Below are 115,343 nucleotides of genomic sequence, written 5' to 3'. Positions count from 1 at the left end.
GAGGGCTGCGATCTCTTCACCTTCCGCGACGGCAAGATCGTGCGCAAGCAGGCGTTCCGCAAGAACCGCCCGGTCCTGCAACCCCGCTATTGACGGCTGGAGCGAAAGCCATGCAACTGCGCGCCACTCCCCTGAAGCCTGCGAGAGAGCCGTTCGATCCGGCCTACGACCCCAACCATGCCCGTAGCCCCGGCACGGGCAAGGACTATGCGCCGACCTACTGGATCGGCACTGCCGGCCCGGAACCGGAGGATGACGGCCCCGTCACGAGCGACATCGATGTCGATGTCGCCATCATCGGCTCGGGTTACACCGGTCTCTCCTGCGCCATCCATCTGGCGCGCGAGCACGGCATCAAGGCGACGGTGCTTGAAGCAAATGGCGTTGCCTGGGGCTGCAGCACCCGCAACGGCGGCCAGGCGCAGATTTCCGCCGGCCGGCTGAAGCGATCGCAATGGATCGCCCGCTGGGGCGTCGACGTCGCCCGCAAGATGCACGCCGAGATTTCCGAGGGCTTCGACCTCTTTCGTTCGCTGATCCGCGAGCCGGAGATCAACTGCGACCCCCAGGACGGCGGCCATCTCTATATCGCCCATCGCGACAAGATGCTGCCGGTGCTCGAAAGCGAGGTGCGCGTCCTCAACGACACCTTCGGTTATCGCGCCCGCATGGTTTCCCGCGACGAAATCCATCGCGATTTCGTCCGTGACGAGGAAGCGCGCGGCGCGATGTATGAGCCCGACGGCATGGGCATTCACGCGGCCAAGCTCGCCTTCGGCTATCTGAGGCTCGCGCGCAGGCTGGGCGCCAAGGTGCACACCTCGAGCCCGGTGCTTGAGTGCACCGCCAAGGGTGGCGTGCACTATCTGACGACGCCCGGCGGAACGGTCAAGGCGCGCGCCGTCTGCATCGCCACCGCCGGCTATACGTCACCCGGCATGAACGCGCTCACCCGCCACAGGTTGATGCCGATCCTGTCGAACTCGATCGTCACCCGGCCGCTGACGGATAGTGAGCAGAAGGCGCTGAATTTCAAGGCGCGCATCCCGCTCACCGACACGCGCACGCTGCGTCATTACTATCGCATGCTGCCGGACGGACGGGTGCAGATCGGCAGCCGCAGCGCCATCACCGGGCGCGACGCCGGCAATCCGAAACACCTCGAACTGCTTCTCGCCGGTCTCTATCGCAAGTTCCCGGCTCTTCGCGGCATCGACATCGACTACTCCTGGTGGGGGTGGGTGGATGTCAGCCACGACATGATGCCGCGCATCTTCCAGCCGGACCCGACCCAGAGGCTGTTCTACGCCATGGGCTATGGCGGCAATGGCGTGATGTACTCCGCCCAGGCCGGGCGTCGCATGGCCCAGATGGTCGCCGGCAAGGGCGGCGGCCTCGACCTTCCCATTTTCACTTCGTCCCTTCCGGGCCACGGGCTGCTGACGCCGTTCCGAAGGCTTGGCCAATGGGGAATGTACCGCTGGTACTACCTCCGTGACGAGATCCTCTAACACACTGAAATCACTGCCAGGAAAGGAACCACCCCATGAAAATGACCACCGAGGAAGCCTTCGTCAAAGTTCTGCAGATGCATGGCCTCGAACATGCTTTCGGCATAATCGGCTCGGCGATGATGCCGGTGTCGGACCTGTTCCCGAAGGCCGGTATCAAGTTCTGGGACTGCGCCCACGAGACCAATGCCGGCATGATGGCGGACGGCTTCAGCCGTGCGACGGGCACGATGTCGGTCGCGATCGGCCAGAATGGCCCAGGCGTCACCGGCTTCATCACCGCGATCAAGACCGCCTACTGGAACCACACGCCACTTCTGATGGTGACGCCGCAGGCCGCCAACAAGACGATCGGCCAGGGCGGCTTCCAGGAAGTCGACCAGATGGCGATGTTCGAGGAAATGGTCTGCTATCAGGAAGAGGTGCGCGATCCCTCGCGCATCCCCGAGGTGCTGAACCGCGTCATCGAAAAGGCCTGGCGCGGCTGCGCGCCGGCGCAGATCAACATCCCGCGCGACTACTGGACCCAGGTGATCGACGTCGACCTGCCGGCGATCGTCCGCTTCGAGCGCCCGGCCGGCGGTCCGCAGGCGATCGCCGAGGCCGCAAAGCTGCTATCGGAGGCGAAATTCCCGGTCATCCTCAATGGTGCCGGCGTCGTCATCGGCAATGCGATTTCCGATTCCATGAAGCTTGCCGAGCGGCTCGATGCGCCGGTCTGCTGCGGCTACCAGCACAATGATGCCTTCCCCGGCAGCCACCGGCTTTCGGTCGGCCCGCTCGGTTACAACGGCTCGAAGGCGGCGATGGAGCTGATTTCCAAGGCCGACGTCGTGCTGGCGCTCGGTACCCGGCTCAATCCGTTCTCGACGCTTCCCGGTTACGGCATCGATTACTGGCCGAAGAACGCCTCGATCATCCAGGTCGACATCAACGCCGACCGGATCGGCCTCACCAAGAAGGTGTCGGTCGGCATCTGCGGCGATGCCAAGCAGGTTGCCCGCCAGATCCTCGAACTGCTCTCGCCGTCTGCCGGCGATGCCGGCCGCGAGGAGCGCAAGGCGACCATCCACCAGACCCGTTCGGCCTGGCAGCAGCAGCTCTCCTCGATGGACCACGAGGACGACGATCCGGGCACGGAATGGAACGAGAGCGCCAGGTCGCGCGAGCCGAACCGCATGTCGCCGCGCCAGGCCTGGCGGGCAATCCAGGCGGCCCTGCCGAAGGAAGCGATCATCTCGACCGACATCGGCAACAACTGCGCGATCGGCAATGCCTATCCGACCTTCGAGGCGGGGCGGAAGTATCTCGCACCGGGCATGTTCGGTCCCTGCGGCTACGGCTTCCCGTCGATCGTCGGCGCCAAGATCGGTTGCCCTGACGTGCCGGTGGTCGGTTTTGCCGGCGATGGCGCCTTCGGCATCTCCATGAATGAAATGGGCTCGATCGGCCGCGAGGGCTGGCCAGCGATCACCATGGTGATCTTCCGCAATTACCAATGGGGTGCTGAAAAGCGCAACACGACGCTCTGGTACGCCAACAATTTCGTCGGCACCGAGCTCAACCCCAACCTCTCTTACGCGAAGGTGGCGGAAGGCTGTGGTCTGAAGGGTGTAGCCGTCAACACGACGGCAGCGCTCACCGAGGCTCTTTCCAACGCGATCGCCGATCAGAAGAACGGTGTGACGACCTTCATCGAAGTCATCCTCAACCAGGAGCTCGGTGAGCCTTTCCGTCGCGATGCGATGAAAAAGCCGGTGCCGGTTGCCGGCATCGACCGCGCCGACATGCGCCCGCAAAAACGGGCCTAGGCCTGCCCGATTGCCAGATGCCCGCCCGGTGAGCCCGGGCGGGCAGCTTCCCGCAAGCGACCGGATTGACACCATGACCTTCACCGCCTCTGTCCACGAACGTTTCCGCAGCGTGCCCTCCGGCTTTGCGACCTCCTGGCCGGGCTTCGCCGTCACTGCGGCCGTTGCCGTCGCCGCCCAGTTCCTCTCCGACCACTATGGCGCCCCGGCCATGCTGATGGCGCTCCTGCTCGGCATCGCCTTTCATTTTCTGTCGGAGGAAGGGCGCTGCGTCGCCGGCATCGATTTCTGCGCCAAGAAGGTGCTGCGCATCGGCGTGGCGCTGCTCGGCATGCGCATCAGCGTCGATCTTCTGATCGGGCTCGGCGCCGGCACGATCCTGCTGCTCATCTCGGCGATTGCGGCCACCATCGGATTTGGCCTGCTTGCCGCAAAACTGCTCGGCCGCGGCTGGCGGCTGGCACTCATCACCAGCGGATCTGTCGCCATTTGCGGCGCGTCGGCGGCAATGGCAATTGCCGCCGTGCTGCCTAAGAACGAGTTTTCCGAGCGCAACCTGATCTTCACGGTGCTTTCGGTCACGGTCCTTTCCACCCTCGCGATGATCGCCTATCCGATCATCGCCCAAACCATGGGGCTCGATGCGCGGGCGACCGGCATCTTCTTCGGCGGCACCATCCATGATGTCGCACAGGTCGTCGGTGCGGGTTTTTCCGTCTCGCCGGAGGCGGGCGAGACGGCAACGCTCGTCAAGCTGATCCGCGTCACCATGCTGGCGCCGGTCGTGCTCATCTTCTCGCTGTCGCTGCGCCATGTTCCTCAGCCCGAGGGCGAGACCGGCCAGCGCCCGCCGCTTCTGCCCGGCTTCGTCGTCGCCTTCCTGATCTTTGCGGCGCTCAACTCTTTCGGCTTCGTGCCCGAACTGGTTGCCAAGGCCGGCATGGAAACCTCGCGCTGGGCGCTGCTTGCCGGCATCGTCGCCGTCGGCATGCGGACGTCGCTTCGCCGCGTTCTCGACGTCGGCGGCGACGCCGTCGCGCTCATCGTCGCCGAAACCGTCTTCATTGCCCTCTTCATCCTCGTCGGCATTCACTATCTGGGGCACGCCTGATGAAACCGCTCGACCGTATTCTCGAAGCTGCGAAAGCCGCGCCGCGCCATATCGTTCTCGCCGAGGGGGAAGACCCGCGCATCGTCGAGGGAGCCTTGCGTGCCGTGCGCGCGGGCATCGCCGAGATTACGCTCATAGGAAATCGTACAGTCGTTGAAGAAAGGCTGGCCGTCGCCGGCGGACATCCGGGCGAGATCCGCATCGAGGATCCGGTATTGTCTCCTTTCACCCCCCGACTTGCGGCTGCCTACCACGAACTGCGCCGAAACAAGGGTGTCGACGAAAATGCGGCAGCCGAGGCGGTGCAATCGCCGCTCGTCTTTGCCGCGATGATGGTGCGGGAAGGCAAGGCCGACGGTACGGTCGGAGGCGCGGTGGCAACCACCGCCGATACGGTGCGTGCCGCGCTCCAGACGATCGGCCGCGCTCCGGGTGTAGGCCTGGTGTCGAGTTTCTTCCTGATGATGCTGTGCGCACCGCATCACGCCAAGAAGGGCGCTTTCGTCTTCGCGGATTGCGGACTGGTGGTGGACCCCGATGCTCAGGGTCTTGCCGATATAGCGGTCACGTCGGCGGGATCCTTCGAGGCGCTTGCGGGAAAACCTGCAAAGGTGGCGATGCTCTCCTTTTCGACCGCCGGCAGTGCCGCACACGAACGGGTTTCCAAGGTGGTGGAGGCAACAAGGCTTGCGCATGCGGCCGCACCCGGTCTCACGATTGACGGCGAACTGCAGTTTGACAGCGCCTTCGTCGAGGCCGTCAGCGCGGCCAAGGCACCCAATTCGGAGCTGCACGGCGAGGCAAATGTCTTCGTCTTCCCGAACCTTGATGCGGCCAATATCGGCTACAAGATCGCCCAGCGGATCGGCGGCGCCGCGGCCATCGGCCCGATCCTGCAGGGGCTGGCAAAACCGGCCAACGATCTCTCGCGCGGTTGCAATGTCGACGATGTTTTCCACATGATCGCCGTGACCGTTGTTCAGGCTACTGGCGGGCAGTCGGGTGGGGCGGCGGAGCCCAGGTGAGCGCTGTTCACGCCGCCTTTGCAAGACTGCGTGCGATCTCGAAGAAGGCGCTGACGAGCTTCCCGTTGCTGCGTTCGCGCAGGCAGATCAGCGCTTCGTCCATCAGCATTTCCGGCGCGGCGATCCGGATGGGTACGAGGCGATTGTCCTGGCCGAACTCGGCCGAGGAGACGAAGCCAACCCCGCCGCCGGCGGCCACGATCTCGCGCACGGCCTCGCGCCCCTCGGCTTCGATGAGAGGCGTTAGCGGCACGCCGCATTGTTCGGCCATGGCTTCCAGCTTCTGCCGGGTCTTGGAGCCCTGTTCGCGCATGACCAGCGGATGCTTGGCGAGATCAGAGAAAGTCACGGTCTTCTGTGCGGCAAGGGGATAGTCGCGGCTGGCGAAAGCGATGATCGGCGTGGAGTTCAGTTTCAGGATGTCGAAATCGCTCGATTGCGGGATCTCGCCGAGAACGCCGATGTCCGCCTCGTAGGCATGCAGGCTGGTGATGACTGTCTCGGTATTGCCGGAATCGATCGAGACCTGCACGGTCGGATAGGTGCGCCGGAAGGCGGCAAGGATATGCAGCAGGTGGTGGGCGGCGTCCGCCACGATGCGAAGCTTCCCGGCCCTCAGCGCCCGCGATTCCGACAGCAGATCCAGTGCCTGCTGCTCGACGTCGAACATGCGACGTGTGACTTCCAGAAGTTGCTGGCCGGCCTGGGTCAGCGTTACCTGCTTCTTGTTCCGGTTGAAGAGCAGGACGTCATACTCTTCTTCAAGTTTTCGCACCTGGTCGGAGACCGCAGGTTGGGTGAGGAACAGCGCCTCAGCCGCACGCGAGAAGCCGCCGTGGATAGCGACGTTGTGAAAGGCGCGAAGCTGGACATAGCGCATGCGGACGACGCCCCCGACGATAGATTTGGTCTATGGTTTTATTAAAACGAACGATTTGATTTATGTAAAGCGGCAAAGGATAGTTTTCGGATTCCATCCTTTTGCGGAGTGCGCGCATGAACCTCCCGGCTGTCGCCCTCGAACTTGCCGCCGCCACTGTCCTTCTGCTCTACGCCGTGAGTCTGGTGAAAATGGGCGTCGAAGCGGCCGCGGGCGATATCGTCGCGCGCACCGTCGGCGGCGCCGGCGGCCGGCCACGCGCTGCCGCCTGCGGCTGCGTCGTGGCAATTGCGCTGCAGAGTTCGACGGCCGTTGCCATGCTTGCAGCCGGCTTTGCCGTCAGCGGTGCATTGGCGCTCGATATCGGCCTCGCGGTGCTGCTTGGCGCCGATCTCGGCTCGGCGCTCGTCGTCAAGATTCTGTCTTTCGACCTGCATTGGCTGGCGCCTCTTATGATTGCGGCCGGCGGCCTCGTGCATCTGAAGTCATCGAGCCGCAAGGCGGTCGAAGCCGGACGCGCAGTGCTTGGCATCGGCCTTTTGCTTCTGTCGCTGCAGATGATCGGCCATGCAACGCAGCCGCTAGCGCAAAGTCCCCTCCTTCCGTCTATCGTTGCTTTTGTTGGCAAGGACGCGCTGACGGTGGTGATCCTCGCGGCGCTTTTTACCTGGGCGTTGCATTCGAGCGTGGCCGCGATCCTCCTGATCCTGACATTTGCTGCGAAGGGCATCGTACCTGTCGAGATCGGCATTCCGCTTGTTCTCGGGGTGAATGTCGGCGGTGGGTTGATCGCGCTCTGGCTGACACGCGGCCTGCCGGTGGAGGGCCGACGCTTGCCGCTCGGAAACCTGCTCTATCGCGCGCTGTTCGGCGCAGCGGTTTTCGGCCTTTTCTCGGTTCATGCCCCCTTCGGCTGGATTCCGGGCGGGACGGCCGCCGCAAAACTCGTCAACCTGCATGTGCTTTTCAATGCCGCGCTCGTACTCGTCGGGACAGTCTCCTGCGGGTCGATGGCGCGCCTTGTCCGGCTGCTCATGCCGGACGCCGCCGGGACTGGCGACCGATCGGTCCATGTCACCGCACTCGACCGTGGACTCATCGACAAGCCGGCACAGGCGCTTGCGGCCGCGGCGCGCGAGGTGCTGCACATGGGCAATCTCATCGCCCGCATGCTGGAACCGGTCATGACCGTCATCCACTCGCCGACGCCGCAGGCGGTCAAGGCGCTGCGCTGCATCGACGGCGACATCCATCGCGCACATAGCGAGATCAAGCTGTACATCGCCGCCGTCAACCGCGGCATCCTCACGGAAGAGCAGTCACGACGCGGCATCGAGCTCACGGAGGCGGCGATCCACCTGGAATATGCCGGCGACGTGGTCGCGAAAAACCTGCTGCAAATGGCCGAGGAGCGGCTGGAGGGGGCGGGCGCCTTCTCACACGATGGGTGGCGAGAGCTCACCCTGCTGCACGCGGCCGTGTCTTCCAACGTCAGGCTCGCGGCCAATCTCCTCGTGTCGCCCGATCCGGTGATTGCCCGCGAGATGGTCCGGCAGAAGGAGCATGTGCGTCGGCTCGTCGAGGAGAGCAGCAAGAGTCACTTGGAGCGGCTCCGGCAAGGTGTGGCGGCGAGCATCCTCTCGAGTGACATGCACCTGGAGATCGTCCGGGCGCTGAAGGAGGTCAATTCTCTGGTCACCACCATGGCCTATCCGCGCCTGCGCGAGAGCGGTGACCTGCTCGAAAGCCGTCTCGTGCCCGCGGCTTAGATGTATAAATGAAATCGATATATTCATACAAAAGAACGATTTTACAGATATATGTTTCCGCCCCATTGTCGTTCTCGAACACGCCAACCGCGAGGACGGACAATGCCAAACACCGCTTCTGAAAAAACCATCGCGCCCCTGGAAACGCCGAGGCTGGGCGAGCCCTATCTGCTTACGCCCGGCCCGCTGACAACGGCCTACGAGGTCAAGGAAGCCATGCTGCGGGACTGGGGCTCCTGGGATGGAGACTTCCGGGCGATGACGGCGAAGCTTCGCCGCGAGTTGCTCGACATTGCCGGCGATACCAAGGGCGAGTTCGATTGCGTGCCGATGCAGGGCAGCGGCTCGTTTTCCGTCGAGGCCATGCTCGGCAGCTTCGTTCCGAAGGACGGCAAGGTGCTGGTGCTGATGAATGGTGCCTATGGCAAGCGCATCGCCCAGACGCTTGCCTATCTCGGCCGTGACCACGTGACGATCGACAAGGGCGACTACATGCCGCCGCGCGGTCCGGAAGTCGCAGCCGCCCTTGATGCCGACCCGGCGATCACCCATGTCGTTGTCGTCCATTGCGAGACCAGTTCCGGCATTCTCAATCCTCTGAAGGAGATCTCCGACACTGTTTACTCCCGAGGCCGCAAGCTGCTGGTCGATTCCATGAGCGCCTTCGGCGCCGTGCCCGCTGGCGTCAACGACTTCCGCTACGAGGCGATCGTCTCCTCCGCCAACAAGTGCATCGAGGGGGTGCCTGGTTTCGGCTTCGTCATCGCCCGCAAGAACGAGCTGGAGGCTGCCAAAGGCCGCAGCCATTCGCTGAGCCTCGATGTGCACGCCCAGTGGGACTACATGAACAAGACCGGCCAGTGGCGCTTCACGCCGCCAACCCATGTGGTCGCGGCCTTCCTCGAAGCACTGCGGCTGCACCGCGAAGAAGGTGGGGTCGCCGGGCGCGGCGGGCGGTATGCCCGCAACCGCGACGTGATGGTCGCCGGCATGCGTGAGGCCGGCTTCGAGACGCTGCTCGCCGACCAGTGGCTGTCGCCGATCATCGTCACCTTCTTCAGCCCGGCCCATCCCGCCTTCGCCTTCGATCGTTTCTACGACCTGATGAAGGACAAGGGCTTCATCATCTATCCGGGCAAGCTGACTGTGGTCGACAGTTTCCGCGTCGGCTGCATCGGTCGCATGGACGAACATGTCATGCGCCGCGTGGTCGCAGCCGCTCGTGAATCCCTCAATGAAATGGGCGTCGACAGCGCCGCCCCGCCGGCCGTCGCCCTTGAAGAACGCCGCCGTCTCGCCGCCTGAACAAAGGAAATTGCAATGAACCAGATGTCCAAGATCACCGTCACCGCCAACCGCCGCACCTATCCGTGGCCGAAGGTTCCGGCCATCGCCATCTGCCTCGACGGCTGCGAGCCGGCCTATCTCGACGAGGCCATCAAAGCCGGGCTGATGCCGACGCTCGAGCGCATTCGCAAGACCGGCACGGAGCGCACGGCGCTGAGCGTTATTCCGAGCTTCACCAACCCGAACAATCTTTCCATTGCCACCGGCCGGCCGCCGGCGATCCACGGCATCTGCGGCAACTATCTCTATGAGCCGCAGACCGGCAACGAAGTGATGATGAACGACCCGCGTTTCCTGCGCGCGCCCACCATCTTCAAGGCGTTTTACGATGCCGGTGCAAAGGTGGCCGTGGTAACGGCGAAGGACAAGTTGCGCGCGCTTCTCGGCCACGGCCTCAAGTTCGACGAGGGCAGGGCGATCTGCTTCTCCTCGGAAAAGTCTGACAAGACGACGAAGGCGGAAAATGGTCTCGACAATGCCTCGGCCTGGCTCGGCCGGCCGGTGCCGGAAGTCTATTCGGCTGATCTCTCCGAGTTCGTCTTTGCCGCCGGCGTCAAGCTCCTGAAGGAGTTCCGTCCTGACGTCATGTACCTGACGACGACCGACTATGTGCAGCACAAATATGCGCCGGGCGTGCCGCAGGCGAATTCCTTTTATGAGATGTTCGACAAGTACCTGACCGAACTGGATGCGCTCGGTGCCGCGATCATCGTCACCGCCGACCACGGCATGAAGCCGAAACACAAGGCGGACGGTTCACCCGACGTCGTCTATGTCCAGGACCTGCTCGATCAATGGCTCGGCAAGGACGCCGCGCGCGTGATCCTGCCGATCACCGACCCCTATGTCGTGCATCATGGCGCGCTCGGCTCCTTTGCCACGGCATACCTGCCGGAAGGCGCCGACAAGGAAGAAATCATCGAGCTCCTGAAGGCGATCGAGGGTATCGATGTCGTCCTTACACGCCCGGAGGCCTGCGTGCGCTTCGAGCTTCCCGACGACCGCATCGGCGACCTCGTGCTGATCTCGACCGAAAACAAGACGCTCGGCACCAGTGAGCACCGCCACGATCTCGCAGCTCTCAACGAGCCGTTGCGCTCGCATGGTGGGCTAACCGAACAGGAGGTGCCGTTCATCGCCAACCGCAAGCTTCCCGAACTTCAGACGGCGGGCACGCTGCGCAATTTCGACGCGTTCTTCTACGCGCTCGTCGCAGCGGCACAGGCTGCACACTAGGGAGGACGCGATGACCAAGGTGGAAACGACGTTCGCCATTCGCCACGAGCCGATGCGGATCGCCGGCAAGGCGGTTGATACCGAGGGGCGCATCGAGGTGCGCTATCCCTTCAACGATGCCGTCATCGGCACGGTACCTGCGGGCAACGCCGAGCATGCCCGCAAGGCCTTCGAGATCGCCGCGGCCTACCAGCCGAAGCTGACACGCTACGAGCGTCAGCGCATCCTGCTCAAGGCCGCGGACCTGCTCGTCGCCCGCAAGGAGGAGATTTCCGATCTGATCACGCTGGAGCTCGGCATCTCCAAGCAGGATTCGCTTTACGAAGTGGGTCGCGCCTTCGACGTGCTGACGCTCTCCGGGCAGATGTGCATCCACGACGATGGCGAGATCTTCTCCTGCGACCTCACCCCGCACGGCAAGGCGCGCAAGATCTTCACCACCCGTGAACCCTTGACCGCCATTTCGGCGATCACGCCCTTCAACCATCCGCTCAACATGGTGGCACACAAGGTGGCGCCGGCTGTCGCGACCAACAATTGCGTCGTCCTGAAGCCGACCGAACTGACGCCGATGACGGCGCTGATCTTTGCCGACATCCTCTATGAAGCCGGCCTGCCGCCCGAAATGCTCTCGGTCGTCACCGGCTGGCCCGCCGATATCGGCATGGAGATGATCAACAACCCGAACTTCGACCTCATCACTTTTACCGGCAGCGTTCCAGTCGGCAAGCTGATTGCCGCGCACGCCCACTACAAGCGGCAGGTGCTGGAGCTTGGCGGCAACGACCCGCTGATCATCCTCAACGATCTCTCCGACGACGACCTCGCCAGAGCGGCGGATCTCGCCGTGGCCGGTGCGACCAAGAATTCTGGCCAGCGCTGCACGGCGGTCAAACGCATTCTCTGCCAGGAGAGCGTCGCCGATCGCTTCGTGCCGCTGGTGCTGGAGCGGGCAAAGAAGCTGAAGTTCGGCGATCCGATGGACCGGGCGACCGAACTTGGAACTGTCGTGCATGCCCGCGCGGCGGAAGTGTTCGAACAGCGCGTGTTGAAGGCGGCGGAAGAGGGGGCGGAGATCCTCTACAACCCCGGCCGGAAGGGTGCCCTGTTGCCGCCGATCGTGGTCGACCGCGTCGCGCATTCGAGCGAGCTGGTGATGGAGGAAACCTTTGCGCCAATCATTCCGATCGTACGGGCACCCGATGACGACGATGCGCTGATCGCGCTTTCCAACTCGACGGCCTTCGGTCTTTCCTCCGGCGTCTGCACCAACGATTTCCGGCGCATGCAGAAGTACATCGCCGGGCTGAAGGTCGGCACCGTCAACATCTGGGAAGTGCCGGGCTACCGCATCGAAATGAGCCCCTTCGGCGGCATCAAGGATTCGGGCAACGGCTACAAGGAAGGCGTCATCGAGGCGATGAAGAGCTTTACCAACGTCAAGACATTCTCCTTGCCATGGTGATCTGAAGCGTTTCCCCCGCTGATTCACCCCTTTGGGAGCTGCCCTTGGCGGCTCCCTTTTTTATGGTCCGGTGCGTCTCACAGCATCGTCATCGGAGCGCAATCTTAGATCTGCCTCTTCAGTCAGCAGATCGTGCGAAGTTGTATTGAAAGCTGCCATCGCCTTGATCAATTGCGGCTTGTCATGCCCAGTTCTGCGGCAGAGCACCCATAGTTTTAATCTTCTGATCGATAAGAATAATAAATTTTACTTACAGGAAACCGCTGCGCAGAATGCTTCCCGAAGCCGATCACAAGAGGGTAACGACAAGATTGCCCGCCGCGCTTCCCCGGTTTTACCAGGACCTCAGAGGAGAACTTCAATCATGAACAGACGCATGCTCTTTGTGCTTGCCGGCGCCGTTTCCGCTGTGCTTCCTGCCATCGCTGCCGCTGAAACGCAGCTCACCGTTTACACCGCCGTCGAAGCCGTCGACCTCGACCGCTACAAGGCGACGTTCGAAAAGGCCCACCCGGATATCAAGATCAACTGGGTGCGCGATTCCACCGGCGTCATGACCGCCAAGCTGCTTGCCGAAAAGGACAATCCGCAGGCGGACGTCGTCTGGGGGCTCGCCGCCACCTCGCTGCTTCTGCTTAAAACCGAAGGCATGCTGGAGCCTTACCAGCCCAAGGGCGTCGAGGCGCTCGACCCGAAATTCGTCGACAAGGACACGCCGCCGAGCTGGGTCGGCATGGACGCCTATGTCGCAGCCCTTTGTTACAACACGGTCGAGGGTGAAAAGCTCGGCCTCACGCCGCCGACGAGTTGGAAAGACCTGACGAAGCCCGAATACAGGGGCCATGTGGTGATGCCGAACCCGGCATCCTCGGGTACCGGTTTCCTCGACGTCTCGGGCTGGATGCAGATGTGGGGTGAGGAGAAGGCCTGGGACTTCATGGACAAGCTCCACCAGAACATCTCCGCCTACACCCATTCCGGCTCCAAGCCGTGCAAGATGGCAGGCGCCGGCGAGGCGGTGATTGGCGTGTCCTTCGAATTCCCGGGCGCCAAGGCCAAGAGTGCGGGCGCGCCGATCGACATCATCTTCCCCGCGGAAGGCTCTGGCTGGGAGGCGGAGGCGACGGCGATCATCGCCGGCACGGCGAACCTCGAAGCGGCCAAGACGCTCGTCGACTGGTCGGTCACCAAGGAAGCCAACGAGATGTACAATGCCGGTTATGCCGTCGTTGCCTATCCGGGTGTCGCCAAGCAGGTCGAGCACCTGCCCGACGACATTGCTTCCAGGATGATCGTCAACGATTTCGAATGGGCCGCCAACAACCGCGCGGAAATCCTCAAGGAATGGCAGAAGCGTTACGACGCCAAGTCCGAGCCGAAGAGCTGAGCCTGATCGTCCGGGCGTAGCGCGATCGCGCTGCGCCCGATCGCATTCTCTTAAAGAAATCCCTCAAGCCAGCGGAGCTTGCAGATGAGGCATGCCCTGTCGATCGAACCGACGCCCACCAGCCGTCAGCACTTCGCCGATGACGCGGCCGCGGAGCCGGCTCCATACCTGCAGATCTCGGATCTCTGGAAGACCTATGGCGATTTCGTCGCGCTGCGCGACATTTCACTGTCGATCGGCAGGGGCGAGTTCGTCTGTTTCCTTGGGCCCTCCGGCTGCGGCAAGACGACGTTGCTTCGGGCAATCGCCGGTCTCGACCTGCAGACGCAAGGGACCATCCTGCAGGACGGCCGCAACATTTCGACGCTGCCGGCCTCCAGTCGCGACTACGGCATCGTCTTCCAGTCCTATGCGCTCTTCCCCAATCTCACGATCGAGCAGAACATCGCCTTCGGCCTGGAAAATACCGGCCGCTCGAAGGCGGGGGTCGCATCCCGTGTGGCCGAATTGCTGGAGACGGTCGGCCTGTCGGCCCATGGCAAGAAGTATCCGGCCCAGCTTTCCGGCGGCCAGCAGCAACGCATCGCGCTTGCCCGCGCCATCGCCATCTCACCGGGGCTGCTGCTGCTTGACGAGCCGCTGTCAGCGCTCGACGCCAAGGTCCGCGTGCATCTTCGCCACGAGATCAAGGCGCTGCAAAGAAAGCTCGGCGTCACCACCATCATGGTCACCCACGACCAGGAAGAGGCGCTCGCCATGGCCGACCGCATCGTCGTGATGAACCACGGCGTCATCGAGCAGGTCGGCTCGCCCACCGACATCTACCGCCACCCCGAAACGCTGTTCGTCGCCGACTTCATCGGCGAGACCAACCAGTTCCCGGCACGGGTTGCCGGCGATGGCGAGGTCGAGATCGGCCACTCGGCCTTCCGCTGCTCGACGGAGGATTTCTTGACGGGCCACGCGGCAACCGCCGTTGTCCGCCCGGTGGACATTATCCCGCACGGCGCCGATGCGCATGCCGCCAACGGGAGCGACCGGCCGACAACACCGCAGAACCTGATCGACGCCGAGGTGCGCGAGATGGAGTTCCTCGGCATGTTCTGGCGCACGCGCCTCACCGCACCACGCCTCGGCGAGCGGACGCTCGTCGCCGATTTCTCCGTCAATGCCGTCAGGCGCCTCAGCATCGAAACGGGTGGTGCCATTCAGGTGGAAATCCCGCGCGAGCGCCTGTTGCTTTATCCGAGGGGTGCGTGACGATGAACATGGTCCTCGAAGCGCCCCATCTTCCCCTGATCGGCAAGCGTTTGCGCCAGCAAGCCTCGCGGGACGACCGCATCAAGCTCGGCTTCATGGCGGTCATCGGGCTCTATCTGGTGGTCGCGCTCGGCGCGCCGCTCTTCGTCATGCTGTCGAAGTCGCTGTCGACCTACCGGTTCGAGCTTTCGGCTTTCGAATTCCAGGTGAGCGACGAAACGGGGGCGAACTGGGGGCCTGTCGTCCGTGCCGCCGATCTCAATCGAGAGCTCGGGGCAGTGACGGAGGCCGAGCTTTCCAGCAATTCCGACGGACGGCTGGCGGCCACAAAATTCTTCCTGGATTTCAAGTTCCGCAGTCCGGTCCACTACCGCATTCGCGGCACGACCGACGATGCGGCCTTCCTCGTCGGCTCCACGCTCGAAAAGGGGACGGAGTGGCGGGAATACGATTCCGGCACGTTCCGGCGCGTCGTGCTGCGCCCTGCGCGCGCGCTGGGTTTCACGAACTTCACCACCTATTTCTCGACGCCTGCGCTTGCGCAGTCGATCTACAATTCCGTGCTGATGGCGGTAATCAGCACGGTGTTCACGATCTCGATCGCCTTTGCGCTTGCCTATGGCCTGACGCGCAGCTGCATGCCGCTCAAGGGTCTGTTCCGCGGCATCCTGACGATCCCGATCCTCGTGCCGTCGCTGCTGCCGGGCATTGCGCTCGTCTATCTCTTCGGCAACCAGGGCATCTTCAGGGATTGGCTCCTCGGCTATTCGATCTACGGGCCGATCGGCATCGTCATCGGCTCGATCTTCTTCACCCTGCCGCACGCCTTTCTGATCATCCTGACGGCGCTCTCCATTGCCGATGCCCGGCACTATGAGGCTGCCGCGTCGCTCAAAGCCAGCAAGTGGCGCACCTTCACGACTGTAACGGTCCCCGGCGCGCGCTTCGGTATCGTCTCTGCTGCCTTCGTCGTCTTCACGCTTGTCATCACCGACTTCGGTTTGCCCAAGGTGATCGGCGGGCAGTACGGCATGCTGGCCGTCGACATCTACAAGCAGGTGATCGGGCAGCAGAATTTCGAGATGGGCGCTGTCGTCTCCGTCATCCTGCTGGTACCGGCAGTGCTTGCCTTTGTCGTCGACCGGCACATGCAGAAGCGGCAGGTGGCGCTGCTGTCGGCGCGTGCGGTACCCTATACGCCGAAACGCAATGCTCGCGCGGATGGGCTTTGCTTTGCCTTTGCCTGCCTCGTCAGCCTCTTCATCCTCGGCATGATCGCCATGTGCCAGATCGCAGCGGTGGTGAAGTTCTGGCCCTATGACCTGACACTGACGTCCAAGAACTTCGCTTTCGACCTGATGGACGGCGGAGGCTGGGCTGCCTACAGCAATTCGATCCGGCTCGCGCTTTTGACGGCACTGTTCGGCTCGGTCGTCGTCTTCGCCGGCGCCTATATGGTGGAAAAGGCCGACGGTTTTCGCCTCGGCCGCGGCGTCTTCCATTTCCTGGCGATGATGCCGATGGCCGTGCCCGGCATGGTGCTCGGGCTTGCCTATATCTTCTTCTTCAACAATCCGGCCAATCCACTGCACCCGATTTACGGCACGATGGCGATCCTGGTCGTGTCGACTGTGACGCACTTCTATACGGTCGCGCATCTGACGGCGCTGACGGCGCTGAAGCAGATGGATCCGGAGTTCGAATCCGTCGCTGCCTCGCTCAAGCAGCCGTTCCACCGGCTGTTCTTCCGGGTCACGGTGCCGGTCTGCCTGCCGGCGATCCTCAACATCGCGATCTATCTCTTCGTCAACGCGATGACGACGGTCTCGGCGGTGGTATTCCTCTATTCGACGGATACCAAGCTTGCCTCGGTCGCGGTGCTCAACATGGACGATGCCGGCGACATAGCGCCGGCCGCGGCCATGGGCATGATGATCTTCTACACCAATGTCGCGGCCAAGCTTGTCCACGCGCTGATCGCGCGCGGACCGCTCGCCCGCACCCAGGCCTGGCGCTAATCCGTTTGCCGGCCAACAACTCGATGCGCCTGCCTTCCTGCGCGAAGGCAGGCGCTTTGCTTTGTTCGATTACGCTACGTGCCGTTCTTCAATCTCTGCCCTGCAGTCTCGTCCCGCGCGCAGCCGTTCCATTTCCGCAAGACGCGTGCGTTGCGGCGTCAGGCCGTAGCGTTCGCGATAGGTGCGGGAAAAATGTGAGGCGGTGGAAAAGCCGCAGGCGACCGCGATCTCGATGACCGGGAGCGACGAGGTGAGTAGCAGCAGATGGGCGCGTTCCAGCCTGAGATCGAGATAGTACCGCGCCGGCGTGCGGCCCATTTCCTTGCGAAACAGGCGTTCCATCTGACGCCTTGAAAGGCCGGTCGCGGGCGACATGTCGCCAAGCTTCATCGGTTCGAGGATGTTGGCCTCCATTTGCTCGACGATCCGGATCAGCGACGGGTTGTCGATGCCAAGGCGCGCCTGCAGCGGCAGCCGCTGGCGCTCGCCCGTCTCGCGCAGCCGTTCGCAGAGCGCCGCCTCGCAGATCCGGTTGGTCACCTCCTGGCCGAGGTCTGTTTCGATGATGCGCAAGACCATGTCGAAGGGCGCATTGCCGCCGGCGCAGGTGTAGATGCCGCCATCGATCTCGAACGCGGTCTGCCGCGCCTCGGACATGAAGAAGCGCTCGGAGAAATCCGGGAAATGTTCCCAGTGCACCGCACATCGGCGTCCGTCGAGCAGGCCTGCGCGAGCCAGACAGTAGACGCCGCCGGCAAGCCCTGCGAGGTGCACCTGACTGCGGGCGCATAACCGAATCCAGGCCTCCAGAGCCCGGTCGGCGGGTGGTTTCGTGCGGCTGCCGCAGATGACGACGAAGCCCGGCCGTTCACCGCGGCGGAACCGGCCGCGCTCATCCGAAAGAGGTCCGGCCGCAGCAAGGCGTGTGCCGCAGGATGAGGCGGCGGGTGAGCCATCTGCCGTTACAACGTGCCAGTGATAGACCGGGCGCCCGGCCACGTCATTGGCCAGGCGCAGCCCTTCGATCGCTGCGGAAAAGCCATGCAGGGCAAAACCATCGAGCAGATAGAAGGTGAAGTGGCGGACCGGTGCGGTTGCCTGCTGCATTGTTTCTTCCTGATCACGAGAGGTCGTGGGTGTTGCGAGTTGGAAAGAATAGTTACATTATGCAACATAACGAGCCCTTGCCAAGGCGGTTTCAGCAGCCAGAGAGGAAAATTCCCGGTGTTTTCGCATCAGAAGCTGGTTCCTTCCGGCTTGTAGGGGCGCGTGCCTGTGGCGCGGCTTGCCAAATGGACAAAAATGAACACAGTGGTTCCATGTCCGACACTCAAAGCACCCGAGCCCTCGCTCCGCGCCGTCACGGCGAAATCCTCAGGCGTCTCGCGGCCGACGGCACCGTGGGTATCACCGAGCTTGCGGAATTCTTCGACGTCTCGCGCCAGACGATAAGGCGGGATCTGAAGCTGCTTGCCGATCGCGGCCAGCTCGATCTCGTGCACGGCGGCGCAACCCTGTTCGAGCCGACCGAGGCGGCCTTTGTCGAGCGGCGCGAGGAAAACGCCGGGCCGAAAGCGGCGATCGGCCGTGCGGCGGCGGAACTGGTGCGCGACGGCATGGTGATCTTCCTGGATTCCGGTACCACGACCTTGGCGGTCGCCCATGCGTTATCAGGGCGGAAAAACCTAACGATTTGTACGACTTCTCTGTCGATTGCGCTCTTGATGTGCCGTCAGGCTCTGGTGCGCGTGCATATGCTCGGCGGTGAGATTGATCCGGACGAGGAGGCGGCCGTCGGCATCGACGCGCTCGAGGCCATCAATCATTTCCGTGTCGATGTCGCCTTTCTCGGTGGCGGCGGGCTGTCGCCGGACGGCGAGGTGACCGACTTTACCCGCAGCGGCGCCGAACAGCGCTCGCGCATGGTGGTAACGGCGGCCAAAGCCTATTTCTTGCTCGACAGCTCCAAGTTCGGGCGGCTGACGCCGCTGCGCATTCCGCGCTTCGAGGCAGCGGCCGGGGTGATCGTCGATCGGAATCCCCCCGAGGCGATCCGCGAGGCGTTGGAGCGCAAAGGTCCGGCTTTGATCGTCGCCGATTCATAAATGTAATATTTTGTAACTTTTTGTCTTGTTCTTTGTCGGCGTTTTGTTACCGTGTGGCCTTCCATGGTTTCGGGAGGTCGTTTCATGGCGCAGGAATTTCCAACGCAGGCACAGGTCGTCATCGTCGGTGGCGGTATCATCGGGTGTTCGGTCGCCTATTATCTGACCAGGCTCGGATGGACCGACGTCGTCCTTCTGGAGCAAGGGCAGCTCAGCGGCGGCACCACCTGGCACGCGGCCGGGCTCGTCGGCCAGTTGCGCAGCCATGCCAACATGACCAGCCTGATCAAGTACTCGACCAAGCTCTATAGCGAGCTGGAGTCCGAGACAGGCCTTGCGACCGGCTGGAAGAATTGCGGCTCGCTCTCGGTTGCGCGCACCGAGGACCGCATGACCGTGTTGAAGCGGACGGCGGCGTCCGCCCGCGCACAAGGGGTCGACATCGAGGTGATCTCGCCGAGGGAAGCGCAGGACCTCTGGCCGGTCATGGCCATCGACGATCTCGTCGGCGCCGTCTGGCTACCGGGTGACGGCAAGGCCAATCCGACCGACCTGACGCAATCGCTTGCCAAAGGTGCGCGCAACCGCGGCGCCCGGGTCATCGAGCGCGTCCGGGTCACCGGGATTGCGACGAAAGACGGCGTCGTCACCGGGGTGGAAACCGACCGCGGGGCGATCGCCGCCGAGATCGTCGTCAACTGTGCGGGACAATGGGCGCGCAAGGTCGGCCAGATGTGCGGCGTCACGGTGCCGCTGCACTCGGCCGAACACATGTATATCGTCACCGGCCGGATCGAGGGCGTGCATCCGGACCTGCCGGTCATGCGCGATCCCGACGGCTACATCTACTTCAAGGAAGAGGTCGGCGGCCTCGTCATGGGCGGCTTCGAACCGGAGGCCAAGCCCTGGGGCATGGCCGGCATTCCCGATGATTTCGAGTTTGCGCTGTTGCCCGACGATTGGGACCAGTTCGAAATCCTGATGCACAATGCGCTGAAGCGCGTGCCGCAGCTCGCGACCTCGGAAGTCAAGAAGTTCTACAACGGCCCGGAGAGTTTCACCCCCGACAACAACTTCATCCTCGGCGAGGCGCCGGAGCTGAAGAATTTCTTCGTCGGCGCCGGCTTCAATTCCATGGGGATTGCGAGCGCCGGCGGGGCAGGGCGGGCGCTTGCCGAGTGGATCGTCAACCGTGCACCGACCATGGATCTCTGGCCGGTCGATATCCGCCGCTTCGCCGGCTTCAACAACAACCCGCGCTGGCTGCACGACCGCGTCAAGGAGACACTGGGTCTGCACTATGCGATGCCGTGGCCGAACCGGGAACTGGACACGGCGCGGCCCTTCCGGCGCTCGCCGCTCTACGATCGGCTTGCCGCCAGGGGCGCGTGCTTCGGCTCCAAGATGGGTTGGGAGCGTGCCAACTGGTTTGCCACACAAGGCGAGAAGCCGGTGACCGAATATTCCTTCGACCGGCAGAACTGGCACGAAGCGGTCAAGCGCGAGATGAAGGCGACGCGCGAGGCTGCCGGCATCTTCGACCAGACCTCGTTTGCCAAACTGCTCGTCCAGGGGAGGGATGCCGCAGCAGAGCTCAATCGCATCTGCGCCGCCGACATCGACGTCGAGATCGGCCGTTCCGTCTACACCGGCGTCCTGAACAAGCGTGGCGGCTACGAAAGCGACCTGACGGTCATGCGCCTTGCGACCGACCGCTTCCTGTTGATTACCGGTTCGGCGCAGGCCGTGCATGACGCGGACTGGATCCGCAAGACCATTGCCGCCGACGCCCATGTGACGCTCACCGACGTCACGTCGGCTTATTCGGTCCTGGCGCTGATGGGGCCGCAGTCGCGTGACATCCTCTCGCGTCTGACTTCGGCGGATCTCTCGAATGAAGGCTTCCCCTTCGCGACGATCCGGGAAATCGATATCGGTTATGCCACGGCCTATGCCAACCGCATGACCTATGTCGGCGAGCTCGGCTGGGAGCTGATTGTGCCGACCGAATTCGCTGTTGGCGTCTACGAGGCGCTGCACGAGGCCGGCCGTGATTTCGGGCTGACGGACTGCGGCTACTATGCGCTCGAAGCGCTGCGGCTGGAGAAGGGCTACCGTGCCTGGAGCCGCGAGTTGACGCCTGATATCACCCCCTACGAGGCCGGCCTTGCCTTTGCGGTCGCTCTCGAAAAGCCCGGCGGCTTTGTCGGCCGCGACGCGCTCGTCTCCGCAAAGGCCAGCGGCACGCCGTCGCGCCGCATCGTGCAGCTCACCCTTGATGACCCCCTGCCGATGCTCTGGGGCGGTGAACTGATCCTGCGCGATGGCGAGCCAGTCGGTGAAGTGCGCTCCGCAGCCTACGGCCACACGCTTGGTCGCTCGGTGGCGCTCGGTCTCGTGGAGAACCGGCCAGGGGTGGACAAGGCCTTCCTGGAGACCGGCCGCTTCGAGGTCGATCTGGCCGGCGTTCGCCATGTCGCGACGGTGCGATTGTCTTCGGCCTATGACCCGCGCGCCCTGCGCGTCAAGGCGTAGCCCAGCTTTCTTCGGATGCGCGGGTGCGAAGTGGGATGCGGCTGTCCGGCGAACTGGCCGGCCGCTCCGGCGCCCCTGGTTGCCACTAAAGGAGGGGTGTTGCGCGGCGCGAGACGATCCCTCGCGCCGAGCTGGAAGCGCCATCGAAAACGTTGATCGGTTCCCGACGCGCGCTATGGTGACTCGATGGCGCGGGCCAACCGCGCGAAAGGCCTGGCGCCAGGATCTGCATGGAGTACGGCAACAATGGACGAAAATCTGCTCAAGTGGGCTACCCATGGGAACGGCCTGTGGGCGTGGTGCTGCTTGACAACAACATTGGCGCTGAGTTATTGGGTAATCGATCACCCAAGGAGATCGGTGAACATTATGGCAGTCTCGCTTTCTGACATTGCGGAGCGCGCGGGCGTCTCGGTGAAGACGGTATCCGGAGCGTTGCATGGCGGCTCCGCCCGCATGTCGGACGATACGCGCCAGAAGGTCAAGGCGATCGCCGAGGAACTTGGTTATGTGACCAATCTTGCCGCCCGCGGCGTACGCCAAGGATGGCTGCCACTGGTCGGCGTCGTTTCCGATGGCCTAATTACCTCGCCCTTTGCCACCGAAATCGTGCGCGGACTTGACGGCGCTGCACGCAGCGCCGGCATGGCCGTCTTCGCCGTCAACCACAGCAGCGGACAGTCGATCGGCTCGGTGATCGATGAGGTGCAGCAGTTTCGGCCGCGCGCCGTCGCCTATGCTGCCATGTACCACAAGGACGTTGATCTGCCGGCAACGCTGGCCGGTTCGGTCGGCGTAATGATCAACTGTCGCGAGGCCTCTGGCCGTGTCACGTCACTGGTCCCGGACGAAGAGGGTGGCGCGCGCGAGATCGTGCGCTACCTGCTTGCCGCCGGAAAGCGTCGCATCGCCTTCATCAATTTGCCGGGCATTCTGGCGGGTTCCCTGCGCGAAAAGGGATTTCGCGCGGCGCTGGAGGAGGCGGGCCTCGAGCCGAGCGGCGTGTTTCCGGCCGTGCGCCGCAGCGTTTACAGTGACCGCGCGCCAAGCCTTGTCGCGTCGCACGTGGAGGCACTGCTCAGCACCGGGCGGCGTCCCGACGCCATCCTGTGCGGCAACGACCGTGTGGCGATGGAAGTCTATGCGGCCCTTGCTCGCGCTGGCCTTCGCATCCCGGACGACATTGCGGTGGCAAGTTTCGACAATCAGGTCGAGCTTGCCTCTCGGCTGGATCCGCCGTTGACGACGATGGCCCTGCCGCACCGTGCCATGGGCCGCCTTGCCATGGAGATCCTGCTCGCCGGGCAACCCGAGCCGCCGCATTTGCGGCAGTTGCCCTTCCATCTGGTCGAACGGGCATCCGTCTAAATTCAGCGTTACGATCGCATTCAACAGGAGGAGAACAACAATGACGACGCAATTGGGTAATCGTTTACTTTGTGCACTTTTCGCTTCCTCGGCGCTCTTGTGCACAGCTGGTTTTGTCGAAGCAAAGTCCGTCATCCATGTCATGCACCAGGGCGATCCGGGCTGGGTGAAGGCCTATGGCGATGTCGCCAAGCGCTTCGAGGAAGCCAATCCGGACATCGACGTCGAAATGATCTACGCGCCGCACGACGCCTACAATGAGAAGTTCAGCGCGGCCGTCATGGCCAAGCAATTGCCGGACGTCATGGAACTCGATGCGCCGTTTCTGGCCAACTACGTCTGGTCGGGCTACCTGCAGCCGATCAAGCCGCTCGTCGATGCGGATGTCCTCGACGACATGACCGGCTCCAACATCGCCCAGGGAACCTATCCGATTGACAAGGATCTCTATGCGATCGGCCTGACCGACTCCTCGGTCGTGCTCTACGGCAACAAGAAGTACCTCGAGGCCATCGGCGCACGCATTCCGAAATCCGTCGACGATGCCTGGACGCGCGAGGAATTCGAGGGCTATCTCGAAAAGCTCTCCAAGCTCGAGGGCGTGAAGTGGCCGATCGACACGTTCCGCGGCTACGGCATCAAGACCGAGTGGATCACCTATGCTTACGGCCCGCTGCTTGAAAGCGCCGGTTGCGACCTGATCGATCGCAAGGCCTGGAAGGCGAGCGGCACGCTTGACAGCGAAGCCTGCGTCAAGGCGCTGACGATGATGCAGACCTGGGTGAAGAACGGCTGGGTCGTTCCGACCTCGTCCGGCACCAACCAGTTCTATGCCGAAGGACAACCGGCAGCGCTCGCCATGGGAGGCCACTGGTTCTACGCCGAAGCTGCCGCTGCCATGAAGGACAATATCGTCGTCATGCCGCTGCCGAAGATCGGCGACAAGGGCGTCAGCCCGAACGGCACGTGGATCTGGGGCATCTCCGCGAGCTCTGAAAACCCTGAAGCCGCCGGCAAGTTCCTGAGTTTCCTTCTGAAGGACAAGGACTACCGCGACTATGCCAAGACCCAGTCGGCCTATCCGGGTCTGAAGAGCTTTGCCGCAGAATCCCCGCTCTATGCCGAAGGCGGGCCACTTGCCGTCGCCTTCGAGCAGGCTTCGAAGACCGCCGTCGCCCGTCCGCCGCACCCGGCCTATCCGACGATCACCTCCGCCTTCATGCAGGCGGTCGACAAGATCTTCAACGGCGGTGATGCGCAGGAGGCGCTGACGGCTGCGGCGAAGAAGATCGACCAGGACATCGAGGACAACGCCGGTTATCCGCCCTTCGACGAGCAGCAATAAGGGATAAGCGCAGGGCCGTCCCGCCGGCCGGCCCTGCGCCATATCAGGGGGATGAGCAATGAGGAGGAGACCATGACCTTGCAACAGACGTCCGCGGTCGCGCTGCCGCGCCCCGCCAGGCGGCGCGACCGGCAGCGGTTCTGGCAGGAGGTTGCGATGATCGCACCGGCCGTGCTGCTGCTCGCCATCTTCCTGATCACGCCGTTTCTTCTGTCCTTCTGGACGGCGATGACCAACCAGCCGCTCGTGCCGCGCCCAACGCCGGTGCGTTTCGTCGGCCTGCTGAATTTCCAGCGGGTGTTCACCGATCCGCTGTTCTGGACGTCGCTCTGGAATGTCACCCGCTTCACCGCCTGGGTGCTGCCGGTTCAGTGCGGCCTTGCCTTCCTGACGGCACTGCTGCTGCACCAGAAGCTGCCGATGCAGAACCTTCTGCGCGGCATGTTCTTCCTGCCGGCGATCACATCGATGGTCGTGGTCTGCGTGATCTGGGGCACGCTGTTTCAGTATCCGAGCGGTCCGCTCAACCAGATCGTCGGTTTCCTGTCCGGTGGCATGATCCAGCCGATCGACTGGCTCGGCGACCCCAATTGGGCGATGTTCTCGATCGTGCTGCTGTCGGCCTGGCAGGCCTATGGCTTCCAGATGATCATCTACCTTGCCGGCCTGCAGGGCATTCCGGAAGAGCTTTACGATGCGGCCCGCATCGATGGCGCGAGTGCGCTGCGTCGATTCTGGCACGTCACCATGCCGGGCTTGCGTCCGACCCACGTTTTCGTGCTGGTCATCACCACGATCCAGGCCTTCAAGCTCTATACGCAGGTTGCGATCCTCACCCAGGGCGGACCGAAGGAAAGCACGGAGACCGTGGTGCACTACATGGTTCGCGCTGGCTTCGAGGAACAGAAGCTCGGCTACGCGTCGGCCGTCTCCGTCATTCTCTTCGTCATCGTCCTTCTGATCGCGCTGCTCCAGCGCAAACTCCTGAGGCGCTTCGATGTCTGATCTCGTGCTCAGCCAGCCGGCCCCGCTGGCCATCCCCCGGTGCAACAGCAAGACGGGCCTGCGTATCGTCCAGACCGTCTGCATCTTCATCATCGCCCTTGTGATGATCTCGCCGCTCTTCATGCTGCTGATCGCCAGCCTCAAGGATGATCGCTTCCGCATCCTTGCCGATATGGGCAGTTTCCGCGCCTTCTGGGTCAGTGATCCGACACTCTCGAACTACCGGGAGATCGCCAACTTTTCCGGCGAGCTCGCCTATGGCCGATACCTGTTCAATTCGCTGGTGATCCTCGTCGTCACGGTCGTGTCCGGGCTGATCATCAACTCCATGGCTGGCTTCGTGCTCGCCTGGGGGTCGCTGCGCGGCAAGGCAATCCTGCTTGCCGTCGTCGTCGCGCTCTACGTCATCCCGCAGGAGAGCATTATCATGCCGCTCGTCGTGATGATGTCGCGCGCCGGACTGACCGATACGTTTGCCGTGCAGATCCTGCCCTGGGTGGCAAGCCCGCTCTATGTCTTCCTCTTCTACCAGTTCTTCGCGCAACTGCCGAAGGAGCTCTACGAAGCCGCGGAGATGGACGGGGCGTCGGCGTTTCGCATCTACCGGTCGATTTACATGCCTCTCAGCCTGCCGGCGCTCGCGACTGTTTCGATCCTCATGGGTATCGAAAGCTGGAACCAGTATCTCTGGCCGACGCTCGTCACCCAGACCGACTATGCGCGGCCGATCTCGGTCGCCATCGCCACCTTCTTCGGACAGGACAGCATCTACTGGGACCGTGCAATGGCCGCATCCGTCCTGATGATGATCCCCGTCCTCATTCTCTACCTCGCATTCCAGCGCTGGTTCGTAAGCTCGTTCGTCGGCTCCGCCGTGAAAGGTTGACTATGACTTCCCAAACAAAACCCGCGAGCCCCGCGCTTGAAATCATCGAGGCCGAGCTTCCCGCCGGCACGGTGCTGCATCTCTGGCTGAAGGCGCGCGAGACTGGCGACGAGGCGAAACTGTCCGTCACGGTGGGCCGCAGCGAGATTGCCGATCCGTCCACGCGCCGCGCCGGGGAGTTCGAATTCGTCGCAGTGACGCTTGGGATGGGTGGCCGCACGGTGCTTGCCTATGATGCGGAAACAACCGCGCTCTCCGTCGCCTATGCGTTCCACCCGCAGACGGTGCTGGAGGAGGGGATCCGCGTCCTCCATCACGACGTCCGCACGGCGCCGCCTGAGGTTCCCGGCAGCTACCACTTCCGGCCTCCCTTCGGTTGGATGAACGACCCGAACGGCTTCGGCCGGTTTGCCGGCCGCGGCCATCTCTTCTACCAGCACTATCCGCACGGCCTGCGTTGGAACACCATGCACTGGGGCCATGCCGTCTCGAGGGATTTCATCCGCTGGACGCATCTGCCTATGTTCCTCTTTCCGGCAGATCACCTGTCGGAAAAGGACGATGGCCGCGGCGGCGCCTTCTCCGGCTCGGCCATCCCAGTTTCCGGTCCAGATGGAGACGAGATCCGGGTCTTCTACACAGAACACGTTCGCGACCGGGAGCCGGAAGAACAGATCCAGCTCTCCGCCGTCAGCCGTGACGGCATCGTCGCCGGCCCGTGCGAGGTGGTTCTACCACTCCGTCCGGAGGGCCTGAACCTCACCACCGACTTTCGCGATCCCTATCTCTTCAAGGGGCCGGACGGTCGCTGGAAGATGCTGCTCGGCAGCCGCGACAGGTCGGGCGGTGTCGTCCTGCTCTACGAGACGGCGGACCCTGGCGGTGCCACAGGCTGGACTTTCCTCGGCATCATCCATCGCGAGGACCGTTTCGGCATGACCGCGGCGGAATGCCCTTGCATGGTGCCGGTCGGCGGCAAGGCGGACGATCCGGAGACCCGCTGGGCACTGATCTTCGGCCTGCTCACGAGCCGCGACCCGGCCACCGGCAGGCGTAACCTCACCTCTGTCACGATAGGCCGCTTCGATGGCCGAACGTTCAAGGCCGAGTTCGAACAGGAACTGGATTTCGGTTCCGACGCCTATGCCTTCCAGGGCTTCGTCGACGGAGACGAGCCGGTCGGCATCGCATGGCTTGCCAACTGGACGGATTTTTCCAAGAAGGACGACTTCCCGACGGCCATGACCCTGCCGCGTCGTGTACTTCTCGATGGTGATGCTGTGCTGACGCCGCCCGTTGCTGCAGCCGAAAACCTGCGCCAAAGGCTGCTCGATGAGACGGCACTTGTTGCCGGTGAGACGGTTTCGTTCGATAGCGGTGCAGTCGAAATCGTGCTCGCATTGCCTGAGCCCGGCGCCCCGTTCGAGCTCACCTTCGACCATCCGGACGTCAAGCTCGGCGTGAGGCTCGATCATGACGGGCTTGAGATCCTCTTTGATGCCGGTACCGGCAAGGCGTCACCGCGGTATCTGGCATCCGGGGCCAAACCGACCGAACTGCGCATCTTCCTCGATGCCGGTTCCATCGAGGTTTTTGCCGACAACGGCCGCTGGACGGGCACCAAGCGCATTCCCGGATTTTCCGCCGCTCGCTCGGCGACGCTGACGGGTGCCGCCGCCAGCGCGAAAATCTGGCAACTCAAGCTTTGAGGGAGGAAAGACAATGGCATCGGTAACGATCGATCGCGTTCTGAAGCAGTATGGCGCGGCCGCCGTCATCCACGGCGTTTCCGTGGATATCGAGGATGGCGAGTTCGTCACGCTCGTTGGCCCGTCCGGCTGCGGCAAGTCCACACTGCTGCGTATGCTGGCAGGGCTCGAAGACATCAGCGGCGGCGAAATCCGCATCGATGGGCGCGTCGTCAACGACGTCGCACCGAAGGAGCGGGACATCGCCATGGTGTTTCAGAGCTACGCGCTCTATCCCCATATGACGGTCGCCGAGAACATGGGTTTCGCCCTGAAACTCCAGGGCCGCGACAAGGCGACGATCGACAGGCTGGTGAAGGAGGCTGCAGGCATTCTTGCGCTTGAGCCGCTGCTCGACCGGCTGCCGAAGCAACTCTCCGGCGGCCAGCGCCAGCGCGTCGCCATGGGCCGCGCCATTGTCCGCCACCCAAAGGTGTTCCTGTTCGACGAGCCGCTTTCCAATCTCGATGCCAAGCTGCGCGTGACCATGCGCAGCGAGATCAAGGAACTGCACCAGCGGCTCGGCACGACCATCGTCTACGTCACACACGACCAGATCGAGGCGATGACGATGGCTGACAAGATCGTCGTCATGCGTGCCGGCCGCATCGAGCAGATCGGCAGGCCGCTTGACCTCTACGACCGCCCCGACAACACCTTCGTCGCCACCTTCATCGGTTCGCCGGCGATGAATCTCTTTGAGGGCGGCGTCGGTGACGGCGGCTTCCTCATCGAGGGCGGAGTTTCCCTACCGCTGCCGGGTTCGCTCAGCAAAGGCGGGGCCCGTACCTATGGCATCCGCCCGGAAGACCTCGAACTTGCCGAAACGGGCATCCCGGCAACGGTCCTGACCGTTGAGCCAACGGGTGCGGAAACGCATCTTTCGGTGCGTGTCGGTACCCAGACGGCGGGGATCGTGCTGCATCGGCGCGTGGACCTGCACCCCGACCAATTGGTTCACCTGGCGCCGAAGGCGGAGAAGATCCACCTCTTTTCCACTGATGGCGATCGGATCAACTGACCCTTCGGCATTTCCCGCTGCACCGCGTCCGTCATTCGGCGGGCGCGTTTCGGTTTTGATGCCTTTCGATCCGCACACGGTCGATCCACCTGATCGCTTCCGGTGCGGACACCGCGTCTCCGATACGTGGCCAATAGCGGCCGTGACCGGATGCGAAACTTCTAAATCCTATTCCGCGACGACGTAGGTATGCAGTCTAATGCGGCCTGATGCGTCCGTTTCACGGTAGAGGCCCTGGATCTCGACGTCAAAGCCGGGAAATGTGTTGAAACAGGCTTCGAACATCTGGAGATAATCGATCATCGGCTGCGCCCGCTCGGTCAGCCGTTCGCCCGGAACGATGGTGGCGATCCCTGGCGGATAGACGACAAAGGGCGTCGTTGCGATCCGCCCGGCGATGGCGTCGATCGGCAAGTAGTCCACGTCGTTGCGCACGAGGCAGCGCGCCGCGTCGTGCGGCGAAAGGGCGATATCCGGCAGGTGCGCCTCGGAAAACTGCTTGGCCTGCAGCGCGCTGACATTGGCGTCGCGGAAGAAGCGGTGCATGTCACCGCACAGGTCGCGCAACCTGACACCGGCGTAGCGGCCGGGGCGGCGGCGATAGAATTCCGGGATCGCCTCCTCCAGAGGGGCATTGTCATCGTGAAGCCGCTTGAAGGCGACAAGGCCGCTGATCAATGTGCCCGCCTTGCTTGCCTCGACGCCGGGCGTGAGCAGGAACAGCAGGGAATTCAGGTCGTTCTTTTCCGCAACGATCCGGTTCTCGCGAAGGTATTGGGCGACGACCGGCGCCGGAATGCCGTGCTCGGCATATTCCCCGGTCGCCCTGTCGAAGCCTGGGGTCAGCAGTGTGAGTTTGTTCGGATCGGTCATGGCGAAGCCCGCCGCCATATTGGGAAAGCCGTGCCATAGAGCACCGGGAGCAAGGTGCCAGAAGGCCGGATTGGTAGCGAGTTGATCGGTGGCGATGCTCTCCCATGGCACGTCGTGCGCCGCGCCAGGGCTCGCCACATCCGGAATCGCCACTCGGTCCGGCACAAAGGGCTCGAAGAACCAGCGGCGCTCCGGGCGACGCTCCTTCTCCTCGAATTCGCGGCGCACAGCCCGTATCTTCTTGCGCAGTTCGATGCCGAGGCGGATCGTATCGTCCCATAGAACTTCGCCAGAACGGCCCTTCATCATCTGTGCGCCGACGTCCAGCGAGGCAAAGAGAGGATAGAACGGCGAGGTCGAAGCGTGCTGCATGAAACTCTCATTGAAGCGCCGGTGCTCGACACGGCGCTTCTGGCCCGTGATGTGCCGATCCTTCATGTGGATCTGCGAAGCCTGCGAAAAGCTCGCAAGCTGCTTGTGGGTGGATTGCGTGGCGATGATGCCTGGCGCTTCGGGTCCGAGTTCCGCAAGGCCCATGGCGAAACGACCGGCATAGAGCGGATGAAACTTCATGAAGCCCGCCCAGGCCTCGTCGAACAGGATGTAGTCGCACAGATGCCCGATGGCCTTCAGGATCATCTCGGCATTGTGGATCGTGCCGTCATAGGTGCATTGTTCCACCACCGCCACCCGAAACGGGCGCGGCTTCCGCCAGGCGTCGGGGTCTTTGACCAGCGGGTGGGTGCGGATGCGCTCCCGCAGCGTCTCTTCGGTGAGGGCGCCAAAATCCATGGGACCGATCAGGCCATGGGCGTTTCGCGTCGTCGGCACATAGACCGGGATGCCGCCGGATATCATCAGGGCACCGTGATGTGCCGCCTTGTGGTTGTTGCGATCAAACAGCACCAGATCGCCGTCGGTGACGAGGGCGGAGAGAGCGACCTTGTTGGAGGTCGAGGTGCCGTTCAGGACGAAATAGGTCTTCTCCGCGCCGAAGATCTTGGCGGCTTCCTTCTGCGCGGCGAGCGCCGGGCCTTCGTGGGTCAGGAGATCGCCAAGGTCGAGCACAGAATTGTCGAGATCGTCGCGGAACACCGCTTCGCCCAGATGCTCCATGAACACGCGGCCGACCGGGCTGCGGCTATAGAACACGCCGCCATTGTGGCCGGGGCACGTCCAGAGTTGATTGCCTTCCTCGGCGTAATCCACCAGCGCGCCGAAGAATGGCGTCTTCATCGTCTCGGCATATTGCTTGAGGCGGCTGATGAGGTTCTTCGCGATGAAGGCGGGGGTCTCCTCGGACAGGAAGACATAACCGTCGATGAAATCGAGCACTTCGACAGGCACGTCCTCGAAGCGCTTGCGCCGGATCAGGAGAATGATCGGGAATTCGAGGCCGCGACGACGCATCAGATTGATGAGGGAGGCAGTCTTGCCCTCCATCCCCTTCTTGCCCCAGTCGACCATCATGCAGCCGATGGCCGCGTCCGTCTGGACAGCGATTTCGGCGTCTTCGAGATTGCGCGCACGCACCACCTCGAAACCGGATCGCTCGATCTCCTCGACAATTTGATTGTATCGGGCCCCCTCCAGATCTTCGCTGTCGAAGGCGGGTGTCGCGAACAAGAAGGTGAAGCGCCTGAAGTAATCCATCTGAGCCTCCGCCATTTACACGAAGCGAGTTGTTCGTGTGTTTCGTGACGATGTTGTGACGGTGGCCCTCGTTATGCGTGGTCTTTGCGCGGAACAGTTCGCGGCGGGGCCCGGCCCGGGTGATCGGAAACTGGAACCGTGATTGAAAATCAATCGCGGCGGAGGAGACGTGCGGCCACTAGCAACCTTGCAATCAGCAAGGCCGGCAAAGCTTCCACTTTGCCGGCCTCTATCGATGCATCGCTAAAAAGGCTTCTGGCAGTTCATGCCGGCTGGGCAATCATCCTTGATCGCCGTTTCCACATCGACAAAAGCAGCACCGTCACCAGCAGGCCAAGCGTGACCAGCGAAGCATTGCCACGCGGAAGGTTCAACCCGCCTTTTTCAATCGGCTTGGTCAGAAAATCACCAAAGGTCGCACCGAAGGGGCGCGTGAAGACGAAAGCGATCCAGAAGAGCAACACGTCGCTGATCTTCGTCAGGTAGTGCAGCGCGACGACGACGCCGATGATCGCCGCCGTGACGATCGCACCTTGAACATAGCTGAGGTCCATGTTGTCGGTGAGGAAATCGCCAAACGCCGTGCCGAGGCTGTTTGAGAAGACCACCGCAATCCAGAATAGGATTTCCGTATCCCGGCTGTCGCTTCATGCCGCCCTATGCTTGTGGGCCCCTGGGCTTCCACTGCCACAAGAATCTTTTTCGTGATGGAATGATGGCTTTCCTTCTGCAAACCTCGCCGCCCGGGGTGTTCGCCTGGGTTGACTGCAGCCGATTGGGGGCGCCACCGAGAGTCTTATAGCCTCGCTGTTTGCCACCCTCGTTTGCAGGCTGGACAGTGCAGCGCAGCGGGTTCCGTTTCTATGATCGAAGGGCGTCGAGAACGGCTTGTATCAATCTGGCTGACGGGACGTTGCGCGGCCTGAGCAACCCGATCTCGCGGGACGGTGCGTTGCGCAGCGGAAGCCGGGCAACGCGCAGCTTGTCGAAGAGGGACGAGCGCCAGTCGGGCATGAGCGATACGCCGAGTCCCGCTTCAACCATGACCGATATGGCTTCGAGCGAGTCGAGTTCCAGCCACTCACGAGGAAGAATCCGCTGAGATTGAAGATAGGCATCTGCCAACCGGCCACCCCAATTGCTTCTGTCGTATCGGATGAACGGTTGCTCGCGAAGCAATCGGTCGGGGGGAATGTGCGTAAGGTTGGGCGGCGCGAGAAGGACGAACGGCTCCGAGCGGATCAGTTCCCAATGCAAGGTCTTGGGTATGGGGAAGGGCGGTTTGACGAGGATTGCCGCGTCGATCTTTTCCTCAAGCACGCTGTTATAGAGCTCTGCCGACGTTCCCGGCAGCAGGAAGATGTCGACGCCCGGCGTCGTGTCGAAGACTTTTCGTAGCGCGTTCGGAAGCAGACCGGTCAGTGCCGTCGAGATCGCGCCAAGTCGCAGTTCTCCGAATGCCTGATCGTCGTGCGCCAGACTTTTAAGCTGCCTGACGTCAGCGAGAACACGTCGGCTCTTCTCCAGTATCGCGATCCCGGCCTCGGTCGGCTTCACTCGCCGACCGGATCGCGCGAGAAGGGGCAGCCCGATCTCGTCTTCCAACGCCTGGATGCGCTGCGCTATCGCGGCCGGCGTGACGCCGAGCCGGCGCGAGGCCTCAGCCAGGGAGCCGTGTTCCACGACCGTCAGAAAGGTTTCGAGAAAACGCGTTTCCATCGTTAGTTTTACTATCGTCTAAAGGGATAAAAAGGAAGGTTTTTCTTCCGTTTCCGCCTTGCCATAGTGACCCGGAAGCGATGGAGGAAAAGTTGGATCTTCAGTTGAACAGCAAGACGGCGCTCGTATTCGGCGCCGGTGGCGGACTTGGCGGCGCCATAGCAAGATCGCTTGCGGCCGAAGGTGTTTCCGTCGTCGTCGCCGACATCCACGAGGAAAGTGCCAAGGCGACCGCGGATGCAGTAAAGGCCGAGGGGGGCAAGGCCATTCCGCTGCTCTGGGATATCAGCGACCTGTCCCTGGTTGGTCGGAAGCTTGAGGCCATAAACAGCGCGTTCGGTCCGGTCGATATCCTGGTCAACAACACCGGCGGTCCGCCGCCGACGCCTGCCGCAGGCCAGTCGCCCGATGATTGGTCGAAGTACTTCGATCTCATGGTTCGTTCGGTGATCGCGGTCACCGATGCGGTGCTTCCGAGCATGCGCGAGCGCAAGTGGGGGCGTATCATCACCTCCACGTCTTCCGGCGTCGTCGCGCCGATTGCCAATCTCGGGATATCGAACAGCCTGCGCCTGGCGCTGGTTGGCTGGTCCAAAACCTTGGCGCGCGAGGTCGGGCGTGACGGCATCACCGCAAACATCGTGCTGCCCGGACGCATCGCCACCGGGCGCATCGTGTTTCTGGACGAGCAGAAAGCGAAACGCGAGAACCGGCTGGTCGCCGATGTCACGGCCGAAAGCACCGGGTCCATTCCCGTTGGCCGCTACGGCGACCCGAAGGAATACGGCGACACAGTCACCTTCCTTGCCAGTCCCCGTGCATCCTACATCACCGGCTCCGTCATCCGCGTCGATGGCGGCCTGATCAACAGCATCTGATGGGCGAGATCTTTCATGACACTTGAGCCTCACGTCATTGAAACCCTGAAGGGTGTATCCACGGCGACGCTCACGACGGTTCTCCTCAAGAAAGGGCTTCGCAATGTCTGGATGCGTGGCACCAGGCCGTTGAAGCCTGGCCAGGGGCGGGTTGTCGGCAAGGCATTTACCCTGCGCTTCATCCCCGCGCGCGAGGACCTCGCCACGCCCGCGAGTTGGGCATCGCCGATCTCCACCCGGGCGGCGATCGAGGCGATGCCGGAGGGCTGCGTCGCCGTCGCCGACGCCATGGGCATCAGCGATGCAGGCATCTTCGGCGACATCCTGTGCGCCCGGATGGCGAAACGCAACGTCGCCGGCCTCGTCACCGACGGCGTGATGCGTGACGCCGAGGGCGTGCTGGCGAGCGGCATGAAGGTGTGGTGCAATGGCATAGCCGCACCGCCCTCCGTCGCGGGGCTGACCTTCGTCGGATCGCAGGAGCCAATCAATTGCGGTGGCGTTGCCGTGCTTCCGGGCGACATCGTCGTGGTGGATGACGACGGTGCAGTCCTCATCCCGGTAGCGTTTCTCGACGAGGTGCTGGCGGAAGCGCCCGAGCAGGAGCGCATGGAGGCCTGGATCATGAGCGAAGTCGATCGGGGCGTGCCGCTTCCCGGTCTTTACCCAATGAATGCAGAAACGAAGGCCCGGTATGAGGCCTGGAGGGACAGCCAGAAATGACATTCAGCACGCAATCCAAAGGCGTCTACGCCATCGCAACCACACCATTCCTCGACGACGGCTCGATCGACTTCAATTCGATCGACAAGCTGACGGATTTTTATGAGGAGAGCGGCTGCACCGGCGTCACGATCCTCGGGATCATGGGCGAGGCTCCGAAGCTCGAGCCGGAGGAAAGCCGGGCCATCGTCAAGCGTGTGGTCTCACGGTCCAAAATTCCAGTGATCGTCGGCGTCTCTGCTCCAGGGTTCGCCAGCATGCGCTCTTTGGCGCGTGTCTCGATGGACATGGGGGCTGCCGGCGTGATGATCGCTCCGCCTCCTGCGCTGCGCACTGACGACCAGATCGTCAACTATTTCGCAGGCGCAGTCGAGGCTGTCGGCGAAGATGTGCCGTGGGTGCTGCAGGACTACCCGCTGACGCTTACGGTCGTCATGACGCCCGGCGTCATTGCGAAGATCATGGCCAACCACCCGTCCTGCCTGATGCTGAAGCACGAGGACTGGCCCGGCCTTGAAAAGATATCGAAGTTGCGCGCCATGCAGAAGGCGGGAGAGCTTCGCGATTTTTCGGTGCTCTGCGGCAATGGCGGCATGTTCCTCGACTTCGAGCCGGAACGGGGCGCTGATGGTGCCATGACTGGCTACGGCTTCCCGGACATGCTCACCGAACTCATGGGATTGTTTGCGGCCGGAAAGAGGGATGAAGCGCACGACCTCTTCGATGCGCACTTGCCCCTGATCCGTTACGAACAGCAGCTTGGCGTCGGCCTTGCCGTTCGCAAGCACGTCCTGAAACGCCGTGGCGTCATCGCCTCCGACGCCCAACGCAAGCCGGCCCAGATGCTGACCCCGATAGCGCGCGCAGAAGTCGACTATCTGCTTGCTCGTGTCGCAAGGCATGACAAGCGCGCTGCTCTCTAGTCTGTTCGATCTTACTGAGCCCGTTCGTAGCTGATCAAGAGCCGCGGACGGGCCTACACGAAGTCATCCCTCGTATCTGCGCCTCTTTATCGCGATCTGTGCCGAGGTACGCGAGGATGATACCTTGGCTGTGGCGATTGTCGAATACACCTGTTGCAGAACGAGGTTTGACGATGCAGGGCCAGGAAACTTTCCTCGATAGGATTTTGCGTATCGGCGTGATCGTTGCGGTCGCGCTGCTGCTTGTGGCGATCCAGTATGTGGTGTCGTCGCGGTCCCTCTATTCCGTGCTGTGAGAGCGGATCCGCTCCCCGGATCTGGTGACCCGCGTGTTTGCGGCTGCTGCGTCTGTTCGGATCATCGGAATTGCCCCGCCGTTCAACACGTTAATCTCCAGTCGAACGGCGGGGCCTGTGCTCGCATCTACGCCGACGTGTAGGCCGTCTTGACGGTGGTGTAGAACTCGGCGGCGTAGCGTCCCTGTTCGCGCGAACCGTGGGACGAACCCTTGCGACCGCCGAAGGGCACGTGGAAATCGACGCCCGCCGTCGGCAGGTTGACCATCACCATGCCGGCTTCGGCATTGCGCTTGAAATGGGTTGCATGCTTGAGGCTGGTCGTGGCGATGCCGGACGACAGGCCGAAGGGCGTGTCGTTGGCAACGCTGAGTGCCTCATCATAGTCCCTGACGCGGATGACGGCGGCGACCGGCCCGAAAATCTCCTCGCGGGAAATGCGCATCTGATTGGTCGCTTCGGTAAACAGCGCCGGCTGCAGGTAGAAGCCGGGCGTGTCGCGCTTCAGCAGCTCACCGCCAAAGGCGAGCTTCGCGCCTTCCTGGCGGCCGATGGCGATGTAATCGGTGTCCTGGTTGAGCTGGCTCTCATCGACCACCGGGCCGATCTGCGTGCCGGCCTTCAAGGCATCGTCGACGACGAGCCCCTTGATCCGCTCACCCATCGCGGCAACGAAGCGGTCATGAATGCCCTCGGTGACGATGATGCGCGAGGATGCGGTGCAGCGCTGGCCGGTGGAGAAGAAGGCGGAGTTGACCGCCGCCTCGACCGCAACGGAAAGATCGGCGTCGTCGAGCACGACGAAGGGGTTCTTGCCACCCATCTCCAGCTGATATTTGCGATTGTGCTCGACCGATGCCAGCGCGACGCGTTTGCCGGTGCCGGTCGAGCCGGTGAAGGTAATCGCGTGCACATCCGGGCTGTCGAGCATCGCCTGGCCGACGACCGAGCCCTTGCCCATGACGAGGTTCAACACACCTTTCGGCAGGCCGGCGCGGTGAAGAATGTCGACGATCGCCCACGAACTGCCCGGTACCAGCTCGGCCGGCTTGAAGACGACGGTGTTGCCGTAGCAAAGGGCCGGGGCGATCTTCCAAGCGGGGATGGCGATCGGGAAGTTCCAGGGCGTGATGATGCCGACGACGCCGACCGGCTCGCGGGTGATCTCGACGCCAATGTTTGGACGCGCCGACGGCAGCACTTCACCCGCCAGCCGCAGGCACTCGCCGGCAAAGAAGTCGAAGATCTGGCTGGCGCGCACCGTCTCGCCAATCCCCTCGATAAGCGTCTTGCCTTCCTCGCGCGACAGCAACTTCCCGAGCTCGTCCTTGCGGGCGAGGATCTCGTCGGCGGTCTTTCTGAGGATCGCGTGGCGCTCGAGGATGCCGGAGCGCGACCAGGCCGGAAACGCCGCCTTGGCAGCGGCGATCGCCGCCCGCGCATCGTCGGCAGACGCACGGGCATATTCGCCAACCACGTCATCGGTGTCGGATGGGTTGATATTGCGGAACGCCCCGCTACCGGCGATCCATTCCCCATCGATCAGGTTCTTCTGCACCATATCTATCCTCCGCGCCGCTCAGGCTTTGACTATGTCTTTGCTTATCGGATGCGATCGAGCCTGCACAAAGAACAATCTTTCGACGCTGCCATTGCCAAAACGGCAAACCCGGGCGCCCTCCCGAGCGTTGCCGTATCGGCAATGCCAACCGCTAAAAATTGTGCTTTATGAGATGCCAAATTCCATCATCATCGATCCCATAACAAGCAAGGGGAACGATATGTCTCGTTTTATGATGAACCGCCGAGGTTTCCTTTCGAATGCTGCTGCAATGGGCGCGATTGCTGCGACCCATAGCCTTATCAATGTTTCACCCGGCCTGGCTGCCGATAGCACCACGATTCGCATGCAGCTCGGTTGGCTGCCCTCCAACGGGCTTCTCGGAGAACTGGTCGCTCGCAAGAAGGGCTATTACGCCGAGAAGAATATCGAGCTCGAAATCGTGCCTGGCGGACCGAATGTCGACGGTGTGGCTGGCGTTGCCGTCGGCCAGTCGACGATCGGTCAGATTTCCTCCAGCCCCTCGGTGATGCTCGCCCGCTCGGCCGGCGCGCCGATCAAGGCATTCGCGGCCGGCTACCAGAAACATCCCTTCGCCTACTTCTCCCGCAAGGCAAATCCAATTGCCAAGCCCCAGGACATGATCGGCAAGACGATCGCGGCGATTCCGACTTCAGTCATCTTGCTGCGCGCGCTTCTTGCCAAGAACGGGATTTCGGAAGACCAGGTCAAGATCGTCAACATGGGTTCGGACATGAACCAGCTCGTGACCGGCCAGGCCGATGCGGTCTGTGGCTGGCTGACGAACGTCAACGCCCTGAAGGTTCTGGGTGACGACCGGGTCGACCTGACGCTATGGGACGGCGGTATCCGCCTCTATGCCAACGTCTACTATACCACCGACGACCAGCTGCAAAATCACGCGGACCATCTCTCAGCCTTCGTGGCGGGTTCTGCACGGGGATGGGGCTATGCCCGCGACAACCAGGAGGAGGCCGTCGACATCCTGCTCGAAGCCTACCCGAACCTCGACAAGGCGAGCGAGCTGGAGGCCATCGGGCCGCTGATGAAGTTCGTGTTCAACGAGACCACCGCCACCGAGGGGTGGGGCGGCATGGACCGGGCAAACTGGGAAGAGCAGATCAAGACCTATGCGGACCTGGGCCAGTTTACCGGCACTGTTCCGAAGGCCGACGACGTCTACACGATGGCGATCCTGGATGCGACAGCCGATGTTCGCAAGAGCGTAGGGTAAGGCGATGCTGGAAACGGTTATCAGACCCGGCCAGGCGTCGGTCGGCAACTCCGCCGTATCGGTGAAGAACCTTCATATCCGCTTCGGCGCAGATGACTCCGGCTTCACCGCACTCTCCGACGTTTCGGTAGAGATACCGGCCGGCTCGCTCGTGACCATGCTCGGCCCATCCGGCTGCGGCAAGTCCACCCTGTTGCGAACGGTCGCGGATCTCGTGCACATCACCGACGGCTCGGTGTCCGTGCATGGCCAGACACCGCGCAAGGCACGCGAAGGCCGCGATTTCGCCTTCGTCTTCCAGGAAGCGACGCTGCTGCCTTGGCGCAACGTGATCGACAACGTGCGTCTCCCCCTGCTGGTGGGAAAGCGCGAAGCTGGCGCAACCTATGCCGATCCGGAAGAGCTTCTGGCCCTCGTCGGGCTGAAGGGGCGCGAGAAGGCGATGCCGCACGAACTGTCGGGCGGCCAGCGCCAGCGCGTGGCGATCGCCCGCGCGCTGGTGACCCGACCCCGCATCCTGTTGATGGATGAGCCCTTCGGCGCGCTCGACGAGATCACGCGCGACAAGCTGAACGAAGAGCTGCTGCGCCTCTGGCAGGAAACCGGGACGACGATCCTCTTCGTCACCCATTCGATCCCGGAGGCGGTCTTCCTCGGTCAACATGTGCTGATGCTGGCGGCCCATCCCGGACGCGTCAAGGAGTTCATGAAGGTCGACTTGCCCTATCCGCGGTCGCTGGCGATGCGCGACACGGTCGAGTTCATCCAGGTTACCGCCCACCTGCGCAAACTTTTGGGAGAATGCTGATGGCAAATGCCCTTCCTTCACACGCGGAAGGCCGCGCCTTGACCGACGGCAACAGGTTCAGGGCGATCGATGCTATCGTCAGCGCTGTCCTGCGACATCTGCCGGCGACGCTCGCGATCCTCGGCTGCATCCTGCTGTGGCAACTCGTCGTCTGGGGCTTTTCGGTGCCAACGTTCATGGCGCCGGGGCCAGTCGACGTCATCAAGGCCTTCGGCGAAAACGCCGGTATCCTGTGGGCGAATTTCTGGCCGACGCTGATGGAGGCGGTTCTCGGTTTCGTGTTCGGCAATGTCATTGCCGTCCTTCTGGCTGTGTGGTTCGTCCACAGCCCGCTTGCCGAGCGCGCCTTCTATCCGATCGCCGTGATCATCAAGTCGATCCCGATCATTGCTCTGGCGCCGATCCTGGTACTGCTCGTCGGCAACGGCATTGCGCCGAAGATCATCATCGCAGGCCTGATCTGCTTCTTCCCGACCCTGGTCAACATGGTACAGGGACTGAAGTCGGCGAGCCCCGCAATGCTCGACCTGATGCGCATCCTGTCTGCCAGCAATTCCGAGATCTTCTGGAAGGTTCGCCTGCCAGGCTCGCTGCCTTTCCTTTTCGCCGCGCTGAAGATTGCGGCAACCAGCAGCGTCATGGGCGCTATCGTCGCCGAGTGGATCGGCTCAAGCTACGGCCTCGGCGCCCTGATCATCGAGGCGACCTACAATTTCCGTTCGCCTCTGCTCTATGCGACGGTGGTGATTGCGGCCTCGCTTGCCGTGGTTCTCTTCTTCGCGGTTTCGTTCGCGGAATCGAAGATCGTCCGCTGGAAACCGACGACGGACCACTGACCCCCTAAACCCCTTGCTGCGGACCTGGATATCCGGGTCCGGTCAACCGACGAAGTCGCTGGCTGTGAGCTCCTCACATGTCGCCGGACACTTCCCCTATGGAGGAACGATTATGGAAACAATCAGAGAACCCTTGCGCCATGCCAGGATCGTCGACCGCTCCGACGTGGTCGTCGTCGGCGGTGGGCCGGCTGGTATCTCCGCCGCGGTGTCGGCGGCGCGCACGGGGGCGAGCGTTACGCTCCTCGAACGCTACCCCTATGTCGGCGGGCTTGCCGCAGGCGGCATGGTTCTGGTGCTCGACGACATGGTCAATGGCGTCGAAATCACCGTGCGCGGCATCTGCATGGAAATGATCGAACGCATGAAGACGCTCGGTCTCTGCGTTACGCCGACGGACGGCGACCGGCAACTCGACATTCGCGATACGCCCGAAGCCTGGCAAAGGTGGGCGCGCTGGGGCCTGTTCGACTTCCACACGCCGTCCGCGCCGCATCCGATCTGCTACGCCGCCGCCTTCGATCCCGACGCGTTCAAGCGGGTCTCCTATGACATCCTTCGCGAATCCGGGGTGAAGCTGAGGACGCACAGCTGGTTCTCCTCGGCAATCGTCGAGAACGGTACGATCAAGGGTGTGGTCTGCCAGACGAAATCCGGACGCGAAGCAATCATGGGTGACGTCGTGATCGACGCATCGGGCGATCTCGACGTTGCTGCCGACGCCGGCGCCCAGCATACGGACGGCAATTTCATCCTGACGACGGTATCGCGCTGGGGCGGGATCGACACCGAAGCAGCCGAACGCTTCGAATTCGAGGAACCGGAGAAGTTCAAGGCAATCGACCATGAGGCCAAGCGTCTGATCGGTGGATGCTGGTCGTTCTGGTGGTTGAAGACGCCGCTGCCGGGCGTCATCTGGCTGAACTGCCCGCACATGCCGAAGCTCTCCGGTCTGAGTGTGGAAGACCTGACCTATGCGGAACTCGAGGGTCGTGGTCGCATCGCCCGCCTGCTCGACTTCGCGCGGGCCAACTTGCCGGGGTTCGAAAATGCCCATGTGATCGACTTCGCACCGCAGACGGGCGTGCGCCAGTCGCGACTGCTCCAGGGCGAGTATGTCGTCACCAAGGACGACGTCATGAACCGCCAGCACTTCGCCGATTCGGTGTGCCGCGGCCGCGACTACTACACGCCCTACCGGGCCATGCTGCCGAAAGAAGTCGATCAGCTAATCGTCGCAGGCAGGCACTATTCGGCGACGATCCAGGCGCAGAAGTCGAGCCGCGAGATCCCGCCATGCATGGCGATGGGCGAGGCGGCCGGCGTTGCCGCCACCATCGCGCTCAATGCCGGCGTCAAGGTGCGCGATGCCGATGTCCGGGCAATCCAGAAGCAGTTGCGGGCGCAAGGGGCCGATCCCGGCGACGTACCATCCGAAAACGCTACCTATCTGGAGGCCGCAGAATGACATCCCTTCCTCTCGACGGTATCCGCGTCGTCGATTTCACCCAGGTCATGCTTGGCCCGTGCTGCACGCAGATGCTTGCCGACTACGGCGCAGAGGTCATCAAGGTTGAAAAGGCCAAGATCGGCGACCTCTCGCGCTGGTCGCTTGGGTCGGATCCGGATGGTCTCAACAATCCGGTTTTCTCGTCGCTCAACCGTAACAAGAAGAGCCTTGCTCTCGACCTCAAGCAGGACGAAGCGCGGGCCGCCGTCCGCGCCCTGATCGACACGGCCGACGTAGTCGTCAACAATTTCCGCCCTGACGTTATGGAGCGCATGGGCTTCGGTTACGAGGAGCTCAAACGGACAAATCCGCGGCTGATATACGCCGTCGGTACGGGCTTCGGCCTCGACGGGCCCTATCGCCACAAGGGCGGGCAGGACATTCTCGCGCAGGCGCTTTCCGGCGTCATGCGGCGCAAGTCCGATGCGAGCCATCCGCTGTCGATCTACGCGACGCCGCTTGCCGACTATTCGGCCGGCATGCACCTGGTGCAGGGCATTCTGCTTGCCTTGCTGCATCGGGAGAAGACCGGCCACGGCCAGCAGGTCGCGGTCAGCCTCTACAGCTCCATGCTCGCCATGCAGATGCAGGAGGGCACGACACATATGATGCGGGAGAAAGACCTGAACTGGGGCGCTTTCCCGCTGACGGGCGTGTTCGAAACCACCGACGGCGCCATCGTCATGGTCGGGGCTTTCAAGCAGAACCCGCTGCGCGACATTTGCACCGCTCTGGAGATCGAGGACCTGTCGCTCCAGCCGCAATTCGCCGATTTCGATGCGCAGATGCAGCGCCGACCGGAACTGCAGAAGGTCTTCCGCGAAGCGTTCGCGAAGAACAGCAGCGCCCATTGGCTTGGCCAACTGGAACAGGTGGACATTCTTTGCGCACCGGTGCGCTCGCTTCCCGAAGCCCTTGACGACGAGCAGACGACGATCAACGGCATGATCCTTCACGCCGGCGAAACGAAAGCCGGTCCGATCCGGCTGGTCGGCTCACCGATCGACATGTCGGCGGCGACAGTAACAGTGCGCATTGCCCCGCCGAAGCTCGGTGAGCACAACGACGAGATCCTCTCGGGGCTTTCCGTTCGCCGGGGAGATGCGGCATGAGCGTCACCTTCGTTGTAGAAGACCGGGTTGCGACCGTCACGTTGAACCGTCCGGAGCGGATGAATGCAGTGGACGCAGCGACCGAACGCGAACTGGAGGCGATCTGGCAGGAGATTGAAGCGCGCGACGACATAAGCTGCGTTGTGCTGACGGGCGCAGGCGAACGGGCATTTTGCGCCGGGGCGGATCTGAAAGGGGCCGAAAAGACCGGCCTCGACTACTGGACCGAAAGCCGGCCGAACGGTTTTGGCGGGTTGGCTTTTCGCCGCTCGCTGGATGTTCCCGTCATTGCCAGGGTCAATGGCTATGCGCTCGGTGGTGGGTTCGAGATGGTTCTCGGCTGCGATATCGTCATCGCCTCGAAGGAGGCGGCGTTCGGTCTGCCGGAGGCCCGCGTCGGGCGCCTGCCGCTCGATGGCGGCATGGTGCTTCTCCAGCGCCGGATTCCGCACAATCTTGCCATGGGTGTGCTGTTGACCGGGCGGCGGTTTTCCGCAACCGAGATGCATGCCTTCGGCATCGTCAACGAGATGGTCGAGCCGGGGGAGCTTGACGCCGCCGTTGCGCGCTGGGTGCGTGAGATCGTCGCCTGTGCGCCACTTTCCCTCCGTGCGATCAAGCAGACCGTCAATCGCACCGGGCATCTGTCTCCGGCGGAAGCACAAGGGCTGCGCACGCCTGCACTCGTGAAGGCGCTGAAAAGCGAAGACGCCATGGAAGGCGTCAGCGCTTTCCAGGAGAAACGCGCGCCCGTTTGGAGGGGACGATGAGCGTGTTATAGGTCGGAGCCCAGGGGAGGGGAGGTTCCAATCGAATGCACGCCAGCATCCTGAAATATTTCGTCTCGGTCGCACGGTCCGGGTCCATTCGCAAGGCCTCCGAGGAGCTTCATGTCGCATCCTCGGCGGTCAGCCGGCAGATCAAGAAACTGGAGGACGAGCTCGGGATCGCGCTCTTCGAGCGGTTGTCGAACGGTCTGAGGCTGACTGTCGCCGGGGAGAACGTGTTGCGCCACGCGCGGGTCACGCTCGAGAATTTTGAGCTTCTGCGCAGCGACCTCGGCGCCCTGCAGGGAAAAAAGACCGGCCGTGTGCAGATGTCCTGTCTCGACAGCCTGGCCATCCAGTTCCTGCCGGATATGGTCAACGCGTTCCACAGCATCCATCCCGGGGTGAGCTTTCACATCCACACCGCCGGCCACGGCAACATCAGCAGCCTGGTCGCCGAAGGCGATGTCGATATGGGGATGACATTCGATCTGGCCCGGCCTGACGATACCGAGATGCTCTTTCGCGTGCCGATGCCGCTGATGGCTTTCGTCGGACGGGGACATCCGCTGGCGAAGCAGCGGCAGGTCTCGCTCGCCGAATGCGCCCAATACGACCTGCTTCTGCAACTCGATACGCAACCGATCCGCTCGCTCATCGAAATCGAACTCTCGGTCTTCGAGCGAACCGGCCGGCCCTTTGTGCTGTCGAACAGCCAGATGATGCTCAAGCCGTTCATCCTCTCCGGTCAGGGCGTGGCTTTCTTTACGCCGATCGGTTTCCTCGCGGAGATCAAGGCCGGCGATGTCGTTCCCATACCGCTTTCCGGATCGCGCCTTCAGAACCTGCATATCGGAATCCTGGTGCAGCGACGGCGGCAGCGCACGCACGCGGCCGAAGCCGTCATCGAATTCGTTGGTGCGGAGCTGCTGAGGTTCAGCGACCAGATCATGGAGGCAATCAATCCTTGAGCGCAGCATCCATTCCCGGGCGACTTCTCTTGCGTCCTGGCCACGAGGCCGCAAGGCGCGAGCCAAACCTCTTGCTGCATCTGCCTGACGGTGTCTCCTCGGCAACGATCCCGGCCAATGCACTGTTGATGCAGCCGCCCGTCAACGCCCATGACCACGGCTATGGCATCCGCACGCTCGATTTCGGCAACGTCGACGATGCCCTGGAAGTGTGGATACCTGGACTTCGGCTTCGCCCGCGAACCGACCCCTATCTGGAAGCGCTTGTCGCATTCTCCCGGCTGGCGCAAACGGGCGTCGGCGCGACCATGCACTGCCACAATTCGCTGAACGTCGACCGTCTCGTCGACGAGGCGGGCGCCGTCATGCGTGCAGCGCGCGACGTGGGCATAAGGCTCGCGCTTTCCTGTCCGCTTCTTAACTACGATCCGTGGGCCTATGACGGCGGGCCTGAGCGATTGCGGCCGTATCTCGCCTCGGCAGATTGGGATGAGCTCAGTGCCTCGATCCCGCAATACGCGTCGCCTTCGGTCCAGATTTCGGCGGCCGATGCGGTCGCTGCAGCCAATGCCAGCCCGCTGATCGATGTCCAGTATGGTCCGATCGGGCCGCAATGGTGCTCCGATGCACTGCTCGAAGCCATCGCCGAGGCCTCTCACGCAACGGGCCGGCGCATCCACATGCATCTGCTCGAGAGCCCAAGGCAGAGGTCGTGGCTGGACCGGCGCTTCCCGCAAGGGGTTGTTCGATATCTCGACGATATCGGCTTCCTTTCGCCGCGCCTTGCCGTTGCCCATGGCGTTCAACTGCGGCCGGACGAGTTGGAACTGCTGGCTGCGCGGGGTGTGCAACTCGTTTCGAACCCGTCGGCGAATTTGCGTCTGCGTTCCGGTGTGGCGCCTGTGGCTGCCATTCCGGCAAGCGGACCCGCTTTCGCTTTCGGCCTCGACGGAACGGGGTTTGACGACGACCAGGATCTTTGGCGCGAACTGCGCCTTGCCCATCTGCTGCATGGTGGCCGCGGCTTGTCGCGGACCTTCACGGCCGGACGCGTCTTCGATGCCGCAATCCATGTCGGCTCTAAGGTTGTGAATGCGCCAGCGAACGAAGATCTCGTGCTTGTGGATTACGGTGCACTGATTGCCGACAGCCTGATGGACGATCTGGACGAGGCCGAGGTTCTGCTCACCCGGATGACGGCGGCGCACGCGAAGGGGCTCTATGTCGGCGGACAGGAGATCATGCGCGGTGGGAGGCTGACCCAGGTCGATTTCGAAGGGGCCCGGGCCGAACTTTTGCGGCAGGCGCGTGCGGACCTTCCTCGGCTGACTGCTGAGCGCAGGCGGGTGACCAAGCTGGCCGCGGCAACGCGGGCCTATTATTCCGACTGGTGAACCGCGGCGACGCGCCGGTATCTCTGTGGTGTGCAAGGCCGCGCTGAAGGCGGCCTTCCGCCAGCTTGGAGGCTCGGTGCTCTCGGCCGCGCGGGTGGCCCGCTTGGGCGCTGTGGGACGGCCGCCAGGCTTCTGTCGATCAGGACTTGCTACACTATCGCCGCCGCTTTCTCGAAGGCTGCAACGAATGGGTGGTCCTGTGCCGTGGAACACTCCTTGCTCCAGCCGCCCGGTGAGCCCATTCCGGTGACGTCGGGTCCGAAGAACTCCTTGTTCACAGCGATAAAATGGCGCTGGCTGTCCGGTATCTCCTGATCCCAGACAATGGCATCGACGGGACAGATCGAAAGACAGAGCCCGCAATTTATGCATTCGTCCGGGTGGATGTAGAAGGTACGGCCACCTTCGTAGATGCAGTCCACGGGGCAGGCCGCGGTGCAGTCGCCATCCTTCACGTCGATGCAGGGTTCGGTAATGACATAGGCCATCTTGCTGGTCTCTGAAGAGTTGCTTGCACGGCCAATTATTCAGAGTTTCCCTTGCCGAAGAAGCACAGATATTCGCAAGGTCGATTGCCAAAAAGGCAACGTCTGGCCGCTGCTTCGAAGGTGATGGATGTTGTCTCAGGGGGCAAGTTTCCTGGAACGTGCCAGCCCTGAAGCGAGCCCGACCATTCGGCGGCGCGAACTTGCGGGCGTGCTCACGATGCCCTCTGCGCCGGTCCAGTTCAGGGCTGCCGGAGGATGCCTCTCAGGATCGTCTCGGTGATCGTGGCCGCCGCCTTCTCGTAGTCGTCGGCTTTCAAACGAGGCTTTCTGAGCGCATCGACGGCGACCGGTTCGAAGTCCGAATAAAACTGCGTCGATGCCCAGAGCATGATAAAAAGATGGCGCGGATCGACCGGCAGCATCTTGCCGGCGGCGATCCAGCCCTCGACCACGGCGACATGGGCGTCCGTGACCTGGCGGATGTGCTCTCGATCCTTCCTGGACAGGAAGCGGGCACCCTGAATGATCTCGCTGGCGAAGAGCCGGGACTCTGCCATGTTCTTGCGCGTGTATTCCAGCTTCGCCTTGATGTAGAGCTCGAACGCTTCCGCGGGCTCCCGCTCCGGCGAAATGTATTTCAGTGCATCGTCCCAGCTGGCGAGCAGATGCGCGATGATGGCGGTGTAGATCTCCTCCTTGGACGAGAAATAGTAGTAGACATTTGCCTTGGGCAGGCCCGAAGCCTCGGCAATCTCGGCGATGCGCGTGCCGTCGAAGCCCTTGCGGGCGAAGATTTCGATCCCGGCCTTGATGATGAGCCGCATATTGCGTTCGCGGATGCGCTCTTCGGGATCTCGTGCTGCCCTTGCCATATGGTTTCGCCTCCATCTCGCTTCTTACCAGGCAATCGTGCGTGGTGGCGGGACTGCTTTCGCAATTGCCGCGTTTTCCAGCGAAATGCAAGCGTATCGAGCTTCGCCAGAAAGTTGACGATTGAGTCAGAAAAACTTGACCGAGTCGTCATTTTTTGTGTTTTGAAAGTTGACACTTTGGTCAGCTTTTGTCTAGTCTCGTCGTCAATGAACGGAAGGGGAGCCGTAATGCCGATGCGCTTGAGAGACGCGATGGCGGAGACGTTTGCAGGCTGGGAGGGTGACCTCCCGCATGCATGGCGCGATGCGCTTGGCGCCATCGGCGACGATTTCAGCCGTATCGATGCGGGCCTCGAGCTGGAGCCGTGGGAGCCGATCTTCCCGGCGCGCCGCGGCAGGACCTTTCCGGGTCAGCCAAGAGGCGCGCACGCCCTGGCGGCGTTCGACGGAGTTGCGCCCGAGGGCGTTCGCTGTCTGGTCCTTGGCCAGGATCCTTATCCCGAGCCGGGTTTTGCGACGGGGCGAGCCTTCGAGGCCGGAAATCTGGCTGCATGGGGTGAGCTGGACAAGATGTTCTCGAAGAGCATTCGCGCCTACATGCAGCTGATTGCGGCCGCACGCCTTGGCGACGAAGATCTTGCGCGTGATTTCGGCCGGTGGCCGGATGTGCGGCAGCTGCTGTGCGATCCCACCAGTTCCTTCGAGGCGCCGAACCTGATCGCCGACCGTTGGGTTGGGGAGGGTGTACTGCTGCTCAATGCTTCGCTGACGCTTTCTCGTTTCCGCGTCGATATCGATCCGCACCAGTCGCGCGGGCATCTGTCCTTCTGGCGGCCGTTGATTTTGCGCGTGGTCGAAATGCTTGTCGCGCGAGACAAGCCTGTCGTCCTCTTGGGTTTTGGTGCAGCTGCAGCCGACATTTTCTCCGAAGTCGGGATTGTCGAGGGATGCAGGGGCCATGTCGCCTATGTCCAGCGCGAGCATCCCGCCTTTGCCGACAAGGTGCTCGGCCGGGAAAATCCGTTCCTTCTCTGCAATTCTTATCTGGAGGCGATGGGCGGCCGGCCCGTCGCGTGGTGAACCATGGCGCGTAACCCGGAATATGATTTCATCGTTGTTGGGGCGGGCTCGGCCGGTTGTGTCCTTGCGAACCGTCTGTCGAAAAACCCGGCAAACCGCGTGCTTTTGATCGAGGCCGGCGGCAAGGATCGCAATCCGCTCTTCCGGCTGCCGATGCTAATGGGCAAGCTGTTCCATTCGGGCATTTACAATTGGCACTATCACACCGAGCCCGAGCCTTATCTGAATGGCCGTTCGCTCTATTGGCCGCGCGGCAAGGTGCTGGGCGGCACCTCTACCATCAACGGCATGATCTATGTGCGCGGTAATCGCCATGACTATGATCGCTGGTCGCAGCTTGGGCTGCCCGGTTGGTCCTATGATGAAGTGCTGCCGGCATTCCGACGCTCCGAAACGCATGTTCAGCGCAAGGATGCGTTCCACAGTGGCGACGGGGAACTCACCGTTTGCCGGGCCCGTGGTCACAATCCGCTGATGGACGTGTTCTGCGAGGCGGGCGTCCAGGCCGGCTATCCGGCCAACGATGACTTTAACGGGGAAACGCAAGAAGGCTTTGGCCGCTACGACTTCACCATCCGCAAAGGAAAGCGCTGGTCCACGTCATGGGCGTTCCTGCGTCCGGCACTCGGCCGCAAGAACCTTACGGTGTTGACGGGGGCGGAGCTCATGCGTCTGATCATCGAAGGCGATCGGGCGTGTGGCGTCGAATATCTGAAGGACGGCGTGTTGGGGCGCGCACGTGCGGGGCGAGAGGTGATCCTCTCCTCAGGGGTGGTCAATTCTCCCAAGGCGCTGCTTCTGTCCGGCATCGGGCCGGCAGACGAACTCCGGGCGCTCGGCATCGCGCCGGTGCTGGATCTGCCGGGCGTCGGCAAGAACCTCCAGGACCATGTCGACTGCGTCATGAGCTGGGAGTGCCGGGAACCGATCACGCTGTTCAGCGACCTGCGGGCGGACAAGCTGATCCCGGCCGTTGCCCAGGGCATGCTGTTCGGCGAGGGCGTCACTACGACGTTCCCCTATGAGGCCGGTGCCTTCATCCGCTCGAACGATGGCCTGGTTGCGCCCGACATACAGCTGCACTTCATGCCGGCGCTGGAAAAGACGGCCAACCTGCACTTCCCCAACCCTTTTAGGAAGAAGCAGGCTGTGGAGGCGAACCACGGATTTACGATCCGCGTCGGCCCCGTCAATCCGGTGAGCCGCGGCGAGATCACGCTGCGCTCGGCGAACGCGACGGAGAAGCCGAAGATCCAGGCCAACTACCTCCGTGACGATTTCGACGTCCGCACGATGATCGATGCCATTCGGTTGACCCGGGACATCGTCGGTCAGAAGGCTTTCGACCGCTATCGCGGCAAGGAACTGGCACCGGGACCGGAAGCGCTCGACGATGCCGCTTTGACGAGCTGGCTGCGGGCGACCGCCATGACGACCTTCCACCCGGTTGGAACCGCCAAGATGGGCAATGACCCCATGGCCGTGGTGGATGCGCGGCTCAAGGTGCGCGGCATTGAAGGGCTGCGCGTCGCGGACGCCTCGGTCATGCCAATCATCTCAAGTGGCAACACCAACGCGCCAGCCATCATGATCGGCGAGAAATGCGCCGAATTCATCCTGAACGCATAGGGAGCAAAGCGATGATCCTTGAACACCGCACCTACACCTTCAAGCCCGGCACGGTCGACAAATGGATGAAGAAGTACGAGGCCGACGGCCTGCCCGTGCAGAAGCGCCATCTCAACACGTTCGTCGGTCTCTATGCGTCGGAGCTGGGGACGCTTCACACCACCGTTCTGATGTGGGCCTACGACAGCCTCGCTGATCGCGAAGCGCGGCGCACGGCCATGTATGCGGACCCGGACTGGCAGAAATTCATCTCCGAAGTCTGGGCACTGGACGCGATCCAGAAGCAGGAGGTGATGATCATGAATCCGGCCTCCTATTCGCCGCCGCTTTGAGGCGGGAGTGGCGCACAGAACCGCCTGCGCCCTGACATGCGCATGAGAAACGACAAGATAAAAGGGAACAATCATGACAGACAAGACTGGGAACAGTGCACAGCATATGATGCAGCGTCGGACATTCCTGCAGGTGAGCGCCGGCGCCGCGGCGCTGGGTTTTGCGGCGAGTGTCGTACCCGAATTCGCCCGCGCGTCCGGAGGGCTGGTCGCGCTGGTGCACACACAGGCTGCAGGCGACAATGGTCCCGTGGACCAGATGATCGCCAAGCTCAAGCAGCTTTCGGAAGAAAAGGGTTTCGAATACCGCGCCATCTACGCGCAGGATCCGGCGACCTACGAGACCGTCTACCGCACGCTGGGCGATGCGGGCGCGGCCATCATCGTCTCGACCTTCAACGAAGTGGCCGAGCCCTTCAAGGCGCTGGCCCCATCCTACCCCAATACCAAGTGGATCCAGCTCTTCGGCGACCCCTTCGAGCCGGCAATCCCGAACGTTACGACCGTTTCCTATGACTACTATCTTGGTTGCTATCTCTCGGGCGTCTTTGCGGCCAGGATGACGTCGACCGGCAAGACCGGCTTCATCGGCGGCGTCTCGATTCCGCCGCTCAACGCAGACTTCAACGCGTTCAAGGCCGGCGTGCATTCCGTTCGGCCGGATGCCTCCGTCGTGGCCGCCTTCGCAGGCTCGTTCCAGGACCCTGCAAAGGGGCAGGAAATCGCTACCCAGATGTACAATGACGGCATCGACTACATCCAGACCGATGCCGCAGCCACCGACGGCGGCATCATTGCCGCGGCCAACGAAAAGGAAGGCCGCATGGTGAGCTGCCTTGCGCCGGGACAGTATGAACTCGGACCGAAGTCACTCATCTCGATCGTCAGCCTGGACTTCGGCGTTTCGCTCTACAACGAAGCTTCCAAGGTGGTCGGGCCTGACTGGAAGGGCGGCGTGCACGAGCATACGGGCCTTGGCACAGGCGTCATCGATTTCATCCTCTCGCCGGTCTTTTCCGAACAGGGGCCGGCGGATCTGAATGCCAAGGCGAAGGAAGCGCTTGTCGAGGTCGACAAGGTTCGTGTCGGCATCCTGGATGGATCCATCAAGGTTCCTTTCAACACGACACTCTGAGCCGTCGGCGCTGGCTCGCCGGGCCAGCCCGAGGTTTTGAGGAGCAGTCCGCATGGGCCTTCCCCCTGGGGAAGGCCCACCGGGGTCTCGCGGATCGTTTCCAGCCCTGTTGACGGCCGCGAGCCTCCCGCACTCGATGGGAACCATAGCATGTCCAACTCCCCGAAATCGGCCCTCGAATGCCGGAGCGTCACCGTCAAGTTTGGAGACGTAACGGCGTTGTCGGAGGTTTCAGCGTCTTTCGCTCCCGGGCAGATCCACGCGGTCGTCGGTCAGAACGGTGCGGGCAAAACCACCTTCGCACGCGTTGCGGCCGGCCTCGTGCAGCCGACCTCTGGCGCGGTCAATGTGATGGGACACGACATCCGGACGGGGCAGGTCAGTGAAAGCCGGGCCGCGGGCGTGGAACTCGTCCACCAGAGTTTTGCGTTGCCACCGTCCTTTACGGTCGCCGAGACCATGGAGTTCGGCGCCACGGGTAAAGGCGGCATCTATAGCCGCAGGGGGCTTGCTGAAAAATGGCGGGCGCATCTTGCGGGGCTCGACGTCCGGGTCGACTTGAACCGGCGGATCCGGGACCTGCCGATCGAGACGCAGCAAGGCATTGAGATCGCCCGGGCGCTGGTTACCGATGCGCGCGTCCTCATTCTCGACGAGCCGACCGCGGTCCTGTCACCGGCGGGCATCGACATGCTGTTCGCACGCGTTCGCCGTCTCAAGGAACGTGGGGTGACGGTGATCCTCATCCTGCACAAGATCCGCGAGGTTCTGGGCATCGCCGACACGGTCACGGTTCTGCGGGGCGGCCGGAAGGTCGAAGGACCGCTTCCGGTGGCTGAGGTTTCAGGCGAGCGTCTGGCGAACCTCATCGTCGGCGAGGCCATCGCCGAGACGCTCGATCGGCACGATCGCGATGCCTTGGTCGGAACGAAATCACCGGTCCGTGGGGATACCGATCAGCCGGCCCATTCGACCGGCCCGGCTATCCTTTCGATGAAGACCGTCTCCACGCGGTCCGATAGCGGGGGCATTGCCCTCGATGGCGTCGATCTGGAGATCCACCCGGGCGAGATCGTGGGGATCGCCGGGGTGGAAGGCAATGGACAGAAAACACTGGTAAGGGCGATCTCCGCCCTCGCAGACCTTGAAGGTGGTTCGATCAATCTTACCGGACACGACGTTACCCGGCAGCCACTTGCCGCACGCCGCAAGGTCGGTCTCAGGATCATTCCGTTCGAGCGTAACGTGGAGGGGCTTAGCCTCACCAGTTCGCTCTGGCAGAACTGGAGCGCGCGCGAACTGCTGCAAGGGAGTTTGCTCAAGCTCATCCGACCGGCTTCGATCCGCGACGCTTGCGACCGGTCGCTGAAGGCGTGGAGCGTGCACTATAACAGTTCCGGGCAGAGGGCCGGGTCGCTTTCAGGCGGCAATGCGCAGAAGGTGATCCTTGCCCGGGAGATCGATCCCGATGCGAAGCTGATCATCGCGGCCCAGCCGACGCGGGGCCTCGACATCGGGGCCACTGCCTTCGTCTGGCAGGCGCTCCGGCAGGCGCGCGACCGTGGCGCGGCCATACTGCTGATCTCGTCGGATCTCGACGAACTCTTCGACATATCGGATCGCGTCGTGGTGATGCTGTCGGGACGCCTGAATGGCGAGTTCCGCGCGCCCTTCGACATAGGGTTGGTGGGGGCGGCCATGACCGGTGCCGCCGCAGGGGCAAGCGCATGAAAGACAGTCTCATCACCGTTGTTCGCAGCCTGATCTTTGTGATCTTCGCGCTGATCCTCTGCGCGCTCGTGTTCCAGCTTGCCGGCTACAATGCCCCGGTGACGCTCTGGGCGGTGCTCGATGGGGCATTCCTGCGAAGCGGCGCGATCGGGCAAAGTCTCAGATGGGCACTGCCGCTGTTCATAACGGCCGTCGGCGTCGGCATTTCGTTCCGGGCGGGCTTCTTCAACATCGGCGCCCAGGGCCAGTTCTACGTCGGCGCGATCTGTGCCGCCTTCGCTGCCGAAGTGGTAAAAGGCGGACCAGCCTTCCTGGTTATCCCGACATTGCTTCTTGCCGGCATACTCGGCGGTGCTCTCTGGGCGCTGTGGCCGGGATTGCTTCGGCTGCGCTCCGGCACCGATGAGGTCATCACCACGCTGATGGGCAACTTCATGGCCGGCCTGCTACTAGTCTATGTCACCTCAGGGCCGCTGAAGGATCCTTCGGGCTCCGGTCAGCAGGCTTCGAGCCGTCCGCTCGATCCGGCCTACCGCATCTCGGATTCCCTCGGTCTCTCCCCGACGATCATCGCGATCGCGGTCGTCGTCGGCATCCTCATGTGGCTGCTGGTGAACCGAACCGCCTTCGGGGTCCTTGCAAGCCTGGCCGGCCGCAATGGTACGATGGTGGAGTGGCAGGGTGCGCGCCTCTGGAAGCTTGGCCTGTCGAGCTTCCTCATTTCCGGGGCGCTTGCGGGCCTTGCCGGCACAATCGAATTCATGGGGCCGAACGGCCGTATCGCTTCGGGCTTCCTGCCGGCGCATGGGTTCACCGCGATCCTGATCGTGCTCGTCGCCAATCTCTCCGTTCTCGGAACGGCGGTTGCCGCCGTGTTCTTTGGCGGTCTCGCCTCGGCGGCGCTCTATCTGCCGATCATGGCCGGGCTGCCATCGGCGGCGATCGACATCATCAATGCGGCGATCGCGCTGTTCATAACCGCAAGGTCGACATTCATCGACAGGGTGCTGCGTCTCGGAGGGCGCAAGACATGAATGAGATCATCATCTCCATTCTGCGTTCCGGAACGCCGCTGATCTACGTCACGCTCGCCGGCGTCATCGCGCAGCGGGCAGGGGTCTGGAACCTCGGCCTCGAGGGCCTGATGATCATCGGCGCCTGCGCGACAATTCTCGGCATCATGCTCACAAAGTCCGTCGGTGTGGCCATCCTCATCGCCATTCTCGCCTGCGTACTGGCCTCCGTACTTCTCTGGTTCGTCATCGACCGGTTGAAGGCCAATCCCATTATCGCCGGCCTCGGGCTCACCGGCCTCGGCGTTGGCGGCACGGCGCTCGCCGTCCAGGCGATCTTCGGCAGCCAGGCAACCGTGACGGCGCCTTTCGGCATTCCCAAATTGGGACCGGCCTTTGGATCCTATGGCGTGCTGTCGGTCTCGGTTGCTGCCATGCCCTTCGTCGTCTTCGCCATGTGGGTGCTGTTGCGGCGAACGCGCTTCGGCCTCCGGCTGGCCGCTTGCGGAGAGCATCCGTTCGCTGCCCGCGGCGTCGGCGCCAATCCCTCGCGCATGCGGCTCGCGGCGCTTTCGATCGGTGGTGTCCTTTGCGCGATCGGCGGCGCGGAACTTGCCGCCGGCAGCTTGCAGTTCTTTGCCCAAGGCATGACGGTCGGTCGTGGATTCATGGCATTTGCTGCGGTCATCTTCGGCGCCGCCCATCCGGTCGGGGCTACCTTCGCCGCCTTGTTCTTCGCCATTGTCGGCGCCATCGGCATCCGGGCGCAGCTGACGTTCGGAGACAGGATCCCGCACGACCTCCTGCAGGCATTGCCCTACCTCGCGACGGTCTTCGGCGTCTGGCTCTCCGGAAAGCTCCGCGGCGGCGCGAAAGCCGCAAGCTCGTTCGCCGAACTCAGGGATCAGTAGTCGTGATGTGCGACGAGCGCCATCATCGGATCGTTCAATCATTTCCGGGACGTTGTCATGAGCAACATACTCATCCGCAATGGGACACTGGTTGCGATGGATCGCGCTCATGGCGCAACCCCATTTGCCGCCGACATCCTGATCGAAGGCACCGAGATCAGGTCAATCGGCCCGGGCCTTGTCGCAGGGCCTGACGCGCGAATTATCGAAGCACGCGGCAAGCTGATCATGCCGGGGCTGGTTAATGCCCACACGCATTCCAGTGAGACGTTCCTGCGGGGGCGCTATGAGCGCATGCCGCTCGAGCTGTGGCTGCTCTATGCCTATCCACTTTTGATGAACGACCCGATCGGCGAGCGCCTGCTGTATCTGCGCAGCCTGTTGCTGGCGATGGAGTCTCTGCGCAACGGCGTCACGACGCTTTGTGACGATTTCTTCGACCCGCCCCGGCACAATCTCGACAGGCTTGCCACCGTGTTTCGCGCCTATGACGATGCCGGTATCCGCGCCAATGTTTCGAGCGCCGCGATGAACGTGCATACCCTCGATGCGTTGCCTTTCGCCCGTGAAGTTGTGCCCGCAGCGCTCCAGGATCTGCTCAATTTCGGCCCTCCGATGTCGGCAGGAGCATATGCGGACTATTGCCGAGCTGCCTTCTCCAGCTTGCACGGCATGTCCGGTCGCCTGCAGTTCATGATCGCCCCTTCCGCACCGCAGCGCTGCACGCCCGATCTTATGGCAGCCTGCATGGAGTTGGCGGTTGAAAGACATGTGCCGTTCCATACGCATGTCCTCGAGACCAAGACTCAGGCGGTGACAGGCCTCGTCGGCCACGGCAGGTCCTTGATCGCCTACATGCACGATCTCGGCCTTCTGAAACGCAACACCACCATCGCGCATTCCGTCTGGGTCAGCGACGAGGATATCGAGCTGATGGGGGAGGCGGGCGTCTCCGTCGCCCACAATGCCGTCTCGAACCTGAAACTTGGGGCCGGGATCGCGCCGATCCGCCGCCTGCTCGATGCCGGTGTGACGATCGGCCTTGGCACGGATGGCGTGTCGTCGAACGACACATCTCGCATCTTCGACGTCATGCGCGTCGCCGGCCTCGTTCATAGCGCCGCCGGCCCTGACTATGAGAAATGGCTGAGGGCGGACGAAATACTCACCATGGCGACCATCGGCGGCGCGAAGACGGCGATGCTGGAGCAGGCGACCGGCTCCCTGGAAGTCGGCAAGGCGGCTGATCTTCTTGTGCTGGATATGCGAAACTATCCTTTCGTGCCGCTGAACGACGTCGCCAAACATCTTGTCTATTCGGAAAACGGATCGTCGGTGGAAACAGTGATGGTTGCCGGACGGATCGTGATGCAGGAAGGGCGTCTGACCACGGTGGACGAACCGGCCGTGTTCGACGAGATTTCCGAACTCGTGCCGGCATATCTTGCCGAACATGCCGAACTCGAGCGCCGCAACGCGATCTTCGAACCCGCCCTGGCAGAAGTCCATCGCATGGCGACGGGGATGGACATTTCTCTCAACCGATACCAAGGCGATGCCGTGTAGTGCGACCCCGCTCGACGATGCTTCTTCGGCGTGGCGTGCGCGATCATCCTTTGGCGCGCGGACACCGGAGCTGGTTGCCGGGAATTAGCGACGGACATGATCCTTAAGGAAACGCAGCCAGGCGCGGATCTTCTGCGGGACCATCTGCATGGGCAGGTGCATCGCGTAGATCTGGTGGTCGGGAAAGCGATGGGACGGAAGTGCGTCGGCCAACGTGCCCTCGGCAAGCTCCGGCGCTACGAACCAGTCAGGCAGAAGCGCTACGCCTGCGCCGGCAATGGCCAATGCCTTGACGATCGATGCGTTGTTGGCAACCAGCCGGGACTGACGAGGCACGTCAAACATGCGCTCGCGGCCGTTTTCATCGAACATTTTCCAGCTTTTCACCCGGTCGACGGTCGCATTGCTGATGTAGGGCAGTGCGCTCAGCATCTCGGGCGTACCGATTGCCGTTTGCCCGACGCGGGCGAGGATGTTCGGCGACGCGACCAGCCTGATCTGATAGGTCCCCAGATGCACGCCGGCATAGGGTGAAGTCTGGAATTGCTCGTTTCGCCCCAGCCGGATGGCGACGTCAAAGCGATCGCGTACGAGGTCGACATTCGTCGGGTAGGCTTCGAACTGGATGTCGAGGTCTGGATGCAGTGCGGTGAATTTCTGAAGGACCGGAGCGATTACCGCGACGCCATACTCAACAGTCGATGTCAGTCGCAAGCTGCCGCTCAGCGCCGTTTGTTCCGCGCGCGCTTCCGCAATCGCCTCATCGGCTTCCGTAAGAATGTGCACGCAGCGCGCATAGAACCGTTCGCCGGCATCAGTCAGAGCAAGGCTGCGCGTGGTGCGGTGAAGGAGCGTGACGCCCAATTCGATTTCGAGCTGCTTGAGGCTGAAACTGACGGCGGCTCTGGCTTGATTGAGTTGCCTGGCGGCCGCCGTGAACGATCCCGTTTCCACGACGGCTCGGAAAACAGTCAGGCGATCCAGGCTCACCGCCATGCACACACTCCCATAGGTAAAAAAATACGACAAGTGGTGTGCAATTGTATTGCCTTATTCGGCGGGATGAAAGGGGATATCCCTGCGGGCGTCATTCCCGTCGAAGGTTTCCCCGTTGTTCGCCCGCTCCCGAATTGCCACCCTCTATCTTCTCGGATTCGCCGTCGATCTGGCCAATATGTTCATCCTCAATGCCGCCCTGCCGGCGTTGCAGAGGGAGCTAAGTGCGTCGATCGCGCAGCTTGCCTGGGTCGGCACGATCTACATGCTCGGGCTGACCGTCGCCATTCCAGTTGGGAGTTGGCTCGCGCGCCGGATCGGCGAACGCCGCGTGTTCATCATGTCCCTGCTCATTGTGGCGGTTGGCGGCATCGGCGGAGGCGCGGCCACCGGGATTGAGGCGCTTCTCGCCTGGCGGCTCGTCCAGGGTCTCGGTGGAGGACTGCTCGTACCGGTCGGCCAGAGCATGGCCTATCGCGCCTATCCGCCCAAGGACCGCGCTCATCTGACGGCCGTGGTCATGACGGTTGCACTGTTGGTGCCGGCGCTTTCACCCGCCATCGGCGGGATCGCGGCCGATCATGTGTCCTGGCGCTGGGTGTTTATCGGCGTTGCGCCACTGGCCGCCGCGATCGCGGTTCTGGCCCTTGCCTGGGCTCCTGTCGATCGGTTGGCGGACGCGAAGCCGGCGCTCGACATTCCCGGGTTCGTGCTGAGCGCCATTACCCTGTTTTGCCTTCCCCTTGGCCTGACGCTCATCAGTCAGACGGGGAGCGGCGCTAATGCCGCAATTGCCCTTGCCTCGGCGATCGCCGCGGGGGCTGCCTATGTCCGTCATGCGCTGCGTTCGCGCGATCCGCTGCTTGATCTGCGCTTGCTCTCCGATCCGATGCTGAGGACCGGCAGCATCATCTACCTGTGTGTGCCGGGTATCTTCACGGGCGTAAACCTGATTGCCTCCCTTTACTTGCAGGACCGCCTTGGCCTGACGGCCACGCAGACCGGAATGCTTATGCTGCCATGGGCGGGTGCATCCTTCGTCGCCATCATGTCCACGCGGCGGCTGTTTGCGTCCAGAGGTCCGCGCCCGCTCTTCCTCGTCGGCATGACGGTCACCTGTGCCGGCGTGTTGCTGCTGGCGACGCCATTTGCGGGAATGCTCGCCATCCAGGTCGCCTCCTTTGCTGCAATGGGCTTCGGGGCGAGCCTTTGCACATCCACGGCCCAGACGGCAGCCTTCACGTCGGTTCGGACGGAACGAATGGCACAGGCAAGTGCGCTGTGGAACATCAACCGCCAGCTCAGTTTCTCGATCGGTGCGAGTGTCTTGGGAGGCCTGTTGGGGCTTTTCCTTGCGACCGGCGTCGGCGCGGCCGACGACCTGCCCTATCGCTACTGCTTTGTCATCGCAGCCACTCTGATCGTGTTTCCGCTGCCCTTCGTTCTGCGGCTGCCGCGAGTCGATCACCGTACATAGCGCATTCCGTCACACCGTCCGACAAGGAGCCGAACATGACCGATACTGAAAAATTCTTCGCTGAAATTGTCGATCTCCACGTTGAGATTGAACGCTGGTTCACCGGGTCGGCCCGCCCCTTGGATCTGGTACAACTGCTCGAACACTTTTCGCCTGATTTTTGCATGATCTCCACGCGAGGAGCCGCTGTCGGCAAAGAGGGGGTGGGCGAATTGTTCGCGCGTTTACATGGGAAACGCCCGGAGCTGCGGATCACGGTCGACGAAATGCAGATCAGTCATCGGTGGCCTGGCGCAGCCTGCGTCACCTATCGCGAGACGCACGCGGATGCGGGCGGGATCGTGACAGCAAGACGCTCGACCGCCGTTTTGGAAACTGCAGCGGGCGGCGTGCTTCGATGGATGCATCTGCATGAAACGCCGATCGTGGCTTAGGCACTTCCACGATGCCTCCGTGCGCACCGTCCGCTCTGTAGCTTCAGTCGTTCACGGATTTGGATGACGAGGATTAGCAGTTCGAAAAGGGACTTCGGAGAGCCTGAAGGTCTGCTCCTTTTTATTCCAGGCTCGCAAGTGACCGAGGCAGGCGCGCCGGCGTACGAAGGCTCAATCCGTCATCACCTTGGCGCCAATTTTCTCGAGCGTTGGATTGTCGCGAACGCTGCGGTCGGTGATGAGAATGTCGACGGCCGAGAGCGGGGCAAACTTGTAGGCGCCGACCGTCCCGATCTTGTCGGGCGTCGCGATCGCCGCCACCTCGGCCGATACCTGTAGCATCGCAGTCTTGATTGACGCCTCATCGTAGCCGGCGGTCGTCAGGCCGTAGTCCTGATGGAGGCCGTGAACGCCGATGAAGCAGATGTCGGCGCTTAAGGCATGAATTTGCTCGAGAACGCGCGCACCCATCGTCATCTGGCTCCGCTTGTCGAAGACACCGCCCAGGAGAATGACCTCGAGATTGCGATGTTCGGCGGTCGCGGTTGCGATTGATGGGCTGTTGGTGATGACGGTTGCACGCAGGTCGATCGGCAAGTGCTTTGCAAGTTCCAGGTTCGTCGTTCCACCGTCGATCATGATGATCTGATCGGGGAGAACGATCTCCGCGGCAATCCGCGCGAGCTTGGTCTTCACATCCCTGGCGATCTTGTATCGCCCCTGGAACGGCTGCTCGCCAGGCGTGATTGGAAGCGCTGCCCCATGCACTCTCTTGATCAGGCCAGCGGCGGCGAGTTCTCGAAAGTCGCGTCGCGCCGTGTCCTCGGACAGAGAAAAGCGCTCCGCCAGGTCGGCAGTGGACAGCCGGCCCTTCGACTGGAGTTCGGCGAGAATGAACTGACGACGCTCGTCCGGGGTCGATTCCAAATTCGTTATCCTTCCGTGTTGCACGATTTAGCGTATTCGTGCATATACAGGAATCACAAGATCTCAACAAGGATAATGTGATGAGCACTTTGACCATCAAGGGAAATGTCGTCCTGCCGAACAGGGTTCTGGAGGATGTCGTGATCGAATGTCACGGTGATCGCATTGCAGCGGTTGGCGGGGAGGCGTCGAAAGCCGGCGCAACCACGCGCGTGCTCGACATGTCCGATCACTTCATATGCCCCGGATTTGTTGACGTTCACGTCCATGGCGCGGCCGGCGCCGACTATATGGATGGAACGGTGGAAGCAGTGAAGGCCGTCAACCTCGCTCATGCCCGGCATGGCACCACGTCGATATTTCCGACGACCACCACCGGGTCCTTCGAGCAACTGGATGCGATGATCAAATCGTGCGAAAACGTGCAGTCGAGCTGGCGGCCGTCGGACGGTGCGCGGATCGCAGGCGTGCACTTCTATGGCCCCTATTTCGCCGAGGACAAGGTTGGGGTCCATTCGCCTGAGGGCAGGCGCGATCCGGTGCGGGAGGAGTATGAATACTTCCTGGCCAAGGACATCGTCAGGATTGCAACCTGCGCATCCGAGTTGCCGGGCGCGCTCGAGTTCTTCGACTATGCGCGCGAGCAGGGCTGCTTCATCACATGCGGTCACTCCAATGCGGCGTGGGGCGAACTGGACGCAGCATTTGCGCGGGGCATGCGGCATGTCGATCACTTCTGGTGCGCGATGAGCTCCGTGTCTTCGCTGCGTCATCGCTTCGGTACGCCGATGCAGGCAGGCATGGAGCAGTACGTTCTGCAAAACGAGGAGATGAGCACGGAAGTGATCGCGGACGGCATCCATCTCTCTGACGATCTGCTGCGCTTTGCCTACGAGATGATTGGCGCCCACAGAACCTGCCTGGTCACCGATGCGAACCGGGCCATGGATGCACCTGCGGGCAAGTACAGGTTCGGTTCGCAGGCCGACGGGACCTGGGTGTTCAGTGATGGCAACTCGGTGAGAGGCGAGGATGGCAGCCTTGCGAGCTCGATGCATGGCATGGACAGAATGGTGCGCACGATGGCCAACGCGGTTGGACGCGATCTGCCTTCGGTCATTCGAATGGCGTCGTTGACGCCGGCGGAACTCGTTGGTGTTGCCAAGGATATCGGCAGCATCGAAGCCGGCAAGCGCGCCGACTTCGTCGTGCTCGATCGCGATCTCCACGTGACATCGGTTGTCATCGGCGGCCGCGTCGTCTTCGGAGAGGGGTCCGAACCCGGGCAGCCGGTCTGATGCGCGGGCCCGAATTCTCGCTTGGTATCGATGTCGGCGGAACCAAGACGCGCTGGATCGTTGCGGAAGACGGTGTGCCGAGGGTGGATCACCACGTTCCGACGCTCACCTGGCGGCAAGCCAACTATTCCGACGCGGATTGTTTCAGGCTGCGGCAACTCGTGGAAGCGACCTTTGGCGGTCGCGCCCCGCAACGGGTTGTCATGGGCGCGAATGGGTGCAACGACGAGCAGGCCCTCAGCCGGTGCGAGAACGCGCTTCGCCGATGCACCGGATGGAACATCCGCGTCGTCAACGACGCGGAGTTGCTGGCGGCAGCAGGCGCTGGCCGAGGCATATCGCTCATTGCCGGCACGGGGTCCATCGCTGTGGCGAGAGATCGTGCCGGTCGATTGATGTCGGCTGGCGGGTGGGGATGGCTGCTCGGAGACGATGGCGGTGGGGCCGGACTGGTGCGGCGTGCCCTTCGCGAGGCGCTCGCCGCTGAAGACATCGGGATGCCGGATCAGCAGCTCTCCGAGGCGCTGATGGAAAGCCTGGAAATTTCCAGGCTTCTGCATGCAAACGAGCGATTGGCCGATGCGCCATCTGCGGCATCTCTGGCGCGCCACGCGCCGGCGATCTTTAAGGTCGCGGTGCAGGGCTCCAAAGCCGCCCGACGTGTCCTTGAAGACGCGGCCTCCAGTCTCGCCGATCATGTCGGCGGGCTCCAGCGGCGGGGGGCGGTCGGGCCTGTCTTTGCGGGAGGCGGCATATTCGAGAGCCAGACGGAGTTCTTCAATCAAGTAAGCCGCCTCATCCGGCAGCGATACGGCCTCATCGTGTTTCTCGTGCGCGATGCGCCGGTATTTGGAGCGGTCAGGCTTGCAAGCGGGTTGCAACGGGGATGATCGGTCACTGGCGCCGGTGACATCGACGGCGGAGCCAGGTGCGCGAAGGATCGTTCATGCCGGAGCGCGGAGCCAAGCCGGTCCTCTGGCGATGTTTAAGAGACCGCAAAAACTCATGCGGGGCGCGCGCTTGCGATGATCGCCTGGGCAAGCGTTTCGGCGGCGCGGGACGGCTTGTTGCGGGGATGGGCGATGTGAAACATGTCCTCGAAGCTCATGCGGTCGGGCGCGAGCAGCCGCAGCCGGCCGTTGCGCACCCATTCGTCGGCATAGTGGTCCGGAAGGAAGCCGATATAGGCGCCCGAAAGCAGAAGCAGCAGCGTGCCCTCCATATGTGGCGTTGCGGCCGCCCAATGGAAATTGACGCCGCAAATCGTCTCGGTGAGCATGTAGGTCCGGCCGGCGAAGGACTGCGCCTCCAGGAGTTCGTCGGTGATGGCCTCGTCGGGCGTCTCGAACAGCGGGTGACCTTCGGCGCAATAGAGTTTCTGCACCTCGGAAAATACCGGTCGAGTCCGGAAATGCGGCGTGACGCTGCCGACCGTCGGCATCAGTACGATCTGGTAGCCGCCGTTCAGGAGCCCTTGATGCAGGACCTGTGGGGCGGCGACGTCGATTTCGAGATGGACGCGTGGCGCCTGGCGGTGGAAGGCGGCAAGCGCGCCCTGGAGATCGAGATCTCGATTGGTAATCATCGCATCCACGGTACCGAAGGTCAGGCTGCCGGTGAGTTCCCCTTGCGCCTCGCCGACACGGCTCTGGAAATTCTCCAGCGAACTGAAGAGATCAAGCGTCGCCTCGTAGACGAGACGCCCTTCGTCGGTCAGCAGGAAGCCGCTGCGTCCGCGGCTGCAGAGGCGTAGTCCCAGCCGCTCCTCAAGATGGCGCATGTGGGTAGAGATCGTCGCCTGTGTCATCCCGAGCGCCGTCTGGGCGGCCGAGAAGCCGCCATGCTGTACGACGGAGGCGAACACACGCAGCAGTCTGAGCTCCGCGTCGCCGAGCGACAGATTGAGAATGCGGTGGCGAACCTTGTTGATCATTCATTGATTAAGTCACAACTAAACATCAAATCATAGATATTTTTAAGCGTATCGGCCTTCCGTCACACTCCCTTCATCCTGAGGAGGAGAAACATGGCGGGTAATTCCTATGAAACCGGACGGCTGAACCTGCCGTTCGTCGGCATCTGCACCTTCGGCAAATATCCCTATCAGCCGGATTGGGATGCAATCGATGCGGATGTGGCGGTCCTTGGTGCGCCGTTCGACTGCGGCACGCAATGGCGCGCTGGCACCCGCTTCGGTCCGCGCGCCATCCGCGAGGCGTCCACGCTGTTTTCCTTCGGGCACGGCGGCGCCTATGACCACGAGGACGACGTCACCTACCTGCCGAGCGACAAGGTCTCGATCGTCGATATCGGTGATGCAGACATCGTCCACACCGACACGATGAAGAGCCACGCCAACATCGAATTCGGCGTGCGCAAGATCCTCGCCGCTGGTGCCTTGCCAGTGGTGCTCGGCGGCGACCACTCGGTCAACATTCCCTGCGTCAACGCCTTTGCTGAAAACTGCGCCGAGAATGGCCCGATCCATATCGTTCAGATCGACGCGCATCTCGATTTCGTCGACGAGCGCCATGGGGTGCGCTACGGCCATGGCAACCCCATGCGCCGCGCCGCTGAAAAGCCCTATGTCTCCGGTCTGTCGCAGTTCGGCATCCGCAACGTCTCCTCGACCGCCAAGGAAGGCTACGAGGATGCCCGCAAGATGGGCTCGGATATCCTGTCGGTGCGCCAGATCCGGGCGCTCGGCACAGAGGCTGTCGCTGCCCGGGTTCCGGCCGGCGCCCGCTACTATGTCACCATCGACATCGACGGCTTCGACCCCTCGATCGCGCCGGGCACCGGCACGCCATCGCATGGCGGCTTCATCTATTACGAGGTGCTGGAGATCCTCTCGATCCTTGCCAAACGCGGCACGATCGTCGGCATCGATCTGGTCGAAGTCGCGCCGGACTACGATCATTCCGGCTCGACCTCGATCCTCGCCGCCCAGGTGCTGATGAACCTCATCGGGCGCGTCATGCATGCGAAAAGAGGCTGAGCCATGGGGCGCATCGCTTACGACTTCTCCGGCGAACATGTACTGGTGACCGGTGCGAGCCGCGGCATCGGCCGGGCGGTGGCGGAAGGCTTTGCCGCCGCCGGGGCCGAGGTGACGATCCTGTCCTCCGGTCGTGGTATCCACGAGGCCGCCCACGAGATGTCGGCGCGTTTCGGCCGCAAGATCGCAGGCCTCGAATGCGATATCACCGACAGCGCCTCGGTGAAGGCGACGCTTGCGCCGCTCGGCCGCATCGACGTGCTTGTCAACAATGCCGGGCTTGAGCGCATAACGCCGGTGACCGACGAAGACGACGGCGTCGAGGACACGTTCCGCCGCATCACCGACATCAACACCAACGGCACGTTCTACGTGACCCGCCATGCGCTGCCACACATGCGCAAGGGCGGCCGCATCGTCGTCACGGCGTCGATCTGGAGCCGTGTCGCGGTGCCGGAGTTCTCCGCCTACATCGCCTCCAAGCACGCCAATCTCGGTTTCACCCGGGTGATGGCGAAAGAACTTGGGGGCAGGGGCATCCGCGTCAATGCCGTCTGCCCCGGCTGGGTGCGCACCGAAGCGGCGATGCTGTCGCTCAAGAACATGTCGTTGCGCACCGGCCGCAGTGAGGAGGATCTGCTGGCCGAGATCGTCGGGGCACAGGTTCTGCCAGGATTGCTGGAACCTGAGGATCTGGCCGCTCCCTACCTTTTCCTCGCCTCCGACGGCGCCAAGGACATGACCGGCCAGGCGCTGATGCTCGACCGCGGCGAGGTGATGGCATGAGCGCGCGTGTTCTCATCACTGGCGCCTATCGTGGTATCGGCGCTGCCTGCGCCCTGGCCTTTGCCGCAACGGGGGCCCGCGTCGCGCTTGCCGATATTCGCCGACCGGACGAGACAGCCGATGCCGTAACGCGGGCAGGGGCTTCAGAGATCCTGACGCTTGCCTGCGATGTCTCCGACGAAGCTTCGGTCGCCGCAATGGGCGATGCGGTACGCCAGGCCTTCGGCGGACTGGATATCGTCGTCCATTGCGCTGGCGTCATTCATGAAGCGCCGCTGCTGGAAACCCCCGCCGCCGATTTCGACCGGGTGATTGCCATCAATCTGCGCGGCAGCTTCCTCGTCGGCAAGATGGCGCTGGGCTTGATGGAGGGAACGGCCGAGGCGCCGGCACGGCTCATCATGATCGCCTCCGACATGGCCTATTACGGCCGCGAGACCTTTTCGCCCTATGTCGCTTCGAAGCACGGCGTGCTTGGTCTCGTCCGCTCCTGGGCCAAGGAATTCGCGCCGCGCGTGCTGGTCAACGCCATCTGCCCGGGCCCGATCGATACGGAGATGCTCGGCGCGGCCCATATGAGCGCTGAGTGGCGCGCCAAGGAATTGGCGATCCCGCTTGCCCGCTTCGGCAAGCCCGAGGAGATCGGGGAACTGGCGCTGTTCCTTGCCGGTTCCGGCGGCCGCTACTTCACCGGGCAGGGGATCGGCAGCAACGGCGGGAGCATCATGCCATGATCCGCAACCCCATCCCCTGGCCGAATGGTGCCAAATGCGCTGCCTCCATCACCTTCGACATGGATGCCGACAGCCTCATCCATATCGCTCACCCAAAGGATGGCCACAGCCGTGTCTCGGCGATCTCGATGTTGCAATACGGCCCGAAGGTGGCGATCCCGCGCATCGTCGAAAGCTATCGGAAACTGGGCATCCGGCAGACCTTCTTCGTGCCCGCCTGGTGCATCGAGCAGTATCCGCAGGCGATCGAAGCGATCCTCGAAGGCGGCCATGAACTGGCGCATCACGGCTTTCTGCACGAGCATCCGCGAGAGCTCGGCGATGACGACGAGGCCTACTGGCTTGACCGCGGCATTGAGGTGATTATGCGGGCAAGCGGCAAGCGCCCGCGCGGCTGGCGCGCGCCGCTCTACAATTTCTCCCATCGCTCCGCCGATCTCCTGGTGTCTCGTGGCTTTGACTACGACGCCTCGCTGATGGGCGACGATATTCCCTACCTCTTGCAATGCGATGCCGGCCGCCTCGTCGAACTGCCGTCGCACTGGGGCCTCGACGACTGGCCGCAATATGTCCAGTCGATGGACCTCGATTACATGATGCCGATCCGTGCGCCGGAACAGGGCTTCGCCGCCTTCGCGCAGGAGTTCGAGGCGGCCTATCGCCACGGCGCCCTTTGGGTCCCGGTCGTGCATCCGTTCGCCACCGGCAGGCTCGCCCGCTGGGAGGTCGTGCACCGTTTTCTCGAACAGGTCCTTACGCGCGGCGACGTCTGGTTCGCGCCGATGGAGGAGATCGCCGCCCATGTGCGGCGCGTGGTCGACAATGGCAGGTGGTCCCCGAGGATCGACCGGCTGCCCTTCTATTCCGAGCCCGTGCGGGTTCGGTAGGCCGCAGGCGGCTTTGCCGCTTCGGCAAATCGGCGGCTGATGGAGCCGCAAATGTCTTCGCGGAAAGACGCCAGAAGGCGCGACGCGAAAAGGGGAACGACGATGGAAAACAACGATATCGCCTGGCAACAGGAACTGACGCGGCGCGCCCGCATCTATGAGGACATCGAGGCGGGAGATCGTTTCGAAGGCACGATGACCAAGCTCGACTACACCGGCATGACCGTGCTGACGCTCGTGCTCGTCGTCGGCTTCTGGCTCTGGGGGGCGTGAGATGACCGATCACGTCGCGCACGAACATCTCTCCACGTTGAAGACCGAGCAGGAGGTGGCCGCCCGCAATCGCGCTGCCGCCGAGCGCGGCGATGCGCCGCTGCTGCCGTCCGAACGGCTCTGGGGCTTCTGGGAGTTCACCTATGCCAACTCGGCGCTGGCGATCGCCACCTGGGCCTTTCTCATCGGCGGCTCCGTCGGTCTCTTTGTCGGCCCGAAGGAGGGGATTGCCGCCATCATCATTGGCAACATCGTCGGCGTCGTGCTGACGGCGCTGGCCACCACCACCATGACCGGCCGCTATGGTGTCGAGCAGTTCGTCGCGCTGCGCAGCCAGTTCGGCTACAACGGCAGCCGCGTCGTCTATGTGCTGGCCGTGGTCGTACTGACCATGGGCTGGCTTGCTGTTCTCGCCATGATGTTCGGCCGCTCGATCGACGGACTGATGGCGCTGAGCGCCGGCGAGGCGGCCAATCCGACCGGCATCAAGATGATCATCGCGGCGATCGGCGCGATCCTGCTCACCTGGTTCATCGTCGCCAAGGGGCCGACTTCGATCAAGTTCTTCAACATGGTCGTGTCGCCGGCGCTGGTGCTGCTGATGGTCGCCATGCTCTATCTCATCCTCAGCCATCATTCGATTGGCGAACTGCTGGCACTTCCCGCGCTCGCTCCGCCGTTCGAAGACAAGACGCTGAACTTCATCGTCGCCGTCGAGGTCAACCTCGCCGCTGGCTTCTCCTGGTGGCCCTATATCGGCAATCTGGCGCGGCTGACGAAGAACGAGCGGACCGCCTTCTGGCCGAATGTGCTCGGCATCTTCGGAGCGGCCGCCCTCGGCGAAATCGTCGGCCTGCTTGCGGCGGTCGCACTCGGCGAGAGCGATCCGACGATCTGGATGACCAAGATCGCGGGCCCGATCATCGGTATCGTCGCGCTGCTCTTCGTCGCCTTTGCCAACATGACCTCGATGGCGAACATCCTCTACACCTCGATCGTCGGCCTCCGGCAGGTCGGCACGGCGTCGGTGCGCGCGATCTCCTGGGGCACGATCCTGTTCCTCTTCTGCCTCATCCCGTTCGGGCTCGTGATCTTCTACCCGCAGATGTACGACGGCTTCTTTATCTTCCTGGTCTGGACCTCGGCGCTGAACTCCGCGCTCGCCGGCATTGGCATTGCCGACTACTTCTTCCTGCGTCGCCAGAAGCTCGACATGCGCAGCCTGCATGCCCCACAGGAGAACGGGCCCTACCGCTTCTGGGGCGGCTTCAACCCCATCGGGCTCTTTGCCCTTGCCGTCGGCTTCATCGTCTATGTCGCCGTCTTCAATCCGCAGACGCTCGCAAGCTTGCCTGCCTTCAAATACCTGACCGCCTCCGTGCCTTCGTGCCTTGCCGCGGGCGCTGTCCACTACGTCCTGACCCGGCTCTTTGCCCGTGGCCGCGGCTGGGGCCAATACCCGTGACACCGGAGAAGACGACCATGAGCGATACCTACGACTACGTCATCATCGGCGCAGGATCTGCCGGCTGCGTGCTTGCCAACCGCTTGTCGGAGGATCCATCTTCCAGGGTGCTCGTGCTCGAATTCGGCGGCAGCGACAAGTCGATCTTCATCCAGATGCCGACCGCGCTCTCGATCCCGATGAACGGCACGAAGTACAACTGGAAATACATGACCTTGCCGGAGCCTGGACTCGGCGGCCGGCGGGTGCATTGCCCGCGCGGCAAGGTCATTGGCGGCTCGTCTTCGATCAACGGGCTCGTCTACATGCGCGGCCATGCCCGCGACTTCGACGAGTGGGAGGAACTCGGCGCGCGCGGCTGGCGCTACGCCAATTGCCTGCCCTATTTCCAGCGTGCCGAAAGCTGGCAGGACGGAGGCGACAGTTATCGCGGCGCCTCCGGGCCGCTTGCCACCAACGCCGGCAACAAGATGAAGAACCCGCTCTATGGTGCTTTTGTCGATGCCGGCCGCGAAGCGGGCTACATCACCACCGAAGACCCGAACGGCTACATGCAGGAGGGCTTCGGGCCGATGCACATGACCGTTAAGGACGGTGTACGCTGGTCGACGGCCAATGCCTACCTGAAGCCGGCGATGGACAGGCCGAACCTCACGGTGATTACCCATGCGATGACGCGGCGTGTACTTGTCGAGGGCAAGCGCGCCGTCGGCGTCGAATACGAGCTTGGTGGCGAGCGTCATGTTGCCCGCGCCAACCGCGAAGTGCTTATCTCCTCGGGCCCGATCGGATCGCCGCACTTGCTGCAGCGCTCCGGCATTGGTCCGGCGGCGGTGTTGCAGCGGGCAGGCGTCACCGTTCTGCACGATCTGCCGGGCGTCGGCGAGAACCTGCAGGATCATTCCGAGGTCTATATCCAATATGCCTGCAAGGAGCCGATTACGCTCAACGGCAAGATGGGGCTTGTGAGCAAGGCCCTGATCGGCGCGGAATGGCTCCTGTTCAAGAAGGGGCTTTCTGTCTCCAACCATTTCGAAAGTGGCGGCTTCATCCGCTCCGACGCATCACTGCAGTGGCCGGACATCCAGTTCCATTTCCTCCCGGCCGCCATGCGTTACGATGGCAAGAAGCCGCTCGATGGCCATGGCTTCATGGTGCTGACGGGCCCGAACAAGCCGAAGAGCCGGGGCTATGTCCGGCTACGCTCTCCGGAAGCCCATGAGCAGCCTGATATCCTGTTCAACTATCTCGACCGCGAGGAGGACCGCGAGGGCTTTCGACGTTGTCTGCGGCTCACGCGCGAGATCATCGGCCAGCCGGCCTTTGACCGTTTCCGCGGCGAGGAAATGGCTCCGGGCAAAGACGTTCTCAGCAATGACGAGATCGATGCCTGGGTGCGCGAGACCATGGAAAGTACCTACCATCCCTGCGGCTCCTGCCGCATGGGCGAGGATGCAATGGCGGTCGTCGACAGTGAACTGAAGGTGCGCGGCATCGAAGGATTGCGGGTTATCGACAGTTCGGTCTTTCCATCGGAGCCGAACGCCAACCTCAACGCGCCGACGATCATGCTTGCCGAACGCGCATCCGACATGGTGCGCGGCAAGCCACTGCTTGCTGCCTCCAACGCGGAAGTCGGCGTTGCCTCCGGCGTCGGCATCACCCAGCGCAGCGGCACGCCGGTGCGCGTCCTTCGGCAGTGAGGATGTGAAGATGCCACGGGGCATTGGCTACATGGCGGTGCAGTCGGATCGTGCGGACCCCGATGAGCCGCACGATTTGGCGCTCTTGATAGAAGACGTCTTTCGCAGGCTGCTGTCCCGCCTCGCCGGGCGGTCCGCGGCGCCACCGCGGGAGAACCCCGCATCCGGGGAAGGGTCACCAGAGGATTGATGACGCCTCGAGGAGCAGCGCGTCGAGAGCCTGAAACAACGTCCCGGCAATCGCCTCTACTTCGATATGCGTGGCGAGGACCACCAAACCCAGCATGGATAGCGCCGACCCGATTTCGATCGCCGGCACTCGCGCGCGGGGGAGGGATGCGGTGACGTTCCCGGGATCGACAGCAAATGAGCGATCGACACCGTCCCGATTGTCATTGGCGGCACGGAAAAGCCGAGGCGGACGAAGGGGCTGGGGGCCGCTTTTATCGCATATGCGAAGGGAACCTTTGCAGCATGAAGTGGGCATCGAAATCCTCCATGAGCCAACGAGATTTTGTAGCATTCTAGGCGACCTGTCTGGATCGACCGTTCCCAGGGGAACTCCCCCGCAGGGGCGCGCGTCGAACGGATGCTCGCAACGGTGGATGATCATTCCACGGTAAAACTCCCGGCGAGAATTCCGGCGAGCGCTGTGATCTCGCGCTCAAGCACTTCGGGCGTTATTCCGACAAACCGTCCTTCAAGGCTGAGAGAGATCACGCCATGGACGGCCGCGAAGAATGTGCGCGCACGAATTGCCACGTCCTGGTGAGAAGCATTGGGCATATGCCGCGCGAGTGGGACTGCAATGAGCCCGATCAGGAAGGTGTGTTCGGCAAGGTGCCACTCCGGAACGGAGACACCCTCGGGCATTCTGTGTTCGAAAAGCGCGGACCACAGGTTGCGCTCGGCAAGCGCGAAACGCATGTATGCGAGGGACAGGCTGAGGAAAGTCTCCCCAATGGCGGCTGACGGCGAGATCGCGGCGTTGAGCGCGGTCTCCAACTGTTTCAACGTCCCCGAATTGACGTGGAGAACCAACTCGTCGAGATCATCGAAGACCGTGTAGAGACCGCCGAGCGCGGCGCCGGCGCGTTCGGCGATATCGCGCGCGCGCAGGTTCTTCAGCCCCTGTTCGCGCATGAGTTCCGTGCAGGCGACAATCAGCCTTGCCTTCAGGTCTTCCTTCTTCGTCTGACGCTTTCCGATCACCGTTAACCTCATTTATGAACGTCGTTCATTTTTATCTTGAACGCTGTTCATCTTTGTGAGAAAAGATTATTGAACATTGTTCATACATGGAGGTGAGGAAATGTTCAAACAAATCGTAACGCTGATACGGGGGCGTGCCCATGAGGCGGAGGAGGCCTTCGGCGATCGGCATGCGCTGCCGATACTTGCGCAGCAGATCCGTGATGCCGCACGCGGCGTCGAAAGCGCACGTCGGGCGGTCGCTGTTGCGATCGCGCAAAATCGCCTGGAAAAAGAAAGTGCCGAGAGGCTCTCTGCTCGCATCGATGATCTCGAAACGCGCGCCATCGCAGCCCTTGAAAAGGGGCGGGAGGATCTGGCGACCGAGGCTGCCGTCTCGATCGCCCGGCTGGAAACCGAACTGCAGAACGCACGTCAGGTTCAGGCGGAGTTTACAGATGGAATAGACCGGTTGAGGCAGGCGGTGCGGCAGAGCGAAATGCGCCTGGCCGCGCTGCGCCGCGGCGAACGCCTGGCCGAGGCACGTGACCGGACGCGGCGGCTTTCCCGTGACGTGCCCGGCAATGACCTCGCTACGCTCAGCGATGCCGAGGCAACACTGGCGCGGCTCGAAACGCGCCGGCGCGAGGCTGAGTTGACAGCCGAGGCGCTGGTTGAGCTGGAAGACCGGCCTGATCCGACCGCGCTTGCAGAGAAACTGGCCGCGGCCGGTTGCGGGCGCCCGCTGGTGACGAGTGCGGACGACGTGCTCGGGCGCCTGCGTGCCAAGGCGAACCTTGCTTCTTGAAACCTCTATTTTTCAAAGGAAAACGACGATGAACGACAGCCTGATGAAACACTCCCCGGCCTGGACCTCTTTCTCCTATGTGAGCTTCGGCGTGGCCGCCTTCATGGTGGTGATCGGCCTTTACATGATGCCGATCGATCTCTGGGGAAAAGGGTATCTCGCCATGGGCATTCTGATGCTCCTGCAGACGGCGGTAAACGTCACCAAGACGCTGCGCGACAATCTGGAAGCTGAAAAGCTGATCCGCAGGATCGATGATGCGAAAACCGAGAAGCTGCTGCTCGGCATCAAGGCCGACGACGCTTAATTCATCGTTAGCCCTGTCGTCACAATGCACAACCTGTGAACGAGAGTGAAACGACTTTCATCTAGAACGCTCAAAAAAAGGGGAGACGTTCCGTGAAAAACAATCTCATGACTTCTCGGCGGTTTGCGCCACTCTTCTGGACGCAGTTCCTGTCGGCGTTCAACGATAATTTTCTCAAGAACACGCTCGTCTTCCTCATCCTTGCCACCGTGGCAGCCGAAGAGGCGGGGTCGCTCGTCACACTGGCCGGCGCCGTCTTCATGGCGCCGTTCCTGCTCTTTTCCGCACTCGGTGGCCAAATTGCCGACAAGTTCGACAAGGCGGTCGTCGCCGAGCGGCTGAAGCGCTGGGAACTCGCTGCCGCGGGTGTTGCCGTCGTCGGCATTGCGTTCTCCTCCATCGCGGTGCTGCTGGTTGCGCTCTTCCTGTTCGGTGCCATCTCCGCGCTCTTTGGGCCTGTCAAATACGGCATCCTGCCCGACCACCTGGAGCGCAAGGAACTGCCGCGTGCCAACGCCTGGATCGAGGGGGCGACGTTCATCGCCATCCTCGGCGGCACAGTCGTCGCGGGGCTTGCCGCAGCCGATGGCGTCAATCCCTGGCTGTTTGGCCCGATGATGCTCGGCCTTGCACTCGCCTGCTGGCTTTCCAGCCGCTACATTCCACGTCTCGGCGCCAAGGCGCCGGACCTTGTCGTCGATCGCAACGTCCTGCGTTCCACCGGACACCTCCTCGCGTCACTGCGCGGCGACAAGCGGCTCTGGCGCACCGCGTTGATGGCGGCGTGGTTCTGGCTGGCGGGCGCGATCGTGCTGTCGTTGCTGCCGCCCATGGTGAAGAACCATCTCGGCGGCGACGAGACTGCGATCACCGCCTATCTCGCCGTCTTCGCCGTAGCGATCGGGGTCGGCTCGGCGATTGCCGCCTGGATGTCCGCGGGACGTATCGTGCTCCTGCCGGCACCGCTCGGCACGCTGATCATGGCGCTGTTCGGCCTCGATCTCGCCTGGTGCGTCGGGCATGCCGGGGCGGTCGCTCCGACCGAGACGCTTTCTGCTTTCTTCGCCGGTCCCTACACCCTGCGCATCGCCATCGATCTGGCTGGCATGGCTATTGCCGGCGCCTTCCTTGCCGTACCCACGCTCGCGGCCCTTCAGGCCTGGGCGCAAGAGGACGAGCGATCGCGCGTCATCGGTGCGTCGAATGTGCTGTCCGCAGCCTTCATCACCGCCGGTGGCGGCCTTGTCGCCGTCTTGCAGGCGTCCGGCGTGTCGACATCAGTACTTTTCGCCGGCCTTGCGCTCGCCAATGCCGTGGCGGCCTTTGTCATGCTGCGCACGCTGCCGACCAATGCTTTCCGTGATTTCGTATCCATCCTCTTCCGTGCCTTCCTTCGGCTGGAAGTGGACGGCCTCGACAATCTGAAAAAGGCGGGGCGTGCGCCGATCATCGCACTCAACCACGTTTCCTTTCTCGATGGCGCGCTGGCGCTCGCGCTCACCGACGAGGAACCGACCTTCGCTGTCGACTACACCATCGCCAAGGCCTGGTGGGTGAAACCGTTCCTGAAGATGTGCAACTTCCTGCCGCTGGATCCTTCAAAGCCGATGGCAACGCGCACGCTCATCAAGACGGTCAACAATGGCGAGCCGCTCGTGATCTTCCCCGAGGGTCGCATCACGGTCACCGGTGCGCTGATGAAGGTCTATGACGGTGCCGCAATGGTGGCCGACAAGACCGGCTCCATGGTCGTGCCCGTCCGTATCGACGGTCTGGAGAAGAGCTACTTCTCTCGCCTCAGTTCCTTGCACGTTCGCCGCCGGCTGTTTCCGAAGGTGAAGGTCACCATTCTGGAGCCGGTTCGTCTCTCCGTGCCGCAGGAGCTGAAAGGTCGCAAGCGCCGGATGGCCGCGGGTGCAGCTCTTTATCAGGTCATGTCGATGCTGATGTTCCGCACCACGGATACCGACACCACTGTGCTTGAAAAGGTGATCAAGACGGCCAAGGAGCGCGGGTTCAACCGGCTCGCGGTGCAGGACCCGGTCACCGGCTCCCTGACCTATGGCAAACTGCTGACGGGGGCAGCCGTGCTTGGCGCGAAGTTCAAGTCGCTCTTCCCGGACGAAAAGGCGCTCGGCGTTCTCCTGCCCAACGCCAACGGTGCGGTCGCAACCATCCTCGGCGTGATGTCGGCGGGCAAGGTACCGGCGATGCTGAACTTCACGGCGGGCGCGGCCAACATCATATCGGCGTGCAAGGCGGCAGAGGTCCGCTACGTGCTGACGTCGCGAGCCTTCGTCACCCAGGCGAAGCTCGGTACGGTCGTGGAGGAGTTGTCGAAGACGGTGGAGATCGTCTGGCTCGATGACCTGCGCCAGACGGTCGGCCTTGCCGACAAGCTGCGTGGTCTCTTGCGAAAAGGCCGGCCGCTTGTCCGACGCACGGCTGACGATCCGGCCGTCATTCTCTACACCTCCGGCTCCGAAGGAACGCCGAAAGGCGTGGTGCTGACGCACCGAAACATCCTCTCCAACGCAGCGCAGGCAGCGTCCCGTATCGATTTCCATTCGGGCGACAAGGTGTTCAACATCCTGCCGGTGTTCCATTCTTTCGGGCTCACGGCGGGCACGGTCTTGCCGCTCATCTCCGGCGTGCCGGTCTATTTCTATCCGTCGCCGCTGCACTACCGCATCATTCCGGAACTGATCTACGCTTCCAACGCGACAATCATCTTCGGGACCGACACCTTCCTGAACGGTTATGCGCGGACGGCCCATCCCTACGACTTCCGCTCGATCCGCTACTGCTTCGCCGGTGCCGAGCCGGTCAGGGCCGCCACACGCGCGCTCTACATGGAGAAGTTCGGCGTCCGCATCCTCGAAGGCTACGGCGTCACCGAGGCCGCACCGGTGATCGCGCTGAACACGCCGATGTTCAACAAGGCCGGCAGCGTCGGCAAGATCATGCCGGGCATGGAGTACAGGCTCGAAGCCGTGCCGGGCGTCCTGGAGGGTGGACGGCTCTTCATCCGAGGCGCAAACGTCATGGCCGGATATCTCCGCGTGGAAAATCCCGGTGTGATCGAGCCGACGCCAGACGGCTGGCATGACACCGGTGATATCGTCACCGTGGACGAAGACGGTTTCATCGTCATTCGCGGTCGGGCCAAGCGGTTCGCCAAGATCGGTGGCGAGATGGTTTCGCTCGGTGCTGTGGAGGCGCTTGCAGGAGAGCTGTGGCCGGGTCATTTGACGGTCGTTGTATCCCTGCCTGATGCCAAGAAGGGCGAACGCCTGGTCATGCTCACCGACGCTCCCGGCGCGACGCGCGCCACATTCCTGCGCTTCGCCAAGGAAAAGGGGGCGATGGACATGATGGTGCCGTCGGACGTGAAGGTCGGTGCCGTGCCGGTGCTTGGGACCGGCAAGGTGGATTTCGTCAGTGCGCAGAGGCTTCTCGCCGAGGCTGCAAGGACCGAGAACGCTGCCTGAGATGGAGACGGGAGTCGGCCTCAGGCCGGCTTTCCGTCCAGCACGAGGTCCTGTACCGGGATGCGATATTTCGGAACTGTCGACGGAGCCGGCCCAACGCGCAGTACATTGATCAGCCGGTGGCCAGGCGGCAATGGGAAGCGCTGCTGCAAGGCCTCTGTGGCATCGGGCCGATCAGCCAGCACCGCCATCGGCCAGCCGGCGAAGCCAAAGCGCGTGAAGCCTAGCCAGAAACGATAGAAAGCCCGTCCTGAAGCGATCGGGCTTTCGCTCTCCGGCCGATGAAACAGGAGACAAGCCGTGGCGGTCATCGACTTCGCGGCTTCGGCGACGAGAGCTCGACCGAGGCCGAGCCGGTCGGCAATGTCGAAAAGCGGCGAAGCGAGCACATGTCCCGCCAGTGCGCCTTCCAGCCGGCCCATCTGCAGGGCGGCAAGATTGAGCCCGTCCAAGGCATAGGTCGGATGGGAGGGAGAAAGCCGCATCCACGCCACGAGTTCATCGCGGAACGCGCGCTCGCGCATGATCGACAAGCTCGCGTGGTCGTTCAGCCGGGCGACAAAGGCCAGATCCTCGTGACCGCTGGCGAGCTTTACATCAGCCGCTTCCGCCGCCCAGTGCTCAAGCCGTGTGACCTGTTCGGGTGCGGCGGCCAAAAAGCGAGCACGCCATGTGAAGCGCCTGGTGATCCAGCCGGAAAGCTCGTGCGGCTTTGCATCGCCCGCAAGTGTCAGCCGCGCGGACAATCGGTAACCGCGCCGCCAGTCGAGAATGTTGTCGGCCCAGAGATCTTCGATGGCCACACCGAGCCCATGCGCGGCGAGCGCCATCACCATGCCTTCGAGCGCTGTGCCACAGGAGAGCGCCATGTCGCGACCGGTCGGATCGCCGATTCCGAGATGCCGGGAGAGGTCGGCCGCGAGCAAAATGCGTCCGTCCCCGTCGAGCGCCCAGCGGGCCGGCTGGGTATTGTGGACGGAGGGGGCGAGATTGGCTTCTGCCGCCAGATCGGCGAGCGTGGCGGCATCAATGCGGCTCATAGTGTCTTTCCGAAGAGATGCAGACGATGCAGGGGCCTTGCGCCGGCTTTTTCTGCCTGCCTCAGGCTCGCCGCATTGACGTCTGCGATCCAGGTGCCGCCGGCAGTCTCATAGCCGGCCCGGCGCATTTCGCTAAGCACGTGGGCAAGCAGAAGTGGATTGAGACCACGCCCCTGATGCTCCGGCTTCACGCCCTGAAATATGATTACGGCACGCCGGCGCTGGAGGCGATGCTTGAGCAAATGCCAGGGCGCACTCAACCCGAGCCGCGAGCCCATCGCCTTCAACATCGGGTTGACGTCGGGTATGGCGATCACCGCGCCGGCTGGCGCGCCGTCCTTTTCCGCAACCGCCGAGATGCGCGGATCCATGATCCACTTCATCTCCCTGGCCTGAAAGTCGAATTCCGCACGGCTGACCGGCACGAACATCGGATTGTCTGCAAAGCTCTCATTGAGGATCAGCCGGGAATCCTCCAACCTGCGCTCAAGCGTTGCTCGCCGGATTGGTGAAAAACGGAAGCCGTCGTCGAAAAGCGCGCGCATCTGTGTGCCGGCGAGCATGCCATCGGTGGCCACGGTGCGGACGTCGATTTCGAAGGTGGTCATCGGGAAGCAGGGGGCGTAGCCCCGCTTTTCCAGAAGCCGAGGCAGATAGGGTGGGCCCCAGATCTGATCCGTATAGGGCGCATTCTCGAAACCGCCAGTCATGACCCCCGCCTGCTGCATGGCAGTCAGGTTGAAGTTTCCAAGGATCTCGCCAAACCCCTTCGCTCGCGCCCAATCCTCCGCCCGCTCCAGCAGGGCAGCCGCAATGCGCTCGTCGTCGGCGCTGTCGAAGTAGCCGAAATAGCCGCGATCAAGCCCAAACTTCGCGTTCGATGCGCGGTGCATATGGGCCGTTATCCGCCCGCGCACGGCGCTTCCTTCATGGGCCGTGAAGATGGCGAAGTCTGCAGCCGTATCGAACAGAGGGTTCTTTTCAGCGGAAAGGAAGCGCCTGAGGTCGCTGAACATCGGCGAGACATAGGGCGTCTGCGCACCATAGATCTGAAAGGGGGCGGTGAAGAAGGCGTCGATATCCCCCGCGTGGATCTCAATCATGGAGCGAGTTCCTTTCGGAGATCAGCATGGCCATGCGCTGGACGACCTTCAACTCGGTCTCTGCACCTGGCGTCGCAGTGACGGAGGGCATATTGAGCGCTATCAGCCGGAACGGCCGGTTCGACACCAGCATGACATGGGTTGCTTCGTATTTTTCGAGCAGCCAGGCGAGCTGTTCGGCGTCCGATTGCGGCAGGCTGCCCGTTTCCGCCGTGCGCATCAAAGGTCGGGCAGCAAACAGCGCCTTGATGACCGGCACGTCGAGGTCGGAAAGTTCGTCCTCACCAAGCAGAAGTGCGCCATCTACCAACGGGTGGTTTTGCAATTCCTTGAGGAAGCCGAGTGTGTCGTCGATGCGGTCCTCGGCCAGATGCCGGATCAGGCTCTGCCGCCTTTGTTCCGTGCGCAGGCTGATGCTGTCCTTCCAGATCACGCCAAGCAAGGCGGCGCTGAGAATGACGCTCGTTGCACGGACCAGCGCTGCAGGTTCGAGCCCGTTTTCGAAACCGATGACAAGGGCTGCGATGAGGGTAACGGAGAGCAGGATGACGAAGGAGACGACCGTGTCACGATGCCCGACGGCGCGCTGACCAAGGCTGATCAGCAGCCAGCACAGGAACAGGATCGCCACCCCGCCAAGCCGCACAGGCTGGTCGATGTAGACCGAGCGGAAATCGGTGACGAGGAGTGGCAGGATCAAGAGCAGCGAGAGAGCGATGCGGTCGACCGCCTGGTTCTCCGCCTTCGACAGGCTTGTCCGATCGCGCGTTACCGTCATGTGCCCGGCAAGAGCGAAGGTGACGAGTTGATAGACAAAAAGCAGCGCGACGCGCCAGGGCTCGGCGATCGATGCCGGCAGGAAGGCGAGAACGAAGAAGGCGACGGCGCCCCCGGCTCCGATCCATTTCGTCGTCCTCGGCGCATGGCGGCGCAACAGGCCCTCGGCGAGGAGAACAGTCGAGAGCGGAACAAGGCCCGCAGTTATGATCGTTGTGGCCTTGAAGATGAAAAGATCGGTCCACCAGGCAAGCACCCGGCTTGCCATCAATGCGGCCAACACCTCCAATCCAAAGAGGAAGCGGCGGTTCAGCGGGCTTGCCGTATCGAAGCTACGAATAGTGCCGATCAGCACAAGGAGGCCGCCAAGTGCGGCCAGCGAAACAAAACTATCGGCAACGAGCGGCGTGTTCATGGCGCTGTCGGAGCCGCAAGCCGCTGCAGGTAGCGCCGTACCAGCGGTCGCAGCAGGGCCGCGACGATTGCATTGCGCGGACGCTCGACACGGCCGGCATGGAGGTTGAAGAACCAGCCACGGTAATCGGCAGACCGTGGACGGCCGATGACCACGTGGATCGCCTCGTAGGCCATCAATGTGCCGGTGCTGATCACCATCGGTGCGAAGGACATGCGACTGCGGGTGCCGGCAATCACTTCGCCGGCGAGCGAAAGATCGACATGGTGGCGCGAAGACGAATGGACCATCACGTATTCCGCCTCGCGCAGGAAAGCTTCCGACCGCTGATCCGCCGTCAGCGCGTTCCAGGCGGTTCCGGCCGTCTGATAGCCGAGCCGCTCTTCCGGCATCGGATCCTGCGGGCGCGTGACGTAGACCGAGGGGAGGGGAGACGCATAGGCATCGATCACCGTGCGTCCGAGGTTTCGCGAAACACGATAGAGCAGGAGACTGGCGGCGAGATCATCCGTTCCGTTGATGACGACGTCCGCTTTCGCAATGAGCGCCTCGACATGATCTGTCCATTCCGGCCCGAAGACGGTGATATCCAGCTCCGGATTGATCTTCAGGCAGAGATCGCGGGTCGCTTCTGCCTTGGGTGTGCCGATCGTGTCGGCAAAACAGAAGACCTGGCGGTTGAGGTTCGACAGTTCGAAACGGTCGATATCGGCGAGTATCAGACGGCCGATGCCGGCCCGCGCCAGCGCCTGGATGCAGGCGCCGCCCATGCCGCCGGTTCCGCAGACGAAGACGCTCGCCTCGCTCAAGCGGCGTTGCTCCGCCTCTGTGACAAAGCCGACGTTGCGTGTGGTGAAGGCCTCGTAGGAGAAGACGCTGCTCATTGATTTGAAGGCCTCAATATGCCCCACTGCCGACGGCTGTCCGTCCAATGCAAAACCGGTAGAGCCAGCCTTTGGACGAGGATGATGAAACTTGCGACCGCAAGGCGGCCGAGTGCGTTGCGCGGCACGCTTTCCATGAGGTAGCGTTGCGCCGCGTTGAGGTCGAGTTGGCCGATCTGGATGAGGTCGTCGCCGCGATCGTAGTCGAGTTCGGTGGCGCAGAAGTCGTTGTACTCCGCCTTGCGGTGCTTGGGCGCCGCCTCGAAGGTCTTTTTCAGGTTGTCGGAGCCGCCCGTATAGGCGTTGGTGATCACGAAGCGGTCGGCGTCGAAACCGGCATCAGGACCGACGCCGAAGACATGACGATGAGAGCCCATGATCGCCGTGGCGATCAGTTGCTGGTGCAACGATCGGCGAGCGCCACGCGTGGGCGCCGGAAAGACGCCACTGAAGGTCTCGGCCACCATGCCGGCAACGGCCGGCACTTGGGTGACATTCGAAATCCAGAGCGGACGAAGCTGGTTGCGCAGGAAGAGAAGAAAGCAGGTGAGGCCGTAGAGTACCCAGGAAAGCCCCTGGCTGCGAACTGCAGGGTCGATCATCACCAGCCCCAGGTGAAGAACGTCCACGGGTTTGCCCGAGAGAGAGACCTGGATGACCGGCAACGCATTGAAGGCGACCGGTTCGCCGTCCGAAACCCGATAGACGACCGTCACTATCGTCCGGGCGAGGGCGTCCTCACGCTCGGAGAAGACACCATAGTCCAGCTCTCCATCGGGAACCGATCGCTGCGCGACCTTGCGCAGATCGTGTCGCAGTCTGGCAACGTCCCGCTCGCTCATCCACAGCCCGGGGGCTTCGACGATCCTCGCGCGGAAATCTGGTGATGTCTTGAATGAGAGGTCGAGGCGCTTCTTCAGCACGACCGATATCAGATTGTACAATGGCTCTGGCCCGGCAGCTTCGATTCTAGAAGGGAGCTTTGTGCAAGCTTGGGTCGCATCTTCGCGGGAGAGAGCAAACATTTGGTTTAATTTCGCCCGAGAGCGAGCGTCGGCGGTTTGGTTTAAGGCAATGTTGGCATGGGTGCCCGCGGGCGCGGAGGCTCGCGGACGGCGAGGGGACTGTCCCTCGGATTATCTTGTGGAATCGAGCACCGCCTCTCCGGCTGCGCCCGAGGTCAGTGTCTTCACATACGCGATGAGATTAGGCCATCCGCGACACGCCAGTTCGCCGCGCGTCCAGACAAACGCGCAAAGGATGCTCTAGTCGAGCATGACCATGTGAGCGGTCAGTTGTTCCTCGAAGAACTTCGAGAAGGTCGCAATGCGGGGCGGTAGGGCCTGGTAAGGCGGATAATAGAGTGTCAACCAAAGGTCCGGTGGCGACCAGCTTCGCAGGACGTGGACGAGCCGGCCGCTGCGAATATGCTCGGCGATATCGAAGCCCGGCAGCATCGCCACGCCCGCGCCGTCTGCGGCCATGTTGGCAAGGACCTCGCCGTTGTTGGCGCTGAATGCCCTTCCGGCGACGATGGTGATGCTCGAGCCTCCGTCCGAAAGCAGCCAGTTCTCACGTCGGCTTTCGCCGCTATAGGCGAGACAATCGTCCGGAGTCAGTTCATTCGGGTGTTCCATCTCGGCGAACCGACTGCCTGGCGCGGCCACCAGAATCCGCGGCACCACCTTGATCTTGCGCCATATCGTAAACTTGTCCGAAGGGGCCGAAGAAATGCGGATCGCGAGGTCGTAATCGTCATCTACGATGTCTATCAAACCGTCCGACAGCGAGATCTCGAAGCACATCTTCGGGTAGAGCTCCCGGAAGCCGGAAAGGATCGGCGGCAGCACCGTCTTGCCGAGCCAAGTCGGCGCGCTGATCCTCAAACGTCCCTGGTCAGCCTTGTGGGCGTTCTTGACATCGCGCCGCGCGTTTTCGAGCGTCTCGACCGCCGGTTGAATCTGGGCGGCAAAGACGGCGCCGTCCGTCGTCAGGGATACCTGGCGGGTCGTGCGAACAAACAGCTGGACGCCGAGATCATCTTCAAGCGCGGCAATGGCCCGCGTGACAGCGGCGGGTGTCATATCGAGCTCGCGGGCAACCTGAGCGAAGTTGCGCTTGTCGGCAGCCATCAGGAAGATTTTCAGCGCTTTGTGATCATTCATCTCTATTATTTCAAAAAACGCAATTCATTCGGAAGAAATATTGCAATTCCACGACGTAATCAACCCGAGTACACCTTTTCCCAACGACAAACACCGTCACGAAGAAAGGCACGGGCCATGATCAAGGATATCAAGGGACTGCATCACGTCACCTCCATGGCGTCGGATGCGCAAGAGAACAACAGATTTTTCACTGACACGCTCGGTCTTCGCCGCGTGAAGAAGACGGTCAATTTCGACGATCCGAGTGTGTACCACCTTTATTACGGCGACGAGAAAGGTACGGCTGGTACCGTCATGACGTACTTTCCGTTCCCGCACATGATGATCGGACGGCCGGGCGTCGGCGAAGTCGGCGAGACCCAGTTCTCCATTCCAAAGGGGGCGCTGGCCTTCTGGAAGGATCGCCTCGCTGCGCAAGGTGTGGGTGGTCTTCAGGCCGACACGGCCTTTGGTGCCAACCGCCTGCGTTTCACAGGCCCCGATGGCGACGGCCTCGCCTTGGTCGAAACGGCCGACGATGTCCGTGCCCCCTGGCTCGCCGAGGGCATTTCCGAGGCCAACGCCATCCGCGGCTTCAGCGGCGCGCGCTTCAACCTTCACGACACGGCGGCGACCGAAGAACTCCTCCGTTTCATGGGTTATGAGCGTTCCGAGATTGAAGGGGACGTCACGCGGTTCATCATTCCCGGTGGCAACGGTGCAGACACGATCGAGCTCGCCGCGCTCCCGAAGACACCATTTGCGCGCCAGGGGGCGGGTTCGGTTCATCACATCGCCTTTGCGGTGGAGAACCGCGAAAAGCAACTCGAAGTGCGCAAGGCACTGATGGACACAGGCTACCAGGTAACTCCCGTCATCGATCGCGACTATTTCTGGGCGATCTACTTCCGAACACCGGGCGGGATCCTGTTCGAGATCGCAACCAACGAACCCGGCTTCGACCGCGACGAGGACACTGCCCACCTCGGCCAGGCGCTGAAGCTGCCGAACCGATACGAGCCTTTCCGCAACAAGATCGAGGCAAATCTGGTTCCTCTTGCCGCATAGGATCGGCGCCGTTCGCAAGCAGCATGTCCACCCTGGAAAACGTATCGACCCGAACCCGGCCAACGATGCGACAAGCAAAGCCACTCTGGTTGGGTCAACCCGCTCAGAGTGGCAGCCGCAACAATCAAGGACCACCGTCATGAAGCTCTACCTCATGTCACTCGGCGCCGGACTTCTGGTCGGCATCGTCTACAGCCTCCTCAACGTCCGCTCGCCGGCGCCGCCGGTCATCGCCCTGGTCGGCCTGCTTGGAATTCTCGTCGGCGAACAGATTGTTCCCTTTGCCAAAACTCTGTGGGGCAAGGAGCCCGCGGTGATCTCCTGGATCAATCAGATCAAGCCCCACATGTTCGGCCACATGCCGAAAGGAGAAAACCGGAGCGATGTCGCAACTGCGCACCAGATTCGGATCAAGTCTGATAATTGAGCCCGCGAAGAGAGCGAACTTGCGGGACGTGGCGATGACCGATCGCCACCCCGAACTTCCATTGCAATCTTGAAACTTGAAGCCTGGAGCCGACCAATGACGCCCGATCTCATCCTCCACAACGGCCTTTTCACGACGCTCGACCGCAGCCATCCGACGGCCAGCGCCGTGGCCATCAAGGACGGGAAGTTCCTGGCCGTCGGCGACGAGCGGACGATCATGGCGCTGGCCGGGTCGGATACCAAGGTGATCGACCTGAAGGGCAAGCGCGTTCTGCCGGGTCTCAACGACAACCACACCCACGTCGTGCGCGGCGGCCTCAACTTCAACATGGAACTGCGCTGGGACGGCGTGCGGTCGCTTGCCGATGCGATGGCGATGCTGAAGCGGCAGGTGGCGATCACGCCGGCGCCGCAATGGGTGCGCGTCGTCGGCGGCTTTACCGAACACCAGTTTGTCGAAAAGCGGCTGCCGACGATCGACGAGATCAATGCGATCGCCCCCGATACGCCGGTGTTCCTGCTGCATCTCTATGACCGGGCGCTTCTGAACGGCGCCGCCCTGAGAGCGGTCGGCTACACCAGGGACACGCCGAACCCGCCGGGCGGCGAGATCACCCGCGATGCCAACGGCAACCCGACCGGTCTGCTCTTGGCCAAACCCAATGCCGGCATCCTCTATTCGACGCTCGCCAAGGGACCGAAACTGCCCTTCGACTACCAGGTCAATTCCACCCGCCACTTCATGCGCGAACTCAACCGGCTCGGCATCACCAGCGTCATCGACGCCGGTGGTGGCTTCCAGAACTATCCGGACGATTATGCCGTCATCCAGAAGCTCTCGGATGACAATCAGCTGACCGTTCGCCTGGCCTACAACCTCTTCACCCAGAAACCGAAGGAGGAGAAGGAGGACTTCCTCCACTGGACCGCCTCGGTCAAATACAAGCAGGGCAACGACTACTTCCGCCACAACGGTGCCGGCGAGATGCTGGTGTTTTCGGCCGCCGACTTCGAGGACTTCCGCCAGCCGCGGCCCGAGATGGCGCCGGAGATGGAGGGCGAGCTCGAGGAGGTCGTCCGGGTCCTGGCCGAGAACCGCTGGCCCTGGCGGCTGCATGCCACCTATGACGAGACCATCAGCCGCGCGCTCGACGTCTTCGAGAAGGTCAACAAGGACATCCCGCTCGAAGGCCTGAACTGGTTCTTCGACCATGCCGAGACGATCTCCGACCGCTCGATCGACCGGATTGCCGCGCTGGGCGGCGGCATCGCCACCCAGCACCGCATGGCCTACCAGGGCGAATATTTCGTCGAACGCTACGGCCACGGGGTGGCGGAAGCGACGCCACCGATCAGCCGCATGCTGGAGAAGGGCGTCAACGTGTCGGCCGGCACCGATGCCACCCGGGTCGCCTCCTACAACCCCTGGGTCTCGCTGTCGTGGATGGTGACCGGCAAGACCGTCGGCGGCCTGCAGCTCTATCCGCGCGCCAATTGCCTCGATCGCGAGACGGCGCTTCGGATGTGGACCGAGAAGGTGCAGTGGTTTTCCAACGAAGAAGGCAAGAAGGGCCGGATCGAGAAGGGGCAGTTTGCCGACCTGATCGTGCCGAACAAGGACTATTTCGCCTGCCCGGAGGACGAGATCTCGTTCCTGACCTCGGAACTGACTGTTGTCGGCGGCAAGGTCGTCTATGCGGCCGGCGACTTCGCCGCCCACGACGACAACCCGGTGCCGCCGGCGATGCCCGACTGGTCGCCGGTCCGCACCTTCGGCGGCTATGCCGCCTGGGGCGAGCCCGATGGTGCCGGCAAGAACTCGCTCCGGCGCACGGCGATCACGACCTGCGGCTGCGCCAGCAATTGCGGCGTGCATGGCCACGACCATGCCGGCGCCTGGACGTCAAAGCTGCCGATCGCCGATCTCAAGGGCTTCTTCGGCGCACTCGGCTGCTCATGCTGGGCCGTGTGAGACACGCAAGGCGAACATATGGAACGGGCAGCGAATTGTCGCTGTCCGTTTTCGTTTTGGTGCCAGGCCGCCGAGCTCCAGGGCAAGGCCTCTGCTTGCCAAACCGGGATCGTCTGGCCGGTGCTCAGGCATTCCAACCGATCAACCGCCCGGACACAAAGAAGTGGAGCAGGGGTGATCGGCCCCTTTCCCTACATTCAGGCTGGTGTCGGCTGATGGCAACTGCTCCTTTTCAGAATGGATAGTCCTGGTGCGGGTCTTCGAGATCGGCAAACTCGGCGATCGCCGCCTTGCCACTGAAGCTTGTAAGAGCGCCGTAGCTCTGCGACAACGGCATTCATGAAATCAAACAGTTAAGCGCATCACGCCCGAGCGTTTTACAGCAGCGCGTTTGGGTGGCGGCGTCGCGCACCGACATGGAGTACACCTCTGAAGAAGGCAATGAGGAGCGCGGCCGAGGCCTTGGCCGTCGCCTCCGGGTGCACTGCAGCCTGTGGCTCAGGCTGCAGTGCCTTCGTGAATGTCAGCCACGATTGCGTCGCTCGGCCGCTTGCACGGGCGTAAGCGGTGGCTGCTTGCGCCACTGACCAAGACGACCTTCCTCGTAACCGGCAGCGAAGAGCTGTTGCATATGGCTTCGGTCAAATTCGGACTTCGGGCTCAGCGTGAACCGATCCCGGGTCGATGCGTAGTAAAGCTGACCATGGGCAGCTGTCGTCTGGAGTTGTAGGCCCACCAGATCGGATATCGCCTGATACTTGATCAGCGTCTCGATACAGCGACGGGCGATCCCCAGTGTGGTTTCTTCGGTCGCGGCGTATTCGGGCGTCAAGCGCCCGTTGCGGATCAGATAGAGTGTTCGCGAGCGGGTGTGACCGAAATAGCGCCTCTCATATCCCGAGAGTTCGATGTTGGGAGGGGCAAAGAAGATCTGCGCCACTGTCCTGCCGTCGACATGCAATTCCTACCTGGCTTGACCGTCCAGCCGCACATCGATCCAAACGGGCGGGAACACCGCAGGTATGGCCGCAGACGCGAGCAGAATGTCGATCATGCGTTTTCGACGATCGGCGCGCGCGCTGGCAGGGATTGCAGACAGGTCCCACACAACAGGACGCTGAGCATCAATGTTGGTGGTCTGGATCAGCAGCCGTCGGCCGATCCTGTGCTGCGCGGCAATTTCGGCGACCATGTCTTCGGTGAGATAGCGACCGATCAACTGCCGCAGCGGTGAATTAACGTAGAGACCATGCCCCATCACTCCGAACAGGCCGAGATTTCGATAGATATCACGGTCACCATACGGCGTGAGAACTTCGCGCAGTTCCCTGTCATGGCTTGGACCAAGGAAGGCAAAGGGAGCCGCCAGAGCGACGGTGCTGACGCCGGTCACGATCTCGAATTGCGGTCGATGCCCCTTTCGCTCCAGCCCGTCACATATCCGGCGGCAAACGCGCCGTCCGCACCACCGCCCGAAATGGCAAGAAAGTCGACATGGTTGACTGCGCTCGGTGGGCGACGCCGTGTCTGCGTGTATTGCTGCGCGATGAGCGAACGGAGAGTGGGCGTGACCTCGTCTCCCCAGAAACGCGCAAGGTTGACGTGCTCGATTTGCGCCGCTGAAGCCTGTTCTGCTGGAACCGAGATACGATCGGGACGGCGACACATGTCGTCAGCAGACCTGATGCAAGAAGGAGCGGCGTGATTGATGAGCGAAATCCCCGATTGCGCGCAGATATGGTAGCTGACGACGACATGGCCCTTTGATTCCCCAACTTTTCTCCACCCCTTTGCTTGCGACCGATTTCAGTCGTGTTCGCCACCCTCACGCAGGCCAGCCGGATATAGTCGCCGCCGTATCGCTACGGTGATCGCCAGCAACATTGCCATCAATTCCAGAGCGTGGGAGGCGAACGCGCTGCTTGCGAGTGCGAGCGCTGCGACCACCAAGAGAAGCCAGTGCAGCGAGCCGTGTTTGGACGCCCGGTCGCGAACCAGCCAGAGGGCGGTCAGATACATCGCGATCGGTACGCAAAAGGCCAGAGCAGCAAGCTGTTGCGAAACGGCCTCGTCGCCAGCGGCGGCGAGATACACGATGAAACCCGCCGCCGTCGCCGCGCCGGCCGCAAACAGCACGCAATGCCCGTAGGCCCAGGTCAGGACGGTGCTGAGCTCGCGGCCCCACAATTGCTCGTTGCGATCGAAATAGAGTCCCCACATCGAAAACGCGATGATCGAACACAGGGTCGCCCACCAGAAATGCCTCAGTTCCGGTGTCGCCGGATCCGAGATAATCAAGGCGATGGCGGCAAAACATTCGCCAAGGACGATGATGTTGAACGAGTTGTAGCGATCGATGATGTGACCATGATGCCAGTTGCTGGCGGTGCCGCGCTCGGCCAGCAGCGGTACGGCCAACTCGCCGGCGGCGCCGAGCGCAAAGAGCGGAAAGTAAAGCGGCGCATCAGGGGGAAGTGCAATGATCAGGGTGTTCCAGTAGATTTGCATGCCGCCGATCCCGGCGGCGTAGCGCAGGGCCGTCGGGCGGGCATGCCGATCCCCGTTTGCCGCACCAAGCCACAGGGCGATCATGCCCAGCCGCATGATGCTGAAACCGATAAGGACGAGCCAATGCGGCTCATCGCCGAGGCCGCTTCGGATCCCTCCGGCAAGGGTAAGCGATCCGAACATGATGACCATCGTCAGCACCCGGAAGGCGGCCGATTTGTTGTCATAGCCCGATGCGAACCATGTGTAGTTGGCCCAGGCCAGCCAGGCCATGAAAAAGCTGCACGCAAACTGGACGATGCCGTTTACGAATTCGCCGGCCTCGATGTCCCACGCCAATCCATGGGCGGCGGCGGCAACCGCCACGACGGTGGCAAGATCGAACATCAGTTCGAGGGAGGTCGAGCTGCGGTTGACCTCGTGGCGATCGCGGGGTGGCAGGCTGAAAGCGGATATTGCAGGCAAGGCCGACCTCCCTTCGAGATCGCGGTTGGAGACTGCTAAACGACGGTGGCCGTCGTTTAGCCGGGCTTCTTCGAGTTTTGCGGTGAATAGAAGAGGCCGACCAGGAGCAGCAAGAGAGCCGGGAAGAGCATTCCCGCAACGCCGACCGTGACTTGCGCAAATGCGCCGGCGGCACATCCCATCACAAAGCCGAACACCAGGATGATCGACGTCAGCGACTGGCCCCATTCTTCCGGCTTTTCCGCGTAGCCGATGATGCGACGGGCAGTTGCGACTGCGAGGCCGGCGATGTTGCCCGTCATCAGCGAGAACGGTGGGCCGAGCCGGGGGTCGAGGCGCTCGATCGCGGTCAGCATTCCCATTGCGACGACGGCGAGAAGGGCGCAGGCAGACACTGGCCCGGCATCGAAGATTGCCAGAAGGGCGGCCGCTGCAAACGCGGCTGCGGCGATGACAAGCGTCCAGAACGTCGCGCGCTCAAGAGGCTTGATCCAGGCGACGAGGATGGCGGCGAGGCCCGCGCCCACCATGAACAGCGGGAAAGTCATGATCTGCAGATCGCGCAAACCACCTTTTTCGTGACCGACAAGACCTAGCCCGAGCAGCACGACGTTGCCGGTCACCAGCCCGACGAAGAGGCCGCCCAAATGAATGAAGAAGAGTGCGTCAGCGAACCCGGAAATGAACGCCAGCGCCAATGAATTGCGTTTCCCACGAAGTATGTTCAGCATCGGATGCCGCTACCCCCCATTGCTTGCGCCCTGGCAACATTCTTATTTGCAGCGCCAACGAAACCGTCGACGCTGGTGCCACCCGGCATGACCTGAAGCGAGCGCACCGCTCCCGCCGTGCGCCCATGAAGACGAGTCCTGACAGGACGATGCAGGTCCCCTGGTTCGCCTGGGCGACAAACCAGGGGCATGGTGAAATTCACTTGACCGGGTTGGGGCCGATCGTCTTGCCGTGACGGACGCGTTCGTCGGCCTTGTGGACCATGGTGTAGGCGTAATCGATGCCCATGCCATAGGCGCCGGAATGCTCCTTCACTAGCGAAGTGACGGCATTGTAGGTATCCTTGCGGGCCCAGTCGCGCTGCCATTCGAGCAGGACCTGCTGCCAGGTGACCGGGATGACGCCGGCCTGGACCATGCGGTCCATGGCGTATTTGTGCGCATCGACCGAGGTGCCGCCGGAGGCGTCGGCGACCATGTAGATCTCGTAGTCCGGGACATCATGGAGGGCCGAGAGCGCAAAGGTGGTGTTGCAGACTTCGGTCCAGAGACCGGAGACGACGATCTTCTTGCGGCCGTTGGCGGCATTCCTGGCCAGCGCGTCGCGGACGTTCTGGTCATCCCAGGAGTTCATCGAGGTGCGTTCGAGGATATCGTTTTCCGGGAAGACGGCGAGCAGTTCGGGATAGGTGTGGCCGGAGAAGGATCCGGTCTCGACGGTGGTGATCGTTGTCGGGATGTCAAAGACCTTTGCGGCCTTGGCAAGGCCGACGACGTTGTTCTTCAGCACCTGGCGGTCGATCGACTGAACGCCGAAGGCCATCTGCGGCTGCTGGTCGATGAAGATCAACTGGCTGTTCTGCGGGGTGAGGACTTCGAGTTTAGACATGGGTTTTCTCCTCTTTGAGCTGGTTGAAAAGCGGGGCGTCGGTGCCTGGTCTTTCCGGTCGGTGGTGAACTCGTTTGGTGAGAACAGGTGTAGCCGACCGGATTGCGCTGATGAATTGCAATAATAATTGCGATTGAATTGCGTTGCTTGCAATAATTGAGATGGGCAATTCCACTCCGAAGTCTTTTGTGGAACGACCCTCGACAACACACCAGAGGCGGGCCGGATGGCTCTGGCGCTTCGTTTCTAGCCATCTTTCCGCTCGTCTCTCATCGGGGCTGCGGCCATTGGAGATTGGCGAAGGTGGTTCGGGACTGCTTCCCCAACACTGCTTGTATTCGGCGGCAGTTTCTTGTCGGGATTGTCTGCCTTTTGAAAGTTCTCACGTCAAAGCAGCGATAACGAGCTCTGTGGACGTCCGGGCGTCGGCGAACTCAGCTGCGCCGGTCACGCCGGAAGCGAGCAGGCGTGGTGCCCGCGATCGGGAAAAGCTTCTGGTCATGTGAGTATAACTTGATCGATGAACAGCCGACTGGCCCGTTTTGGCCGCTCCAGCGCGTGGGCGAGGCCGAGAATGACGGTGCGGTGGTCACCACCGTAGTACCAAGGGCTGCTCTGGTGCGGCGTTGCGCATTCGTCGACGGGAGTGCAGGTCTTGCCTCGTCTACGTCCGCAGTTTACCTGCGAGAAACGAGACGAAGCGTCGAACCTTGACCGCGATGTGGCGGTTGGCCGGATAGACCGCCTGCAGCTGTATCGTGCTGATATGCCAATCAGGGAGAAGTCGTACCAACCGACCCTGCCTGAGATCTTCGCCAACGATAAAGTCGGGCAGGAGGACAACGCCCACTCCCGACAAGGCGGCGTCACGCAGGCCAAGGCTGTGATTGAGCTCCAGCCGGGGCACGATCGGAATGCGAAACTCCTCGTCGTTCTTCCTGAACGGCCAGATCCGCCCCCATCGTAATTCGGCGAAGTGGAGGCAGAAGTGGTTTGCCAGGTCGTGCGGCGTCGTCGGTGTGCCATGTTCGGAGAGATAGGCGGGTGACGCGGAAATCACGAGTGACGATGTCGCCAGTTGCCGAGTGATGAGATTGATGTCGACGTCGAGGCGGCCGCGAATTGCAAGGTCGAAGCCATCCTCGACCAGGTTCACGACCCGATGCGACAGGTCCAGGTCGACCGACACGGCCGGGTTGAGCTTGAGGAACTCCGAAACCGCCGGCACGATCACCAGATGCCCGAGATCGGGCGGTGCCGACACCCGCAATCGCCCGACGGCTTCCTTCTGGAATGAGGTTGCCGTCCGTTCTGCCTCTCTTATCTGCGGCAGGATACCCGAAAGGGCTTCCCGGTAGGCGGCGCCCGCCTCCGTAAGTGCGATCTTGCGCGTCGATCTCTGGAAGAGGCGGATGCCGAGGCGGTCCTCGAGTTGCCTGACCTGGGCTCCCACCGTCGCGCGCGACATGCCCAGTTCGTCCGCAGCCTTGGTGAAGCTGAGATGGGTGGATACCGTCAGAAAGGCGGCAATTCCGTCGAGCGGATCCAGCGATTTCATGAGCACAATTATCCGTTCAATGATGTCAAGTTATCGCTCTTATCATGAGACGAAGCACAAAGTAATCGATGGGTGTCCTCAAGGAGAAGGAGACCCGACATGAAGACATTCACCTATGCGGCGGTATCCCCGCCAGGCCATGGAATGCCGACAACGGCGCTCGGCAAACACGTGATACGCATGATGGCCGACAACACAGGCGGCGCTCTGGGCATGCTCGAGGCCACCGTGCCGCCTGGCGAAGGCCCGCCGCTGCATGTGCACGAGCGCGAGGACGAGTTCTTCCGCGTCCTGTCCGGTTGCTTCGGCTTCTGGTGTGGTCGCGACTATGTCGAGTTGAGAGAGGGGGGCTGCATCGCGCTGCCGCGCGGCGTGCCGCATCGCTTCCGGAACATCGGAGAGACGGAAGGCTGCCTCATGGTCGTCGTGACGCCGGGCGGGTTCGAGAACTTCTTTCCGATCATCGAACTCTGCAAGCCCGAAACGCCTGAAGAGATCGCCTCCATCGCAATGAATTTCGGCCTGACCTTGCTGCCCGAGGGCAGACGCAAGGTCGCCTGATCCGGCGGCAGACCGACCCAAACACAGTGCCGAGAAAACTCGACAACGGTCCATCGAAAGGAGACCGAAGGATGACACACGCGCCTTCACGCGAAATCGGAATGACCCTGACAGCTGGACAGTTGGACGCCTATCTTGCAAGGATCCGGGTCGACCGGCCAGTTTCGCTCGACCTTCAAGGCCTGTCAAAACTTCACCGCGCCCACCTCATGGCCTTCACCTGGGAGGCGCTGGATGCCTTCATGGGATGGCCGTCCTCGATCACCCCGGCATCCGCATTCGCCAAGATGGTGGAGGGGAGGCGCGGCGGCTGGTGTTACGAAATGAACGGTCTCTTCGGCGCAGCACTTGATGCGCTCGGCTTCCGGGTAATCCGTCTTTGCGGTGCCGTCGACCGCGAAAGACTGGGCAACATCTCCATCGGCAATCATCTGACCCTGCGTGTCAATCTCGACCGCCCCTATCTTGCCGAGGTCGGCGTTGCCGACGCCATCGTCGAACCCGTGCCGATTGCTGTCGGACCGTTCAGCCAGCGCGGTTTCGACTTTTCGATCATGCCGGCGGAGGATGGCTGGCTGCGTTTCAACAACCATGTTCAGGGGGTCGCCCACAGCTTTGATTTCCGTGCCGATTACAGCTGCGAGGCCGCCATGGCCGCCACGCATTCGTGGTTGATGCGGGACCCCGGGTCGCCATTCACAAACGCGCTGGCAGTGCTTCGCCATACCGCGGACGGCTATGTCGCCCTGCAGAACGATCGCTTGCGCGCGGTCACCCCGGGCAGCGTTCGCGAACATCGCATCACAAGTGCGGACCATCTCGCGGACACGTTTGAGACCGTCTTCGACCTCGAGATTCCCTGGCCCGAACGGGTATGGGACAAGGTCCAGGCGATCGGCCGCGACAAGGCGGCCTGAATGGCAGCGGCAAGGCTCTGGGGTTCGGATAGACGTCCATGCCTGGCGTCGTCCAGCGATTTCGCCGTGGCTTCAGCATGACCGCGACACATCGAGCGGGCCGCTCAGCGCGGTTCACTCTGACGGCCGGCGCTGCTAAAACCGCGGCGCCGGCCTCTTTTGCTCAGCGGGCGTCGTGGAAAATGATCCCGACGGTGTGACGCATGCCGGATCGGATGCGGCTGACACCGTGGCGCAGGTTCACGCGGTAATTTCCCTTCGTTCCCTGGACCGGACGATTGTGGACGGCGAAGGCGACGGCGTCGCCCTGTCGGAGCGGCACGACCTCGACGCGGCTCTGCATGCGCGGCCGCTGTTCTGTCAGCGCAAACTCGCCGCCTGTAAAGTCGCGGCCTGGCTCTGAAAGCAGGATCGCCACCTGGATCGGAAATGCGATGTCGCCGTAAAGGTCCTGGTGAAGGCAGTTGAAGTCACCGGGCACATATTGCAGCAGGAGCGGCGTCGGTCGGGTCTGACCGGCTTCGTGGCATTGCTTGAGGAATGCGGCATGCTCGCCGGGGAACCTCTGGTCCAGGCCCATCCGTTCGTTCCAGGCGTTGGCGACACCGGCAAGGTGCGGGTAGAGCGCCGTGCGGATGCCGGCGATGAGGTCCGGCAGCGGATACCTGAAATAGCGATACTCGCCTTTTCCGAAGCCGTGCCGCGCCATGATGATGTGGCTGCGGAAATGCCTTTCGTCGGCATAGAGCGACGCGACGCCGGTGCATTCCTCGGGCGTGAGAAGTTGGGGAAGGACCGCGCAGCCGAAGCCGTCGAGCTCGCCGGTGAGTGCTTTCCAGTCGTAGGCACCGATCCGCGCTTCCACGGAAGCCGGTGCCATGTTGATCGCAGTCTGGTTCATGCCGTGGCTTCCTTCGCGATGAGAGCGCGTTTGCGCTCGACGCCCCAGCGGTAGCCGGCCAGGTCGCCGTTGGTGCGGACGACGCGGTGGCACGGAACGGCCAGTGCTATCGGGTTGGCGGCGCAGGCGCCGGCGACGGCGCGCGGGCTCGCCAGCGGGCTGATCCACCTGGCGAGATCCATGTAGCTCACCGTCCGGCCGGCCGAGATCGCCTTCAGCCTTTCCCAGACGCGGCGCTGGAATGGCGTGCCGCGCATATCGAGCGTCAGGTGAAGGCCACCGGATGGCTTGGCGATGTAGCGCAGGACCTTCGCGACGTCGTTCTCCAGCATGGCTTCGCTTGAAACGAGCGTGAACCGCGGAAAGCGATCGGCAAGGTCTGCCGCGAGATCGCCGGCGTTGTCGCCGAGCAGGATCGAGCACACGCCCTTCGCGCTACGTGCGACCAGCACCTTGCCGAGTTCGCAGTCGGCGACCGCGTAAGAGAGAACGCCGGCGGCCGTCGAAGTGGAACTCACCTGCGCGTCCGGCCGCAGCGTGTCGCTCTTGATCACGAGGTTCATTGTCGTAGCTCCTTGTTTTGTCCTCACGATCGAAGTTACGCAATCGGTCGCACTGCCAAACTCCGATCCTTGCTTTCAAATCGAAACTCTGTCCGAGCCGAACAGGAGAATGTTCAATGCCGGGCACGGCCGATCAGGTTCGCCTGAGGTGAGGCGGGCTTCGACGTCTCCGTTGTCGCGCATCTCCATCTCGGCGTAGTACGAACTGGCCGATATGCTTCATCACCAGCGCCTTATTCGCGGTGCCCCCGGCAAGCGCAACGAGCGTTTCGACAGCCTTCCGGGCTTCGGACCTTGGCATTGAAACCGCCCGGCGAAGCCATCAGCCGGGGTTCCTTGTCTTAGCCGTTGCGCAGGAAACTGAAGATAGATGAGCTACAAGGCTGCACGGAAGGTGAGATTGATGCGCATCCGTCCAACGGTCTCATGGACGCCATCCTTCAATTCCGGAACGCCATGATAGACGAGCCGCGACGGACCGCCCCAGACCGCCGCATCCCCATGCCGCAGTGCATATTTCTTCACGGGGTCGTTCCGCTTCAGGCCGCCGAACTGGAAGGTCGCCGGTAGGCCAAGAGAGACCGAGACGATCGGATTGGCGAAGTCGCGTTCGTTTCTGTCCTGATGCAGCGAAAGGCGGGCGCCGGGCTCGTAGCGGTTGATCAGGCAGGCGTCAGGGCGAAAGTCGGGATAGCCCGCCCGTGTCGCGGCCTCGACTGCCAGATCGAGGAAGCATTCCGGCATGGCCGGCCAGGGACGGCCCGTTTCGGGATCATCGCGATCGTATCGATAGCCGGTGCGATCCGTGACCCAGCCGGCAGTGCCGCAATTTGTCATCGCCACCGACATGGTGAAGCCGCCCGGTGTGACCATATGTCGAAACGGCGACTGGCTGGTAATCTGGCCGAGCGCTGCAAGCAGACCGTTTTCGTAGGGAAGTGCTGCGCCGCGAAGGAGCATGGCGCCTTCCGCCATGATTTCGGTTGCGGGATGGGCGGGGGCGAGAATGTCAAACAGATCGGGCATCTTCTGGCCTATTGCGTATCGGGTTGAGCGACGGGTGGAAGACGGGCCGGTAACCCGCAAGGAGTGCCATGACCGTCGATGGCGGTGTCAGGAGCCAGTCGGCCTCATCGAGTATTTCGGACCTGTCATAGCTGTCGTTGTTCCAGCGATGCGCCAGGCCGGCGCGCAGCGTGTAAGCCTTGTCCTTGGCCACGACGACCGCCCCGTCAGGCAGGTCGGCCAACGAGTGGGTGATCGGATGCAAGCGCTTGCAGCGACGATCGAGGCGCTCAGCATGCAGCACGGCATCCATATGCGTGGCCGAGGGAGGCGCCTCTTTTTTCGCCGACGCCCAGCAGGCCCGGAAGCGCTCCGCGGCTTCGCGCCGGCAGAGGAAGCAAGGGCGATGGCCGGCGGCGAACGCCACGGCCTCGTCGAGGAAAAACAGCTCGGTCCAGCTGTGGCGCGTCATCACGTCCCGGCGCCACCCCTTGAATTCGCAGGCACAGACAAGCCAGGCCTTCGTTGCCCAGCGCCTCCTCAGCAAGGTCCTCGTCGCCGGATCGTGGATGATGCCGCGATTGCCGGTAAACAGGCCTCGCTGAGATATGGCGACGATGTCACCAAAGGGCGTGACTCGGTTTTGAAGGGGCATGGTGTTCTTCCCGCTGCCGTACTTACTTCAAGACGTTTCCGCGCTCGCGCGGGATGCGCCACAGATACCAGGCCGCGACCGTGCGATGGGGCGACCAGGCCTCCGAGATCTCACGCAGTTGTTTCGGCTTCGGTTGCACAGGCAACGATTTCAGAACGCGGTAGCCTTCACGGACACCAAAGTCGTCGACGGGCAGGACATCCATCCGCTCCAGAGAATACATCAGCAGCATCTCGACAGTCCAACGGCCTATGCCCTTGATGCTCACCATGCGGTCGATCAGCGCCTCGTCATCCATCGTGGCGGCAATGTCGCGGGTGGGGATCAGGCCATCCAGCGTTCCCTGGGCGATCGCCTTGATGGTCGCGATCTTGCTGGCGGAGAAGCCGCAGCTCCGAAGCAGGTCGAACTCGACCTCAATGAGGTCTTCCGGACTAGGAAAATCGCGGTCATCGAAGAGCCCCTTGAGGCGTCCAATGATGGCATCGCCTGCTTTGGCCGTCAGCTGCTGGTACGCAATCGCGCGAACGAGCGCCTCGTATGGTTCACGGGCCGCCTTGGGATCGTGTCGGCAAGGTCCGACCACCTCGATCAATCTGGCCCAGTCGTCGTCATGGCTGGAGAGGAAGGCAACGGCTTCGTCGTAGCGCGACAGCAGGTTCATAGGCACGCTTCCCGATCGAGCAGGGCGCGCTTGCGGTCGACGCCCCAGGCATAGCCGGAAAGCGCGCCGTCGTTGCGAACGACGCGATGGCAGGGAATGACGACGGCGATTTTGTTGGCGGCGCATGCTCCTGCGACTGCCCGCGTGGCGCTCGGCGTGCCGATGCGTCGGGCGATTTCCGAATAGGACAGACGCTCACCGGCGGGAATCTCCTGCAGGACTTGCCATACCCGGCGCTGGAACGCCGTGCCGCGAACGTCGAGCGGCAGATCGAGGCCGACACTCGGGTTTTCGACGAAGCCGCAGACTTGGGCAATCAGCGCCTCGTAGTCGCGGTCCATACCGATCAGGCGTGCCTTCGGAAAGCGATCCTGAAGATCGCGAACGAGCGCGTCCGGGTCGTCTCCGAGCAGGATCGAGGCCACGCCCTTCGTGCTGGAGGCCACGAGGATCGCGCCGAGACAGGACTGACCGACCGCAAACTTGATCTCCTCGTTGGTGCCGCCATCACGATACTGTGTCGGCGTCATGCCGAGCATACCGTTTGCCTTCTCATAGAAGCGGCCGCTTGAATTGAAGCCGGCGTCGTACATCGCCGCGGTGACGCTCATAGCGGTCTCGAGGCCCTCACGGACCTTTTTCGCGCGGTGGCCGGCGGCATAGGCTTTCGGTGTCAGCCCGGTCGATGCCTTGAACATACGATGGAAGTAGCTCGGACTGCGATCGACGGCAGCTGCGAGATCCTCCAATGACGGCTCTTCCTCGCTGTCCTCGATGACGCGGCAAGCCTTTGCGATGAGCGCGGCATTCTCGCATTCGAGTGAGGGGCCATCGGGATTGCAACGTCTGCATGGGCGAAAGCCGGTTGCCCGCGCGCTTTCGAGCGTATCGTGGAGCGCGACATTCTTCGGGTTTGCCGCGCGGGACGGGCACGAGGGCCGGCAATAAATCCCTGTCGTCGCGACCGAATACCAGAACTGACCGTCGGCGGACCTGTCGCGCGCAACGATCAGCGCCCAGCGAGGATCGTCCGTGACGGAAAGACGTGAGATGTGAAGGGTGGCTGCGGGCCGGATGTTCATGTCCATGGTCATCTACTCGGATTTGTTCGGGCCCGATCGTGCCTTCGATCGTCGCTGGTCACACTCCGATCCTTGCTCTCGAATCCAATGCGATCCCACCCGGAACTTGCGTAGGCGATGAAACATACGAATGAGGCTCACGAGGTGTGCGAGCCTCAAATTCCTGACCGAGATGTGCAGCAAAACCGAACTGGCGCTATGTGGTTTTTGATCCGGCCTCGTGGATCAGTCCAAGCTGCATCGTCATGGTCAGACCGTCGTCGAGGTCCGTTTCTTCCGCGATCGGACCATTGACCACCTTCATCGAGATGATACCCGAAGGTGAATCTCTCGACCTGTGGACCGAAATGCAGACGGTTCAGTCAGTTCAGCCAGGTATCATGCTGTCGTTGCCTGCAACGCCGGGTGAAGGTCCGAGGGGACGACGGGAAGGGCGCGCTTATGTGCGCTTGCGCGATAGGCTGCGAGAATGCGGTCAGTTGCAGTCGGCTCGACGGTTCTTCCTTCGAGAAAGTCGTCGATCTGGTCGTATGTCACGCCATAGGCGTCCTCATCCGGTCGCAATGGCGCGTCCGATTCAAGGTCAGCGGTTGGAGTTTTCCAGACGAGCCGTTCCGGCGCGCCGAACTCCAAGGCTACGGCGCGAACGCGTCGCTTGTTCAGGCCGGCAAGAGGAAGGACGTCCGCCGCGCCATCACCGAATTTGGTGTAGAAGCCCATGAGCGCCTCTGCAGCGTGGTCCGTGCCGATGACGAGACCTGACGATGCCCCGGCGATGGCATATTGTGCGATCATCCTTTGCCGTGCCTTCACGTTGCCGAGGATGAAATGATGACGCGGGGCCGGGTCAAGGCCGCCGGTAAGGACTGCGTCCATGAGGCTGTCAGCTGCCGGTTTTATATCCACGGTCAAGACACGGTCAGGGCGGATCGCAGCGACAGCTGCCGCCGCATCGTGTTCGTCCGCTTGAACGCCATAGGGAAGCCGAGCGGCGATGAAGGTGGCCGAATGGCCACATTCGCGTAATTCTTGAGCGGCGCGCTGGGCGAGAAGCCCGGCCGTCAGGGAATCGACCCCGCCGCTGATCCCGAGCACGTAGGCGCGCTGGCCGCTTTGCACGAGATAGGCCTTCAGGAATTCAATCCGCGTGCGGATTTCGCTCATTGCATCGAATTCCGGTCGAACGCCAAGCGCCTGAATGATGGCAAATTGCTCTTTCACTGAATGTCTCCTGCGTCGCCTCGTCGCTCCTGGCGGTCCGTGCTTTTGGGGCCGTGACCGCACCGGATAATTCATCTGGGGATCCGCAGGAGGCAAGGGAATAGCTTCCTGCTCCTCCTATTTCTTCGTTGATTGTGAGCGCCCGTTTGGTCGCGCAGCGGAAGGGCGAGCCCGCGGCCTGAGCGACCATTGTTCTTCCGGAGTGTCAGCTTGCGCCTCGTTTTGACCGCGCCAGTACGAAGTCGTGGTTTACTTCCCAGAAGCGACCTGAAAATCCGTAGTCCGCGGCTCGGGATGGGTCCTCGATGCGCCGGAAAGTCGCAAGCAGGCTCTGTTTCACGCCGAACACCGCATCCGAATGGATGTACGGATCATCCGGATCGAAGATGTGGGTGATGAGCGTTTCGTGGCCGTCGGCCTTGATGATGTAGTGGAGATGGGCCGGGCGGTTGGGATGACGCCCCAGGTGCTCCAGCATCTGGCCGACCGGGCCGTCATTCGGGATCGGGTAGTATTTCGGCTTTACCGCCCGGAACCAATATTGGCCGTCGGGTCCGGTGCGGAAGACGCCGCGCAAATTGAACTCCGGCTGGATGCCTTTTTGCTGAACGTCATAGAAGCCTTCGTCATTGGCCTGCCAGACATCGATCACGGCATCGGCGATAGGCCTGCCTTCGGTGTCGAGGATGTGGCCGCCGACCACCATGTCCTCTCCCTTCTGGTCGAGGCAGATGTTTGCGCCCATCTCGAGCTCAGGGGCGTCCTGGACGTGAAACGGGCCCAGCACGGTGCTTTCGGAGGCACCCGACGGCTTGCGATTGTTGATCGCGTCGACAAGCATCGAGACGCCGAGCGTGTCGGACAAAAGGATGAACTCCTGGCGCCATTCGTTGCACATCTGTCCGGTGCGCGTGAGGAAGAGGATCGCGTCCATCCATTCCTCCTGTGTCGGCTCGATTTCTCTCACCGCTTCGTGCAGCTTGCGCGTGACCACTTCCATGATCTGCTTCAGCCGTTCGTCCTTGGCGTTCTTGTTGCGGCCCGTGACGACCTCGATCGAATTTTCTTCAGTGAAGAAACCTTTCTCATGCGCTTCCATGGATTACCTCCCAAGCACTGCTGTCATGACCCGACGCAGGTCTGCGACGGGATCTGCCGACAGCGCCTCCGAGCGCCAGCAGACGTGATGGTCAGGACGCACGAGCACGACGCCGTTGTCACGCACTTGGCTGAGCGCTGCCCAGTCGCCGGTGAAATCATCCCAAAGCTGCCGCGCGCCAATGGCGTGGGTCGCAATTTCGACACCAAGCTCACGTCCGACGACCTTCGCCGCTTCGATCCAGCCCTGTCCGCCGATCCCGGTCAGGACGGTAAACCGGCCGTGCCCGGCGAGATCGAGCGTCGAGGCCCTCGTCCCGTCGCTCGAGAAAACCCATGCGTGCGGCAGCCGCGCCCCCGGCCAGGTAGTCTGTTGGAAATGCAGTTCCGGGTCCTTGGCAAAGGCCGGCTCGGGCTGACCGTCGGTGACGATCGCATCCGAGCGATAGCGCTGGTTCATTTCAACGCCATGGGCGTCGAACTCGTAGACCTTGGCGGCGATCGCCTTGCGGATGGCGGAGCGCTGTTCTTCCGCCGCCGGCGTATCGCGGCAGCGCCCATCCATGTTCTGCTGCATCTTCACCGGATCGATGGAATCGAGAAGGCCAAGCGCCTTGAAGATCGGACCGAACTCTTCAATCGACTTGTTGGCGCGGGTGACGATCTGCTTGGCGACCGGCGCCCGCTCCGTTGTGTAGGTATCAAGCAGCGTTTCGCTCGCCTGACCCTTCAGCACGAACGCGAGTTTCCAGGCAAGGTTGAAGGCATCCTGGATCGATGTGTTGGAGCCGAGCCCGTTCGATGGCGGATGGCGGTGCGTGGCATCGCCCATGCAGAAGACGCGCCCGTTGGACATCGTCGTCGCGTACATGTTGTTGACCGTCCAGGTCGAGACCTGCTTGATCGTGATCTCCAGGTCCTGCACTCCGACGAGATCGCGCACCACCTTCTTCGCATGGGCTTCGTCGACGGCCGGTGCCGGCTGGTTGATGTCGTATCCCCAGACAATGAGCCATTCGTTCCAGGGGCGCACCATGCGCACGAGGCCCATGCCGATACCGCCGACGTCCGCGCCCGGTTGCAGGACCCAGTAGAGCACCGAAGGGCGATGGGCGACATAACGTGACAGGTCCGCCTCAAACAGGATGTTCATCGAGCCGGCAACACCCATGCGTCCCTCGAAGGTGAGGCCCGCATGTTCCGCGACCTTCGAATTGCCGCCGTCGGCACCGATCAGATACTTCGAGCGAACGGTGAATTCCTTGCCGGTCAACCGGTCGAGACAGGTCGTGGTCACGCCTTCCTTGTCCTGCACATGGCTGACATATTCCGTCGACATGCGCGCCTGGGTGCCACGTGAGCAAGCCGTCTTGAACAGGAGCGGCTCCATGAAGGTCTGCGGCAGGTCGTTCATCTGGCTCGGCGAGGACAGCTGATGTTCGGCGCGGGAGACCGGGTGCTTGCCCCAGCTTTTCATGCGGCCGATCTCTTCGCCCGCGAGCGAGGTGCAAAAGACGTTCTCGCCCATCAGGTCCTGCTCGGCAGCGAACATATAGGCCTCGTCCTCCACGTCGCGACCTAGATCGCGCAGAACCTCCATCGTGCGCTGGTTGGTGATATGGGCGCGCGGGGTGTTCGCCAGCCAGCGATAACGGTTGATCACCATGTTTTCGATGCCGTAGCTCGAGAGCAGGGCGGCCGTGGCGGACCCGGCCGGCCCCGTGCCGATGATGAGTACGTCGGTTGTGATGTCAGCCATTTGGTCCTCCCTTAGGCATGTGTTCGAGTGGTCCGCCGATCAACTTGCGACGGACCGGAAAAAGCTGAATGCCGGTACGATCGGAGAACAGGCCCCATAGACCGCGCGGCGAAAAGAGCATGACGAGGATGCCGATGAGGCCGAGGACCAGCAGGTACCAGGAGCCAAAATCGGCAAAGAGCTTCTGCAGCAGGAAGAAGAGCACCACGCCGACGATCGGCCCTTCGATGGTGCCGATCCCGCCGATCACGACGATGAAGATGACATAGGCCGTCCAGTCGGTGACGGAGAAGGCTGCGTCCGGCGAGATGCGTGCTTTCTGAACGTAGATCAGTGCGCCGGCCAATCCGGTGACGAAGGCGGTCGCCACGTAAACCAGCGCCTTCATGCGACGCGCGTCGACGCCAACGGCACGGGCGGCCTGTTCGTTGTCGCGCACGGCGGCGAGACCGAGCCCCTGCTTGCTTTTCAGCAGGCGGTAGATGAAGCCGATGATCGCGAGCGTCAGGAGGAGCGCAATCCAATAGGTGAGCGCATCGCTGGCCGCGGCCGCCTTCATGCCGAAGAGGTCGCGAACGATGTCGACGCCCGCCATGTCCCGCGTCGCCTCGCGCGGCAGCGACGTGCCGGTACCCCCGCCGAGCGCCTTCCATTGGGCGAGCAACAACCGCACCACCTCGGCCACGACCCAGGTGCCGATGGCGAAATAAGGGCCTTGCAGCCGAAAGGTGAAAAAGGCCGTCGGGATGGCGAGAAGCGCTGAAAGAACGCCGGCAATCAGGATCGCAACGATTGGATCGACGCCCGCCAGAATGACCGCTCCGAACATCGCATAGGCGCCGAAGCCGACGAAGACCTGCTGGCCGACCGAGATCAGCCCGGCATAGCCGGCAAGCAGGTTCCAGTTCTGCGCGAGCACCAGCATGGTCAAAATGAAGAAGAGATCCTGCACGACGCCGCGGGACACGATGAGGGGAGCCGCAATCGCAAGCGCAAGGGCGGTGACTGCTGCCAAAGCCCCAAGCGATGAGGTTCCGCTGCGGGTTTCGACCTTGAAGGACGGAATGGCGATGGACATCGGCTTGACCTCAATCGACGGCGCGAGGGAAAAGCCCACGCGGCTTGATGGCGAGAACGGCGAGGAAGGCGAGGTGTCCTGCAAGGATCTGCCATTCCGGATTGACGGCCGCTCCAAGTGTCTGCGCGACGCCGAGGATCACCCCGCCGGCAAGCGTTCCCCAAAGCGAGCCGAGGCCACCGATGATCACGGCCTCGAAGGCGTAGATCAGCCGGGACGGTCCCGACGTCGGATCGAAATTGGCGCGCGTGCCCAGATAGAGGGCGGCGATCGTCACCACGACCATGGCAAGGCCGGTCGCCATGGCAAAGACGCGTTGCGGGCGAATTCCCATCAGCCCTGCCGTCACGACATCGTCCGAAGTTGCGCGGAACGCGCGACCGAGCGCCGTTCGATAGATCAACTGGTTGAGGCCAAAGATCACGGCGAGCGCCGACAGGAAGGTCATCAACGGCATGATACCGATGTTCAGCGGGCCGACCGCGATCGAAGCGCTCTCCAGCGTGCCGATGGAGACGCGGCGGCTGTCGGCCGAGAACGCTTCCAGCAAACCATTCTGCAAAACGATGGAGATGCCGAAGGTCACAAGCAGCGGCGGCAGGACGTCCTTGCCGAGCGTGCGATTGAGCACGACATACTGCAACACCCACCCCGCGGCGAACATCAGCGGCGCGGCCACGAGCGCTGCCAGGAATGGGTTGAGGCCGAGCGCCGAGGTTAGCAGAAGGATCAGGAAGGCGGCGAGCACGATCAGGTCGCCATGGGCGAGATTGACCAGCCGCATGATGCCGAACACCAGACTGAGGCCTGCGGCAAACAGGGCGTAGAGCCCGCCGAGCAGAACCCCCTGCACGATTGTGTCAATGAAGCTCATGGCGCGGCGCTCCGAAATAGGCGTGGTGGATCTGCTCGCGGGTCAGTGCCTCCGGACGCCCCGAAAGCGTCACGCGTCCTTCCATCAGGCAATAGACCTGGGTTGCGACCTTCAGAGCCTGGGCGATGTCCTGCTCGACGATGACTATCGAGGCGCCGGTCTCGCGGATGCGCGGGAAGGCCGCATAGATGTCGCGAACGACGACTGGCGCGAGGCCGAGGCTGATCTCGTCGCAGAGCAGAACATCCGGGTTGGACATCAGTGCCCGGCCGATCGCCACCATCTGCTGCTGGCCACCGGAAAGGGCTGTGGCCGGGTTGTTGCGGCGCTCGCGGAGGACCGGGAAGAGCTCATAGACGCTCGAGAGCGTCCACGGTCCCTGTCCCTGGCGGCCGTAGGCGCCAACCTGCAGATTTTCCTCGACGGTCAGCGACGGGAACAGCCGGCGTCCCTCCGGCACCATGGCGATGCCGCGGGCAAGCACGTCGGGTGCTGGCAGTGCGCCAATCGGTTCATCGCGATAGACGACCATGCCCGGTTCGCTTGCAAGCACGCCGGAGATCGCGCGCATCAGGCTGGTCTTGCCCGCGCCATTGGCGCCGATAATCGCAACGGTCTCACCCTTGGCAATGGTGATATCGACACCGAAAAGCGCCTGGAAGTCGCCGTAGAAGGCCTTGAGCCCTCTGGTTTCGAGCACCGCCGTCATAGCTCGATCCCCAGATAGATTTCCTGGACGGCGCGCGAAGCCATGAGCTCGTCGGGTTTTCCAATGCCGATCACCTTGCCGAAATTGAGAACCAGCAGCCGTTCGACAACCGAGGTCAGCGCATGCAGCACATGTTCGATCCAGATGACGGCTACGCCCTTCTTTTGGATGGCGCTGATGGTCGCGACCAGCTGGTGGCATTCGCCTTCCGTCAAGCCGCCGGCAATCTCATCCAGCAGCAACAGCCGGGGCTCGGTGGCAAGCGCCCGCGCCAGTTCCAGCCGCTTGCGCTGCAGCAGGGTAAGCCCGCCTGCCAGTACATTCGCCTTGTCGAAGAGGCCCGTCTCTACCAGGATTTCGGCGCAGCGGTCACAGGCTTCAGCCTCCCGCCGTCGCGCGCCAAAGCTGCCGGCGACGAGCAGGTTCTCAAAGACGGTCAGCTTCTCGAAGGGCTGCGGGATCTGGAAGGTTCGCCCCATGCCCGATAGGCAGCGGGCCATCGGCGGCGCTCGGGTGACATCTACGCCGCCGAAGCGGACCGCGCCGCTGTCGGCGGCGATGTTGCCGGTTATCAGATTGAACAGCGTCGACTTGCCGGCGCCGTTCGGCCCGATAATGCCCAAAGCATCACCCTCGCCGACCGAAAAGCTGATCTCGTCGGCGACGGTCAGCGCGCCGAAGCGTTTCGAGACCCGCTCGAGCTCTAACAGAGACATGCCTGACCCTCCTCGGTCACGCTGCTGCGTTATCCATTTCGAAGAGCGGGATGGGGTGGTGTTTGCGCTTCTCCGCAACATCCCGCTCTAACGTATTCAAATCGATCACGTTATGGATCTGGGCCGATCCAGTCCAAGGCCATCGTGATCTAGGCGATCGCTTCCATCTTCCCGCCCACGGGGATGTTCGGCGCCGTCTTGTTGTCGGTAATGACGAGGTCGTAGCCGCCGCTGTCCTTCAGCCGCCACTGGCCGCCGACGAGCGGTGTCTTGGCAATGTTTCGGGCGGCAAATGGCGGCAGTCCCTTGCCGTCCCAGGCAACCGGGCCGACGAGCGTGTCGAGTTTGGTGGCGGCAATCGCCTGGGCGAGCGCATCGCCATCCGACGGGTCGTCGGCCCGCGTAACGGCGTCGACTGCCAGTTCGAAGAGGGCGTGGGCAAAGCCGATCGGCTGGGTCCAGGGCCGGCCGGTCGCCTTGGTGAAGGCTTCGGCGACTTGAGCTGAAGTCTCGCCGGTCAGCGACGAGGCGAAGGGGTGGCTCGGCGACCACCAGACTTCGGACGAAAGATTGTGCCCCGCCTTTCCCAGCGCTTCGACCGCCTGCGGGAAGAGCAGCGCCTTGCCGATCGAGGCGACCTTCGGCACGAAACCCTGCTGCTTGGCCTGGTTCCAGAAGGTCGTGAAATCCGGAGGGATGACCACGCCGGTCACGATCTCGCATCCACCGGATTTGAACGCGTTGATCTGCGCCGAGAAATCGTCGGTCATGTTCTGGTAGCGGCCGGGATCGGTGAGCCCGTAGCCCAGCTTCTCAAGCACCGGCGGAAAACCTACGGTGCTGTCACCCCAGGCATTACCGTCGCCGTCATTGGGGAAGAGGCCGCCGACCTTGTGGTTCGTTTCCACCTGGGCCCACATATTGGTGAACACCGCGATGACGTCCTCCAGGCCCCAGAAGAAGTGATAGGCATAGTCGAACGGCTTCCAGGAGGCGGGATCGCCGGGATTACCCTGTTGGCCGATGAACCAGGGCTGCCACGGCGCAACCGTCGAAATGCAAGGCATCTGTTCGGCCTCGCAGGTGGTTGCGACCGGGTTCGTCGTTTCCGGGGTCGAGGCGACGAGGACCAGGTTGACCTCGTCGTCGACGATCAACTGCTTGGCAACCTCGGCCGCCCGGTTCGGGTTCGACTGGCTGTCCTTGACCACAACCTCGAAGTTCTGGCCCTTGGCCCTGGTTGTCGCCAGGAAGGTATCGATCACGAACTTGTCGGCTTCGCCGAAGGCAGCAAGGGGCCCGGTTTGCGGGCTGACATAGCCAAGCTTGATCGCCGTGTCCTTGGCAATCGCCGGCATCGAAAGTCCGGATGAAAAGGCGACCGCGCCACCTGCGGCTGTCGTCTTCAGAAAATCGCGTCTCGTCAGCATGGTTCCTCCTCCCAATGCCCTTCCTCCCGAAGGGTGGTTTCAGTTCGTCGGCCGGTTGCCCTCCCAGGCATCCTGCAGCAGCGCACGAATGGACCGGCGGTCGATCGGGCGCGGATTCCAATAAGGGTTTTCGGTCGCAATCGCGGCGGCCCGGTCGAGATCGGCCTCTGAAAGGCCGAGGTCTTTCAGGGCAAGCGGCGCGCCGAGCGACCTTGCGAAATCCCACAATCCGCCGCCGACCGATCCGCCGAAGGTCCGGGCCACGGGTTCAAGCAAGTCGGGTACGGCGATGGCGTTGTAGGACGCCGTGTGGGGCAGCATGATCGCGTGCGTTTCCGCGTGCGGCGTGTCGAAGGTGCCGCCAAGCGTGTGGCAAATCTTGTGATGCAGTGCCATGCCGACCGCGCCGAGCACGGTGCCCGAGAGCCAGGCGCCGTACAGCGCCTCGGCCCGCACTTCGCCATCGCGCGGCGCCTCGATGATCCGCGGCAGGCTCGTCTTGAAGGCTGACAAGGCCTCTTTCGCCATCAGCGAAGAGATGGGGTTGCGATCCTGCGCATAGAGCGCTTCGACCGCATGGGCCATGGCGTTGAGCGCACTCGTCACGCTCATGCCGACTGGCAGTCCGAGCGTCAGATCCGGATCGTAGATCACCACTTCCGGGAGGATCGAAGGATGCCTGACGGTCGTCTTTCGGCCGCCTTCGGTCTGTCCGAGGATCGGCGTTACTTCCGATCCGGCGTAGGTGGTCGGGATAACGACTTGGGGCAGATCGGTTCGATAGGCGATCGCCTTGCCGAGCCCGGTGGTGGAGCCGCCGCCAAGCGAGACGACGCAGTCGGCGCCACCTTGCTTGACCGCTGCCATCGCTTTTGCCGTGACGTCGACCGGCGTGTGCATCACCGCGCCGGCAAAGACGCCTACGGCGAGTGGCCCAAGCCGCTCCGCCAGCGCTTCCGCGTCTGCCTGTTGGTGCGGTGTCGAAAGCACCAGCGCTCGACTGCACCCAAGCTTTTCGACCCAGCCGCCGGCCTCCTGGCTCTTGCCCTCGCCAAAGACGATGTGCGCCGCGCTGCCCTGATAGGTGAAATTGTTCCTCACGACGCAGATCCTTCCCTTGCTCTCGCCATCAGGAACTTGAAGTCCAGACGCCAGCCGGGCTTGCCGCCGATGTCAGAGCATTTGAATTCGTGCACCAGTTCAGGCTTGACGCCGAAGATCGCGTCCTCGTCGATATGCGGATCGCTGCCGTCGTAGATGTGCGTCGTGATTGTCTGGAAACCTGGAGCGGTGACGATGAAATGCAGATGGGCCGGGCGCCGGAGCGAGCACCCCGCCTGGCCAAGCAGCTTGCCCACCGGCCCGTCTTCCGGAACGCTGTAGCCGGCGGGGCGAACCGTCAGGTAGTCGAACCGCCCCTCCTGGTCTGTTTTGAAGGTGCCGCGCAGATTGAATTCCGGCTGCAGATCCGGCTGCTGGTTCTCGTAGAAACCGGCGGCATTTGCCTGCCAGGTCGTGACCTCCGCGCCCTTGAGCGGATGGCCATCGAGGTCGAGCAATTGCCCGAAAACCGCCAGCCGCTCGCCGACGCCGTCGAGTGAGATGTTGCTGCCGGATGCGCGCGGTGGCGTGTCAGCGCGAAAGAACGGTCCGCGCACCGTATTGGGTGTTGCCTGCTTCGGCCGGCGGGAATTGATCTCGTCGACCAGTGCCGAAGCGCCAAGCAGGTCGAACAGCAGGCCCCATTCCTGCCGCCGGTCGTCCGTTGTGTGGCCAACCTCGGTCAGGAACTCGATCATCTTGCGCCAGTCGGCTGCGCTGGGGCGTAATTCCCTGATAAGCCCGTGGAGATGGGTGACGACCGTGCGCAGCACCTCCGACAGCGAGCTGTCGTCGGCTTTCGAAATTCGCTGTGCGAAAGCCTCGGTAAAGGCTGCTTCCTTGGGATTCGAAACCGTCGCGCCCCGCATCGCACTCCTCCAGACACTTGGCTGAAATGAAAGCTAACACAGGCGTCAGGCGCGATTGATGATTTTACTCCGAGTTAATATAATCAATTGTTATGAAGATAGACGAACGCCATCTTGTTCATCTCGCTGCTGTGGTGAAGGCAGGCGGCGTCACCGAAGGGGCCGCGCTGCTCGGGCTGTCGCAGCCGGCGATCTCGCGCACCATTGCCATGCTCGAAAAGCGCCTGGGCGAACCGCTTTTCGTCAAAGGGCGACGGCCGCTGCAACCGACGCCGCTCGGGCGCGCGCTCGCCGACCATGGCCAGGTCATGCTGTCGGCCTCGCGCAAGGCATCCGATACGATCGAGAGCTTTCGCCTCGGCAAGAGTGGTCTCGTGCGTGTCGGCGGCACGCCATTTTTCATGGACGCCTTGATTGCGCCGATGATCGCCGCCTTCCAGGCACAAAACCCTGACGTCAGGATTGATCAGAGCTACGGCTACATGGCCGATCTGCGCGCTCAGCTGAAGGGTGATCAGATCGATCTTGCTATCTGTCCGCTCGATATCCTTGAGGAGGGATCGGGCCTGGCGTTCCAGAAGGTGCTTCCCGGTCGAAACGTGGTCGCCTGCCGGGTCACGCATCCGCTTCTGTTGAAGCGACGGCCGCAGCCGTCACAGCTTCTCGAATATCCCTGGGTGGCGCCGCCGCCGGGAAGCCCGCTGCTTGCGGATCTTCACAGCCTGCTGCTCTCCTTCGGGGCGACCGAGATCAAGATACGGTACACGGGCGGCTCACTGATGAGCCTCGTCAACTATCTGAAGGGTATCGACGCCTTGACGGTGCTTCCGCACAGTGTCGTCTTTGCGCTGCGCAACGAAAAGTCGATCACGGCACTTCCGGTTTCCGTCCCACACCCGGAACGCGCTCTTGGGCTGCTGAGGCGTGGAACCTCGGCGCATACCCCGGCCATCGAAAAATTCTCGCAACATATTCGCCACAGCTTCGACCAGCTTCAGCACCTCATCCATCGACACGAACAGGCCGTGGTGTGGGGCGTCTAGGCGGCGATGCGCCCATGCGAACCCGCAACCGCATTGCCGAGCGGTGACGGCACGACGTCTATCGTGTCGACGGCAAAAGGTCCGTTCGCGCGAAGCGGTCAGGAGACCAAGAAAAGAGATCCCCAGTGAGTTCGACGCCGCAGAAATCATCGCTTTCTCCATTTCTGCGGCGCATGCACGTGATCGGCGCTTGGCCGGTTTTTCCTGTTGACGTCTCCGACGTCGCGCGGGCACCATTTGCTTCTCGGGCAGAGTTCTCGGCGGCCAGTTTTGTTCAAGAAGCAGGCCCAGAGCGGACAAAGCAGGGCTATGCCGTGCTTGGAGCTGCGGGCAAGCCGAAGTGGAGACGGTGCAGTGGTAGAGACGTCACGCAGCGCAAGCAACGGTGTTCCCGAAACTGACCGGAGTTCCGACGGCGCAAACAGCGCGAGGGAGAAGACGACGGAGCGAGACGAGGTAGCAGGTCCGAACATCCAGCTCGATGGGTCCGACGACCCAGAAAGTGTCTCTTCCAATGCGGCCGTGTCCGGTCTGAGCCGAAAGCCGCCAATCGCTGCCGCGTTCATCGTCGCGGGGTCCACGCTGGCGATTGTCGGGTTGTCTCTCTGGTACCTCGTCCAGCCGCAGCCGTTGCTGGTGCAGGGAGAGGCGGATGCGACCCGCATCGATATCGCCGCCCGGGTGGACGGACGCATCGGCGAGCGACCGGTTTCACGCGGCGAAGATATCAAGGCTGGACAGACGCTTGCCTCGATCAGCAATCCCGAATTGCTGATGAAGCTGCAGGAGGCCGAAGCCGCTCGCGCCGTGGCGTTGGCCGACCTCAACCGTATCGAAGTCGGCACAAGGGCGGAGGTGATCGCGCAACGCAAGGCTGCGGTCGCGGCCAGCGAGGCAAGCCTGACGTTGGCGCAGCAGACCTATGATCGCACTCTGCAGCTGACCAAAGGCGAACACGCGTCGGTCCAGAACCTCGACCAGGCAACGGCCAATCTCGATGTCGCCAAACGGTCGCACGAGCAGGCCAAACTCGCCTACGAGGAGGCCGTGGCCGGCTATACGACAGAGGAGCGCGGCGTCGCGACGGCAGCCGTGGCGAAGGCGGAGGCCGCAATCGCGACCTTGAAAGCACAGGTCGCGGAATTGACCGTGACCGCGCCTGTCGCCGGGCAGGTTTATCAGATTGCCACCGAACCGGGGGAGTATGTCTCGCCTGGGGTGCCTCTGCTCTCGCTCGTCGATCTTTCCGATATCTGGGTGCGCTTCGACCTTCGTGAGGATCTCGTGAAAGGCCTGAAGGTGGGCGACCATTTCCAGGTGAAAATTCCAGCGCTCGGTGATACCCCCGTGGAAGTCGAGGTGCACACGATTGCGACGCGCGGCGAGTATGCCGGCTGGCGCGCAACGCGGGCGACCGGTGATTTCGACCTCAGAACCTTCGAAGTTCGGGCCTATCCCGTTGAAAAGATCGCCACACTGAGGCCGGGCATGAGCGCCTATGCCGACTGGGCGGACGTGCGGTGACGCCGACCGTTCAACCTTACGGGCTTGTCGCGGTTGCCGCCCGGGAAGTCCTGTGGATCTGGCGGGACAAGGTGGCTCTGCTTCTGGTGGTGGGCATCCCGCTTCTGGCTTTCTCGCTGCTTGCAGCCACTTTCGGAAACGCGGTCATCCGCAATCTTCACGTCGATGTGGTCGATCAGGATCGGTCGAGGACCTCGATGACCTTCGTGCAGGCAATCAGTGCCGCTCCCGGGGTCAACGTCGACAGGCGATCCCTTGATCTTGGCGGCGCAATGCACGCGGTGCGGTCCGGTGAGGCGATTGCTGCCGTCTATATTCCCAAGGATCTCGAGCGTGACATCTTGGCCGGGCGGCGGCCACAGATCGTGGTGTTCTTCAACAAGCAGTATTTCACTCCCGGGAACGTCGCGTCGACCTCCCTGCAGTCGGCGATTTCGGCGGCGATCGCCGACCTGCCACGCGGCGCGACAAGTCCGGGTTTCAGGCCGGGCCCGCTCGTCGTCGAGCAATATGTCCTGACCAATCCAGCCCTGAACTATGCGCAGTTTCTGCTTCGCGCCATTTTGCCGACGGTGCTTCATGTCGTAGTCGCGATCGCCGGCGGATATGCTGTCGGATCGGAATTCGGATCGCGCAGCATGAGCGAATGGCTTGCCACGGCGGGCGGCAGCAGCCTCACGGCTCTCGTCGGCAAGTTGCTACCGTATTTCGCGATCTTCCTGCTGATGATGGCCGTCGTGCTCGGCATCATTCACGGTCTCTACGAGATCCCGTTCCGCGGCAATCCGATCCTGGTCGCGGCGGCTGCATGCCTTCTCATCATTGCCTATCTCTCGGTCGGTGCTCTCTTTCAGCTGCTCATGAGAAACCTCGCGTCCGGACTGAGCCTGACCGGTATCTTTTGCTCTCCCGCCTTCGGCTATGCCGGCGTGGGCTTCCCTATCCTGGCCATGAATACCTTCGCCCAAAGTTGGGGGATGCTGTTGCCGCTGCGTTGGTACATCCAGATCCTGTTCGATCAGGCGGCTCGCGGCGTGCCTGCGCAGGATTCGATCACACCCTTCCTGGCACTTGGTGCCCTCGCAGCACTCTATTTCCTGCTCTCATGGATACGGTTGCGCTCGATCGAGAATAGGCCCGTCCCCACCGCTGAGGAGGCGACCGAGCCACGACGATCAGGCCCGATCAGCGTCGCCCGCGCGCTCGCCGACGAATATGGTCGCGTCCTGCGCGACCGCGGAGCCTTCGGCCTCATCGTTCTTGGCCCGATCATCTATGGTCTGTTTTATCCCCAGCCCTATGTCGGCCAGCTCATCCGGAACGTTCCGGTCGCTGTCGTCGACGACGACCATTCAGACATCAGCCTCGCCATCGTCCAGGCCCTGGATGCACACGAAGGGCTGGAGGTTGCAGCCCGCCCAACGACCCTTGCAGAAGCGCAGATGGCACTCGCCCGACGGCAGGTGTTCGGTATCCTGAATATTCCTGCCGGTACCGAGCGTGAGATCATGAAGGGGGCGACGGCGCGCCTGCCGGCCTTTGTCGACTCCACATACTTTCTCCTTTACAGCCGGACGCTTCAGGGCATTCAAGAGTCTGTCGGCTCGGTTCGCTCCGACCTCTCCACGCAAAGAGCGCGCGCCGAAGGCAGCCGCTATCGGGCAGCTTTGTCCGCCAGTTCTCCGGTCGAGATTATCAACCAGCCGCTGTTCAATCCGACGGGCGGCTACGGCAGCTACATCGTGCCGGCTGCCTTCGTCCTGATCCTGCAGCAGACGCTGTTGATGGGCACGGCGACGATCGGCGGGGGTACGTTCGAACGCGGCGGGCATGAGGCGCGGCGAAGCCGCAGTGCAGTAAAATCGGTTCTCGGCCAGGCGCTTGCGCATCTTCTGCTGGCTTTGCCAGCCTACATGTTCTTTCTCGTTGTCCTGCCAAGGGTCTACGGATTTTCCGCAACGGATCGGGTGCTGGACCTTTTCGTGCTCGCTGTTCCCTTCATTCTCTCGGTCAGCTTCCTGGGTCAGTTTGCGGGTAGCTGGTTCAAGCGCCGAGAGACCGCCGTCCTGCTCTTCATCGCGATCAGCCTGCCGCTGTTTTTCCTTGTGGGCGTCGCCTGGCCACCGGAGGCGATCCCGCCGGCGTTGCGGGCGGCGAGCTATGCCCTTCCAAGCACGTCCGGGATCGATGCGCTGGTTCGTGTAAACCAGATGGGGGCCGCCTTCGGCGATGTTTTCAAGGACTGGGCGCGGCTCTGGGTGCTGGCATTCATTTACGCCGCCCTGGCCATGATTTCCGCTCGGTTCGTCACTTCACGGAGGGGCGTCAATGAACGCTAGATCCATGTTCCTGCTGTTCATTGCAGCGACCGCCTTGGCCGTTTCGGCATCGGCCGCCTCGTTTGCCGCGGCCGCGGACAGGGACGCTATCGCCGGCATGGTCAGGCGTACGGAAATCCGTATCGCTCCCGAGATATCCGGCCGGCTCACCAGTGTTGCCGTAAGACCCGGTCAGAAGGTACGCAAAGGAGACATAATCGCGGTGTTGGACAATCCCGATCTGTCAGCGCTTGTCGGAGAGGCGAGGGCGGCGGCCGCGAGCGCGAAGGCAGAGCGCGACCGGATCTATTCCGGCGTCAGGCGCGAACAGGTCGACATTGCCGAGGAGGCTGTGCGCACGGCCGAGGCAAACCTTTTCCTTGCACGACAGGAGAACGACCGGGCGACCGCACTTGCGGCCCAAAACTTTGCAAGTCGGCAAAAGGCCGACGAAGCCGCTGCCTCTCTCGCCAAGGGCGAGGCAGATCTGGAGGTCAAACGCGCACAGGCAGAGGCAGCCAATGCGGGTCCTACCGTTGAAGAGCGGGCGCTCGCAGATGCCAGGGTGGCACTTGCCGAGGCAACGGTGGCCAGTATTCAAGCCAAGCTCGACAAGACTAGGCTC

The 115,343-nt window shown here is 62.5% G+C and carries 102 protein-coding genes and 1 pseudogene (2 of these 103 running past the window's edge); 63 read left to right on the top strand and 40 right to left on the bottom strand.

Annotated elements, in window-relative coordinates:
• The 5 genes from PWG15_RS27615 to pta all read left to right on the top strand — a co-directional run.
• On the top strand, positions 1-93 hold the 3' end of the coding sequence (locus PWG15_RS27615; RefSeq protein WP_275024703.1) for a nuclear transport factor 2 family protein. It extends 294 nt beyond the left edge of the window; only the last 93 of its 387 coding nucleotides appear in the window; the start codon falls outside the window, past its left edge; its stop codon occupies positions 91-93.
• A 17-nt stretch (positions 94-110) separates the two neighbouring features.
• Positions 111-1,511 carry an NAD(P)/FAD-dependent oxidoreductase gene (locus PWG15_RS27610; protein ID WP_275024702.1) on the top strand — a complete coding sequence of 467 codons (1,401 nt, stop codon included), beginning with the start codon at positions 111-113 and terminating at the stop codon, positions 1,509-1,511.
• Between the two features lie 35 nt (positions 1,512-1,546).
• Positions 1,547-3,322 carry a sulfoacetaldehyde acetyltransferase gene (gene xsc, locus PWG15_RS27605; protein ID WP_275024701.1) on the top strand — a complete coding sequence of 592 codons (1,776 nt, stop codon included), beginning with the start codon at positions 1,547-1,549 and terminating at the stop codon, positions 3,320-3,322.
• A 73-nt stretch (positions 3,323-3,395) separates the two neighbouring features.
• Positions 3,396-4,433: a YeiH family protein gene (locus tag PWG15_RS27600; protein ID WP_275024700.1), complete on the top strand. Its 1,038-nt coding sequence runs from the start codon at positions 3,396-3,398 to the stop codon at positions 4,431-4,433.
• Complete coding sequence (gene pta, locus PWG15_RS27595; RefSeq protein WP_275024699.1) at positions 4,433-5,458, top strand: phosphate acetyltransferase; 1,026 nt, start codon at positions 4,433-4,435, stop codon at positions 5,456-5,458. Before PWG15_RS27600 ends, pta begins: the two co-directional genes overlap by 1 nt.
• 7 nt (positions 5,459-5,465) lie before the next feature.
• Here the strand turns inward: pta and PWG15_RS27590 are convergent, their stop codons facing one another.
• Positions 5,466-6,338: a LysR substrate-binding domain-containing protein gene (locus PWG15_RS27590; RefSeq protein WP_275024698.1), complete on the bottom strand. Its 873-nt coding sequence runs from the start codon at positions 6,336-6,338 to the stop codon at positions 5,466-5,468.
• A 116-nt stretch (positions 6,339-6,454) separates the two neighbouring features.
• Here PWG15_RS27590 and PWG15_RS27585 point away from each other — a divergent pair, with 116 nt between their 5' ends.
• The 7 genes from PWG15_RS27585 to PWG15_RS27555 all read left to right on the top strand — a co-directional run bounded on the left by PWG15_RS27585 (position 6,455) and on the right by PWG15_RS27555 (position 16,820).
• Positions 6,455-8,107, top strand: coding sequence for a Na/Pi cotransporter family protein (locus PWG15_RS27585; protein WP_275024697.1), 1,653 nt, complete (start codon positions 6,455-6,457; stop codon positions 8,105-8,107).
• 102 nt (positions 8,108-8,209) lie between these two features.
• Complete coding sequence (locus PWG15_RS27580) at positions 8,210-9,412, top strand: 2-aminoethylphosphonate--pyruvate transaminase (RefSeq protein WP_275024696.1); 1,203 nt, start codon at positions 8,210-8,212, stop codon at positions 9,410-9,412.
• Between the two features lie 15 nt (positions 9,413-9,427).
• Entirely contained in the window at positions 9,428-10,690 is a 1,263-nt protein-coding gene (gene phnA, locus PWG15_RS27575) for a phosphonoacetate hydrolase (protein ID WP_275024695.1), read from the top strand.
• Positions 10,691-10,700: 10 nt separating this feature from the next.
• Positions 10,701-12,155, top strand: a complete 1,455-nt coding sequence (phnY, locus tag PWG15_RS27570) for a phosphonoacetaldehyde dehydrogenase (RefSeq protein WP_275024694.1) — start codon at positions 10,701-10,703, stop codon at positions 12,153-12,155.
• Positions 12,156-12,519: 364 nt separating this feature from the next.
• Positions 12,520-13,542, top strand: a complete 1,023-nt coding sequence (locus PWG15_RS27565; protein ID WP_425536771.1) for a putative 2-aminoethylphosphonate ABC transporter substrate-binding protein — start codon at positions 12,520-12,522, stop codon at positions 13,540-13,542.
• A gap of 84 nt (positions 13,543-13,626) precedes the next feature.
• Positions 13,627-14,802, top strand: a complete 1,176-nt coding sequence (locus PWG15_RS27560; RefSeq protein ID WP_275024693.1) for a putative 2-aminoethylphosphonate ABC transporter ATP-binding protein — start codon at positions 13,627-13,629, stop codon at positions 14,800-14,802.
• A gap of 8 nt (positions 14,803-14,810) precedes the next feature.
• On the top strand, positions 14,811-16,820 hold the full coding sequence (locus PWG15_RS27555; protein ID WP_275027228.1) for a putative 2-aminoethylphosphonate ABC transporter permease subunit: 2,010 nt from the start codon (positions 14,811-14,813) through the stop codon (positions 16,818-16,820).
• A 69-nt stretch (positions 16,821-16,889) separates the two neighbouring features.
• Here the strand turns inward: PWG15_RS27555 and PWG15_RS27550 are convergent, their stop codons facing one another.
• Complete coding sequence (locus PWG15_RS27550) at positions 16,890-17,927, bottom strand: GlxA family transcriptional regulator (protein WP_275024692.1); 1,038 nt, start codon at positions 17,925-17,927, stop codon at positions 16,890-16,892.
• A gap of 212 nt (positions 17,928-18,139) precedes the next feature.
• Between PWG15_RS27550 and PWG15_RS27545 the strand changes: the two genes are divergently transcribed.
• The 8 genes from PWG15_RS27545 (at position 18,140) to PWG15_RS27510 (ending at position 28,833) form a co-directional block, all read left to right on the top strand.
• On the top strand, positions 18,140-18,925 hold the full coding sequence (locus PWG15_RS27545) for a DeoR/GlpR family DNA-binding transcription regulator (RefSeq protein ID WP_275024691.1): 786 nt from the start codon (positions 18,140-18,142) through the stop codon (positions 18,923-18,925).
• A gap of 84 nt (positions 18,926-19,009) precedes the next feature.
• A complete protein-coding gene (locus PWG15_RS27540) occupies positions 19,010-21,460 on the top strand; it encodes a GcvT family protein (RefSeq protein ID WP_275024690.1) in 2,451 nt (816 codons plus the stop codon).
• Between the two features lie 369 nt (positions 21,461-21,829).
• A complete protein-coding gene (locus tag PWG15_RS27535) occupies positions 21,830-22,828 on the top strand; it encodes a LacI family DNA-binding transcriptional regulator (RefSeq protein WP_275027227.1) in 999 nt (332 codons plus the stop codon).
• Between the two features lie 40 nt (positions 22,829-22,868).
• Positions 22,869-24,173, top strand: a complete 1,305-nt coding sequence (locus PWG15_RS27530) for an ABC transporter substrate-binding protein (RefSeq protein ID WP_275024689.1) — start codon at positions 22,869-22,871, stop codon at positions 24,171-24,173.
• 72 nt (positions 24,174-24,245) lie between these two features.
• A complete protein-coding gene (locus PWG15_RS27525) occupies positions 24,246-25,178 on the top strand; it encodes a carbohydrate ABC transporter permease (RefSeq protein WP_275024688.1) in 933 nt (310 codons plus the stop codon).
• Positions 25,171-26,064: a carbohydrate ABC transporter permease gene (locus PWG15_RS27520; RefSeq protein ID WP_275024687.1), complete on the top strand. Its 894-nt coding sequence runs from the start codon at positions 25,171-25,173 to the stop codon at positions 26,062-26,064. The genes PWG15_RS27525 and PWG15_RS27520 overlap by 8 nt, the downstream gene beginning before the upstream one ends.
• Before the next feature lie 2 nt (positions 26,065-26,066).
• On the top strand, positions 26,067-27,773 hold the full coding sequence (locus tag PWG15_RS27515; RefSeq protein ID WP_275024686.1) for a GH32 C-terminal domain-containing protein: 1,707 nt from the start codon (positions 26,067-26,069) through the stop codon (positions 27,771-27,773).
• 13 nt (positions 27,774-27,786) lie between these two features.
• Positions 27,787-28,833 carry an ABC transporter ATP-binding protein gene (locus tag PWG15_RS27510; protein WP_275024685.1) on the top strand — a complete coding sequence of 349 codons (1,047 nt, stop codon included), beginning with the start codon at positions 27,787-27,789 and terminating at the stop codon, positions 28,831-28,833.
• 168 nt (positions 28,834-29,001) lie between these two features.
• Here PWG15_RS27510 and PWG15_RS27505 read toward each other — a convergent pair whose 3' ends face one another.
• The 3 genes and pseudogenes from PWG15_RS27505 to PWG15_RS27495 form a co-directional block, all read right to left on the bottom strand.
• Positions 29,002-31,359: an Orn/Lys/Arg family decarboxylase gene (locus PWG15_RS27505; protein ID WP_275024684.1), complete on the bottom strand. Its 2,358-nt coding sequence runs from the start codon at positions 31,357-31,359 to the stop codon at positions 29,002-29,004.
• Between the two features lie 263 nt (positions 31,360-31,622).
• A pseudogene (locus PWG15_RS27500) lies at positions 31,623-31,976 on the bottom strand (hypothetical protein); the annotation flags it as partial.
• Between the two features lie 244 nt (positions 31,977-32,220).
• Entirely contained in the window at positions 32,221-33,078 is an 858-nt protein-coding gene (locus PWG15_RS27495) for a LysR family transcriptional regulator (protein ID WP_275024683.1), read from the bottom strand.
• Positions 33,079-33,170: 92 nt separating this feature from the next.
• Between PWG15_RS27495 and PWG15_RS27490 the strand changes: the two genes are divergently transcribed.
• From PWG15_RS27490 to PWG15_RS27475, 4 genes are all read left to right on the top strand, one after another.
• Positions 33,171-33,956, top strand: a complete 786-nt coding sequence (locus PWG15_RS27490; protein ID WP_425536770.1) for an SDR family oxidoreductase — start codon at positions 33,171-33,173, stop codon at positions 33,954-33,956.
• A 15-nt stretch (positions 33,957-33,971) separates the two neighbouring features.
• Positions 33,972-34,679 (top strand): ribonuclease activity regulator RraA, encoded by a 708-nt coding sequence (locus PWG15_RS27485; RefSeq protein ID WP_275024681.1) that lies wholly within the window; start codon positions 33,972-33,974, stop codon positions 34,677-34,679.
• On the top strand, positions 34,676-35,602 hold the full coding sequence (locus PWG15_RS27480; protein ID WP_275024680.1) for a dihydrodipicolinate synthase family protein: 927 nt from the start codon (positions 34,676-34,678) through the stop codon (positions 35,600-35,602). Before PWG15_RS27485 ends, PWG15_RS27480 begins: the two co-directional genes overlap by 4 nt.
• Positions 35,603-35,775: 173 nt before the next feature.
• Complete coding sequence (locus PWG15_RS27475) at positions 35,776-35,898, top strand: hypothetical protein (protein WP_275024679.1); 123 nt, start codon at positions 35,776-35,778, stop codon at positions 35,896-35,898.
• Between the two features lie 127 nt (positions 35,899-36,025).
• Here the strand turns inward: PWG15_RS27475 and PWG15_RS27470 are convergent, their stop codons facing one another.
• On the bottom strand, positions 36,026-37,459 hold the full coding sequence (locus PWG15_RS27470; RefSeq protein WP_275024678.1) for an aldehyde dehydrogenase family protein: 1,434 nt from the start codon (positions 37,457-37,459) through the stop codon (positions 36,026-36,028).
• Between the two features lie 220 nt (positions 37,460-37,679).
• Here PWG15_RS27470 and PWG15_RS27465 point away from each other — a divergent pair, with 220 nt between their 5' ends.
• From PWG15_RS27465 to PWG15_RS27430, 8 genes are all read left to right on the top strand, one after another.
• The gene (locus tag PWG15_RS27465) at positions 37,680-38,714 is read left to right on the top strand and encodes an ABC transporter substrate-binding protein (protein ID WP_275024677.1); all 1,035 of its coding nucleotides are present in this window, start codon (positions 37,680-37,682) and stop codon (positions 38,712-38,714) included.
• Positions 38,715-38,718: 4 nt separating this feature from the next.
• Entirely contained in the window at positions 38,719-39,522 is an 804-nt protein-coding gene (locus tag PWG15_RS27460; RefSeq protein ID WP_275024676.1) for an ABC transporter ATP-binding protein, read from the top strand.
• Positions 39,522-40,358 carry an ABC transporter permease gene (locus PWG15_RS27455; protein ID WP_275024675.1) on the top strand — a complete coding sequence of 279 codons (837 nt, stop codon included), beginning with the start codon at positions 39,522-39,524 and terminating at the stop codon, positions 40,356-40,358. The genes PWG15_RS27460 and PWG15_RS27455 overlap by 1 nt, the downstream gene beginning before the upstream one ends.
• A gap of 112 nt (positions 40,359-40,470) precedes the next feature.
• Positions 40,471-41,826 (top strand): FAD-dependent oxidoreductase, encoded by a 1,356-nt coding sequence (locus PWG15_RS27450; protein ID WP_275024674.1) that lies wholly within the window; start codon positions 40,471-40,473, stop codon positions 41,824-41,826.
• The gene (locus PWG15_RS27445; RefSeq protein WP_275024673.1) at positions 41,823-42,980 is read left to right on the top strand and encodes a CaiB/BaiF CoA transferase family protein; all 1,158 of its coding nucleotides are present in this window, start codon (positions 41,823-41,825) and stop codon (positions 42,978-42,980) included. The genes PWG15_RS27450 and PWG15_RS27445 overlap by 4 nt, the downstream gene beginning before the upstream one ends.
• Positions 42,977-43,750, top strand: coding sequence for an enoyl-CoA hydratase-related protein (locus tag PWG15_RS27440; protein WP_275024672.1), 774 nt, complete (start codon positions 42,977-42,979; stop codon positions 43,748-43,750). The genes PWG15_RS27445 and PWG15_RS27440 overlap by 4 nt, the downstream gene beginning before the upstream one ends.
• Positions 43,751-43,794: 44 nt before the next feature.
• Complete coding sequence (locus PWG15_RS27435) at positions 43,795-44,718, top strand: LysR family transcriptional regulator (protein ID WP_275024671.1); 924 nt, start codon at positions 43,795-43,797, stop codon at positions 44,716-44,718.
• A 71-nt stretch (positions 44,719-44,789) separates the two neighbouring features.
• Positions 44,790-46,112, top strand: coding sequence for an amidohydrolase family protein (locus tag PWG15_RS27430; RefSeq protein WP_425536832.1), 1,323 nt, complete (start codon positions 44,790-44,792; stop codon positions 46,110-46,112).
• Between the two features lie 149 nt (positions 46,113-46,261).
• Here the strand turns inward: PWG15_RS27430 and fdxA are convergent, their stop codons facing one another.
• Positions 46,262-46,600, bottom strand: a complete 339-nt coding sequence (gene fdxA / locus PWG15_RS27425; RefSeq protein WP_275024669.1) for a ferredoxin — start codon at positions 46,598-46,600, stop codon at positions 46,262-46,264.
• Between the two features lie 239 nt (positions 46,601-46,839).
• The gene (locus tag PWG15_RS27420; protein ID WP_275024668.1) at positions 46,840-47,472 is read right to left on the bottom strand and encodes a TetR family transcriptional regulator C-terminal domain-containing protein; all 633 of its coding nucleotides are present in this window, start codon (positions 47,470-47,472) and stop codon (positions 46,840-46,842) included.
• Between the two features lie 252 nt (positions 47,473-47,724).
• Between PWG15_RS27420 and PWG15_RS27415 the strand changes: the two genes are divergently transcribed.
• The 8 genes from PWG15_RS27415 (at position 47,725) to PWG15_RS27380 (ending at position 56,869) form a co-directional block, all read left to right on the top strand.
• The gene (locus PWG15_RS27415) at positions 47,725-48,552 is read left to right on the top strand and encodes a uracil-DNA glycosylase family protein (RefSeq protein WP_342457073.1); all 828 of its coding nucleotides are present in this window, start codon (positions 47,725-47,727) and stop codon (positions 48,550-48,552) included.
• Between the two features lie 3 nt (positions 48,553-48,555).
• The gene (locus PWG15_RS27410; protein ID WP_275024666.1) at positions 48,556-50,181 is read left to right on the top strand and encodes a GMC family oxidoreductase; all 1,626 of its coding nucleotides are present in this window, start codon (positions 48,556-48,558) and stop codon (positions 50,179-50,181) included.
• Between the two features lie 11 nt (positions 50,182-50,192).
• Positions 50,193-50,513: an NIPSNAP family protein gene (locus tag PWG15_RS27405; RefSeq protein ID WP_275024665.1), complete on the top strand. Its 321-nt coding sequence runs from the start codon at positions 50,193-50,195 to the stop codon at positions 50,511-50,513.
• Positions 50,514-50,622: 109 nt separating this feature from the next.
• On the top strand, positions 50,623-51,648 hold the full coding sequence (locus PWG15_RS27400; protein WP_342457072.1) for a BMP family ABC transporter substrate-binding protein: 1,026 nt from the start codon (positions 50,623-50,625) through the stop codon (positions 51,646-51,648).
• A 150-nt stretch (positions 51,649-51,798) separates the two neighbouring features.
• Positions 51,799-53,379, top strand: coding sequence for an ABC transporter ATP-binding protein (locus tag PWG15_RS27395; RefSeq protein WP_275024663.1), 1,581 nt, complete (start codon positions 51,799-51,801; stop codon positions 53,377-53,379).
• Complete coding sequence (locus tag PWG15_RS27390; RefSeq protein ID WP_275024662.1) at positions 53,376-54,413, top strand: ABC transporter permease; 1,038 nt, start codon at positions 53,376-53,378, stop codon at positions 54,411-54,413. The genes PWG15_RS27395 and PWG15_RS27390 overlap by 4 nt, the downstream gene beginning before the upstream one ends.
• Entirely contained in the window at positions 54,410-55,303 is an 894-nt protein-coding gene (locus tag PWG15_RS27385; protein WP_275024661.1) for an ABC transporter permease, read from the top strand. Before PWG15_RS27390 ends, PWG15_RS27385 begins: the two co-directional genes overlap by 4 nt.
• A gap of 57 nt (positions 55,304-55,360) precedes the next feature.
• Positions 55,361-56,869 carry an amidohydrolase family protein gene (locus PWG15_RS27380; protein ID WP_275024660.1) on the top strand — a complete coding sequence of 503 codons (1,509 nt, stop codon included), beginning with the start codon at positions 55,361-55,363 and terminating at the stop codon, positions 56,867-56,869.
• A gap of 84 nt (positions 56,870-56,953) precedes the next feature.
• On the opposite strand, the gene PWG15_RS27375 is transcribed toward PWG15_RS27380, so the two are convergent.
• A complete protein-coding gene (locus PWG15_RS27375; protein WP_275024659.1) occupies positions 56,954-57,865 on the bottom strand; it encodes a LysR family transcriptional regulator in 912 nt (303 codons plus the stop codon).
• A gap of 115 nt (positions 57,866-57,980) precedes the next feature.
• Between PWG15_RS27375 and PWG15_RS27370 the strand changes: the two genes are divergently transcribed.
• Positions 57,981-59,342: an MFS transporter gene (locus PWG15_RS27370; RefSeq protein ID WP_275024658.1), complete on the top strand. Its 1,362-nt coding sequence runs from the start codon at positions 57,981-57,983 to the stop codon at positions 59,340-59,342.
• A gap of 35 nt (positions 59,343-59,377) precedes the next feature.
• Entirely contained in the window at positions 59,378-59,776 is a 399-nt protein-coding gene (locus tag PWG15_RS27365; protein ID WP_275024657.1) for a DUF4440 domain-containing protein, read from the top strand.
• A 171-nt stretch (positions 59,777-59,947) separates the two neighbouring features.
• Here PWG15_RS27365 and PWG15_RS27360 read toward each other — a convergent pair whose 3' ends face one another.
• Positions 59,948-60,703, bottom strand: coding sequence for a DeoR/GlpR family DNA-binding transcription regulator (locus PWG15_RS27360; protein WP_275024656.1), 756 nt, complete (start codon positions 60,701-60,703; stop codon positions 59,948-59,950).
• Between the two features lie 80 nt (positions 60,704-60,783).
• Here PWG15_RS27360 and PWG15_RS27355 point away from each other — a divergent pair, with 80 nt between their 5' ends.
• Together PWG15_RS27355 and PWG15_RS27350 are read left to right on the top strand one after the other, a co-directional pair.
• Complete coding sequence (locus tag PWG15_RS27355) at positions 60,784-62,001, top strand: N-acetylglucosamine-6-phosphate deacetylase (RefSeq protein ID WP_275024655.1); 1,218 nt, start codon at positions 60,784-60,786, stop codon at positions 61,999-62,001.
• Complete coding sequence (locus PWG15_RS27350; protein ID WP_275024654.1) at positions 62,001-62,891, top strand: BadF/BadG/BcrA/BcrD ATPase family protein; 891 nt, start codon at positions 62,001-62,003, stop codon at positions 62,889-62,891. The genes PWG15_RS27355 and PWG15_RS27350 overlap by 1 nt, the downstream gene beginning before the upstream one ends.
• A gap of 113 nt (positions 62,892-63,004) precedes the next feature.
• Here the strand turns inward: PWG15_RS27350 and PWG15_RS27345 are convergent, their stop codons facing one another.
• Entirely contained in the window at positions 63,005-63,934 is a 930-nt protein-coding gene (locus PWG15_RS27345; protein WP_275024653.1) for a LysR family transcriptional regulator, read from the bottom strand.
• A gap of 93 nt (positions 63,935-64,027) precedes the next feature.
• On the opposite strand from PWG15_RS27345, the gene speB reads away from it, so the two are divergent.
• The 7 genes from speB to betA all read left to right on the top strand — a co-directional run bounded on the left by speB (position 64,028) and on the right by betA (position 70,847).
• Entirely contained in the window at positions 64,028-64,999 is a 972-nt protein-coding gene (gene speB, locus PWG15_RS27340; RefSeq protein ID WP_275024652.1) for an agmatinase, read from the top strand.
• Positions 65,000-65,002: 3 nt separating this feature from the next.
• Complete coding sequence (locus PWG15_RS27335) at positions 65,003-65,785, top strand: SDR family NAD(P)-dependent oxidoreductase (protein ID WP_275024651.1); 783 nt, start codon at positions 65,003-65,005, stop codon at positions 65,783-65,785.
• Complete coding sequence (locus tag PWG15_RS27330) at positions 65,782-66,519, top strand: SDR family NAD(P)-dependent oxidoreductase (RefSeq protein WP_275024650.1); 738 nt, start codon at positions 65,782-65,784, stop codon at positions 66,517-66,519. The genes PWG15_RS27335 and PWG15_RS27330 overlap by 4 nt, the downstream gene beginning before the upstream one ends.
• On the top strand, positions 66,516-67,406 hold the full coding sequence (locus tag PWG15_RS27325; RefSeq protein ID WP_275024649.1) for a polysaccharide deacetylase family protein: 891 nt from the start codon (positions 66,516-66,518) through the stop codon (positions 67,404-67,406). Before PWG15_RS27330 ends, PWG15_RS27325 begins: the two co-directional genes overlap by 4 nt.
• A 102-nt stretch (positions 67,407-67,508) precedes the next feature.
• Positions 67,509-67,679 (top strand): hypothetical protein, encoded by a 171-nt coding sequence (locus PWG15_RS27320; RefSeq protein WP_275024648.1) that lies wholly within the window; start codon positions 67,509-67,511, stop codon positions 67,677-67,679.
• 1 nt (position 67,680) lies between these two features.
• Positions 67,681-69,144 (top strand): cytosine permease, encoded by a 1,464-nt coding sequence (locus tag PWG15_RS27315; RefSeq protein ID WP_275024647.1) that lies wholly within the window; start codon positions 67,681-67,683, stop codon positions 69,142-69,144.
• Between the two features lie 17 nt (positions 69,145-69,161).
• Positions 69,162-70,847 (top strand): choline dehydrogenase, encoded by a 1,686-nt coding sequence (betA, locus tag PWG15_RS27310; protein WP_275024646.1) that lies wholly within the window; start codon positions 69,162-69,164, stop codon positions 70,845-70,847.
• A gap of 609 nt (positions 70,848-71,456) precedes the next feature.
• Here the strand turns inward: betA and PWG15_RS27305 are convergent.
• The gene (locus PWG15_RS27305) at positions 71,457-72,059 is read right to left on the bottom strand and encodes a TetR/AcrR family transcriptional regulator (RefSeq protein WP_275024645.1); all 603 of its coding nucleotides are present in this window, start codon (positions 72,057-72,059) and stop codon (positions 71,457-71,459) included.
• A 100-nt stretch (positions 72,060-72,159) separates the two neighbouring features.
• Between PWG15_RS27305 and PWG15_RS27300 the strand changes: the two genes are divergently transcribed.
• The 3 genes from PWG15_RS27300 to PWG15_RS27290 all read left to right on the top strand — a co-directional run bounded on the left by PWG15_RS27300 (position 72,160) and on the right by PWG15_RS27290 (position 76,644).
• The gene (locus tag PWG15_RS27300; protein ID WP_275024644.1) at positions 72,160-72,846 is read left to right on the top strand and encodes a PspA/IM30 family protein; all 687 of its coding nucleotides are present in this window, start codon (positions 72,160-72,162) and stop codon (positions 72,844-72,846) included.
• Positions 72,847-72,874: 28 nt separating this feature from the next.
• A complete protein-coding gene (locus PWG15_RS27295) occupies positions 72,875-73,153 on the top strand; it encodes a YiaA/YiaB family inner membrane protein (RefSeq protein ID WP_275024643.1) in 279 nt (92 codons plus the stop codon).
• Between the two features lie 92 nt (positions 73,154-73,245).
• A complete protein-coding gene (locus PWG15_RS27290) occupies positions 73,246-76,644 on the top strand; it encodes an acyl-[ACP]--phospholipid O-acyltransferase (RefSeq protein ID WP_275024642.1) in 3,399 nt (1,132 codons plus the stop codon).
• A gap of 20 nt (positions 76,645-76,664) precedes the next feature.
• Here PWG15_RS27290 and PWG15_RS27285 read toward each other — a convergent pair whose 3' ends face one another.
• The 6 genes from PWG15_RS27285 to PWG15_RS27260 all read right to left on the bottom strand — a co-directional run bounded on the left by PWG15_RS27285 (position 76,665) and on the right by PWG15_RS27260 (position 83,028).
• The gene (locus PWG15_RS27285; RefSeq protein ID WP_275024641.1) at positions 76,665-77,684 is read right to left on the bottom strand and encodes a hypothetical protein; all 1,020 of its coding nucleotides are present in this window, start codon (positions 77,682-77,684) and stop codon (positions 76,665-76,667) included.
• Positions 77,681-78,787: a GNAT family N-acetyltransferase gene (locus PWG15_RS27280; RefSeq protein WP_275024640.1), complete on the bottom strand. Its 1,107-nt coding sequence runs from the start codon at positions 78,785-78,787 to the stop codon at positions 77,681-77,683. The genes PWG15_RS27285 and PWG15_RS27280 overlap by 4 nt, the downstream gene beginning before the upstream one ends.
• Positions 78,780-79,979 (bottom strand): phosphatidylglycerol lysyltransferase domain-containing protein, encoded by a 1,200-nt coding sequence (locus PWG15_RS27275; protein ID WP_275024639.1) that lies wholly within the window; start codon positions 79,977-79,979, stop codon positions 78,780-78,782. Before PWG15_RS27275 ends, PWG15_RS27280 begins: the two co-directional genes overlap by 8 nt.
• A complete protein-coding gene (locus tag PWG15_RS27270) occupies positions 79,976-80,863 on the bottom strand; it encodes a HesA/MoeB/ThiF family protein (RefSeq protein ID WP_275024638.1) in 888 nt (295 codons plus the stop codon). The genes PWG15_RS27275 and PWG15_RS27270 overlap by 4 nt, the downstream gene beginning before the upstream one ends.
• A complete protein-coding gene (locus PWG15_RS27265) occupies positions 80,860-81,807 on the bottom strand; it encodes a hypothetical protein (protein WP_275024637.1) in 948 nt (315 codons plus the stop codon). Before PWG15_RS27265 ends, PWG15_RS27270 begins: the two co-directional genes overlap by 4 nt.
• A 321-nt stretch (positions 81,808-82,128) precedes the next feature.
• Positions 82,129-83,028, bottom strand: a complete 900-nt coding sequence (locus tag PWG15_RS27260) for a LysR family transcriptional regulator (protein WP_275024636.1) — start codon at positions 83,026-83,028, stop codon at positions 82,129-82,131.
• 117 nt (positions 83,029-83,145) lie between these two features.
• Here PWG15_RS27260 and PWG15_RS27255 point away from each other — a divergent pair, with 117 nt between their 5' ends.
• From PWG15_RS27255 to PWG15_RS27245, 3 genes are all read left to right on the top strand, one after another.
• Entirely contained in the window at positions 83,146-84,078 is a 933-nt protein-coding gene (locus PWG15_RS27255; RefSeq protein WP_275024635.1) for a VOC family protein, read from the top strand.
• Between the two features lie 139 nt (positions 84,079-84,217).
• Positions 84,218-84,505, top strand: a complete 288-nt coding sequence (locus PWG15_RS27250; protein WP_275024634.1) for a XapX domain-containing protein — start codon at positions 84,218-84,220, stop codon at positions 84,503-84,505.
• 96 nt (positions 84,506-84,601) lie between these two features.
• Positions 84,602-86,479 (top strand): amidohydrolase, encoded by a 1,878-nt coding sequence (locus PWG15_RS27245; RefSeq protein WP_275024633.1) that lies wholly within the window; start codon positions 84,602-84,604, stop codon positions 86,477-86,479.
• 523 nt (positions 86,480-87,002) lie between these two features.
• On the opposite strand, the gene PWG15_RS27240 is transcribed toward PWG15_RS27245, so the two are convergent.
• From PWG15_RS27240 to PWG15_RS27215, 6 genes are all read right to left on the bottom strand, one after another.
• Positions 87,003-87,419, bottom strand: a complete 417-nt coding sequence (locus tag PWG15_RS27240; protein ID WP_275024632.1) for a hypothetical protein — start codon at positions 87,417-87,419, stop codon at positions 87,003-87,005.
• A gap of 24 nt (positions 87,420-87,443) precedes the next feature.
• Positions 87,444-87,872 (bottom strand): patatin-like phospholipase family protein, encoded by a 429-nt coding sequence (locus tag PWG15_RS27235; RefSeq protein ID WP_275024631.1) that lies wholly within the window; start codon positions 87,870-87,872, stop codon positions 87,444-87,446.
• A 413-nt stretch (positions 87,873-88,285) separates the two neighbouring features.
• Positions 88,286-89,452 carry a low temperature requirement protein A gene (locus PWG15_RS27230; protein WP_275024630.1) on the bottom strand — a complete coding sequence of 389 codons (1,167 nt, stop codon included), beginning with the start codon at positions 89,450-89,452 and terminating at the stop codon, positions 88,286-88,288.
• A gap of 56 nt (positions 89,453-89,508) precedes the next feature.
• Positions 89,509-90,183: a DUF1275 family protein gene (locus PWG15_RS27225; protein WP_275024629.1), complete on the bottom strand. Its 675-nt coding sequence runs from the start codon at positions 90,181-90,183 to the stop codon at positions 89,509-89,511.
• A 199-nt stretch (positions 90,184-90,382) separates the two neighbouring features.
• On the bottom strand, positions 90,383-91,072 hold the full coding sequence (locus PWG15_RS27220; protein WP_275024628.1) for a hydrolase: 690 nt from the start codon (positions 91,070-91,072) through the stop codon (positions 90,383-90,385).
• A gap of 664 nt (positions 91,073-91,736) precedes the next feature.
• Positions 91,737-92,630 carry a LysR family transcriptional regulator gene (locus PWG15_RS27215; protein ID WP_275024627.1) on the bottom strand — a complete coding sequence of 298 codons (894 nt, stop codon included), beginning with the start codon at positions 92,628-92,630 and terminating at the stop codon, positions 91,737-91,739.
• A gap of 99 nt (positions 92,631-92,729) precedes the next feature.
• Here PWG15_RS27215 and PWG15_RS27210 point away from each other — a divergent pair, with 99 nt between their 5' ends.
• Positions 92,730-93,191, top strand: a complete 462-nt coding sequence (locus PWG15_RS27210; RefSeq protein ID WP_275024626.1) for a cupin domain-containing protein — start codon at positions 92,730-92,732, stop codon at positions 93,189-93,191.
• 71 nt (positions 93,192-93,262) lie between these two features.
• Complete coding sequence (locus PWG15_RS27205) at positions 93,263-94,108, top strand: arylamine N-acetyltransferase family protein (protein ID WP_275024625.1); 846 nt, start codon at positions 93,263-93,265, stop codon at positions 94,106-94,108.
• A 163-nt stretch (positions 94,109-94,271) separates the two neighbouring features.
• On the opposite strand, the gene PWG15_RS27200 is transcribed toward PWG15_RS27205, so the two are convergent.
• The 16 genes from PWG15_RS27200 to PWG15_RS27125 all read right to left on the bottom strand — a co-directional run bounded on the left by PWG15_RS27200 (position 94,272) and on the right by PWG15_RS27125 (position 109,833).
• Positions 94,272-95,009: a 2OG-Fe(II) oxygenase gene (locus PWG15_RS27200; RefSeq protein WP_275024624.1), complete on the bottom strand. Its 738-nt coding sequence runs from the start codon at positions 95,007-95,009 to the stop codon at positions 94,272-94,274.
• On the bottom strand, positions 95,006-95,572 hold the full coding sequence (locus tag PWG15_RS27195; protein WP_275024623.1) for a methylated-DNA--[protein]-cysteine S-methyltransferase: 567 nt from the start codon (positions 95,570-95,572) through the stop codon (positions 95,006-95,008). Before PWG15_RS27195 ends, PWG15_RS27200 begins: the two co-directional genes overlap by 4 nt.
• 375 nt (positions 95,573-95,947) lie before the next feature.
• Positions 95,948-96,598, bottom strand: a complete 651-nt coding sequence (alkB, locus tag PWG15_RS27190) for a DNA oxidative demethylase AlkB (RefSeq protein WP_275024622.1) — start codon at positions 96,596-96,598, stop codon at positions 95,948-95,950.
• Positions 96,582-97,232, bottom strand: a complete 651-nt coding sequence (locus PWG15_RS27185; protein WP_275024621.1) for a hypothetical protein — start codon at positions 97,230-97,232, stop codon at positions 96,582-96,584. The genes alkB and PWG15_RS27185 overlap by 17 nt, the downstream gene beginning before the upstream one ends.
• A 22-nt stretch (positions 97,233-97,254) precedes the next feature.
• Positions 97,255-97,896 (bottom strand): DNA-3-methyladenine glycosylase family protein, encoded by a 642-nt coding sequence (locus PWG15_RS27180; RefSeq protein ID WP_275024620.1) that lies wholly within the window; start codon positions 97,894-97,896, stop codon positions 97,255-97,257.
• A complete protein-coding gene (gene ada / locus PWG15_RS27175) occupies positions 97,893-98,984 on the bottom strand; it encodes a bifunctional DNA-binding transcriptional regulator/O6-methylguanine-DNA methyltransferase Ada (RefSeq protein ID WP_275024619.1) in 1,092 nt (363 codons plus the stop codon). Before ada ends, PWG15_RS27180 begins: the two co-directional genes overlap by 4 nt.
• Before the next feature lie 372 nt (positions 98,985-99,356).
• Positions 99,357-100,142 carry an NAD(+) synthase gene (gene nadE / locus PWG15_RS27170; RefSeq protein WP_275027226.1) on the bottom strand — a complete coding sequence of 262 codons (786 nt, stop codon included), beginning with the start codon at positions 100,140-100,142 and terminating at the stop codon, positions 99,357-99,359.
• Between the two features lie 262 nt (positions 100,143-100,404).
• Positions 100,405-101,298, bottom strand: a complete 894-nt coding sequence (locus PWG15_RS27165) for an intradiol ring-cleavage dioxygenase (RefSeq protein ID WP_275024618.1) — start codon at positions 101,296-101,298, stop codon at positions 100,405-100,407.
• A gap of 3 nt (positions 101,299-101,301) precedes the next feature.
• Complete coding sequence (locus PWG15_RS27160; protein WP_275024617.1) at positions 101,302-103,056, bottom strand: FAD-dependent oxidoreductase; 1,755 nt, start codon at positions 103,054-103,056, stop codon at positions 101,302-101,304.
• Positions 103,049-104,134, bottom strand: a complete 1,086-nt coding sequence (locus tag PWG15_RS27155) for a branched-chain amino acid ABC transporter permease (RefSeq protein ID WP_275024616.1) — start codon at positions 104,132-104,134, stop codon at positions 103,049-103,051. Before PWG15_RS27155 ends, PWG15_RS27160 begins: the two co-directional genes overlap by 8 nt.
• 10 nt (positions 104,135-104,144) lie before the next feature.
• A complete protein-coding gene (locus tag PWG15_RS27150) occupies positions 104,145-105,008 on the bottom strand; it encodes a branched-chain amino acid ABC transporter permease (RefSeq protein ID WP_275024615.1) in 864 nt (287 codons plus the stop codon).
• Positions 104,995-105,717 carry an ABC transporter ATP-binding protein gene (locus tag PWG15_RS27145; protein WP_275024614.1) on the bottom strand — a complete coding sequence of 241 codons (723 nt, stop codon included), beginning with the start codon at positions 105,715-105,717 and terminating at the stop codon, positions 104,995-104,997. Before PWG15_RS27145 ends, PWG15_RS27150 begins: the two co-directional genes overlap by 14 nt.
• Positions 105,714-106,433 carry an ABC transporter ATP-binding protein gene (locus tag PWG15_RS27140; RefSeq protein ID WP_275024613.1) on the bottom strand — a complete coding sequence of 240 codons (720 nt, stop codon included), beginning with the start codon at positions 106,431-106,433 and terminating at the stop codon, positions 105,714-105,716. Before PWG15_RS27140 ends, PWG15_RS27145 begins: the two co-directional genes overlap by 4 nt.
• A 149-nt stretch (positions 106,434-106,582) precedes the next feature.
• Positions 106,583-107,863 (bottom strand): ABC transporter substrate-binding protein, encoded by a 1,281-nt coding sequence (locus tag PWG15_RS27135; RefSeq protein ID WP_275024612.1) that lies wholly within the window; start codon positions 107,861-107,863, stop codon positions 106,583-106,585.
• Between the two features lie 39 nt (positions 107,864-107,902).
• Positions 107,903-108,964: a maleylacetate reductase gene (locus PWG15_RS27130; RefSeq protein ID WP_275024611.1), complete on the bottom strand. Its 1,062-nt coding sequence runs from the start codon at positions 108,962-108,964 to the stop codon at positions 107,903-107,905.
• On the bottom strand, positions 108,961-109,833 hold the full coding sequence (locus tag PWG15_RS27125) for a dioxygenase family protein (RefSeq protein ID WP_275024610.1): 873 nt from the start codon (positions 109,831-109,833) through the stop codon (positions 108,961-108,963). Before PWG15_RS27125 ends, PWG15_RS27130 begins: the two co-directional genes overlap by 4 nt.
• 92 nt (positions 109,834-109,925) lie before the next feature.
• On the opposite strand from PWG15_RS27125, the gene PWG15_RS27120 reads away from it, so the two are divergent.
• The 4 genes from PWG15_RS27120 to PWG15_RS27105 form a co-directional block, all read left to right on the top strand.
• A complete protein-coding gene (locus PWG15_RS27120) occupies positions 109,926-110,876 on the top strand; it encodes a LysR family transcriptional regulator (protein WP_275024609.1) in 951 nt (316 codons plus the stop codon).
• 354 nt (positions 110,877-111,230) lie between these two features.
• Positions 111,231-112,400: an HlyD family secretion protein gene (locus tag PWG15_RS27115; RefSeq protein WP_275024608.1), complete on the top strand. Its 1,170-nt coding sequence runs from the start codon at positions 111,231-111,233 to the stop codon at positions 112,398-112,400.
• Positions 112,397-114,739, top strand: a complete 2,343-nt coding sequence (locus PWG15_RS27110; protein WP_275024607.1) for an ABC transporter permease — start codon at positions 112,397-112,399, stop codon at positions 114,737-114,739. Before PWG15_RS27115 ends, PWG15_RS27110 begins: the two co-directional genes overlap by 4 nt.
• A protein-coding gene (locus PWG15_RS27105) for an HlyD family secretion protein (protein WP_275024606.1) crosses the window boundary here: on the top strand, positions 114,729-115,343 show its 5' portion. Its footprint extends 354 nt past the window's final position; 615 of the gene's 969 nt are visible here — the first part of the coding sequence; its start codon is at positions 114,729-114,731; the stop codon falls past the right edge of the window. The genes PWG15_RS27110 and PWG15_RS27105 overlap by 11 nt, the downstream gene beginning before the upstream one ends.

The organism is Ensifer adhaerens (assembly GCF_028993555.1).
Lineage (GTDB): Bacteria > Pseudomonadota > Alphaproteobacteria > Rhizobiales > Rhizobiaceae > Ensifer > Ensifer adhaerens_I.
Note: the sequence above shows the minus strand (reverse complement) of the source record. Positions and strands in the feature narration are given on the sequence as shown.

Coding starts and splice junctions, on each gene's coding strand:
- PWG15_RS27610 (WP_275024702.1), top strand. CDS start 111: ATGCAACTGCGCGCCACTCCCCTGAAGCCTGCGAGAGAGCCGTTCGAT.
- xsc (WP_275024701.1), top strand. CDS start 1,547: ATGAAAATGACCACCGAGGAAGCCTTCGTCAAAGTTCTGCAGATGCAT.
- PWG15_RS27600 (WP_275024700.1), top strand. CDS start 3,396: ATGACCTTCACCGCCTCTGTCCACGAACGTTTCCGCAGCGTGCCCTCC.
- pta (WP_275024699.1), top strand. CDS start 4,433: ATGAAACCGCTCGACCGTATTCTCGAAGCTGCGAAAGCCGCGCCGCGC.
- PWG15_RS27590 (WP_275024698.1), bottom strand. CDS start 6,338: ATGCGCTATGTCCAGCTTCGCGCCTTTCACAACGTCGCTATCCACGGC.
- PWG15_RS27585 (WP_275024697.1), top strand. CDS start 6,455: ATGAACCTCCCGGCTGTCGCCCTCGAACTTGCCGCCGCCACTGTCCTT.
- PWG15_RS27580 (WP_275024696.1), top strand. CDS start 8,210: ATGCCAAACACCGCTTCTGAAAAAACCATCGCGCCCCTGGAAACGCCG.
- phnA (WP_275024695.1), top strand. CDS start 9,428: ATGAACCAGATGTCCAAGATCACCGTCACCGCCAACCGCCGCACCTAT.
- phnY (WP_275024694.1), top strand. CDS start 10,701: ATGACCAAGGTGGAAACGACGTTCGCCATTCGCCACGAGCCGATGCGG.
- PWG15_RS27565 (WP_425536771.1), top strand. CDS start 12,520: ATGAACAGACGCATGCTCTTTGTGCTTGCCGGCGCCGTTTCCGCTGTG.
- PWG15_RS27560 (WP_275024693.1), top strand. CDS start 13,627: ATGAGGCATGCCCTGTCGATCGAACCGACGCCCACCAGCCGTCAGCAC.
- PWG15_RS27555 (WP_275027228.1), top strand. CDS start 14,811: ATGGTCCTCGAAGCGCCCCATCTTCCCCTGATCGGCAAGCGTTTGCGC.
- PWG15_RS27550 (WP_275024692.1), bottom strand. CDS start 17,927: ATGCAGCAGGCAACCGCACCGGTCCGCCACTTCACCTTCTATCTGCTC.
- PWG15_RS27545 (WP_275024691.1), top strand. CDS start 18,140: ATGTCCGACACTCAAAGCACCCGAGCCCTCGCTCCGCGCCGTCACGGC.
- PWG15_RS27540 (WP_275024690.1), top strand. CDS start 19,010: ATGGCGCAGGAATTTCCAACGCAGGCACAGGTCGTCATCGTCGGTGGC.
- PWG15_RS27535 (WP_275027227.1), top strand. CDS start 21,830: ATGGCAGTCTCGCTTTCTGACATTGCGGAGCGCGCGGGCGTCTCGGTG.
- PWG15_RS27530 (WP_275024689.1), top strand. CDS start 22,869: ATGACGACGCAATTGGGTAATCGTTTACTTTGTGCACTTTTCGCTTCC.
- PWG15_RS27525 (WP_275024688.1), top strand. CDS start 24,246: ATGACCTTGCAACAGACGTCCGCGGTCGCGCTGCCGCGCCCCGCCAGG.
- PWG15_RS27520 (WP_275024687.1), top strand. CDS start 25,171: ATGTCTGATCTCGTGCTCAGCCAGCCGGCCCCGCTGGCCATCCCCCGG.
- PWG15_RS27515 (WP_275024686.1), top strand. CDS start 26,067: ATGACTTCCCAAACAAAACCCGCGAGCCCCGCGCTTGAAATCATCGAG.
- PWG15_RS27510 (WP_275024685.1), top strand. CDS start 27,787: ATGGCATCGGTAACGATCGATCGCGTTCTGAAGCAGTATGGCGCGGCC.
- PWG15_RS27505 (WP_275024684.1), bottom strand. CDS start 31,359: ATGGATTACTTCAGGCGCTTCACCTTCTTGTTCGCGACACCCGCCTTC.
- PWG15_RS27495 (WP_275024683.1), bottom strand. CDS start 33,078: ATGGAAACGCGTTTTCTCGAAACCTTTCTGACGGTCGTGGAACACGGC.
- PWG15_RS27485 (WP_275024681.1), top strand. CDS start 33,972: ATGACACTTGAGCCTCACGTCATTGAAACCCTGAAGGGTGTATCCACG.
- PWG15_RS27480 (WP_275024680.1), top strand. CDS start 34,676: ATGACATTCAGCACGCAATCCAAAGGCGTCTACGCCATCGCAACCACA.
- PWG15_RS27475 (WP_275024679.1), top strand. CDS start 35,776: ATGCAGGGCCAGGAAACTTTCCTCGATAGGATTTTGCGTATCGGCGTG.
- PWG15_RS27470 (WP_275024678.1), bottom strand. CDS start 37,459: ATGGTGCAGAAGAACCTGATCGATGGGGAATGGATCGCCGGTAGCGGG.
- PWG15_RS27465 (WP_275024677.1), top strand. CDS start 37,680: ATGTCTCGTTTTATGATGAACCGCCGAGGTTTCCTTTCGAATGCTGCT.
- PWG15_RS27460 (WP_275024676.1), top strand. CDS start 38,719: ATGCTGGAAACGGTTATCAGACCCGGCCAGGCGTCGGTCGGCAACTCC.
- PWG15_RS27455 (WP_275024675.1), top strand. CDS start 39,522: ATGGCAAATGCCCTTCCTTCACACGCGGAAGGCCGCGCCTTGACCGAC.
- PWG15_RS27450 (WP_275024674.1), top strand. CDS start 40,471: ATGGAAACAATCAGAGAACCCTTGCGCCATGCCAGGATCGTCGACCGC.
- PWG15_RS27445 (WP_275024673.1), top strand. CDS start 41,823: ATGACATCCCTTCCTCTCGACGGTATCCGCGTCGTCGATTTCACCCAG.
- PWG15_RS27440 (WP_275024672.1), top strand. CDS start 42,977: ATGAGCGTCACCTTCGTTGTAGAAGACCGGGTTGCGACCGTCACGTTG.
- PWG15_RS27435 (WP_275024671.1), top strand. CDS start 43,795: ATGCACGCCAGCATCCTGAAATATTTCGTCTCGGTCGCACGGTCCGGG.
- fdxA (WP_275024669.1), bottom strand. CDS start 46,600: ATGGCCTATGTCATTACCGAACCCTGCATCGACGTGAAGGATGGCGAC.
- PWG15_RS27420 (WP_275024668.1), bottom strand. CDS start 47,472: ATGGCAAGGGCAGCACGAGATCCCGAAGAGCGCATCCGCGAACGCAAT.
- PWG15_RS27415 (WP_342457073.1), top strand. CDS start 47,725: ATGGCGGAGACGTTTGCAGGCTGGGAGGGTGACCTCCCGCATGCATGG.
- PWG15_RS27410 (WP_275024666.1), top strand. CDS start 48,556: ATGGCGCGTAACCCGGAATATGATTTCATCGTTGTTGGGGCGGGCTCG.
- PWG15_RS27405 (WP_275024665.1), top strand. CDS start 50,193: ATGATCCTTGAACACCGCACCTACACCTTCAAGCCCGGCACGGTCGAC.
- PWG15_RS27400 (WP_342457072.1), top strand. CDS start 50,623: ATGCAGCGTCGGACATTCCTGCAGGTGAGCGCCGGCGCCGCGGCGCTG.
- PWG15_RS27395 (WP_275024663.1), top strand. CDS start 51,799: ATGTCCAACTCCCCGAAATCGGCCCTCGAATGCCGGAGCGTCACCGTC.
- PWG15_RS27390 (WP_275024662.1), top strand. CDS start 53,376: ATGAAAGACAGTCTCATCACCGTTGTTCGCAGCCTGATCTTTGTGATC.
- PWG15_RS27385 (WP_275024661.1), top strand. CDS start 54,410: ATGAATGAGATCATCATCTCCATTCTGCGTTCCGGAACGCCGCTGATC.
- PWG15_RS27380 (WP_275024660.1), top strand. CDS start 55,361: ATGAGCAACATACTCATCCGCAATGGGACACTGGTTGCGATGGATCGC.
- PWG15_RS27375 (WP_275024659.1), bottom strand. CDS start 57,865: ATGGCGGTGAGCCTGGATCGCCTGACTGTTTTCCGAGCCGTCGTGGAA.
- PWG15_RS27365 (WP_275024657.1), top strand. CDS start 59,378: ATGACCGATACTGAAAAATTCTTCGCTGAAATTGTCGATCTCCACGTT.
- PWG15_RS27355 (WP_275024655.1), top strand. CDS start 60,784: ATGAGCACTTTGACCATCAAGGGAAATGTCGTCCTGCCGAACAGGGTT.
- PWG15_RS27350 (WP_275024654.1), top strand. CDS start 62,001: ATGCGCGGGCCCGAATTCTCGCTTGGTATCGATGTCGGCGGAACCAAG.
- PWG15_RS27345 (WP_275024653.1), bottom strand. CDS start 63,934: ATGATCAACAAGGTTCGCCACCGCATTCTCAATCTGTCGCTCGGCGAC.
- speB (WP_275024652.1), top strand. CDS start 64,028: ATGGCGGGTAATTCCTATGAAACCGGACGGCTGAACCTGCCGTTCGTC.
- PWG15_RS27335 (WP_275024651.1), top strand. CDS start 65,003: ATGGGGCGCATCGCTTACGACTTCTCCGGCGAACATGTACTGGTGACC.
- PWG15_RS27330 (WP_275024650.1), top strand. CDS start 65,782: ATGAGCGCGCGTGTTCTCATCACTGGCGCCTATCGTGGTATCGGCGCT.
- PWG15_RS27325 (WP_275024649.1), top strand. CDS start 66,516: ATGATCCGCAACCCCATCCCCTGGCCGAATGGTGCCAAATGCGCTGCC.
- PWG15_RS27320 (WP_275024648.1), top strand. CDS start 67,509: ATGGAAAACAACGATATCGCCTGGCAACAGGAACTGACGCGGCGCGCC.
- PWG15_RS27315 (WP_275024647.1), top strand. CDS start 67,681: ATGACCGATCACGTCGCGCACGAACATCTCTCCACGTTGAAGACCGAG.
- betA (WP_275024646.1), top strand. CDS start 69,162: ATGAGCGATACCTACGACTACGTCATCATCGGCGCAGGATCTGCCGGC.
- PWG15_RS27300 (WP_275024644.1), top strand. CDS start 72,160: ATGTTCAAACAAATCGTAACGCTGATACGGGGGCGTGCCCATGAGGCG.
- PWG15_RS27295 (WP_275024643.1), top strand. CDS start 72,875: ATGAACGACAGCCTGATGAAACACTCCCCGGCCTGGACCTCTTTCTCC.
- PWG15_RS27285 (WP_275024641.1), bottom strand. CDS start 77,684: ATGAGCCGCATTGATGCCGCCACGCTCGCCGATCTGGCGGCAGAAGCC.
- PWG15_RS27280 (WP_275024640.1), bottom strand. CDS start 78,787: ATGATTGAGATCCACGCGGGGGATATCGACGCCTTCTTCACCGCCCCC.
- PWG15_RS27275 (WP_275024639.1), bottom strand. CDS start 79,979: ATGAACACGCCGCTCGTTGCCGATAGTTTTGTTTCGCTGGCCGCACTT.
- PWG15_RS27270 (WP_275024638.1), bottom strand. CDS start 80,863: ATGAGCAGCGTCTTCTCCTACGAGGCCTTCACCACACGCAACGTCGGC.
- PWG15_RS27260 (WP_275024636.1), bottom strand. CDS start 83,028: ATGAATGATCACAAAGCGCTGAAAATCTTCCTGATGGCTGCCGACAAG.
- PWG15_RS27255 (WP_275024635.1), top strand. CDS start 83,146: ATGATCAAGGATATCAAGGGACTGCATCACGTCACCTCCATGGCGTCG.
- PWG15_RS27250 (WP_275024634.1), top strand. CDS start 84,218: ATGAAGCTCTACCTCATGTCACTCGGCGCCGGACTTCTGGTCGGCATC.
- PWG15_RS27245 (WP_275024633.1), top strand. CDS start 84,602: ATGACGCCCGATCTCATCCTCCACAACGGCCTTTTCACGACGCTCGAC.
- PWG15_RS27225 (WP_275024629.1), bottom strand. CDS start 90,183: ATGCTGAACATACTTCGTGGGAAACGCAATTCATTGGCGCTGGCGTTC.
- PWG15_RS27220 (WP_275024628.1), bottom strand. CDS start 91,072: ATGTCTAAACTCGAAGTCCTCACCCCGCAGAACAGCCAGTTGATCTTC.
- PWG15_RS27215 (WP_275024627.1), bottom strand. CDS start 92,630: ATGAAATCGCTGGATCCGCTCGACGGAATTGCCGCCTTTCTGACGGTA.
- PWG15_RS27210 (WP_275024626.1), top strand. CDS start 92,730: ATGAAGACATTCACCTATGCGGCGGTATCCCCGCCAGGCCATGGAATG.
- PWG15_RS27205 (WP_275024625.1), top strand. CDS start 93,263: ATGACACACGCGCCTTCACGCGAAATCGGAATGACCCTGACAGCTGGA.
- PWG15_RS27200 (WP_275024624.1), bottom strand. CDS start 95,009: ATGAACCAGACTGCGATCAACATGGCACCGGCTTCCGTGGAAGCGCGG.
- PWG15_RS27195 (WP_275024623.1), bottom strand. CDS start 95,572: ATGAACCTCGTGATCAAGAGCGACACGCTGCGGCCGGACGCGCAGGTG.
- alkB (WP_275024622.1), bottom strand. CDS start 96,598: ATGCCCGATCTGTTTGACATTCTCGCCCCCGCCCATCCCGCAACCGAA.
- PWG15_RS27185 (WP_275024621.1), bottom strand. CDS start 97,232: ATGCCCCTTCAAAACCGAGTCACGCCCTTTGGTGACATCGTCGCCATA.
- PWG15_RS27180 (WP_275024620.1), bottom strand. CDS start 97,896: ATGAACCTGCTGTCGCGCTACGACGAAGCCGTTGCCTTCCTCTCCAGC.
- ada (WP_275024619.1), bottom strand. CDS start 98,984: ATGGACATGAACATCCGGCCCGCAGCCACCCTTCACATCTCACGTCTT.
- nadE (WP_275027226.1), bottom strand. CDS start 100,142: ATGAGCGAAATCCGCACGCGGATTGAATTCCTGAAGGCCTATCTCGTG.
- PWG15_RS27165 (WP_275024618.1), bottom strand. CDS start 101,298: ATGGAAGCGCATGAGAAAGGTTTCTTCACTGAAGAAAATTCGATCGAG.
- PWG15_RS27160 (WP_275024617.1), bottom strand. CDS start 103,056: ATGGCTGACATCACAACCGACGTACTCATCATCGGCACGGGGCCGGCC.
- PWG15_RS27155 (WP_275024616.1), bottom strand. CDS start 104,134: ATGTCCATCGCCATTCCGTCCTTCAAGGTCGAAACCCGCAGCGGAACC.
- PWG15_RS27150 (WP_275024615.1), bottom strand. CDS start 105,008: ATGAGCTTCATTGACACAATCGTGCAGGGGGTTCTGCTCGGCGGGCTC.
- PWG15_RS27145 (WP_275024614.1), bottom strand. CDS start 105,717: ATGACGGCGGTGCTCGAAACCAGAGGGCTCAAGGCCTTCTACGGCGAC.
- PWG15_RS27140 (WP_275024613.1), bottom strand. CDS start 106,433: ATGTCTCTGTTAGAGCTCGAGCGGGTCTCGAAACGCTTCGGCGCGCTG.
- PWG15_RS27135 (WP_275024612.1), bottom strand. CDS start 107,863: ATGCTGACGAGACGCGATTTTCTGAAGACGACAGCCGCAGGTGGCGCG.
- PWG15_RS27125 (WP_275024610.1), bottom strand. CDS start 109,833: ATGCGGGGCGCGACGGTTTCGAATCCCAAGGAAGCAGCCTTTACCGAG.
- PWG15_RS27120 (WP_275024609.1), top strand. CDS start 109,926: ATGAAGATAGACGAACGCCATCTTGTTCATCTCGCTGCTGTGGTGAAG.